We start from the raw sequence: 109764 nt of genomic DNA, 5'->3' as shown, positions 1-109764 counted from the left end.
CGTGCCGGCGAACTGCGAGTCCCCGCGCACGCCGCGGCCGATCCGGGAACCGATCACGGCCGAGGCGACGATCGATCCGACGATGAGCACGGCGAACACGATGCCGGCGGCGACCGGATCGAACAGGCCCAGCTGCGCGAAGTACAGGGCGAGGAAGCCGACCAGCCAGGCCACCGCCCACACGGTGTACAGCCAGACGACGGGGATGCGGAGTCCACGGTCGACGCGGCGCTGCTGACCGTCGATGAGGTCGAGCATCTCCCTGGCGTCTCCGGACAGGTTCTCGTTCATGGTCACTTTGTAGCACAAAGTAGTCTGCATGTACAAGAGCTTTGAATCCAGCGAAACGGATAGACTGGAGGGCTCATGTCCGCACCGGTCACCCTCCCCCGCATCGTCTTCCCGCCCGAGCTGCCCGTCAGCCAGAAGCGGGACGACATCGCGCGCGCCATCCGCGACAACCAGGTCGTGATCGTGGCCGGCGAGACCGGCTCGGGCAAGACCACGCAGCTCCCCAAGATCTGCCTCGAACTCGGGCGGGAGAGCATCGGCCACACCCAGCCGCGCCGGCTCGCCGCGCGCACCATCGCGGAGCGGATCGCGGAAGAGCTCGGCCAGAGCGTCGGCGACCTGGTCGGCTACCAGGTCCGCTTCACGGATCGCGTCTCGGCGGCGACCCGCGTCAAGCTGATGACCGACGGGATCCTGCTCAACGAGATCCACCGCGACCGGCTGCTGCGCGCCTACGACACGATCATCATCGACGAGGCGCACGAACGCAGCCTCAACATCGACTTCCTGCTCGGCTACCTGCGCGAGCTGCTGCCGAAACGGCCCGACCTCAAGGTGATCATCACCTCCGCCACCATCGACCCGGAGAGCTTCGCCGCGCATTTCGCCGCGGCCGACGGCACACCCGCGCCGATCGTGGAGGTCTCCGGTCGCACCTATCCGGTCGAGCTGCGCTACCGGCCGCTGGTCGCGGAGGCGCTGGAGGCCGACGAGGACGACCCGGATCCCGTGCCGGCCGCCGACCGCGACTACCTGCAGGGCATCAACGATGCGCTGGACGAACTGGCCCGCGAGGCGTCGGGCGACGTGCTGGTCTTTCTCTCCGGCGAGAACGAGATCCGCGACGCCGCCGACGCGATCCGCGGCCGCAACCTCCCGGGCACCGAGGTGCTGCCGCTGTACGGCCGGCTGTCGTCGGCCGAGCAGCACCGCGTCTTCCAGCCGTCCACCATGCCCGGCGTCCGGCGGCGGGTCGTGCTCGCCACCAACGTGGCGGAGACCAGCCTCACCGTGCCGGGCATCAAGTACGTCGTGGACGCCGGCACCGCCCGCATCAGCCGCTACTCCACGCGCGCCAAGGTGCAGCGCCTCCCGATCGAGGCGATCTCGCAGGCGAGCGCCAACCAGCGCTCCGGGCGGTCGGGGCGCACCAGCGACGGCATCGCGATCCGGCTGTACTCGCAGGAGGACTTCGAGAAGCGGGCGGAGTTCACCGAGCCGGAGATCCTGCGCACCAACCTCGCTGCGGTCATCCTGCAGATGATCTCGCTCGGGCTCGGGGACATCGCGGCGTTCCCGTTCCTGACGCCGCCGGACTCGCGCGGCATCAAGGACGGGCTCGACCTGCTGGCGGAGCTGGGCGCGACGAGGCCCTCCACACGCTCCGGCGGGATCGAGCTGACCCGGATCGGCCGCCAGCTCGCCCGCCTCCCGATCGACCCGCGCTTCGCCCGCATGGTCGTGGAGTCCAAGCGGCACAACACCTCCCGGGAGGTCATGGCCATCGTCGCCGGCCTCACCATCCAGGACGTCCGCGAGCGGCCCGTCGAGAAGCGCGGCAGCGCCGACGAGAAGCACGCCAGGTTCGTCGACCCGACCAGCGACTTCCTCACGCTGCTCAACCTCTGGAACTACCTGGAGGAGCAGCAGCGCGAGCTGTCCTCCAGCGCGTTCCGGAGGCTGTGCAAGGCCGAGTACCTGAACTTCCTGCGGGTGCGGGAGTGGCAGGACGTCTACCGGCAGCTGCGCCAGCTCGCCAAGCCGCTGGAGCTGACCATCGGCGAGCCGTCGGTGAATCCGGACGGCATCCACCGGTCGCTACTGGCCGGGCTGCTGTCGCACCTGGGTCTCAAGGACATCCGCGAGTCCGGAAACAAGGGATCGGCGCGCGGCCAGCGGCAGTCCGAGTACCTGGGCGCGCGGCAGGCCCGGTTCGTGATCTTCCCGGGCTCGGCGCTCGCCAAGAAGCAGCCGAACGCGATCATGTCCGCCGAGCTGGTGGAGACCTCCCGGCTGTTCGCACGGATGAACGCGGCCGTCGACCCGGCCTGGGCCGAGCCGATCGCGGGCGACCTCTGCAAGCGGCAGTACAGCGAACCGCACTGGGAGAAGAACCAGGGCGCGGTCGTCGCCTACGAGCGGGTCACGCTGTACGGCGTCCCGATCATCCCGCGCCGCCGCGTGCAGTACGCGCGGATCGACGCCGAGCTGTCCCGCGAGCTGTTCATCCGGCACGCGCTCGTGGACGGCGAGTGGGACTCGCGGCAGGCGTTCGACCGCGCCAACCGCAAGCTGCTGGCGGAACTGCGCGAGCTGGAGGAGCGCACCCGCCGCCGCGACATCCTCAACGACGACGAGGCCGTGTTCGAGTTCTACGACGCGCGCATCCCCGCCGACGTGGTCTCGACGCGCTCCTTCGAAGGCTGGTGGAAGAAGGCCAGGAACGAGACCCCCGACCTGCTGACGATGACTCCGGAGGCGCTGCTCGAGGACGACGCGGCCGGGATCGACGAGGAGGCCTTCCCTCCGGTGTGGCGGCAGGGCGACCAGCGGCTCACCCTCCGCTACCGCTTCGAGCCGGGCGCGGAGGACGACGGTGTGACCGTGCAGGTGCCGCTGGCGCTGCTCGCGGGGCTCGTTCCGGACGGCTTCGACTGGCAGGTGCCGGGCCTCCGCCAGGATCTCGTGACGGCCATGATCAAGTCGCTGCCGAAGGCGATCCGCCGCCAGGTCGTCCCCGCCGCCGACTGGGCCAAGCGCCTGCTCGGGGAGCTCTCGAGTGCGGCCGGGATGGACGCGCACGACGGCCGCCGCCCCGCGGCCTCCCTCGCCGACACGCTCGCCGCCACCATCTCGCGGCAGACCGGCTCGCGGGTGACGGGTGCGGACTTCGACCTGGAGCGGCTGCCCGCGCACCTGCGGCCGACGTTCCAGGTGATCGGCGAGCGCGGCCGTCCGCTCGCCAGCGGCAAGGACCTGATGGCGCTGCAGGAGCGGCTGCGCTCGCGGGCGCGCGACTCGGTCGCCCGCGTGGCGGAGGCTCGCCAGCCCGACGCGATCGAGCGCTCCGGACTGACGACCTGGGACCTGGACGAGCTGCCCCGGCACCTCGACACCACGCAGAAGGGCCCGGGCGGCACGACGAACACCATCCGCGCCTACCCCGCGCTGGTGGACGACGGGTCGAGCGTGAGCATCCGGCTGATGTCGACGCCGACCGAGCAGGCGCGAGCGCTGCCGGGCGGGGTCAGAAGGCTGCTGCTGGCGAGCATCCCGTCGCCGGTCGCGTACGTGCAGCAGCACCTGACGGCCAACGAGAAGCTGACGCTGGCCGCGAGCCCGTACCCGAACACGAAGGCGTTGTTCGACGACTGCCTGCTCGCGGTGATCGACTCGGTGCTGTACCGGATGAAGCCGGACGGCCAGCTCTTCATGCGCGCCGAGTTCGAGGCGGTGCGGGACCGGGTGTCCGGCGTCGTCATGGACTCGATGTTCGAGACGGTGGCACTCGTCACCCGCATCCTCACCTCCGCGCGGGCGGCCGAGAAGGCGATCGGCGGGACGACCTCCCTGGCGTACCTCCCGGCCCTGAACGACGCGAAGACGCAGCTCGCCGGCCTGGTCTACTCCGGCTTCGTGTCCGCGACGGGGCTGACTCAGCTCGCGCACCTGCCTCGCTACCTCAACGGGATCACGCAGCGCATGCAGGCGCTGCCGACGAATCCGGGCCGCGACCGCGCGTGGCAGACGCAGGTGGAGACGGCGACGGCGCTCTACACGGAGGCGGGCGGGCGCATCCCGCCCGCGCCGCACGCGCCGGAGAACCTGGTGCACGCGCGCTGGATGCTGGAGGAGTTCCGGGTGTCGCTGTTCGCGCAGTCGCTTGGGACGGCGGAGACGGTGTCGATCCAGCGGATCCGGAAGGTGCTGGGCGGCTAGACCGGCAGGTGGGGATTGAGCGGCTAACCGCCGCTGGTCCGCCGTGAGGCGATACGTAGCGCATCGGCAACCAGGCTCGAAATTTCATCTCGTCGTAAATCCAGCATCTCTACACCATCCCGGAGAACGACTTGCGCCACCGCGGTAACAACAGTTCCGTCTTTCAGCTCCGCCATCAAAGCTGTTGACTGGACCCCCGGCGCGGAACCAGATTTGGAAGACAGAAACGCAAGCTGATCAATGGCCGGACCATTGATCGTAGATTCGAGGACTTCGCCGAGTTTGGGATCCTTCGAGACCATCAATCGCAGCTTGCGAAATGCTTGGGAGATGTCCTCGACACTGGCGAACCAATCGAGACCTTGAGTCCAGAAAGCGCGGTCGCTGGCCATGGCGCTCGGTTCGACGTGCTCCTCACCCAGCGACGCGATGATGGCTCGTTTTGTCTCCTGGTCTGAAGTAGCCCAACTTGCCGCCACGTCCGTGTTCCTCCCGGCGGTAAGCCCGAACATGTCATGCGGAGATAGGAACGGACTGAGCAGTTTCGGGTCGTGGTGCCCGAGGTCCTCGACGGCGCGCGTGAGTGCCTTCTCTCCGACCAGATCCATAAGGATGTTGGCCGCGGTGTTGTCACTGGTTCCGATCATTGCTTTCGCCGCGTCGTGAACGGAGATATGTGTTCCGGCGGGGGTGTCCCGGAGGGTTCCGGTTCCGGGGCTCTTCTTGTCGTCGCTGACCACGACCTGGTCCTTCCAGCTGAGCGTGCCGTCGCCAACCTGAGCTGCGACCGCTCCAAGGACGTAGAGCTTGAAGATTGAAGACATGGGCTTGACTTCGGCAGAGTGCAGCCCGACGTCCGTCAATTGCCTTCCGGACCGAGAACGCTGAACGAGGAGACTTGTCTCCGGGGAGATCTCTTTCAGCCGGCGTTTGATCTCCTCAAACGAAGTGGCGGGAGGTGGGATTGATTCTGAGGCCGCGAAGAACCACGAAGCCACCTTCCCATCAGTCGAGGAGGTAAAGGTGAGGTCAGTGAGGATTCCCCATCGACTCCGAAGCAACGCAACCAGGCCGTCGTCGCCCCCAGGGAGCCGCTGGAAGCGGACGACGACAAAGGGACCCTGCGGGCGTATCACCGAGTTCAGATACGTAAGAAGTCGCTCAGCATCCTCCGGTGAGAAGCTTGCCGTGTCGAGTTCCGGTGCGAGGTCCTCACCGCGCAGTTGTTCCGTCGAGTTGAGTTTGTCGACAATCCAATGGAGGCGCGTCTCTGTCCGGGAAAGGTTCGACGGGGACGACGTGCCAGTCGCAATGTCGGACGGCACGGCGCAGCCCACCAGCGACCACGCCAGCATCGTCAGCTGCGTCAAGGTTGCAATCGCGCGAACGGCCGGCCTTCTCGTCGCGCGTTTGGACTTCACATCGCCCCGATCCGCTGCCTACCGGGGCCGACCCATGATGGAGCATTGAAGAATTTGTCCCGCCGAGAAGTTGGCATTGCAGCGATGCCCACGAACGAGATCATGATCATCCCGAAACTCCAAAGGCCAATAGTCAGAATGATGCCTGCGTGCAGTAGCAGGGCGAGGACAAAAGCAACTCTCCTCCCAGTGGTTCCAAGAAGAATGCAGATTCCGATGGCGATTTCACACAGAAGCACGCCCCACGTGATAGCCGCAAGCAAGAGCGGATTCGATGTGACACTATGCAACGCGTCGCCGATGAGGCCCGAGGCTCCGAACATGTAACTTCGTGACACGTAGTATTCGGCCGATCCGTTGGCCCAGTCCTCGACGCCGAATTTCGCGAACGCGCTGTTCAGATAGACAATTGCGACCTGCAGGCGAAGGGCTACCACGCCGGCGAATCCCACCCCCCGGGCGGTAGGGCCAAGCGGCTCTGTGCGGCGCGCCCAAGCCCACAAGCGGTTGTCCGAAAACGCAACGAAAACCAGGATTATTGTGGCGATGGCCGCAAGGGAGTCACCCCCATCGGGAAGAGCAATTCCAATGGAAAGTGAAACCGCGATCCATGCATGAACCACAGACATGACTCTAGGCAAGAACCCCACCACAACGAGCAAGAGAAGGGCGCTGATTACTATGATCCTTGTTCCGTCGGGGACGGCGTCTCCTCCTACGCACAGTGCTGAGATCCCTCGAAGTCCATCGCAATCGGGAGTGCTCCCCGTTCCCAGCACTGTTTGCATCAACGCGTCGTATGGCGTGAACGCGAGATACAGTATCTGCGCCAGGGCGAACCCAGCGCGAAACACGCTAAAGGTCACGCGGCGGATGTCAAAGGTTTCGAGCGCATGTCGCAGTCGGCGACGATCTCGGTGGGCTGCACTCAGTGACAACGAACATCCAATCTTGCGTATGAATCGATCGTGTGATCTGGCAGGGCAAACTCTCGATACTCGAACGGTGTGTACTTTTCTTTCGCAATCACGACCGAACCACACACTGTTCTGTGGCGGATCTGCACGTCGACGTGCTGAGGTTTCAATTCCGAAGCGGCGCGCAGGCACTCGCTCCGAGTCTGCTTCAACCCACAGTTCTGCCAGGACTTCGCTTCGTCAGCGAGGATGGAGATTTCGGGACCTTGGGCCCGCTGAGCACGGCTAAGCCCGAACAAGTTCTCGATTCGGTTTTGGGGCGTTTGCAGCAAAGACTCAAGTGACGGTGATCGATATATCCCCAGCTCTTCAGACTGAGGCGGATTCGTGAAGAAGCCCCATGCCTGCGGCGAAACCGTTGCGAAAGCAGCACGTACTGCCCTGTACCTGGGGTCCGGACTGCTCAAGACATTGTCAGGGAGTGTAAAAAAGACGCTGGTACCGATCCAAACCAAAAGTGCGGACAGGGCGCCGGCAAACGACCAGAGCGCCCTGTCCAAACTCTTAGCACCCTCGGAATCAGCTACTCGAGGGAGCCCCAAGTTACTTCCCCAGAGCCTTTGCGAACCCGGCTGCGCGCTTCTGATCAGTGATCACGCTGGCGCCCGTGCCAGCACCCCACCACTCGACGGTGTTGACCGCGTACCGAATGTTCACGGCACCGAGCACGGTGCCGACCACCGCGCCCGCGACGGCAGCAACAACCACGACGAAGAGGACAGCAGCCATCGGCGCGATCCGGACCTCCTGAGGAACCTCGATTCCCAGTTCGTCCGCCACGTCGAGTGATACATCAGCAAACGAAGCGAGTGCTGCCTCCGCCTGCCTCGGATCGCCCGACTGCAGTGGCTCTGTCACGATGGAATCGAATTCCGGCTCCACCTTCACATAGAGCTCGTACACCTCGTCGATCGTCGAGTCCGACACCTCATCGCTTGTTGGTGCGTAAAGCTCAAGCTCGGGATGAGCATCCACAATCGGCCCAGCGCCGAAGGCAAGAAGCCCAATCACGTCCCGACCCGAATACGACGTTTCGCTTACCTCCGCCGGTCGGCTCGCCGCAGTGGGCTCGCTCGCGTTCGCGGAGGTGGTCCCAGCGACCACCAGGGCAAAGGCCGATGCACTGATGATGGCAAATTTTATATACTTATTCATGTGTGTTTCTTTCGTTGTTGCGAAGACGAGCGGCCACCTCGCCTTCCGCGCGGGACTAGCCCACGACAGCGCGGAGACCGTCGATGCTTCAACGTATCACTACTGACATTCTCAATGTAGAAGTGTAGGGTTGTGTGATGATATTTGTGAGTCTGATTGTCATCGCGAGCTCCCTTGCCGCTATCGTTTCGATCGAAGCAGCAGCACGCGGGCGCCTAGGCATAAACAGCCTGATCGGCCTTCGAGTTTCATCTGTGATGTCCTCCGACGAGGCTTGGCAGCGAGGTCACGCCGCCGCCCGTGTCCCCGTCTGGATCGGCGCCAGCGGCGCGGTGGCCGGAAGCCTCATCAGTATCGTGCTGCCCGAGAGCGCCCGCGGCGTAGGGCAAACCGCAAGCACGACAATCCTGCTGCTCGGCGTAATCGTCGGAGGAATCATTGCATCCCGCGCCGCAAGAGGCGTGGTGCCACCCGTCTTCGATGATCTTCCTCCGAACGACTCGCACACCTGACCCCAGGCCCCGTGCGGTGCCGACATTCCTCACCCCCTCGCTCGTCGCCGCAGGGATCGCCTAGGAGCGGCGCTCGACGGGCGGCTAGACCGGCAGGTGGAACCCGCCGTTGGAGTGCAGCAGCTGGCCGTTGATCCAGCCGCCCGACGCCGACAGCAGGAAGGCGACGAGGTCGGCCGTATCCCGCGGCCTCCCGAGCCTCCCGAGGGCGGTCTCGGCGGCCAGATCCTCCGCGAGGTCGGGCGTCATCCAGCCGGTGTCGATCGGGCCGGGGTTGATCAGGTTGGCGGTGATGCCGAGGTGGGCGAGCTCCACTGCGGCGGCGATGACGATGCGGTCGAGCGCGCCCTTGCTGGCGCCGTACGGGAGGTTGTGGGCGGTGTGGTCGCTGGTCAGCGCGACGATGCGGCCGAGCGCGGGGCCGGCCTCCGCGGGCGCCTCGAACTGCTCGGCGAACGCCTTGATCAGCAGCCAGGTGCCGCGGGTGTTCACCGCGAAGTGCCGGTCGAACGCCTCCACGCTCGTATCGAGCAACCCGCTGTCGACGGAGTGCGCGTGGCTGGCGACCAGCGCCTGGATCGGCCCGAGGCCGGCGCGGACGCGTTGGATCGCGCGCGCGGGCGCCTCGGGGTGGGAGAGGTCGACCGCGACCGGGAGGGCCCGGCCGCCGAAGGCGCGCAGCTCGTCCGCGAAGGCGTCGTGGCCGCGCTCCGGCGCGCCCCACGGCATCGAAGCGTCGTAGTCGTCCCAGAAGGCGAACGCGACGTCCCACCCGAGCGAGGCCAGGGTGCGGGCGATCGCCGCCCCGATGTTGTCCGGACGGCTCGCGCCGGTGATGAAGACGACGGGACGGGAAGAGCGGGCGTCGTTGTCCATCCGACGATTGTGTCAGACGGTCACGACGCCCGCTCTGCGTGCGTTGACGGGAGCTCCCGGGCTAGAGCACCTTCGACAGGAAGGCCTTCGTGCGCTGGTGCTGCGGGTTGGCCAGCACCTCGCGCGGGTCGCCGGACTCCACCACGACGCCGCCGTCCATGAAGACCAGCTCGTCCGCGACCTCGCGGGCGAAGCCCATCTCGTGGGTGACGACGACCATCGTCATGCCGGAGGCCGCCAGGCCCTTCATCACGTCGAGCACCTCGCCGACCAGCTCGGGGTCGAGCGCCGAGGTCGGCTCGTCGAACAGCATCAGCTTCGGGTCCATCGCCAGCGCGCGGGCGATCGCCACGCGCTGCTGCTGGCCACCGGAGAGCTGCGACGGGTAGTGGTCGCCCTTGTCAGCCAGGCCCACGCGCACGAGCAGCTCGTTCGCCCGCTCCACGGCGCGCGCCTTCGGCAGGCCCTTCACCCGGATCGGCGCCTCGATGATGTTCTCGAGGGCAGTCATGTGCGGGAACAAGTTGAAGCGCTGGAACACCATGCCGATCTCGCGGCGCTGGCGGGACGCCTCCTTCGGCTTCAGCTCGTAGAGCTTGTCGCCGTGCTGGCGGTAGCCGACCACCTGGCCGTCGACCGACAGGCGGCCGGCGTCCACGCGCTCCAGGTGGTTGATGCAGCGCAGGAAGGTGGATTTGCCCGAGCCGGACGGGCCGATGATGCAGAGCACCTCGCCCGGGCGGACGGACAGCGAGATGGACTTGAGCACCTCGTTCGAGCCGAAGCTCTTGGAGACGCCCTCGGCCAGGACCATGGGCGTCACGCCGGTCTTCGTGTCGGTCATCCCTTGCCTCCCAGGTCGTTGCCGTCGGGCGCGCCCGCGGCGGGCAGGGCGCCCGTGGCGAGCGCGGGCTCCTTGTTGTCCGGCCGGCGCATGTTGACGCCGCGCGAGAACCGCTTCTCGAGGAAGTACTGGCCCACCATCAGGATCGAGGTGAACAGCAGGTACCACAGCGAGGCGACGATCAGCAGCGGGATCGGCGTGTAGGTGACCGCCGAGATGTCGCGCGCGACACCGTAGAGGTCGGTGGTGAGCGGGATCGCCGCGACCAGCGAGGTGGTCTTCAGCATCGAGATGACCTCGTTGCCGGTCGGCGGGATGATCACGCGCATGGCCTGCGGGATGACGATGCGGGTCATCGTCTGCCACCACGACATGCCGAGCGCGGTCGCCGCCTCCTCCTGGCCGTTGTCGACCGAGAGGAGCCCGGCGCGCACGATCTCCGCCATGTACGCGGCCTCGTTGAGCGCGAGGCCGACGATCGCGATGATGAACGCGTTCTGCATGAAGCCGAGGTCGAGGCTGACGCCGAGGTTCGTCCACGGGACGCCGAGGAAGATGTGCGGGTAGATCAGCGAGAACAGGCCCCAGAACACCAGCTGCACGTACACAGGCGTGCCGCGGAAGACCCAGAGGTAGAGCCAGGCGACGGACTTGACGACGGGGTTCGGCGAGAGCCGCATCACGGCCAGCACGAGACCCAGGATGACGCCGATGACCATCGAGTAGATCGTGAGCTGGAGGGTCACGAGCGCAGCAGCACTGATGCGCTTGTCGAAGACGTACTTGCCGACGTACTGCCAGCCGTAGGCGGAGCGCTGCGAGGCGTCGATCACGAACCAGACGAACAGCAGGATGAGCACGACCGCGAACACGATCCGCCAGGGGTGGCGGAGCTTGATCGCCTTGATCGGCTCAGACGGCGGGGCGCCGGCCGGCGACGGGGCTGCCCCCGTCGCCGGACCGGCCGGATTGCCCTGGGACATGGTCAGCTCTTCGACGCGGCGTTGAGGTCGGCCTTGGTGACGCCGCCGTCGGCGACGCCCCACTTGTCGAGGATCTTCTTGTAGGTGCCGTCGTCGATCAGGGCCTGGACGGTCTTCTGCAGCACCGGCGTCAGGTCGGAGTTCTTCGCGACCGGGATGCCGTACGGCGCGACGTCGAAGGTCTTGCCGGCGGCCTGGAGCTTGCCGTTCGACTTCGAGACCGCGTACAGGGTGACGGGCGAGTCGGCGCTGAGCGCGTCGGCCTTGCCGAGGATGACCGCGTTGGTGGCGTCGTCCTGGTTGTCGTAGCGGAGCGCCTGGATGGCCGGCTTGCCCTTGTCGGTGCAGGCCTTCGACTTGGCGGGGACCTCGTCGGTGTCCTCGTAGGTGGTCGACTGGACGGCGACCTTCATGCCGCACGCGTTGTCCGGGTCGACGTTCTTGCCCTTGGCGGACGCCCACAGGATGCCGGCGTTGTAGTAGTTGACGAAGTCGACCTGCTTCTCGCGCTCGACGGTGTCGGTGAACGAGGACATCCCGAAGTCGTCCTTGCCTCCGGTGATGCTCGGGATGATGTTGTCGAACTTGGCGATCGCGTAGTTGATCTTCAGGCCGAGCTTCTGCCCGATGGCGTTGGTGAAGTCGACCTCCCAGCCGGCGGGGTTGCCGTTGTCGTCCTTGTACTCGTTGGGCGGGTACGTGTCGTCCATGCCGACGGTCAGAACGCCCGCCGACTTGATCTTCGACGGGAGGCTGTTCGCGAGCGAGTCGTCCTTCTTCACGTCGAACGCGGCGCTCGACGCTGAGCCGCTCGACGAGGGGGTGGAGTTGTCGACACAGCCGGACAGCGCGAGCGCTGCGACGGCGGCGAGGGCGGCCACGGGGGCCACGGAACGGATGCGCATGATGGTAGTTGTCCTTCTTCCTGGTGCAGGGTTGCAGGAGGGGTAAGGGGAGGATACCCCAGGCCCGATGCGTTATACGCATACTAATTCGCGCGCGAAACGCCAGTTTTCCTGCAAGTTTCGCAGAGATTTCGTGTTTCCTTGCGCGGAATCCGTCGTCTGGGTCGCGCGGCGTCATCGAATGCGCGCGCCACGCCGTGCCGCGCTAGGGTCGGGTCGTGATCCAACCGCAATCCGGCCTCGCCGCGACGGCCCGCGTGGTCGTCACCCGCCCCGACGATCCGCTCGCCGCACCTCTGGTCGAGGAGCTGTCGCGCGAGTACGACGAGCGCTACGGATTCAACGACGGCATCCCCTCCTCGGCGGAGCTGTCGCGCTACCCGGCCGAGCGCTTCACGGCCGAGGAGGGCGGGACCTTCCTGCTGCTGGTGGACGCGGACGGCACGCCCGTCGCGGGCGGCGCCTTCATGCGGGAGGACGACGACACCGTGGAGGTCAAGCGGGTCTGGACGCACTCCGGGTTCCGCCGCCAGGGCCTCGCCCGTCGGGTGATGAGCGAACTGGAGGCCGAGGCTGCGCGCCGCGGCGTCGGGACGGTCGTGCTCACCACGGGGGCGCGCCAGCCGGAGGCCGTCGCTCTGTACATCTCGCTCGGCTACTCGCCGCTGTTCGACCTCGACGGCGACTGGGAGGCCGTGTCGTACCTCGGGTTCCGCAAGGACCTGTAGGCCGCCCTCGCGCGATTCGCCACGAATGTGGGGAGTCGCGCTTGGCACGATTCGGCACGAATGTCGCGATACGCGACGGCAAAACCGACATTCGTGCCGAATGTCGCCTTGACTCGCGCAACTCGCGATTCGGCGCGAATGTCGCGTATCGGGACGGCAATCGCGACATTCGGCACGAATGCGCGGCGTCAGCCGAGGAGGAGGTGCGTTGCTTCGGCGACGAGCGCGGCGGCGGGGGCCGCGTCAGCGGCGAGCGCCGCGGTGAGCGCGGAGGCGAGCGGCCGCGTGCCCGCTCCGGTGGGCGCCGCGTCGAGCACGCCGAGCAGGTCGGCGGCGTGCAGCGCCTCGACCGCCAGGACGTCGCCGGTCAGCGCGAGCGACCGCTGCAGGAGACGGAGCGCGAGCGGCGCGTAGGTCGCATGGTCCTCCACGCCTGAGAGCGTCGAGCTGCCGAGCGTGGCCGGCGCCGCGAGCTGGCGCACCTCGGCGACGGCGTCCGCCGCCGCGTAGAGCAGCAGGCCGGGGACGCGCGTCCGGCCCTCCCTGCGGGCGGGCGCGAGCGCGAGCGAGAGGGCGGCGGCGCGGCGCTCGGAGGCCTCCGCCACGTGCGCGAGGGCGAGGCGCAGGTTCTCCAGCGCGAGCGCCAGCGGGAGGGCCTGGAAGTTGCCGCCGGAGACGAGCCGGCCGCTCGGGAGGTCGACCACCGGGTTCTCCGTGCGCGCGGCGAGCTCGACCTCCAGCTCCGACCGGAGGCGCGCGACGGCCTCCCGCAGCGCTCCGTGCAGCTGTGGCGCCGTTCGGAAGGCGAGCGGGTCCTGCACGCTGACCGTCCGGCCGGGCGCCTCCAGGGCGCTGCCCGACAGCGCGGCGCGGATCGCGTGCGCCGACGCCCGCTGGCCGTCGCCTCCGCGCGCCTCGGCCACGGCCTCCGCGTACGGGCTGAGGTTGCCCGCGGGGCCGTGGGCGGCGACCGCCTCCAGCGACAGGGCGACGACCAGGTCGGCGGCCTCCGCGAGCTGCCGGGCTGCCACGGCGGCGAGCGAGCCGACGCCCACGCTCAGTGCGTTGGCGCTGAGGGCGGCGAGCGCCTCGTGCGGCGCCAGCTCGATCGGCGTCAGGCCCGCGGCCTCCAGCGCCTCCGCAGCAGGCAGCGCTCCGCCGTCGCGGAGCACGGTGCCGGTGCCGATGACGACCGCGGCGACCTCAGCCAGCGCGGTCAGGTCCGCCGCTCCGACCGAGCCGCGCGACGGGATGCGCGGCGTCACGCCCGCGTTCAGCAGCGCCGCGTACGCCTCGGCCAGCTCCGGCCGCACGCCCGCTCCCCCGCGCGTGAACCCGGCGAGCCGGGCGGCGACGACGGCGCGCGCCTCGGTCTCGGTCAGCGGTTCGCCGATGCCGCCGCGGTGGTTCGCGATGGTGCGGCGCTGGAAGGCCGCCAGGTCGTCGGCCTCCACCGTGTCGTCGCGCCCCGCGCCGAGCCGGCGGTTCAGGCCGTAGACCGCCTCGCCGGACTCGATGGCGCGATCCACGACGGCGCGGGAGGCCGTGATGGTCGCACGCGCGTCGCCGTCGAGCTCCACCGGCGCACCTTCCGCGACCGCCACGATGTCGGAGACCGACGGCGCCTCTGCGCCGAACCGGACGGTGCGCATGTCAGAAGTCGGCCAGGTTCTGCCGCAGCCCGCCATCGCCGAGCTCGGTGCGCAGCAGGCCGCGCCGCCGCAGCGCGGGCACCAGCGGGTCGAGAGTGCGGTGCACATTGGCCGGGTGCACCTGGCCGGTGAAGAGGAACCCGTCGCCGCCGACGGCCTCGCCCAGCTCGCCCAAGTGGTCGGCCACTTCGTCGGCGGTGCCGATGATCGCCAGGCCGTCCTTCTTGGCGCGGGTCTGCAGGATCTCCCGGAGCGTGGAACCGGCCGGAGCCGAGGACACGAAGTTGTCGAGCGTGCCGCGGTTGCTGTTGGTGGTGACCTCCGGCAGCGGCGCATCGAGGTCGAAGGTCTTGAAGTCGACGCCGGTCAGGTAGCTGATCGACTGGAGCTGCTCGTCGATCGCCGCCTGGGTCAGCTCGGCGCGCGCGGCGCGCACGCTCGCGGTCTCCTCGGCGTTGGCCGTCAGGATCGGCTGGACCACGAACAGCACCTTCACGGCGTCGGCCGGCCGGCCGTGCTGCACCGCGACCTCCCGAATGCTGTCGCGGTACTCGCGCATCCGCTCGGGGGTGGAGGCCAGCGCCAGCACCACGTCCGAGTTCTTGCCCGCGAAGTCGCGTCCGCGGCCGGACGCTCCCGCCTGGACCATCACCGGGTCCTCGGCGGCGGGAGCGGTGTTGAGCGGACCGCGGACGCGGAAGAACCGGCCCTCGTGGTCGATCGTGTGCACCTTGCGGTGGTCGGCGAAGACGCCGCCCGCGACGTCCTCCACGATCGCGTCGGGCTCCCAGCTCCGCCAGAGCTTGCGGACGACGTCCACCCACTCGTCGGCGCGGTCGTAGCGGAGGTCGTGCTCGACCTGCTTGTCCAGGCCGTAGTTCTGCGCGGCGAGGTCGGAGCCGCTGGTCACGACGTTGAAGCCGAGCCGGCCTCCGGCGAAGTGCTGCAGCGTGCTGAGCAGGCGGGCGGCGGTGAACGGCTCGTAGAAGCTCGCGCTCAGGGTCGGCACGACGCCGAGCCGGGAGGTCGCGCCAAGCAGGTACGGCACCAGCGGCAGCGGGTCGTGCTTCGGGACGAAGCGCGCGGCGGCGAGATTCACCTCGGCGGAGCCGCCGTAGGTGTCGGGGACCGCGACGCCGTCCTCGATGATGAAGAGGTCGAAGCCGGCGCCCTCGAAGGCGCGCGCGGCGTCCTGGTAGATCGGCGGCTGCTTCCAGTCGTAGCCGACGCCGTAGCTCGGGTCGCCCCAGCCCTGGACGCCGAAGCCCGCGCCGAGGAACCAGCCGAAGTGGAGGAGTGCCATGCGTTCCCTGCTGTCCGTGTTGCTGTCCGTAGTGTTGCCTGTGGCCGCATGAGCGGCCGTCGTGTCGTGGTGCTCGTGTGCCGCGGACTCAGTCGACGCCGACGCCGGCTGCGGTCAGCCAGTCCGCGTCGAAGGCCTTGGTCAGGTAGTTCGTGCCGCCGTCCGGGGCGATGGCCACGATGACCGACCCGGGCCGCGCCTCCCGCGCCACCCGCAGGGCCGTCGCGACAGCGAGCGCCGACGACGGTCCGAGCAGCAGCGCCTCCTCGGCGGCGAGCCGGCGGAGCGTGCGGTACACCACACCATCCTCGACCGTGTGGACCTCGTCCACCACCCTCGGGTCGAAGGTCTGCGGCCAGAACTCGCGCGGCCAGGCCGTGCCGACGCCGTCGACCAGGATGCGGCCGGCCGTACCGCCGTCGTAGGTCGAGCCTGCGGGGTTGGCGCCGTGCACCTCGACGGCGCCGCCGCTGACCTCCTTGAGGTAGCGTCCGGTGCCGCTCACGGTGCCGCCGGTGCCGATGGCCGCGACGAAGTGCGTCACCCGGCCGGCGGTCTGCCGCCAGATCTCCGGGCCGGTGCCGCGGTAGTGCGCCTCCGGGTTCGCGGTGTTCGCGAACTGGGCGGGGCGCCACGAGCCAGGGGTCTCCGCGGCGATCCGGTCGGCGACCGCGCGCGGGTTGGCGGGGTCGTCGGGTCCGGCCTCCCAGTCCGCCTCCACCAGGCGCGCGCCGTAGGCGGCGAGGACCTTGCGCTTCTCGTCGGAGATGTCGGAGGCGTGCACGATGACGACCGGGTGGCCGGTGAGCCGGCCGATCAGGGCCAGGCCGATGCCGGTGTTGCCGCTGGTGGCCTCCACGATGGTGCCGCCGGGGGCGAGCGCGCCGGCCGCTTCCGCGGAGCGGATCATGCTGAGCGCGATGCGGTCCTTGGACGACCCGCCGGGGTTGCGCCCCTCCAGCTTGACCAGGACCCGGACGTCGAGCCCGGACGGGAGCGAATGCAGTTCGACGATCGGGGTGTTGCCGATGAGCGCCGCCGCCGAGTCGCACACCTCGCCCAGCGGGAGGTTCCCGGGGGCGGAGGCGGGGATCAGATCGAGTGCGGTCATGCAGGAACGATAGGCGCGTGCGCCGGGATGCGCACGGGCTGTGTCGACGTATTACGCGGCGCCCATCGCGACGGGCCGCGCCGGGTCGTTGGACCAGGCGGAGAACGAGCCCGGATACAGCGCGGGGACCGGCAGGCCCGCGGCCTCCATCGCGAGCGCGGCGTGCGCGGCGGTGACGCCGGAGCCGCAGTAGACGCCGGTCGCGCTGCCGGAGGTCACACCGAGCCCGGCGAAGTGCTCGGCGAGCCGCTCGGCGCTCAGCATCCGCCCGTCGGGCCCGATGGTGTCGGCGGTTGGCGCGCTGACGGCTCCGGGGATGTGCCCCGCCCGCGGATCGACCGGCTCCACCTCGCCGCGGAATCGCTCGCCCGCGCGCGCGTCGAGCAGCACGCCGTTCGCCGGGAAGGCAGCGGCGTCGTCCGCGTCGAGCGTCGGGAGCGAGCCGTACGCGAGCTGCACCGTTCCGGGAATCGGTGTCGCGCTGGTGGTGTCGACACCGCCGCCGAACGCGATCCAGGCCGCGAAGCCACCGTCGAGCACCCGCACGTCCTCGAAACCGGCGTGCCGCAGCAACCACCAGAGCCGGGCGGCCGAGGTGCCGGAGACATCGTCGTAGACGACGACGCTGTCCCCGTCGTTCACACCCCACCGGCGCGCGGACGCCTGGAACGCCTCGATGTCCGGCAGCGGATGCCGGCCGTCCGTCGGCACGCCGTGGCCGGCCAGCTCGGTGTCCAGATCGACGTATACCGCTCCGGGAATGTGCCCCCTGGCGAACTCCTCCGCCCCGGGAGGACCGCCGAGCTTCCAGCGCACGTCGAGGATCCGCAACGTCGACCGCCGCCGGCCGGCGCCGCTCCACAGGGACTCGGTCCCGGAAGCGGCGTCCAGCGCGGCGGCGGTGATCAGCGGAGAATTCCGCACCGTCATCTCAGCGACCGCTCGACGCCTTCGCGTTCGACTCGTACGAGGTGTTGGTCGACTCGAAGAAGTTGACCAGCTCGAGCGTGTCGTTGGCGGTCGCCATCCACTTGGCCGGGTTGGAGACCTTGTACTCGGCCTCGAAGCCCAGCTCCTCCAGGCGGCGGTCGGCCAGGTAGCGGACGTACTGGTTGATGTAGTTGGCGTTCAGACCCAGGATGCCGCCGGGCAGGAGGTCGCGGTTGTACTGCTCCTCCATCTCGACGGCGTCGAGGATCATCTGGCGGATCTCGTTCGCGAACTCCGGCGTCTGCAGGTCGGGGTTCTCCTCCAGCACCGTCAGGATCAGGTTGATGCCGAACTTGAGGTGCAGCGACTCGTCGCGCACCACCCAGTCGATCAGCGAGCCGAAGTTGCGCAGCAGGTTCCGCTGGCGGAACGACAGCGCCACCATGAAGCCCGAGTAGAACCAGATGCCCTCGAGGATCACGTTGTAGGCCACGAGGTTGCGGATGAAGTCCTGCTTGCCCTCGGTCGTCGTGATGTCGAGCGTCTGCTCGGTCATCCGCTTGATGAAGCCGACCTCGAACTCTTCCTTGCGGGCCATCGACGGGATGTCGACGTGGGAGTTGTAGGCCTGCTCGCGATCGATCGGGAACGTCTCCAGGACGTACTCGAACGACATGCAGTGGTTCGCCTCCTCCCACATCTGCTTGGCGAGGTAGAGGTGCGCCTCGGCCGCGTTGATGTAAGGGTAGACGCCGAAGGCCAGCGCCTTGTTCACCAGGAGCTCGTTCGGGTTGAAGTAGCTCATCAGGAAGGTGACCGCGTGGCGTTCCTCGTCGGTCATCCGCTTGAAGTCGGCGATGTCCTCGCCGAGCTGGATCTCGTTCGGGAACCAGGTGTTCGCGACGGCCTGGTCGTAGAGGTCCATCGCCCACTGGTACTTCACCGGCTTGAGGAGGAGGCCCTCCTCGATTCCCGTTCCCAGGATGCCCATGTGCTTCTCTCTTCTTCTCTGTCTCGACGCTACGGGCTTACTGGCAGGACTCGCACTGCAGGTCGTCCATCGGGTCGACCGGCACGTAGTACTCCTCGATCTTGGTGCTGTTCATTACTTGTCACCCCCATTGGAGGTCAGTCCACCGAAGCCGAACCCGCGGCGAGCGGGGGCGGCCGCCGGAGCGGTCTCAGTGACGGCCGGAGCCGCGGCCGGAGCGCCGGCGCCCACCGTGGCGAAGCCGGTGCGGGCTCCCGAGATCTCCTCGGCCTTGTTGACCTTGACGGTCGACTGCTCGGCCTGGTGACGCGGCTTCATGTGCAGGTAGTAGGTCGTCTTGACGCCCTTCTCCCATGCGGCGTAGTAGATGTCCATCATGTCGCCGAGGTCGCGCGTCTCGAGGTACATGTTGCGGCTGATCGCCTGGTCGATCCACTTCTGGGCGCGGGCCGCGACCTCGATGAAGGCGTACGGCGAGAGCTGGAAGCTGGTCTTGAACGTGGCCTTGACCTCGTCCGGGATCGCCGCGATGCCCTGGATGTCGCCCTGCGAGCGCAGGATCGACTCGCGGACGTCCTGCCAGATGCCGCGCTCCTGCAGCGTCTCGACCAGGTTGCGGTTGACCTCGAGGAACTTGCCCGAGGAGGTCGACCGGCTGAAGATCTGCGAGAACTGCGGGTCGAAGCCGGGCGTGGTGCCGGCGACGAGGCCGATGGAGGCCGTGGGCGCGATCGCCATCAGGGTGGCGTTGCGCATGCCGCCCTTGACCTTCTCGCGCAGGCGGTCCCAGTCGAGGCGGATGGTGCGGTCGACCGTGATCGGGACGCCGCGGTCGGCCTCCGTCAGCGCGATCGAGTCGTAGGGCACCAGGCCCTGGGACCAGCGCGAGCCCTCGAAGTTCGGGTAGGCGCCGCGCTCGCGGGCCAGGTCGGCGCTCTCGTCGATGGCCGCGTAGGAGACGTGCTCCATGATCTCGTCGATCAGGGCGTATGCCTCTTCGCTCTCGTAGCTGAAGCCGAGGCGCTCGACGATGTCGGTGAAGCCCATGACGCCGAGGCCGATCGCGCGGTTCTGCTGGTTGGAGTAGTCGGCCTCGTCGACGCTCGACACGGTGATGTCGATCAGGTTGTCGAGCTGGCGGACGGCCTGGCGGGCGCTCGCCTCGATGCGCTCCCAGTCCATCTTCCCGTCGATCAGGTGACGCGACAGGTTGATGGAGGCCAGGTTGCAGACCGACACGTTGTCGCGGTCCTGCGGCAGCGTGATCTCGGTGCAGAGGTTGGAGAGGTGGATCGTGCCCGTGTTGTTGTTGAGGGCGCGGTTGTTGATGGTGTCCTTCCAGGTCAGCCACGGGTGGCTGGTGGTCTGGAGGCTCATCAGGATGTCCTTGAACTGCGAGCGCGCGCTGATCTTCTTGAACATGCGCAGCTCGCCCGCCTCGGCCAGCGCGACGTACTCGGCGTAGCGCTCGGAGAACTCCTTGCCGTACAGCTCGTTGAGGTCGGCGACCTCCAGCGGGTCGAAGAGGTACCAGTCCTCGTCGTTCTGGACGCGCTTCATGAACTCGTCGCTGATCCACACCGCGGTGTTGGCGGTGCGGGTGCGGCGGTACGGGTCGCCCGAGTTCTGGCGGAGGTCGAGGAACTCCGGGAAGTCGAGGTGCCAGTTCTCCATGTAGAAGCAGAGGGCGCCGAACTTCTTGCCGCCGCGGCTGACCGCGCGCAGCACCGAGTCGATCGTGTGCATGAACGGGATCGGGCCGGTGGAGGTGGTGTTGTTGGAGCGGATGGGCGAGCCCTGGGCGCGCAGCTTGGTGACCGAGAGGCCGATGCCGCCGGTGCCCTTGGTGAGCCACATCACGTCGCGGACCGACTTGGCGATGTGCTCGATGTCGTCCTGCATCTCCATGACGAAGCAGTTGGAGAGCTGCGGGTACGCGGTGCCGGCGTTGACGAGCGTGGAGCCCGCCGCCAGGTACTCCAGGCGCGACATCTTGTCGTAGAACGCGAGGGCGTGCGCGGTCGGGTCGGCCTCGTTGAGGGAGAGGCCCATCGCGATGCGCATCCAGAAGTACTGCGGCACCTCGAGGGAGTCGCCGTTGCGGGCCTTGATGCCGTAGCGGTTGTTGAGGGTGACGACGCCGATGTACTTGAGCAGCTCGTCGCGCGCCGGGTCGAGGTAGCCGGCCAGGCGGTCGAGGTCGAAGAGGGTCGTGAAGCGCGAGTCGAGGAGGGTCTCGGCGACGCCGCGCTCGATGTAGCCGCGGAAGTGGGAGGTGTGCAGCTCGGTGAGCTCGTCGAGGGTCTCGTAGTCGCCGAGGACGCGCTTGTAGATCGTCTTGAGGAGGAGGCGCGCGGCGACGGTGTCGAACGCCGGGTCGTCCTTGACGTTCTGGAGGGCGACCTGGATGACCGCCTCGTCGAGCTGCTGGGTGGTGATCCCGTCGAACAGGGTCAGCTCCAGCTCGCTCGCGATCTGGGTCACCCAGGTGATGTTCTCGTCCAGACCGGCGGCGGCGTGCTCGATGGCCAGGTTGATCTTGTTGGCGTCGTACGGCTCGCGCTCGCCGTTCCGCTTCACAACAGTGATAGCCACTATCTCTCCCTCTGTTTACCTCAACGGTGCCGCTCCGGTGAGCGGCGAAGTCCTCGCGGCAGGGTCTCGAAAACGGCCCGGATACGGCTTTCCGCCGCCCCGGGAGCCGGTCGGACCCCCTGTCGCGTCAACCACTATATAGCCGGGTGCCGACATTTCCATGCCCCCATATCTAGTGGGCGTGTCATCCACAGATGTGCAGAAGTTATGCACATTTCCACACCCCCTCGAACGGGTTTCATGGACCCTTCCCTGCCCCTCCTGGACCGATAGAGTGAGAAGACTGTGAGCAGCTACTCGAGCCTTCTGAAGACGCCCGGCGTCGCGCGGATCATCGCCGCGCAGCTGACCGCGCGCTTCCCGTTCGGGATGCTCTCCCTGGCGTTCCTGCTGCACATCGAGCGCATCCACCACTCCTACGGCGCGGCCGGGCTCGTGCTCGGCGCGATGAGCATCGGGCAGGCCATCGCCGGCCCGATGACCAGCCGGCTGATGGGCGTGCTCGGGATGCGCACGGTGCTGTGGACGACGCTGGCGCTCTGCTCGGCGGCGGTCGCCGCGATCGGGATCTTCGTCATGCCGATCCCGCTCACGATGGCGGTGGCGTTCTTCGCCGGGCTCAGCATGCCGCCCATCCAGCCCGCGGTGCGCACCATCTACCCGAAGATGGTCAACTCCCGGCAGCTCACCCCGCTGTTCTCGCTCGACGCGTCGGCGCAGGAGATCATCTGGATCGCAGGCCCCGTCGCGATCACGTTCGTGTCGACCCAGATCGGCACCGTCGAGGGCATCCTGATGTCGGTGGCGATCATGCTGCTCGGCGGGGCGTGGTTCATCTCCTCGCCGGAGGTCGGCCGGGTGCGCATCCCGCGCAGCAAGCGCCGGTTCGGTGTGGTGCTGGCGCGGCCTCCCGTGCTGCTGGCGACCGTGGTCGGCTTCCTGCTGATCGGCTCGTGCGCCGCGGTGGAGGCCGGGGTCGTGGCGAACTTCGGCGAGGGCTCGCCGTTCGCCGGCATCGTGCTGGCGATCTGGTCGCTCGGCTCGCTGGTCGGCGGCCTCGCGTTCGGGCACGTCCCGATCGGGCCGTGGGCGACGGCGCGCCGCATGCTCATCGTGTTCGTCGGCGTCGTCATCTCCACCTTCATGCTCTGGTCGTGGTGGGGACTGTCGCTGACGCTGATCGTCGCCGGTCTCGGCATCGCGCCGGCGCTGGCGGTGCTGTTCGCGATCGTGTCAGCGAGCGTCAAGTTCTCCGACACGGCGGAGGCCTACGGCTGGGTCGGCACCGGCCAGCTCATCGGCGCGGCGCTGGGCTCCGCGCTCGCGGGCTTCCTGATCGACGCGCACGGCCCCGTCGGCGCCTTCTGGGCCGCCGGCGCCTTCGCGTTCGTCGGCTTCCTGGTCCCCGCGCTGGCGTGGCGGGTGCACCCCGACCTGCGCGGCCGCGACGCCTCCCCCATCCCGGACACCGAGCCCGTCCCCGTCCAACCCTCCTAGCCGCCGAGACGTGACCAATCGCGGAAATCGTCCACAGCTTTTCCGCGTTTAGTCGCGTCTCGGTCGCCGGCTGTGGAGAACGGGAGCGGGATTTGGGCAGGTTCGGCAGGGTGGCGGAATGGGGAGACGGGCAGCGGAGTTAGGGCGGGATTTCAGTTCGGGCGCGTTCCGGACACGGGATGCCGTGGAGCGCGGCGTGTCGGCGGGACGACTCCGGGCGAGCGACCTGCACACCCCGATCAGGGGCGTGCGGGTCGCCGGCGGGGACACAGGACTGGAGACGCGCTGCCGCGCCTTCCTGCTGCACCGGCAGGAGCGGGTCGCGTTCAGCCACACGACAGCGGCGGAGCTGTTGGGAGCGCCCCTCCCGGCGGCAGCCCGCGGAGACGACCGGCTCCATGTGAGCGTCCCCGCCGGCGGTCGCGCCGTACAGGCGGCATCCGTCGCCGGCCACACGCTCTCCGCCTGGAGGACGATCTCTTTTCGCGGCCTGCCGCTGACCACTCCCGAACAGACGTGGCTGGACCTGGCCGCCATCCTCGGCCGTGACGCGCTCGTCGCCGTCGGGGACTGGCTGCTGAGCTACCGGCACCCGCTGACGACGGCCGAAGCGCTGACGGAGATCGTGCGTACCGCATCCGGGAGGCGCGGTATCGCGACCGCGCGGGCTGCGCTGCCGCTCGTCCGAACGAGGTCGGAGTCGCCCGCCGAGACGCGACTGCGGTTGATCCTCCTCGATGCGGGACTCGCGGAGCCGTGGCTGAACTATCTGATCCACCGCCCCGATGGGAGCTTTCTCGCGCGCGTCGACATGGCGTACCCGTTAGAGCGCGTGATCCTCGAATACGAGGGTGACGGCCACCGTGTCGACAGAGAGGTCTGGTTCCGCGACATCCACCGGCGCGAGCACCTCGAGGACCTCGGCTGGCGCGTCGTCCGCGTCACCGCCGCCGACCTCCGCACCCCGATCCCTCTCCTCACCCGCCTCTCCCGCCTCCTGGCGACGAGACGTGAGTAATCGCGGAAATCCGACGACGGATATCCGCGATTACTCACGTTTCACCAGCGGGGGTGGGTCGTGGCGCGGAAGGTGCGGTTGTAGAGGGCGCGGACGGCGTCGGCGAAGCCGGGCGGCAGCGCGACGTCCGCGGCTGCGGCGTTCGCGCGGGCCTGCTCGGGCGAGCGGGCGCCGGGGATGACGGTGCTCACGCCGTCCTGCGCCACGATCCACGCGAGCGCCGCCTGCGCGGGCGTCGCGCCCTCCGGGGCGAGTGCTGCGAACTCCTGTGCCGCGCGCACGCCCTCCGCGTAGTCGACGCCAGAGAACGTCTCCCCCACATCGAACGCCTCGCCGTGCCGGTTGTAGCTGCGGTGGTCGTCAGCCGCGAACTCCGTCGTCTCCGAGTAGCGGCCGCTGAGCAGCCCGGAGGCCAGCGGCACGCGGGCGATGATGCCGACCCCGGCCTCCCGCGCCGCCGGCAGCACCTCGTCGAGCGGCTTCAGGCGGAAGGCGTTGAGGATGATCTGCACGCTCGCCGTCCCCGGCCGCGCGATGGCCTCCAGAGCCTCGGCGCAGGTCTCGACGCTGACGCCGTAGTTCGCGATCGCACCCTCCTCCACCAGGGTGTCGAGCGCGTCGTAGACGGCCGCGTTCGAGAACACCGGGGTGGGCGGGCAGTGCAGCTGCACGAGGTCGAGGGTGTCCATCCCGAGGTTGCGGCGGGAGCGGTCCGTCCACTCGCGGAACTTCGCCAGGGTGAAGTTGGCCGGCTCCTGCGCCTCCCGCCGGCCTATCTTCGTCGCGACGGTCAGCTGGAGGTCGGGGCGGGAGGCGCGGTACCGGCCGATCAGCTGCTCGCTGCGGCCATCGCCGTAGACGTCGGCGGTGTCGAAGAAGGTGACCCCGGCCTCCGTCGCCGCGTCGAGGACGGCGAGCGCGTCGGCCTCCGTCACGGCTCCCCAGTCGGCTCCGAGCTGCCAGGTGCCGAGACCGATGACCGACACGTCGCGTCCGGTCCGTCCGAGGGTGCGATTCTGCATGCCCTCCAGCCTAGGCGGACGTCGCGGAGCCTAAGCCGCTGCTTCGGTGACCTCCTGGTTGCGGAAGTGCCCGGCGAGCATCCCGATCACGCCGACCGCGGCCCAGCCCACCAGCACCAGCCACGGGAACAGCGCGTCCGCGGACGGGAAGTACGACAGGTCGCGCAGCAGCGTGACCGACGCGCCCGGCACGAACCACTGCCCGACCGCGCCCCACGGCCCGACCAGGAACTGCAGCGGCTGGGCCGCGGCGGACAGCGGGTTGCCGACCAGCACGGTCAGCACCGCGCCGATGGCGATACCGACGCGGCCGAACAGGGCGTTCATCCCGACCACGAAGGCGGCGATCGCGAACATGGCGAGCCCGACGGCCAGCGCGTTCAGCCAGTAGTCGCCCTGCAGGATGCCGAACCAGCCCTGCAGGATGCCGGTCACCGCCAGTCCGCCCGCGACGCCGTAGAGCGCGACGGCCCCGAGGCGGCGCCAGCTCCCGGCGACGAGGAGCGAGATGAGCACGCCGCCGAGCATCCCGCCCAGTACGAGCGGAAACGACGACGCAGCCAGCCCGAGCCCGCGCGAGTCGCTGGAGGCGAGCGGGACGACGTCGGTGACCTTCACGGTGATGGTCGGCGCCTTGGTGCCGGCGGGCGCGTGTCCGGCGGCGATGGCCTGCTGCACGGCCGCCTGCGCCTGCGCGTTGGCCGCAGTCTGCAGGTTCGACGCGACCTGGTTCATGATCTGCGTGATCGCGGCGCCGTTGGCGGACGCGGTCAGCACCTCCGGACTGTCGCCGAGCACGATCGCGCCATACACATCGCGCTTCTGGATCGCCTCGACGGCCGCCTGCCGGTCGCTCCGGCTGGTCAGGGCGAAGGCCCCGTCGGCGGCCGTGTTCAGCTGCTTCTCGACGGCGCTGACCTGCGCGGACGGGCCGGCGATCGCGATCGGGAGGTCCTTGACCGTGGAGGTCACCGTCGGCCAGAGGAAGGCGAGCAGGATGACGACGACGATGGCCGCCGCTCCCACGGCGAGCGCGAGGGCGCGCGCCCACGGCGTGTGGACGACGGCGCCGGGCGCGCGCTCCGGCCGGGACGCGGCGCTCTCGCGATGTGCGGCGCTGTGCTGTTCTACGCCATCGGGACGGTCGACGCCCCGGTCGGTGCTGGTGCTCATGGCGGACTCCACTCAATAAAAACGAATGCTCGTTCTTTATAATCGACAGATCGAGCGCTATTGTCAAGAACGAACGTTCTTTTTTCCGCTGCGAGGAGGTCCGGATGCCGAAGGTCAGCGAGGAGTACCGCAGCGCGCGCCGCCACGAGATCGCCCAGGCCGCCCTCCGCTGCTTCGCCCGCAACGGCTTCGCCGCCACCTCGATGGCCGACATCATCGCCGAGTCCGGGCTCTCGGCCGGCGCGATCTACGGGCACTTCACCAGCAAGGACGAGCTGATGGAGCTGACCGCGTCGGAGATCCTCGACGCGCGCTTCCTGGAGGTCGCCGAGGCGCGCGCGCAGCAGCCCCTCCCCACGCCCGGCGAGATCGTCCGGCTGCTGGTCACCGGCCTGATGACGCACATCGTGGACATCCAGCTGCTCGTGCAGGTCTGGGGACAGGTGCCGATCAACCCGCGGCTCAAGCAGATGTCGTCCGACATCGGCGGCCGGATCCGGGCCATGTTCATCGGCTACCTGACCGACTGGCACGCCCAGACGCTGCCGATCGAGGAGGCGCAGGCGCTGGCCGAGCGGCAGGCTCCGGTGTACATGGGGCTGGTGCAGGGCTACGTCACGCAGACCGTCCTGTTCGACGGCTTCGACGGCGAGGAGTACCTGGAGGTCGTGGAGTCGGTCTCGCTCCCCTACTGAGCGCCGGCTCCCGCGTCGCACGCCGCCGCGACCACGCGCGCGAGCCGCCGCCGGATGAGGTGGTCGTTGGCCTCCACCCGGTGCATGGTCACGTGCCGCATGGTCTCGATCACGGCGAGGCTTCCCGGCGCGATGAAGGCGTCCATCGTGCCGTAGACGACCTCCACCGGGACGTGCACCCGAGCGAGGTCTCCGATCACCGTCTGCCGTTCGACGCAGTTCTCCAGGGACAGCACGAACGGCCGCCAGCTCTTCTCGGTGATCTCGAAGACGTTCTTGATCGGCAGCATCTTGCCCAGGATGTTCGCATTGCGGAGCGTGAACTCCTTGTTGTTGCGCAGGAACTCGTAGGCACGCAGATACGCGCTGACCCGCGTGCGCACCCGGCGGTCGCCGATCTCGGAGGGCGTGCCGTAGACCGGAGGCCCGACCAGTACGAGCCGGCTGAGCGCTCCGGGATGCTCGGCGGCGTAGCGCGTCACGATGAGGCTGCCGAGCGAGTGGCCGACGAGCACGAACGGCTCGCGCAGCTTCAGCGAGCGCAGCGTGCGGTCGAGCGCGGCCACGTGCTCCTCGATCGTGTACTGCGCGTCGGCCGGGGCGGGCGAACGGCCGAAGCCGAGGATGTCGATCGAGATGGCGCGGTGCCGCGGCTCGAGCATCGGCACCAGGTTCTGGAACGTCACCGACGACGACGCGATGCCGTGCACCAGCACGACGACCGGGCCCTCCCCCACGTCGGAGGCGATGTGCAGCAGTGGGGCGCGGCGGAGCCCGAGCGCACGGCGCAGCCGGTCGAGGAGACCGCCGCTCATCGGGTGGGCCACCAGGGCGGCGTGAGCCGTTCGAGCAGCGCGAGCAGCGCCTCCACGTCCCGCGGGCGCGGCCGGGCGAGCCAGACCTCGATCGCGCCGATGATGCCATCGGCCAGGTAGCGCTCGATCGCGCGCCGGTCCAGCTCGTCGGCCGCGGGGACGCTGACGCTGTGCTGATCGAGCAGCAGCTCGATGGAGGCCTGGAAGTGCTCGCTCAGCATGGCGTGCAGCCCGGCCTCTGAGCCCTCGGCGCCGAGGCCGCGCCGGTAGACGGCGTCGTGGTCGTCCACGTGCTGGAGGACCGCGCGGGTGACGCCGCCGATCGCCGCTGCGGCGTCGTCGGGGGCGACATCCACGAGGTAGGCGGCACGCAGCTCGTCGAGCTCGGCGCGCAGTACGCGCTGCAGGAGGGCGACGGGCGACCCGGCGTACTCGTACACGGTCGACCGGTGCACGCCGGCGGCGGCGGCCAGCCCGGAGACCGTCACGTCGGCGATCGGCCGCTCGGCCGCGAGCCCGAGGACGGCGGCGCTGAGCCGGGCCAGGGTCTTCTCCTGGCGGGCGTCGAGGTGCGGCCGTGCGGGCGCCGGCGCCGCATTCGGCGCCGTGTTCGCTCCCGGCGCATCCCGCCGTGGGCCGTTCGGCCTCCCCGTGTTCACCTTCCGATCGTACAATGGAGTTATCCGACAGGTGTCGGATAACTGGAAGGAGAACTTTTCATGGCACAGTACGATGTCGCCGGCCGGTCCGCGATCGTCACCGGCGGTGGCTCGGGCATCGGACGCGCGGTGGCGCTGACCCTCGCGGCCAGCGGAGCGGCCGTCCTGGTCACCGACCTGAACGAGGAGCACGCGAAGGCCCTCGTCGCCGAGATCGAGGCAGCGGGCGGAACCGCAGCAGCACTCGCCGGCGACGTGACCGACCCCGCGTTCGCCGTCGCGAGCGTCGAGGCCGCCAACGCCCTCGCGCCCCTGAAGATCGCGGTGAACAACGCCGGGATCGGCGGCGAGGCCGCGCCGGTCGCCGACTACTCGCTGGAGAGCTGGCGCAAGGTCATCGAGGTCAACCTCAACGCGGTGCTCTACTCGATGCAGCCGCAGCTCACCGCGATGGCCGAGAACGGCGGCGGCGCGATCGTCAACATGGCGTCCATCCTCGGCAGCGTGGGCTTCGCCAACTCGTCCGCCTACGTCACCGCCAAGCACGGCCTCCTCGGCCTCACCCAGAACGCGGCGCTGGAGTACGCCGACAAGAAGGTGCGCGTCGTCGCCGTCGGCCCCGGCTTCATCAAGACGCCGCTGGTGGAGGCCAACCTGAGCCAGGAGGCGCTGCAGTTCCTGGAGGGCAAGCACGCGCTCGGCCGGCTCGGCGAGCCGGAGGAGGTCGCTGCGCTCGTCGCCTTCCTCGCCTCCGACGCCGCGTCGTTCATCACCGGCAGCTACCACCTCGTTGACGGCGGCTACACCGCCTCCTGATCGGCTCGAGGGGCACGTAAACGCCCGTAAAACTGCGTTTTAGGGGCGTTTACGTGCCCCTCGGCGTTGGGAGACCTAGGGTGGGGAAGGTGAGCGTCGAGAGCGAGCTTTTGAGCGAGGAGCGACGGGAGCGATTCCGCTCCCGGGCCGCCGAGTACGACGCGGAGAACCGGTTCTTCACCGAGGACTTCGCCGAGCTGGCCGACGCCGGCTATCTGAAGGCGCTGGTGCCCACCGAGTTCGGCGGGCTCGGGCTGTCGCTGGAGCAGACCGCGCGCCTCCAGGTCCGGCTCGCCGGCGCCGCGCCCGCCACGGCCCTCGCGGTGAACATGCACCTGGTCTGGACCGGCGTCGCCAAGACGCTCCGCGACCGCGGCGACGACTCGCTGGAGTTCCTGCTCCGGGAGGCCGGCGCCGGCGAGGTCTTCGCGTTCGGGCTGAGCGAGGCCGGCAACGATCTCGTGCTGTTCGGCTCGACCACGGACGCCCGGCCGGAGGCGGACGGCTCCTACCGCTACTTCGGCACCAAGATCTTCACCTCCCTCTCCCCCGCCTGGACCCGGCTCGGCACGATGGGGCTCGACACGACCTCCGCCGACGCCCCGAAGATCGTCTACGGCTTCGTGGAGCGCACCGGCGGCGGCTTCGAGATCCGCGAGGACTGGGACACCATCGGGATGCGCGCCACGCAGAGCAGCACCACGGTGCTCGACGGCGCGCTCGCCCCCGCGGACCGCATCGTGCGCCGTCTCGACCCCGGCCCCAACCCCGACCCGCTCGTCTTCGCCATCTTCGCGAACTTCGAACTGCTGCTCGCCGCCGTCTACACCGGCATCGGCGCCCGAGCGCTGGAGCTCGCCGTGGCCTCCGCGCATCGGCGCAAGAGCCTCAAGAACGACGGCCGCAGCTACGCGAACGACCCGGACATCCGCTGGCGCGTCGCCTCCGCCGCGATCGACCAGGACGCCCTCCTCCCCCAGCTCGACGCGATCACCCGCGACGTGGACACGCTCGCCGACCACGGCGCGCAGTGGTTCCCGAAGCTGGTCGGGATGAAGATCCGCGCCACCGAGACCGCCCGCCGGGTCGTCGACCAGGCGATCCGGGTGTCGGGAGGCTCCACCTTCTTCGCCGGCAGCGAGCTCGGGAGACTGTACCGCGACGTCCTCGCCGGCATCTTCCACCCGTCCGACGCTGAGTCCGCGCACAGCACCGTCGCGAACGCCTGGCTCGGCCCGATCGAGGAGTGACCGTCATGCAGCAGCTCACTGGGCAGCACTTCGCCGACCGGCTCGCCCGCGGAGCCGCGCGGGCGAAGGAGGCCGGGCTGGACGCCCTACTGGTCGCCCCCGGCCCCGACCTCGCCTACTTCGCCGACTACCTGCCGCCGGCGACCGAGCGGCTGACCATGCTGGTGATCCCGACCGACGGCGAGCCGACGATGATCGTCCCGGTGCTGGAGCACGACAGCGCCGCCGCCAGCCGTGCCGCCGGCGCGATCCGGCTCGTCACCTGGGCCGACGGCGAGGACGAGCATGCGCCCCTGGTCGACCAGCTCTGGTCGGGAGGCCGCTACGCCGTCTCCGACTCGGCGTGGGCACTGCACCTGCTGGCGCTGCAGCACGAACTGCCGGACGTGCGGTTCGCGGCGTTCTCGGCCGCGCTGCCGATGCTGCGCGCGGTGAAAGGCCCCGACGAGATCGACCGGCTCGCCGCCGCGGGCGCTGCGGCCGACGCCACCTTCGAGGACATCCTGAGCGTCGCGTTCGCCGGGCGCCGCGAGAACGAGGTGGCCGCCGACCTCGACCGGCTGCTGCGCCAGCACGGCCACTCGCAGGTGGACTTCACGATCGTCGGCTCCGGCCCGAACGGGGCGAACCCGCACCACGAGGCCGGCGACCGCGTCATCCAGCAGGGCGACATGGTCGTGCTCGACTTCGGCGGCCTGATGGACGGCTATGGCTCGGACACCACGCGCACCGTCCACGTCGGCGAGCCCACCGACGAGGAGCACGAGGTCTTCGAGGTCGTCAAGCGCGCCCAGCAGGCCGCGTTCGAGGCGGTCGCCGTCGGGGTGCCGCTGCAGGAGATCGACCGCGTCGCCCGCGCGGTGATCCGGGACGCCGGCTACGGCGAGTACTTCGTGCATCGCGTCGGCCACGGCATCGGCACGACAACGCACGAACCGCCGTACCTGGTCGAGGGCGAGACCCAGCCGATCGTGGCGGGGATGTGCTTCTCCATCGAGCCGGGGATCTACCTCCCCGGCCGGTTCGGCGTCCGCATCGAGGACATCGTGGTCGCCGACGACGACGGCGCGCACCGACTCAACAACACGAGCCGCGAGCTCCACATCGTCCGGTGACGACGCCGACGGCCCGCACGGGCGACCCCGACAGCGACGACCGGCAGAGCGCCGGCCGGCGGCGCACCGAGCGGGAGCGCCTCGAACGGGAGCGCGCCGAGGCCGAGCGCCGCGACGCCGAGCGCCGCCGGGCCCTCCGCAGCATGAAGGTGCTGGCGACCAGTCTGCTCGCGGTCGCGGCCGTGATCTTCGCCGTCTCGTTCGCGCTGCAGGACCGCTACCCGTGGCTCGGCTTCGTGCGCGCCGCCGCGGAGGGCGCGATGGTCGGCGCGCTCGCGGACTGGTTCGCCGTGACGGCGCTGTTCAAGCATCCACTCGGTTTGCGGATTCCGCACACCGCGATCATCCCGACCCGCAAGGACGAGATCGGCGAGACTCTGGGCGAGTTCGTGGAGACGGAGTTCCTGTCCGACGACGTGGTCGCGACGCGGCTGGCCGCCTACGACGTGTCCGGCGCCGCCGCGCGCTGGCTGACCGAGCCGGGCAACGCCCGCCGGGTGGTGGACGAGGCCTCCGGCGCGGTGGTCGGCTTCTTCGGCCTGCTGGACGACGACCGGATGCGGGAGGCCGTGGAGGCGGTGGTCCGCACCCACGTGATCGAGCCGGAGTGGGCGCCGCCGATCGGCCGCCTCGGTGAGCGCATCCTCAGCTCCGGAGGCCACCACGCCGCCGTTGACCTGCTGCTCGACCGGTTCGACGACTGGCTGGTGATCCACCCCGACGCGCTGAGCAACCTCGTCTCCGGCCGGCTGCCGTCGTGGCTGCCGTCGTTCGTGGACCGGCTGGTGGACGAGCGGGTGTACCAGGAGCTGCGCCGCTTCGTCGCCGACGTGCGCCGCGACCCCACGCACCGCGCCCGCCGCGCGATCGACGGCTACCTCGCCGAGCTCAGCGACCGCCTGCAGCACGACCCGGACACGATCGCCGGGCTGGAGGCCGCCAAGGCCCGCGCGTTCGACGACCCGCGCATCCGCGAGCTGGCGGCCCAGGCCTGGGCGGCCGCGCGGTCGGCGGCTGTGGACGCTCTCAGCGACCCGGACAGCGAACTCCGCAATCGCATCTCGGCGGCCCTCGCCGACGCGGCCGCCCGCGTCGTCGCCGACCCGGAGCTGCGCGCGTCGCTGAACCAGCGCATCTCCGGCGCGGCCGGCCACCTGGTCTCGACGTACCGCCACGACATCGCGAGCGTCATCACGGAGACGGTGCGCGGCTGGGACCCGGCCGAGACCACCGACAAGATCGAGGTGCAGGTCGGCCGCGACCTGCAGTTCATCCGGATCAACGGGACGGTGGTGGGGGCGCTGGCGGGGCTGGCGATCTATGCGGTGGCGACGGGGGTGGCGGCGGCGTTCTGAGCGGCGGCGTTCCGGGAGGCGGGGCTACGCCCGCTCGACAGCCCGCCGCAGCGCCCGCCGCCGCGCGAACGGAATCGCCACGATCCGCCACCCGACCAGGAACACGCCGAGCACGACGAACGCGACCGCGATGAACGCCGGTTCCACGCCCTGTCCGGCGGAGGTGCGGATGAGCATCCCGAGCGCGACCGTCATGAGCCAGACCGGGACGCCCGGCCAGATCAGCGCGAGCGGGCGGCGCCACGCCCAGGTGACCAGCCAGCCGGCGAGCAGGCCGATGAAGAACGGCCAGTAGGTGGTGAGCACTCCCGAGACGTTCGCCGCCTCGCCGTGACTGCGGCGCCCGACGAGCACGAACACGAGGATCAGCACGGCGTCGATCACGAACGCCACGGCCGCTGTCCTCCAGGATTTCACGCGTCGATGCTACGTTGCCGCTCCCGTGCGTTCGCTGGGTGCGACCCGTGCGCGGGCTTCAATAGACTGGCCGCGTCCCGCCCCGCAGCCGAGGAGCAGCCGTGCCCAATTCCGACTTCCTGGCCCAGCCGTCCCTGCCCCGTCCGGAGGTCGGAGCCGACGACGCGGCGGCCGTGGCCGAGCACGCCTTCGGGCTCACCGGGCGGATCGTCGAGCTCGGCAGCAACCAGGATCGCAACTTCCTGGTCGACACCGGCACCCACCGTTACGTGCTCAAGATCGCCAACCCGGTCTTCTCGGTCGAGGAGCTGCACGCGCAGAACGCCGCGCTCGCGCTCCTCGCAGGCGCCGGGGTGCGCATCCCGGCCGTGCTCGCCGCGCGCGACGGCGCGGAGGTCGTCGCCGTGGAGGTTCGCGGGCGCACGCTCCACACGCGCGTGCTGAGCTTCCTCGACGGCGAGCCGCTGACCGAGGTCGAGCGGTTGAGCGGAGAGCAGCTCCGCACCCTCGGGCGGCTCTCCGGGAGCATCGCCGCGGGCCTCGTCGGGCTGCGTCATCCCGGGCTCGCCCGCACCACGCAGTGGGACGCCCGGATCGGCGGCGACGTCGTGGCGCTCCTCGCCGGGCACGTCCTCCAGCCCGCGAAGCGGCAGGCCGTCCTGGCGGCGGCGGAGGCCGCGCTGGCCGCGCTCGAACCACTGCGGCGCCGACTGCGGGTGCAGGCGATTCACGGCGACGTGACGGACGACAACATCGTGCTGGGCGAGGGCGGCCCCGGCGTGATCGACTTCGGCGACGTCGCGGACGGCTGGCTCGTCGCCGAACTCGCCGCGACGGTGACGAGCGCCCTCCACCACCAGCCGGAGGACCCGCTAGCGGTACTGGACGTGATCGAGGCGTTCCACGCGAAGGCGCCGTTGGACGACGCCGACCTGGCCGCGCTCTGGCCGCTCGTCGTGCTCCGCGGAGCGGTGCTGGTGGTCAGCGGCGAGCAGCAGGTCGTCCTCGACGGCGACAACGCCTACGCCGACGAGAACCGGGCGCACGAGTGGGTCGCGTTCGACGTGGCGCGGCGGCTGCCGTTCGCGGAGGTGGAGGCCGCGATCCGGGCGCGGCTCGCGGCGGGCGGCGCCGGCGAAGCGGTCTCCCCGGCCCTCGGCCGGCTCATCGCCCTCGACAGCACCGACGCGAACCTCGCCGACCTCTCCGTCACCGGCCACGACCTCGACGAGGGCCGCTGGCAGCGCGCGGGCTTCGAGGACGCCGTGCTCGGCCGGATCTGCCGCGACAACGGCCACGCGCTCACCCGCTACGCCGAGGCCCGGCTCACCCGCACCCGCCTCGACCGGACGGATCCGTCGCCCACGATCGCGCTCGCCGTGACCCTCGACGCCCCGGCCGGGACTGTCGTCCATGCGCCCTTCGCCGGCGAGCTGCGGCTGGTGGAGGGCGCGTGGCTGCTGCAGGGCGACACGGCGGGCCAGGGCGACACGGTGGGCCAGCGCAACATGGTCGGATTGTGGCTCGACGGCCTGTCCCGCCCGCTGACCACGGCCTCCGTCGAGCGCGGGGAGGTCATCGGCAGCGCCGTCCGGCTGACGGCGCAGCTCAGCAGCGTGCCCGGCTGGCGGCCTCCCGCCTTCGTCACGCCCGCGCTCCCGGCGTCGGTGTGGGCCGGCGTCTCGCCCGACCCGTCTGCGCTGTACGGCGTCGACCTGGCCGCGCCCGCCGCCGATCCGGCCGGCGTGCTCACGCGGCGCGACTCGTCGTTCGCGCGCGTGCAGGAGCACTACTTCACCGAGCCTCCCCTCATCGAGCGCGGCTGGCGGCACCACCTGTTCGACACCCGCGCGCAGAGCTACCTCGACATGGTCAACAACGTGACGCAGATCGGTCACGCCCACCCGCGGCTCGTGCGCGCGGTCCGCGACCAGTGGGCGCTCCTCAACACGAACTCGCGCTTCCACTACGAAGAGCTCTCCCGCTTCACCGAACGGCTCGCGGACGTCGCGCCGGACGGGCTCGACACCGTCTTCCTGGTCAACAGCGGCAGCGAGGCGGTCGACCTCGCCCTCCGGCTCGCGCAGGTCCACACCGGGCGGCGCACCATCCTGGCGGTGACGGAGGCGTATCACGGCTGGACGGTCGGGGCCGACGCGGTCTCGTCGTCGCTGGGCGACAACCCGCGCGCGCTGGAGACCCGGCCGGACTGGGTGGAGCTGATCGCGTCGCCCAACGTCTTCCACGGCAGGCACCGCGGACTCGACTCCGGACCGGCGTACCTCGCCGAGCTGGACGAGCAGCTCGCCGCTCTGGACGCCGCCGGGACCGGCCTCGCGGGCTTCATCGCGGAGCCGGTGTTCGGCAACGCGGGCGGCCTCATGCTGCCGGACGGCTACCTGGCGGGCGTCTACGAACGGGTGCGCGCCCGCGGCGGCGTGTGCATCGCGGACGAGGTGCAGGTGGGCTACGGCCGGCTCGGGCACTGGTTCTGGGGGTCGGCGCAGCAGGGTGTCGTCCCGGACGTCATCACGGTCGCGAAGGCGATGGGCAACGGGCACCCGCTCGGCGCGGTCATCACCCGGCGGGAGATCGCCGAGTCGTTCGCCGCGGAGGGCTCGTTCTTCTCGTCCGCCGGCGGCAGCCCGGTCAGCTCGGCGGTGGGCCTGACGGTGCTCGACGTGATGCGCGACGAGCGGCTGCAGGAGAACGCGGCCGAGGTCGGCGACCACCTCGCCGGCCGGCTGCGCGCGCTCGCGGAGCGGCATCCCCTCGTCGGCGCGGTGCATGGGATCGGCCTCTACCTCGGCGTCGAGCTCGTGCGCGACCGGGAGACGCTGGAGCCGGCGACGGCCGAGGCGGCGCTGGTGTGCGAGCGGATGCTGCGGGAGGGCGCGATCGTGCAGCCCACCGGCGATGGCAAGAACGTCCTGAAGATCAAGCCGCCGCTGTGCATCACCCGCGAGAGCGCGGACCGCTTCGTGGACGCGCTGGACCTGGTGCTGGCGACGATCTAGGCGGGCTCCGCGGTGGCGGGCTGCGCCCGCGCGCCTTCCTTCCGCTTGCCTTGACTAGTACCCCTAGAGGGTATAAGGTCGTGTCCATCTGGATACCCCCTCTGGGTATCCAAACGCGGAGAGGACGAGCCATGACGACCACGACGTTCCAGGTGACCGGGATGACCTGCGAGCACTGCGAGCGCGCGGTGACCGAGGAGGTGACCTCGATCGCCGAGGTCACCCGGGTCGATGTCTCGGCCGCGACGGGCGTGCTCACCGTCGAGTCGGCCTCCCCCGTCATGGACGCCGCCGTACTCGCTGCGGTCGAGGAGGCCGGATACAGCGCGGTCCGCGCCTGATGTCCGCGACCGACGCCGAGCGCGCCCAGCCTCGCCTGGAACTGCTGATCGGCGGGATGACGTGCGCCTCGTGCGCCGCGCGGGTCGAGAAGAAGCTCAACAAGCTCGACGGCGTCGAGGCCAGCGTCAACTACGCGACCGAGAAGGCGACGGTGTTCGCGCCTGCGGGGTACGACACCGCGACGCTGGTCGCGCAGGTGGAGAGCGCGGGGTACACCGCCGCCCTTCCCGCGCCGCCGGCTTCGTCTTCCGCTGAACGCCCCGCAGACCCCGAGCTCGCCTCCCTTCGGCGGCGGCTGATCGTGAGCGCGACCCTCGGCCTCCCGGTCGTGCTGCTGTCGATGATCCCCGTGTTCCAATTCCCTGGGTGGCAGTGGCTGGCGCTCGCGCTCGCCGCGCCCGTCGTGGTGTGGGGCGCGTGGCCGTTCCACCGCGCCGCCGCCGTCAACCTGCGGCACGGGGCCGCGACCATGGACACGCTGGTCTCGCTCGGCGTCACCGCGGCATTCGCGTGGTCGCTCTACGCCCTGGTCTTCGGGGGCGCAGGGGTCCTCGGCGACGCAGGCACGCCCGGCATATCGGGCGCCGACCTGTACCTGGAGGTCGCCGCGGGCGTCACGGTATTCGTGCTCGCCGGACGCTACCTGGAGAAGCGCTCGAAGCGGCGGGCGGGCGCGGCGCTGCGGGCGCTGCTGGAGTCGGGCGCGAAGGAGGCCTCGGTGCTGCGCGACGCCGGCGGCACGCGCGAGGAGCGCATCCCCGTCGAACGGCTGGCCGTCGGCGACGTCTTCGTGGTGCGCCCCGGCGAGCGGATCGCCACCGACGGCGTCGTGACCGACGGCTCCGGCGCGGTCGACGCGTCGATGCTGACCGGCGAGTCGGTGCCGGTGGAGGTCGGCCCCGGCGACAGCGTCACCGGCGGCACCGTCAACGCGGGCGGACGCCTGATCGTGCGCGCGACGACGGTCGGCGCGGACACGAAGCTCGCGCAGATCGCCCGCCTGGTCGAGGACGCGCAGTCGGGCAAGGCCGCCGCGCAGCGCCTGGCCGACCGGATCAGCGGGGTCTTCGTCCCCGTCGTGATCGGGATCGCGCTCGTCACGCTCGCCGCGTGGCTGCTGCTGGGCGGGCCGGTGGAGGCGGCGTTCACGGCGGCGGTGGCGGTGCTCATCATCGCGTGCCCGTGCGCACTGGGGCTCGCCACGCCGACGGCGCTGCTGGTCGGCACCGGTCGCGGTGCGCAGCTCGGCATCCTGATCACCGGTCCGGAAGTGCTGGAGGCGACGCGCCGGGTCGACACGGTGCTGCTGGACAAGACCGGCACGGTGACGACCGGGCGGATGACACTGGTGGACGTCGTGGTGGAGGGCGGCGACGGCGCCGAGGCGCTGCGGCGAGCGGGGGCGGTCGAGGACGCCTCCGAGCACCCGATCGGCCGCGCGATCGCGGACGCCGCCCGGAACGCAGGGCCGCTCCCCGCGGTCGCGGCCTTCCGCACCGACGGCGGCCTCGGGGTCTCCGGCACGGTCGACGGCGAGCGCGTCGTCGTCGGGCGCGCGTCGTTCGTGGCAGCGGCCGGGATGCCGCTCGGCGACGGCCTCCAGCAGGCGGTCGCCGCCGCGGAGGCGTCGGGCACGACCGCGGTCGTGGCCGGCTGGGGCGACCGCGCCCGCGCCGTGCTCGCGGTGGCGGACGCCGTCGCGCCGCGGAGCGCGGAGGCGGTCCGCCGGCTGAAGCGGCTCGGCCTGACTCCGGTGCTGCTCACCGGCGACAACGGGACCGTCGCCCGCCGAGTTGCGGACGAAGTCGGGATCGACGAGGTGATCGCGGGTGTGCTCCCTGCCGGGAAGGCGGAGGTCGTCCGGCGGCTGCAGGCCGAGGGCCGCCGCGTCGCGATGGTCGGCGACGGCGTCAACGACGCGGCGGCGCTCGCGGCGGCGGACCTGGGACTGGCCATGGGGACCGGGACGGACGCCGCCATCCAGGCCGCCGACCTCACCCTGGTGCGCGGCGAGCTGACCGCCGCGGCCGACGCCGTGCGGCTGTCCCGGCGTACCCTGGCGACCATCCACGGAAACCTGTTCTGGGCGTTCGCGTACAACCTGGCGGCGCTGCCGCTGGCCGCGTTCGGCCTCCTGAACCCGATGATCGCGGGCGCCGCCATGGCGTTCTCGAGCGTCTTCGTCGTCACCAACAGCCTGCGGCTCCGCTCGTTCCGCCCGGAACGCGGGACCGCGGAGAGGAGGGCATCGTGAGCGGACAGGGGCGGATGGAACACGACCCGATGGCGCACGAGCACGCCGACCACACCGCCGACGCGACGGTGGCCGAAGCGCCGACTGCGCACAGCCAGGGCGCACACGACCAGCAGGCGCACGAGCACGCCGGCTCCGACCACTCCGGCCACGACGACACCGGCCACGACAACACCGGCCACGACCACTCCGGCCACGGCGATCACGTCGCCGCCTTCCGCCGCCTCTTCTGGATCAACCTCGTCATCGCGGTCCCGGTCGTCGCCTTCTCGCCGATGTTCGCGATGATCCTCGGCTACCACCTCCCCGACGCCGCCTGGCCGGCGTGGGTCTCCCCTGTCCTCGGCACCGTCATGTTCGTGTGGGGCGGCCAGCCCTTCCTGACCGGCGCCGTCTCCGAGCTGCGGGCGCGGCAGCCCGGGATGATGCTTCTCATCGCGCTCGCCATCACCGTCGCGTTCGTCGCCTCGTGGGGCGCCACCCTCGGCCTGCTCGACCACCAGCTGGACTTCTGGTGGGAGCTCGCCCTCCTCATCGTCATCATGCTGCTCGGTCACTGGATCGAGATGCGCTCGCTGGCCCAGACCACCTCCGCCCTCGACTCGCTCGCCGCGCTGCTGCCCGACGAGGCAGAGCGGGTGGAGGGCGACGGCACCGTCCTCGTCTCCCCGGCGGAGCTCGCGGTGGGCGACATCGTGCTGGTCCGCCCGGGAGGGCGCGTCCCGGCCGACGGGCGCGTGGTGTCCGGCGCGGCGCAGGTGGACGAGTCCATGATCACCGGTGAGTCGCGCCCCGTCGCCCGTGGCGAGGGCGACCCCGTCGTGGCCGGCACGGTCGCCACCGACTCGGCCCTCCGCGTGCGGGTGACCGCCGTGGGCGACGACACCGCGCTCGCCGGGATCCGCCGCCTCGTCGCCGACGCCCAGAACTCGTCGTCCCGCGCGCAGCGGATCGCCGACCGAGCAGCGGGCTGGCTGTTCTGGTTCGCGCTTGGCTCTGCGGCGATCACCGCGGTGGTCTGGACGGCCGTCGGCCTCCCGGACGACGCGGTCGTGCGCGCGATCACCGTGCTCGTGATCGCCTGCCCGCACGCGCTCGGCCTCGCCATCCCCCTCGTCGTCTCGATCGCGACCGAGCGGGCGGCCCGCGGCGGCGTCCTCGTGAAGGACCGGCTGGCGCTGGAGACGATGCGCACGGTCGACACGGTGCTGTTCGACAAGACCGGCACGCTGACCAAAGGCGAGCCCGCCGTCACGGGCGTGGACACGGACGGCGACGACGACCGCGTGCTCGCCCTGGCGGCCGCCGCCGAGTCCGACTCCGAGCATCCGCTCGCCCGGGCGATCGTGGCCGCGGCGTCCGCGCGCGGCCTCCCGGTCCCCGCGGCGAGCGACTTCACGGCCTCCCCCGCGGTGGGCGTGGCCGCGACCGTCGACGGGCGGCGCGTGGAGGTCGGCGGCCCGGCGCTCCTGGAGCGGCGCGGCGCGACCGAGCGGCCGATCGCGGCGACGTGGAGCCGGGAGGGCGCGATCATCCTGCACGTCCTGGTCGACGGGCGAACGGCCGGCGCGCTCCGCCTCGCCGACGAGGTCCGCGAGGAGTCGCGGCAGGCGGTGGCGGCGCTGAAGGAGCGGGAAATCCAGGTCGTTATGATCACCGGCGACGCGGAGGCCGTTGCCGCGTCGGTCGCCGGCGAGCTCGGGATCGACCGCTGGTTCGCGGGCGTCCGCCCGGAGGACAAGGAGTCCACCGTCGCCGGCCTGCAGGCCGAGGGCCGCACCGTCGCGATGGTCGGCGACGGCGTCAACGACGCCCCCGCACTGGCCCGTGCGGACGTCGGCATCGCGATCGGCGCCGGAACGGACGTCGCGATCGCCTCGGCCGGCGTCATCCTCGCCAGCGACGACCCGCGCTCGGTGCTGTCGGTCATCCGGCTGTCGCAGGCGAGCTACCGCAAGATGACGCAGAACCTGTGGTGGGCGGCCGGCTACAACCTGATCTCGGTCCCGCTCGCGGCCGGCGTGCTGGCGCCGGTCGGGTTCGTGCTGCCGATGTCGGTGGGCGCCATCCTGATGTCGCTCTCCACGATCGTGGTGGCGCTCAATGCGCAGCTCCTGCGCCGGCTCGACCTCCGCCCCGAGACCCTCTGAGCGGTCTTCCCTCTGCCGAAGGGCACGTAAACGCCCCTAAACGGTCGTTTTAGGGGCGTTTACGTGCCCCTCGACGGCTGGGCGGGGCGGAGCGCGGCGGCTGCGGCGCGTGCGATCGCAGCGGCGACCGCGTCGAGCGCCGCCGAGTGCAGCGACCACTGCTGCCAGTACAGCGGGACGTCCACCCCGCTGGCCTCGTCGAGCACCACGAGCCGGCCGTCGGCCACCAGGGCGTCGGCCTGGAGGTCCGGCACCATCCCCCACCCCAGCCCCAGCACCGCCGCCGCCACGAACTCCGTGGACGCCGGGACGAAGTGCCGCGGCGGATGGGCGCCCGGCGCGAGGGCGTCGAGGTAGCGATCCTGGAGGGCGTCCTTGCGGTTGTAGATCAGCATCGGGGCGACCGCCGCCCGCTCGGCCGTCCAGCCGTCCGGGCACCAGCGCGCGACGAATTCGGGGCTCGCCAGCGGCCGGTAGCGCATGGTCCCCAGCGCCGAGACCGTGCAGCCCTGCACAGGCTCCGGATCGGAGCCGATCGCCGCCATCGCGGTGCCGTCGCGCAGCCGGTCGATCGTGTGTTCCTGGTCGTCCAGAGTGATGTCGAAGACCGCGTCGGGGACCGTCGCGAGCGCGGGAAGCACCCACGTCGCGAGGGAGTCGGCGTTGACCACGAGCGGGATCGGGCTCGCGGCCGTCCCGTCGCCGCCCTCCAGCTCGGCCGCCGCCTCGGCCTCCAGCAGCGCGACCTGGCGGGCGAGGCGCAGCAGCACCGCGCCGGCCTCCGTGGCGTGGATGGGTTTGCTGCGCCGGACGAGCACCCGGCCGCTCTGCTCCTCCAACGCCTTGATCCGCTGGCTCACGGCGGAGGGCGTGATGTGCAGGGCCGCGGCGGCGCGATCGAACGTGCCGTGGTCGATCACCGCGGCCAGCGTCCGGAGCTGTTCGGTCGAGGCATCCATCGACAGCAATGCTAACGGTTCATAAGAAAATCAAGCTGTACTGAAGACGCGCGGTTCCCTATCGTCGAATGGTGCTCTCCGTGTACTTCACCGGCCTCGGCTCGGCCGCCGCCCTCATCGTCGCCATCGGCGCCCAGAACGCGTTCGTCCTCCGGCAGGGGCTCCGCCGCGAGCACGTGCTCGCGGTCGTCGCGATCTGCGTCGCGAGCGACGCCCTCCTGATCGCGGCAGGCGTCGCCGGCATCGGCACGCTGGTGAAGGCGGCCCCGCTCGCCCTGGAGATCGTGCGCTGGGCGGGATTCGCGTTCCTGGTCGGCTATGCGATCTTCGCCGCCGTGCGGGCTGTCCGCCCGAGCACGCTGACAGCCGCGACCTCGGGAGGCGGAACGCTGGCCGCCGCCGTCGCGACCTGCCTGGCGATCACCTGGCTCAACCCGCACGTCTACCTCGACACGGTGCTGCTGCTGGGTTCGCTGTCGGCGACACACGGCGACCCCGGCCGCTGGGTCTTCGGAGCGGGCGCGGCGACGGCGAGCCTGCTCTGGTTCGTGGTGCTCGGGTTCGGCGCGCGCGTGGCGGCCCCCGTGTTCGCGCGGCCGATTTCGTGGCGCATCCTGGACGCGGGCATCGCCGTGCTGATGCTCGTCCTGGCGATCATGCTGGTGGTCTGACCAACGAAAAAGGACCGCCATCTCTGGCGGCCCTTTTCCTTTCCGGTGGAGCTAAGGAGATTCGAACTCCTGACCTCTTCGATGCGAACGAAGCGCGCTACCAACTGCGCCATAGCCCCGGGGGATTGCTTAGAAACAATAGCACCCCCGCCGTGCCGAGTCGAAATCGAGCGGGGCTCAGCTCGCGGCTCGGCGGCGGCGGAGGACGGCGTCCAGGTCGAGCGCGCCGTCGTCGACCGAGCCGACGATCCCCATGCTCGAGTAGACGCTCGGGACGGCCTCCACGACCGGCGCCGAAGCAGCGCGGGAGGCGGCAGGAGCGGCGGCCACAGCGACCGGGGCCGCCTCCGGCACGACCGCGACCGGACGCAGTCGCACGGGTGCGGGCGCCGCGGGAGCCGCCTCGGCGACCGCGGTCGCCTTCCGCTCGAAGTCCGCACGGGCGGCCGCGCGGCGCAGCTCGGCGGCGGCGTCCACCGACGCCATCGCGGCGGCGGCGACGGTCCCGGGCGACAGGTGCAGCGGCTTCGGGAGCGGCTGCGGGGTCCAGCTCTGGCGCAGCGCCTCCTGCACCGGGAGGTCGTGCTTGGCGTCGTCGTACAGCGCGGGCGACGCGGGCGCGGCCGGGATGAACGGGACGGGCGCGGGCATCGACTTCGCCGAGCGGGACAGCCGGCTCAGCATCCCGAGGGCGGCGACCGTGGCGACGACGGATGCGGCGGGCAGCAGCCACGCGCCGGTCGCGAGGAAGAGCGCGCCGCCGGAGGCGACACCCACCAGGCCGGCGACCAGCAGCAGCGTGCAGACAGCACGGGAGCGGCGCAGTCGGCGGCGGCGCTGCGGCGAGAGCACGGGGCGAGCGTTCAGCGCCGCCAGGGCGCGTGCCCGCTGGGCCGCTGCCGCGCGGGAGGCGCGCTCCAGGGCGATGGCCTCGGCGGCGGCGCGCTCGGCCTCCTCCGCGGCGTGCCTGCGCTCCTCGGCGACGGCCTGCTCGCGGCGTGCGTGGGCCGCGGCCTCCGCGCGCGCGGTGGCCAGACGCCTCTCCTCCGCCCTGCGCAGGATCCGCTGCTGCTCCGCGACCGTCTTCGCGGTCGCCTCCATGCGGACCTCGTCCGGAAGCTCACTCGTCTCGGCCAGGATGCGCAGCGTCTGCTGCAGCCGAACGGCGTTGCGCTCGGTCGCCATATACTCGCGGCGACGCAGCCACACCGGGACGAGGTAGGCCAGCCAGAGGGCGGCCGCGATGGCGACGACCACCCCTCCGCCCATCACATCCCCATTCATGCCTCTACGGTAGGGGTCGGCCGGGCGGCGCCCGGGTCAGCGCCCGGGTGTGTCTTCGATGGAGAGGACTCTCAGCGTGCGCTCGACCGGCGTGCGGCGTGCGCAGAGCGACAGCGGGGCCGCGCGCGGGTCAGTGCCGCCGGGCCACCGGCAGCGGGATGGCCGCGGCCGCGCGGTCCTCCGCCGTCACCGCGGCGGCCTCCTGGGGCGCCTCGCCGTCCATCCAGCGCCGCAGCACACCCTGCTGCAGCTCCTCGGACACCAGGCCGAAGCAGTAGTGGTCGCGCCAGTCGCCGTTGATGTGGATGTAGCGCCTGCGCAGCCCCTCGTAGCGGAAGCCGAGCTTCTCGACCACGCGGAGGCTCGGGGCGTTCTCCGGGCGGATGCAGATCTCCATGCGGTGCAGGCCGAGCTGGTAGAAGCAGTAGTCCGTCGCCAGCGCCACGGCCGTCGGCGTGATGTTGCGGCCGGCGAACTCCTCCGCGATCCAGTAGCCGATCGTGGCACTGGAGAGCGAGCCGTAGGTCACCGAGGACACGTTGAGCTGGCCGGCCAGCCGGCCGTCGTACTCCACGACGAACGGGAGGCCGTGCCCCGCGCGGGCGTTCGCCAGGAGGGAGCGGATGCTCGCGCGCGTGTCGAACGCGCCGGGCGCGTAGGGGCTGGTGGCCTCCCACTGCCGCAGCCACGACCGGTTGTCGAGCAGGGAGCGCTCGAGGGCGCGCGCGTCCCGAAGGCGGATCGGTCGCAGTCCGATGCGTCCCTCGCTCAGCGTGGGGATGACGAACGCCACGGCGTCCTCCTTCTGCGACGACCGTTCGCCGCAGGTACGACGCTAGCGGTTAACGTCCTCCGACGCGTCAGCCGCGTCGATCGGCATCTCGTCCAGGATCTCGCGCGGCTCGTCGTGCAGGCCGTCGGCGAACTCCTTGAGCCACGGCCGCAGCTCCGGGCCGAGGTCTTCGCGGTCGACGGCGAGCTGCACGATCGCCTTGATGTAGTCGAGCCGGTCGCCGGTGTCGTAGCGGCGGCCGCGGAACACGACGCCGTACACGCCGCCGGTCCAGTCCGGCGCCTCGGCCATCGCCTGGAGGGCGTCGGTGAGCTGGATCTCGCCTCCGCGGCCGGGCTTGGTGCGCTCGAGCACGTCGAAGACCTCCGGGCGCAGCACGTAGCGGCCGATGATCGCGTAGTTCGAGGGCGCCTTGTCGGCGTCCGGCTTCTCGACGAGGCCGGTGATGCGCACCACGTCGTCGTCGCCGGTCTCCTCGATCGCCGCGGCGCCGTACAGGTGGATGGACTCGCTCGGCACCTCCATCAGCGCGACGACGGTGGCGTTGTAGTTCTGCTGGACCTCCAGCATGTGCTGCAGCAGGTCGTCGCGGGAGTCGATGATGTCGTCGCCGAGGAGCACGGCGAACGGCTCGCGGCCCACGTGCATCTTGGCGCGCAGCACCGCGTGGCCGAGGCCCTTCGGGTCGCCCTGGCGGACGTAGTGGAGGTCGGCGAGCGAGGTCGAGTAGTTGACCTTCTGGAGCCGGTCGGTGTCGCCCTTCTTCTCCAGCGTGTCCTCCAGCTCGGCGTTGCGGTCGAAGTGGTTCTCGAGCGCGTTCTTGTTGCGCCCGGTCACCATCAGGACGTCGTGCAGGCCCGCTGCCACGGCCTCCTCGACCACGTACTGGATGGCCGGCTTGTCGACGACCGGCAGCATCTCTTTCGGCATCGCCTTGGTCGCCGGGAGGAACCGGGTGCCGAGGCCTGCTGCGGGGATCACTGCTTTCGTCACGTGAGTAGCCATACCGAGCACACTATCCGCATTTCGACCGGTCTCCCGGGGTCATCTTCTAGGATTGCGCTATGGAGACCGACACAGCAGCCCATCGCAAGCGCGCCCTGCGCGCCGAGCTGCGCGAGCGCCGGCAGAACCTCACGAGCACCGAACGACAGGCCGCGGCAGCCGGAATCACCCGGAACTTGGTCGACCTGACGACCGACCTCTCGGCGCGTTCCGTGGCCTGCTATCTCTCCACGACGATCGAGCCGGACACGCGCGACTTCGTCAACTGGGCCGTCGCCCAGGGACTGCGGGTGCTGCTGCCGGTGTCCCGCGAGGACGGCCTCCTGGACTGGACCACGGGCGACGGCGAGACCGAGACCGAGGGCCTGTTCGGGATGCCGGAGGCCGTCGGCGAGCTGCTCGGCCCGATCGCGATCAACGACGTCGACCTCATCCTGGTGCCGGCCGCCGCCGTCGACGCGAGCGGGATGCGGATGGGCTGGGGCCGCGGCTATTTCGACAAGACGCTCGGCAGCATGGAAAAATGTCCTCCGGTGTACGCCGTCGTGTTCGACGGCGAGCTCGTGGACGAGGTTCCGCGCGAGCGGCACGATCAGCCGGTCGACGGCGCGGTCACCCCGACCCGCATCGTCCAGTTCAGCTAGCCCCACCCACCACACGGAAGACCATGCCCACCTACTCCTACTCGTGCCGCGACTGCGGCCACGCCTTCGACATCCACCAGGCGTTCACCGACGACGCGCTCACGGTCTGCCCGAACTGCGGCGGTGCGCTGCGCAAGGTGTTCGGGGCGGTCGGCGTGACGTTCAACGGGTCCGGATTCTACCGGACGGACTCGCGGGGCGGGGCGAAGTCGGGCGGTGGGGCGTCGTCGGGCTCTTCGTCGTCGTCCTCTTCCTCCTCTTCGTCGTCGTCGGGCTCATCGGCGTCGTCGTCCTCCACTTCCGGCTCGTCGGGCTCCGGCTCGTCGGCGTCGTCGGGCTCCGCGGCCTGATCCCGCACCCACCCGGGCGCACAGCACCACCAGTTCCATCCACTTCGGCGAAAGGACCGGTCATGCTCAAAGGCTTCAGAGAGTTCATCCTCCGTGGGAACGTGATCGACCTGGCGGTCGCGGTTGTCATCGGCGCCGCGTTCACCGCCGTGGTCACCTCGATCGTGACCAACCTCTTCAACCCGCTGATCAGCGCGTTCTTCAAGGCGAGCTCGCTCGACAAGGCGATGATCGTGCCCCTCAACGGCGCCGAGATCAAGTTCGGCGCGGTCCTCGGCTCGATCATCAACTTCCTGATCGTCGCCGTTGTGGTCTACTTCGTCTTCGTGTTCCCGATCAACAAGCTCAAGGAGCGGATGGACCGCCTCCGCAAGAAGGGCGTCGTGGAGCCGGACGCCCCGGTCACCGAGCTGGACCTCCTCAGCGAGATCCGCGACCTCCTGCAGGCCCAGCAGGCGCCGCCCTCCGCGAACGCCGGCCGGCACGCCGACCCGCTGCCGTAGCGCGTCCGCTCAGTAGTGCGGCGGCACGTCCCGCCGCAGCTGCTCGTCGTTCGGCGACCAGGAGCCCTCCTCGCGGTCCCGCTCGGGGACGCGCGGCGTGGGGTCGGCGCCCGGCGCGCCGGCGCGCTGCACGCGGCGAGACTTCCGCGCGGGGCGTTCGGCGTCGGGTTTCTGGGTCACCCCTCCAGCGTAACCGCGCGCATCCCGAGCGCTAGCCACCCTCACATTCGTGCCGAATGTCGCGTATCGACGCCATTCGCGACATTCGTCACGAATGTGCGAGGCGCACATTCAGCACGATTGTCGTGAATGAGCGCGCCAAAGGCGACATTCGGCACGAATGTCGGGAGTCAGAGCTGCGGCAGCGTGATCGGCGCGGTTTCGGTGCTCGCCTCGTCGTTGACGCCGATGAGGCGGGCGATGCGGGAGGCGACGGCGTCCGGGTCGGCGAACAGCTCGAAGCTGTGGACGCGGAGGTAGTGCCAGCCGAGGCGGCGCAGCACGTCCGGGCGCAAGCGCAGGGACTCGCGGAGGCTGCCGCGGTTCACGTCCTCGTCCGTCTCGACCACGACGGCGCGGCCGGCGTTCGACGCCACCAGCGTCAGCTTGCCGCGGTAGCCGATCTGCACGTCCAGCCCGCGGCGCGCCAGGCGCTTGCCGAGGTCCACGACCATCGGGTCGGCGTCCGGGCTCAGGTACTCGGGCGCGGCGGCCTGGAGCTGGTCGGCCTCCCCCAGCACCTGCGCGAGCGCGGCGATGCCGTGGCGCATCCGGGAGTCGTCGATGTCGTCCGGGCGGAAGCAGGAGACGATGTCCATGCCGCGGCGGGCGCGGGTCATGCCGACGGCGAGCAGGCGGTCGCCGCCCGGCTCGGCGAGGGCGCCGAAGTTGGAGAGCAGGCGCCCGTGCGGGGTCCGGCCGTAGCCGATCGAGAAGACCACGCGGTCGCGGCTCTGGCCGACGGACTGCTCCAGCGTCACCACCGAGAACGGCTCCGGCCGGTCGCCCAGGATGAAGTCGGCCAGCTCGGTGCGCTTGGCGAACGCGGACAGCACCGCCTGGTTGACGCGGACGGCGTGACGTTCGCTCGCGGTGATGACCATGAGCGATTCGCGCGGACGCTCGGTCGCGTGCCGCAGCACGAGCTCCACGACCTTCGCCACCTCGGCGTCGGTGCTCTCCACGGCGCCGGTGTCGGTGTCGGGCATGCCCTGGCCGCCTGTGACGTAGTGGAGGGCGAGGCTGCCGTGCCCGAGGTAAGTGCCGGCCCACGGCAGGGAGTCGATGTTGCCGCCGTAGAAGCGGCGGTTGACCAGCTCGGCGAGGTCTTCGCCACCGGCCCGGTAGCTGCGCGCCAGCGTGTAGACCGGCAGCAGCTCGGAGAGCCGCGACAAGGCGGAGTCGGCGTGCAGGGAGTCCACGTCCGCGGCCTCCACCGTCGTGCCGTACTCGTGCACGCCCACGTCGAAGTGCGACGGGGTCTGGGTCACCGGGTCGCCGAACGCGACCACCTGGCGCGCCCGGCGCAGCACGGGGACGTTCTCGGCGAGGCTGGAGGCTCCGGCGTCGATGAGCACGACCGTGTCGAAGGCGACCTCCGCGTCGATGGCGGGGACCTCGTACGGCGACACCAGCCAGACCGGTGCGAGCGGGCGCGCGAGGTGCGGGGCCGCGGCGTTGAGCGTCGCGGCGGTGGGCGCGCTGGTCGTCAGCAGCTTCTTGAGGGCCTTGGCCTCCTCTGGCCAGTCCACGATGCCGATCTTCCAGGTCTCGGCGAGCATCCAGGCGAGCTGCTTGCCCGTAGCGGAGGCGTGCGCCTCGTCGACCAGGCGGAAGTCGGCCTCCAGCCGGTCCAGCACGCTGGTGTTGCCGCTGAGGAGGGCACGATCGGAGGACAGCAGCGCCTCCAGCACCGACTGCCACCAGGCCAGCTCGAGCTCGGCGCTGACCTGCGACTCCGGCACGTGGCGGACGGACAGGTCGGACAGCAGTGGGTCCAGCCCGCGGTCGCGCAGCTGGCCGAGCAGCGCGGTGCGTTCCTGCAGGTTGGCGAGCACTTCGGACTCGGCGGCGAGGCCGGCGACCTGACGGGTCAGCTCCTCGACCGGGAGGGCGGCGAGCGACTGGGGGGTGCCGACCCGGCGCAGCGGGATGTCGAGACGGGCCAGGTCCTCCGCGACGCGCTGGTAGGCGACCTGCACGTCCGCGATACCGACCGGCACCTCTGGCACGACGCCGGCGACGGCGAACCGGTTCCAGAGGATGCGCTGCTGCTGGATTCGGCGCAGCGCCTCATTGAGGTCGGTGACGTGCACGCCTGGGCGCACGTACTCCAGGGCGAGCTTGCGCAGCCGGCGGCGGTTCGCACCCGACATCGCGGGCGACTCGCGGCGCGAGGAGGTGGCGGCGATCAGCTCGGCGATCGAGCGGTCGAACACGGCCGGCGTGAAGCGGTCCAGCGTCTCCCGGACGTCGAGCAGCAGCCGCAGGTAGACGCCGAGCTCGGCGATCGACTCGAACGGCCGCATCCGGGTCTGCCCGATCAGAGCCTTGGCGCGGTCGAGCAGGCGGGGCAGCTCGGCGCGGCTGAGCTTCTTGGCGAGGTCGTGGGCGGCCTTGCCCTCCTCGGTGGTGCCGAACGAGGCGCCGTACCAGGGCGAGTCGTTGGGGCCGTAGCGGAACTCGCCGAGGCGCGCGGCCCGGATGAGCGCGTCCGCCGAGGCGTCGCGCCCGGAGGCGAGCATCTCGATGGAGGCCCTGCTCAGGCGCGCGGTGGTGGAGGGCGGCGACGGCAGCAGCGCGAGCCGGGACAGCTCGCGGAGCGCGTCGAGCACGGAGACGTGCAGCACGGGGTCGCGGCGGGCGAGCGCGGCGCGGTAGTCCAGCAGCACCTTGCGGAGGCGCACCAGGGCGTCGTCCACGTCGGTGACGCGCGGCTGCTCGGCCTTCTCGTTGCGGCCGATCGACTGGATGAGGTCGCGGCGCAGGCTGCGGGGCGTCACGGCGAGGCCGGGCAGGCCGACCTTCGTGAAGCGCTGGGCGATGTCCTCCAGGCTGGAGCGCCGCGGACCGACGACCAGGACGCGCTTGTGCTGCGCGACCAGCGCGCCGACCGCGTTGACGACCGTCTGGGTGCCGCCGGTGCCGGGGAGGGTCTTGACGACGAGGGAGTTGCCCGCGGCGATCTGCGCGACCACGTTCTCCTGCGCCTCGTCGGCGTCGAGCAGGAGGGAGTCGGTCGCCGGCGGCCGCTCGTCCTGGCGGACGGGCTGCGCCGGGCTGAAGGCGCTCTCGATGGTGGTGCGCGCGGTCGGGTTGCCGGCCAGGGCGTCCAGGAGCGTGGTGTCCAGGTCGTCGGCCTCGGCGCGCAGCGCCGGCGCGACGTCGACGAACGACGACACCACCAGGCGCGGCTGGACGTTGAACCAGGGCAGGTGCGAGGTGAGCCCGCGCAGCCGGTCGATCACCGGCTGCGGCTTGAACGCGCCGTTGTCGAGGGCGAGCGCCACGAACGCGCTCGCGTCGAGCGTGATCTGGAACTGCTCGGCCAGTGCCTTGGACAGCTCCGGGTTGAGGAACGGCTGGCCCTTGAGCTTCAGTTCGAAGTCCCGGCCGTAGCGGCGGATCGCCATCGGGCGCAGCAGGATCGGCGCCATGAACTCGTCGGTGCCGTGCCGCCATTGGGCGAGACCGATCGCGAGGTGCACGGATTCGATGCCGCGCACCGAGCGCAGCTCGATCCCCTTCGCGGTGATCGCGTTGGCCGCGGCCCGCGCCGTGCGCAGGGCGAGCTCGTCGCGGATCAGGCTGGAGAGCAGCGTGCTCTGTCCGGTGATGAACTGCGGGAGGCCGCCGGGATGCGTCGTGCTCAGCTCGATGCGAGTGCGCGGGCTGTCCTCGAAGTGCAGCAGCGGCGAGTCGCCGCCGATCGCCGCGATCTCCTCGCGCCACTTCGCCCAGACGTGGTCGGCGATGTTGCCGGCCACGAGACCGGCCTCGCCGAGGCTGAGGGTGTGCGGGGAGGTGGTGTTGGCGGCCGGGCGCAGGGCGTCCCCTTCGGGCACGTCGGACGTCATGTCGTCGTCGTCCTCGCTCTTCCTATCCAGTCGCCACACACCGACACCCTACGTGCCGATCCGCGAAACCTCTGGCAATCGGCCGGGTTTCGCGTCAAGTCGCGACTCAGGAGGGCGTCGCGGCGGAGGCGGCCGGTTCTGGCACGGTCTCCCGCGTCGTGCGCCCGCCGCCGAGGAACACCAGGGCGAGCACCCCGCACAGCAGATAGAGGGAGGCCTGCGCGTCCAGCACATGGACCGTCCCGACCGACGCCGCGATGAGACCGGCGACCAGGAGGCCGACGCCCTGGGCCGCGCCGGAGATCGTCCGCACCGCGGCGATCACCCTCCCGAGCGCCGCGCGCGGCGTGACCGTCTGCACGAGCGTGATCTCGCCCGTCTCGGTCGCGACCCCGGGCAGGCCCATCGCGATGAACAGGCCGGCGTAGACCCAGACGGCCGTCGTGACCGGGGCCAGGTTCCAGGTCAGCAGCGAGAGCGCGCCGAACACGAGGTAGCCGACGCCGATCAGCCAGCGCGGCGCGACCCGGTGCACGATCAGCCCGGTGAGGAGGCCGCCGAGCACGCCGCCGATGGCCTGGACGCCGCGCAGGATGCCGACCTCCGTGTCCCCGGCGTGCAGGTTCTCGGTGACGTAGACGATGAAGAGGACGAGGAAGACGCCCTGCGCGACGCTGCCGATGATGGCGATGACCGTGACGGTCGCCAGCTCCCTGCTGCGCACGATCGTTGCCATGCCCTCCACCCACTCCCGCAGCAGCCGGCGCTCGACTGCGGGCGCGGACTCCTCCCCCGGCTCGTGCACGCGCGGCGGCAGCGGACGGGTGAAGAGGACCAGGACGGCGGTCACGCCGAACGACACGGCGTCCACGATCACGACGCCCGGGAGGCCGGACACCGCGAACGCGAGACCGCCGAGCGGCGAGCCGACCAGTCGGGCGAGGTTGTCGCTGATCGCGAGCAGCGCGTTGCCGCGGCCGAGCTCGTCCGGCTTCAGCAGCCGCGGCACCGTCGACTGGCGAGCCGGGTTCATCACGGCGCCGAGGCAGGCCTGCACCGCGGCGACCGCGTAGACGATGCCCATCCGGTCGGGGCCGGCGGCCAGCAGCGGCAGCAGGGCGACGCCCTGGATCAGCGCGGTGACGATCATCGTGCGCCGCGGATCCCAGCGGTCGACCAGCACGCCGAGGAAGGTGCCGGCGAGCAGCATCGGGATGAGCTCGGCGAGGAACACGGTCGAGGCGCCGAGCGCGGAGCCGGTCGCCGAGAACGCGAACAGCGGGAGGGCGATCATCAGCAGCCAGTCCCCGGTGTCGGAGACGAGGCCGGCCGACCAGATCAGGCCGTAGTCGCGGCGGAAGAGAGGTGAGCGGGTCATGATGGGTTCTTCTCAGCGTTCTTCTCAGCGGCGTTTTTCTCATCCGGGTGCCGGAAGGCGTTCAGGCCCAGCACGACAACAGCGCTGTCGTCCGGGGCGTCGGAGCGGGTGAGCGCGATGTAGGGGCGGATGAGCGCGTCCAGCCGCTCCCCCAGCTCGCGGAGCTCGTCCGGCGCGATCCGCAGCGCGTAGCCGGAGAGGATGCTGGCCTCCCGCCACTCCTCCGGCACGCTGTCGCGCTGTGCGATCGAGCGGTGCAGCCGGGCGGCGTCCTCGTCGATCTGATGGTCGGCGAAGAACCGCTCGACCGTGTCGACCCCGAACTGCATCGCCGGGTCCTCGGTGCGGCCGAGGGTGAGCCCGGTGGCCGTGGACTGCCAGGGGCGCTCGCGGCCGTCCTCGGCCTCCACCCGCTCCACCAGCCCGAACTTCGCCAGGGCGCGCAGGTGGTAGCTGCAGTTGGAGGGCGTCGAGCCGACCGCCTCCGCGCAGTCGCTGGCGGTGCTCGCGCCGAATGACATCAGGTGGTCGAGCAGCGCGAGCCGGAGCGGATGGGCGAGCGCCCGGAGCGCGCGCGGGTCGGTGACCGTCCTGCGGTCCTCGTGGCGGCCTCCTGCAGGTCGATCGTCCGATGTGAAAGACATGTTTCAGATTGTGCGCGTTCGTTTCTTTCACGTCAAGTCGCGTGGCGCGGGAATGATCGGGATGACCGGCTGTTGTTCACAGGGATGAACGAAATCTCCCGGGCGAGCGTCGGCTTCCGGTCCGAGCGCGGACCGATCCTGATCGCACTGATGCTGACCACCGGACTGGTCGCGATCGACGCGACCATCCTCGCCACCGCCGTCCCCTCGATCGTGCGCGACCTGGGCGGCTTCGCCTCGTTCCCGTGGCTGTTCTCCATCTACCTGCTGGCGCAGGCGGTCTCGGTGCCGGTCTACGCCAAGCTGTCCGACACGGTCGGGCGCAAGCCGATCGTCCTGGCGGGAATCGGCCTCTTCTTCCTCGGCTCGGTGCTCTGCGGGTTCGCGTGGAGCATGCCCGCGCTGATCGCGTTCCGCGCGCTGCAGGGCCTCGGCGCCGGCGCCATCCAGCCGATGTCGATGACGATCGCGGGCGACATCTACACGGTGGCCGAGCGCGCCAAGACCCAGGGCTACCTCGCGAGCGTGTGGGCGATCTCCTCGGTCGTCGGACCGACGCTCGGCGGCCTGTTCTCGCAGTTCCTGTCGTGGCGGTGGATCTTCTTCGTCAACGTGCCGCTCTGCATCCTGGCGGCGTGGATGCTGATCCGCAGCTTCCACGAGAGCATCGAGCGCAAGAAGCACCGCATCGACTACGCCGGATCCGCGCTGCTCACCGCGGGGATGTCGCTGCTCATCCTCGCCGTCCTGGAGGGCGGCCAGGCCTGGGCGTGGGACTCGGTGTGGAGCATCGGCGCGTTCGCGCTCGGCGCCCTCCTGCTGGTCGCCTTCGCCCTGGTGGAGCGCCGCGCGGCGGAGCCGGTCATGCCGCTCTGGGTGCTGTCCCGGCGGCTGCTGGTCACGACCACGCTCATCTCGCTCGGCATCGGCGCCATCCTGATCGGCCTCACCTCCTACGTGCCGACCTACCTGGAGGCCACGGTCGGCGCACCCCCGCTGGTGGCCGGCCTAGCGGTCGCGGCGCTGACGCTCGGCTGGCCCATCGCGGCCAGCATCTCCGGGCGCTTCTACCTGCGGATCGGCTTCCGCAGCACCGCGCTGCTCGGCACCGGCATCGCGATCGTCGGCACGATCATCCTCGCGGCGACGAGCGTGCACCCGAGCGTGCTGTTCGTGGCGGTGAGCTGCTTCGTGGTCGGGCTCGGGATGGGCCTGGTCGCGACACCCACGCTGATCGCGGCGCAGTCGAGCGTCGCGTGGAGCGAGCGCGGCGTCGTGACAGGGACGAACATGTTCGCGCGGTCGATCGGCAGCGCGGTGGGCGTAGCGGTCTTCGGCGCGATCGCGAACGCGATCATCCTGTCCAGCACCGGCGGGGCGCATTCGCCCGCGGCCGTGCAGGTCGCGTCGACCGCGGTGTTCACGGCGGTGGCCGTGGTCGCGGCGCTGACCATCGTGGCGGGCATCGCGATGCCGCGCTCTCGCGTGGAGGACGTGGAGTTCGGGCGCGCTCCCGCGCCCGCCGACTGAGCCGGCCTCTCGCCGTCGCGCTGGAACGGCGTGCTATCGTGTGGTCTGACCATATGGTCCGACCACACGAGAGGACGCCATGACGACCGAGCCGAAGGCGTGGGAGAGCGTGCTCGCCCGCATCGAGGAGCGCCTCGTCGACGGCCGGCTGCGGCCCGGCGACCACCTCCCTCCCGAGCGCGCGCTGGCCGCCGAGTTCGGCGTCGCGCGCTCCAGCGTCCGCGAGGCCGTCCGGGTGCTGGAGGCCATGGGACTGATCCGCACGCAGACCGGCTCCGGGCCGAGCTCCGGCGCCATCATCATCGCGCGGCCGCAGGGCGGGATGGAGGCGCTCATGCGGCTCCAGGTCGCGGCGAGCGGTTTCCCGGTCGCGGACGTGGTCAGTACGCGACTCCTGCTGGAGTCGTCCGTCGCAGGCGAGCTGGCCGGGCACTCCCCTGTCGACCTCGCCGACGCGCGTCAGCTTCTCGACGCGATGGACGAACCCGCCCTCACCGCGCCGGAGTTCCTGGCGCTCGACGCCCGGTTCCACCTCGCGCTCGCGGAGGCGGCGGGCAACGCCGTCGTCGCGACGATGATGGCGGGTCTGCGCAACTCCATCGAGGGCTACGTCCTCGCCGGCGCCGAGCGCATCCCGGACTGGGACGCCATGGCTGCCCGGCTCCGCGCCGAGCACCGCGGCGTGATCGACGCCATCGACGCCGGCGACCCTGCGGCGGCGCACACCCGCATCCACGACCACATCAGCGGCTACTACCGCGACGCCCGCACCCTGTCCCCTTCCGACCCAATCACCGACGCACGTTAGGCACACGAACATGGTCACCCGCCAACTCCCCAAGCCCGCCGAGCTGTTCGAGCTCCTGTCGTTCAAGAAGCCGGAGCTCGACGCGAAGAAGCGCCGGCTGAGCGCCGCCCTCACCATCGAGGACCTGCGGACGATCGCGAAGCGCCGCACCCCGAAGGCCGCCTTCGACTACACCGAGGGCGCGGCGGAGGGCGAGCTGTCGCTGGCCCGCGCGCGGCAGGCGTTCCAGGACATCGAGTTCCACCCGTCGATCCTGCGCGACGTGTCCACGGTCGACACGTCCTGCGAGATCTGGGGCGGCCGGTCGGCGATGCCGTTCGGGATCGCGCCCACCGGCTTCACCCGCCTCATGCAGACCGAGGGCGAGGTCGCCGGCGCGGGGGCCGCGGGAGCCGCGGGCATCCCGTTCACGCTGTCCACGCTCGGCACGACGTCCATCGAGGGCGTGAAGGCCGCCAACCCCACCGGCCGCAACTGGTTCCAGCTCTACGTGATGCGCGACCGCGAGATCTCCTACGAGCTCGTCCGCCGCGCCGCCGCGAACGGCTTCGACACGCTGTTCTTCACCGTCGACACCCCGGTCGCCGGCGCGCGGCTGCGCGACAAGCGCAACGGCTTCTCCATCCCGCCGCAGCTCACCCTCGGCACCATCGTCAACGCGATCCCGCGGCCGTGGTGGTGGTACGACTTCCTCACCACGCCGAAGTTGGAGTTCGCGTCGCTGTCCTCGACAGGCGGCACGGTCGGCGAGCTGCTCGACGCGGCGATGGACCCGTCGATCAGCTTCGCCGACCTCGACATCATCCGCAGCATGTGGCCGGGGAAGATCGTCGTCAAGGGCGTCCAGAACGTGGAGGACTCGGTCAAGCTCGTCGACCTCGGCGTCGACGGGATCGTGCTCTCCAACCACGGCGGCCGCCAGCTCGACCGCGCGCCGATCCCCTTCCACCTGCTGCCGAAGGTCGTCGAGGCGGTCGGCGACCGCACCGAGGTCGCCATCGACACCGGCATCATGAACGGCGCGGACATCGTCGCCGCCTACGCGCTCGGCGCGAAGTTCACCCTGATCGGCCGCGCCTACCTCTACGGGCTGATGGCGGGAGGCCGCGCCGGCGTCGACCGCACCATCCAGATCCTCGGCGACCAGGTCGTCCGCACCATGAAGCTGCTGGAGGTGCCGACTCTCGCCGACCTCACGCCCGCGCACGTCACGCAGCTGCGCCGGCTGCTCCCGGTCGACGCGCCGGCCGCGCCTGCGCGGGTCTGACCCGCCGGCTCAGGCGGCGGCGCGCGCCAGGAAGACGAACTCGTTGTACAGGAACGCCTTTCCCGCGGCGCGCGGCAGCGGGAAGCTGTAGTGCCGCACCGGCACCAGCCCGGTCGCCCGGGAGAGCCGGTCGAGGTCGGTGAAGTCGGTGAAGGTCACGTGCGTGGTGTCGCTGGCGTAGCCGCGCTCCTGCGGCGTGATGAAGCAGACCGTCCCGCCGGGCTTCAGGTACGGGAGGTACTCGCGCACGAGTCCCACCGCGTACTCCCGCGACACATGCTCGATGACGTGCGCGAACAGCAGCGAGTCGAAGGCGCCGTGCACCGCGAAACCGCTCGACAGGAATTCGGCGCTCGTGAACGCCGTCAGCCCCCTCTCCCGCGCGATCGCGATGGACTCGGCGTTGTGGTCGACCCCCACGCTGTCGTTGCCGAGGTGGGCCAGGTTGCGTCCGAGACCGCAGCCGACGTCGAGCACCCGGCCGAGCTGCAGCCGCCGGATGTTCCAGCGGTACGGCGCCTGGACGTTGAGCACGCGCCGCCACCGGGACTGGTCGAGCCGGCGGAGCCGCGCGGCGTATTCGGCCCCCGCGGTCGCGGAGCCGGAGCTGCGCGCCGCGTCGTCGGCCGTCATCGTGCGCTCTCGCAAGTCATCACCGGGCCCACGCTAGCCGGGTGTTCGGCACATCCAAAGCTTTTGCCCATACTCTTGCTCCTGGAGACTTGTCCACTTTCTCGAATGGAATGACCTGAATGGCTGCTACGGGCAGAGGCGCGACGACCCCGACGAAGAACGATCGCCGTGCCGAGGCGCGCGAGACCGCTCGCCGGATGCGTGAGGAGGCCGCGAAGAAGGCCAAACGGCGCAAGATCATCGTGCAGAGCTCGGTGATCGTCGGCATCATCGCGGTGCTCACCATCGTCGGCGTCATCATCTTCACCAGTGTCAGCGCATCCAGCAGCGTCGCCAACCCGAAGAACATGCTCAGCGGCGGCCTCCTGCTGACCAAGTCCGACAAGGCGGTCACCACCCCGGCCATCGCGCAGGGCGCGAAGCCGACCCCGACCACGCAGACGCTCGACGGCAAGACCGCGCACATCCAGATCTGGCTGGACTACCAGTGCCCGTACTGCGACCAGTTCGAGACCACGAACTCCTCGCAGATGAAGCAGATGATGGCGGACGGCACGGCGACGCTCGAGATCCACCCGATCGCCATCCTCGACTCCAGCACCAACAACCAGTACTCGACCCGCGCCGCGGCGGCGATGTCGTGCGTGGCGAACTACGAGCCCGACAAGTTCTTCGACGCCAACAGCGCGCTGTTCGCCAACCAGCCGGACGAGCAGACCGGCTCCGGCCTGACGAACGCCAAGATGCTGTCGCTGTTCAAGACGGTGGGGGTGGACTCCGCTGACGTCACGAAGTGCGTGAACCAGCAGACCTTCTCGAAGTTCGTGACCGACCGCACGAACGAGGCGGTGGGCAACTCCCAGCTCAAGAACCCGTCGACCGGCAGCTTCGGCACGCCGACCGTGTTCGTGAACGGCGAGCGCTACCAGGGCGGCTTCACCGACGCGTCGCAGTTCGCGGCCTTCGTCGCGGCGGCGGTCAAGGACGCCGGCTCGAGCGGCACCTACAGCTTCCCGAAGCCCTAGTCGTCGCTCCCCTCTCCTGCGGCGCCGGCGCGCGGGTGTACGTTCGGCCCGAACAGCCGACCGCAGGAGAGAGGGGACGAGGATGGACGACCGCATTCCGCTGGACGGCGCGGACGAGCCGGAGATCGGCGACTCCGACGCCGGGGACACCGCCGGCTGGGTCGACCCCGGCGACGGCGAGGTCGACTACGCGCTGGACGACCCGATCGCGGAGGCCGACTTCGCCGACGAGCTGGTGACCAACGACGGCGTCGCGGGCGAGACGGTGTGGAACGGACCGGGCGACGGCAACGACGGACCGACCGGCGGTCAGGCGCGCGAGGCCGAGCCGGACTACGACGAGCACGATCCGGAGGGGAACCCGGACGACGGGATCCTGACGCAGGACGACCTGGACGAGGAAGGGATCTAGCCGGGACGGGCGCTACGCGGCCGGGACCGCCTCCACCACCCCGTTCGCGCTGCGCTCCAGGAAGGCGACGATGCTCTCCGACGGGAGGTCGGTGCCGATCGCGCTCGCGACCAGCACGTCCTCCGCGAACGCGATCCAGGAGCGCAGGCCGATCCGCAGCAGCGGGGTGTCGGCCGCGCCGAGCTCGAGGAACACCGCGAGCACGCGCTCGGCCTGCTCGGCCCTGGCCTCCTCGATCACGACGCGCACCTCCTCGTCGCCGCTGGCGATGCCGCGGACCAGCGAGTAGAACGTTCCGCTGTGGTCGCGCACGAAGGCGACGATGCGGGTCAGCGTGTCGCGCAGCCGCTCGCGCGGCGGCAGCTCGGGGACGGGCTCCGTGGCGTGCAGCATGCTGTCCCGCGCGGTGCGGACGACCTCCCGGTGGAGGCCTTGCTTGGACCCGAAGTAGTGGAACAGGAGGGCGCGGGACACGCCCGCGCGCGCAGACAGCTCCTCGATCGTGAGGGTGTCGAGCGGCTGGTCGGCGAGGTGCGCGACGCCGAGCGCGACGAGTTGCGCGCGGCGCTCGTCCGGGGTCAGCCGGGTGCGCCGATCGGAGTCCATGGATCGAGCCTAGGCGCTGCGAAGCGGCCCGGGCACCGCGCCACAAGACCGGAACGGCCCTTCCCCCTCAATTCGGCCGTCCTCCATTCGGCCGACTATTGACAATCGGTCAATAGCGTCTACTCTCGTCGTGGGAACGACCGCACAGTCGCTGTCAAGCCCCCGAACAGGAGGATCGATGAAGTTCCGCAAGCTCGCCGGCTCCCACGCCGGACGCATCGTGCTCGCCGCCGTGCCCGTCGCCGTGGTGTCCACGCTGCTGATGACCGGGGTCGCGCAGGGGGCCGTCCCCGTCTCGTTCGCCGTCTCCGGCAGCCAGTTCCAGATCAGCGCCTCGAAGCTCGACGGCACCGGCTTCTCGCAGTACGCCGGCGTCGCGCCCGACACCACGGGCAAGCAGCACCAGGTCGCGATCGCCAACATCAAGTCGGCCACACTCGCCGACCTCTGCCAGTCGGTCGTCTCCGACACCCCGCTCGGCAAGGTGGGCGTGCTGATCACCGCGGGCGGCGGCGGCAACCCCGCCAGCGCCACCGACCTCCAGATCGGGATGACGGACCTCGCCGGCGACGCGGAGTTCCACAACATCCGCATCGGCGTCGACGCCTCGACCGTGAACACCACCGCCAAGGGCAGCGCCGGCGACTTCGCGCAGGACTCCGACACGGTGACCATCTCGCACCTGCAGCAGACCGCGTGGAGCACGCAGGCCTCGGTCTTCACGCTCACCGGCATGCACGTGCAGCTCACGGACGGGTCGAAGGGATGCTTCTGAGCCGCCCGGGAACGAGGCACGCGATGGTCGAGCCGGAGGCGGGGACGCCGGAGGACGAGTACGCCGACGCGGACGTTTCGGCGCTGCTGACGCCGGGCGATGACACGGCGGAGCTGGCCGACGACGCTGTGGAGCCGGCTGACGACGCTGCGGAGCCCGCCGCGTCCGACGACCGCTCCGCCTGGCAGCGCTTCCGCGCCTGGCGCCGCAGCCGCCCGTTCGTCGGCGGCCTCCTGACCGCGCTCGGCGGGATCGAGATGTTCTTCTCCGGACAGCTCGACATCGGCCGCATCCACGTCCAGCTCGGCATCGAGGGCCTGCAGGCGACGATCATCCCGGTCCTGCTCCTGCTGCTCGGCGTCCTGGCCGTGGCCATGCCGGCGCACCGCGTCTTCTACGGCGTGATCGCGCTCGCGATCGCGGTGTACTCGCTCGTCGGCGTCAACCTCGGCGGCTTCTTCATCGGCATGCTGCTGAGCACCGTCGGCGGCATCCTGACGGTGGCGTGGATGCCGCCGGAACAGCGCGGCGAGCGCCGTCGCCGTGGCCGCCGCCGCGAGGGCGTTTCGGCGGACGACGGCCCGGCCGAGGAGACCGCGTGACGCGCCGCACCCGGATCTCCGGCGGCGTGCTCGCTGCCGGCCTGGCCCTGGCCGGCGCGCTCACCGGGCTGGGCGCCGCCCCGGTGCCCGCCGATTCGGCTCGCGCGACGGCCCCGGCCTCGCTCTGCATCCCGATCTTCACCTCGTGCGACTCGTCGTCCTCCACTCCGAGCCCGTCGCCGTCGTCCGGCTCGCCCTCCCCCGGGCTGCCGCTGCCGGGTCTGCCGACCACGCCGGGCACGCCGGGCGCTCCCGCGACCGGCAGCCCGACGCCGACTCCCGCTCCGACGCCGGCGTCGCCCGACGGCTCCGCGCCCGTGTTCACGCAGCCGCCGGCGCAGCTCGGCAGCAATTCGCTGTCCTTCACCGGGCTCAAGGGTGTGAATCTCGTGACCGTCCCGCTGGCGGACGGCAGCCGCGTCCCCGTGCTGAAGATCTCGGCGGACTCCATCACCATCCAGGGCTTCAGCCTCAATGTCCGCAAGCAGACCGGGCCGGTCCTGCTGACCACGGCGGACACGATGACGCTGAGCGGGAACGTGCAGGTGTACCTCGACTCCGCGACCGCGACCCTTCCCGATGGGACCCCGCTCACCCTCGGCGCGGCGACGCCGCCGCCGAACAGCACCCTGCCCGGCCAGCTCCTGCGCGTGACGCTCGGCCTGGTCGGAGCGACCGCCGACTCGATCGTGTACACGAACACCAAGCAGCACCTGTCGGAGTGAGCGGCGCGGCGGTCAGCGTCCTCTGCGCAGCCGCCGCCGCTCACGACGGCTGAGGGCGGCCAGGGCCTCCGCCTCTGCGCGCCGGTTCGCCTCGGCCTCCCGGAGTCGGGTGTCGCGGCGCTCGCTCCAGCGCGCGACCTCCTCGTCAGCATCACGGGTCGGCGTGACGACGGGAGGGCCGCCCTGCAGTTGCCGCCTGGCGTTCACCACCCGGCGGTTGAAGTCGTCCACATGCTCGCGCACGGCCCGCTCGGACGCCAGCCGGTCGAGCGTCGCGTCGAACTCGGCGTGCTCGGTCCGCAGCGTGAGCGCGGGAGGGCCGAGCCCGGTGAGCTGCTCGCGCTCGATCTTGCGGCGGATCCACCAGTCCGGGTCGTGCGTGCCGGTGAGCCCGGGCAGCGGTTTGCCCGCTCCGGGGAGGTCGTCGAAGTCGCCGCGCCGGATCGCCTGCTGGATCGCGTTCTCGATGACGTGCGCGCGCTGGTCCATCGTCGGCTGGCCGGCGTCGACCTCCTCGACCTCCTCGCCGCGCTCCTCGGCCTCGCGGCGCAGGCGGTAGCGCGCGGCCTCCACCCGGGCGTCGGGCTCGGGGCGCGGGCTGTCGTCGGCCATGCGGTCAGCCTACGCCGCGGGCGCCGTTCGAGATCTGGCCGGGGCGTCTGGCCGGGAGGTCTGGCCGGGCGTCGGTGGCCCACCGTAGCGTCGAGTCATGGAGCCGTTTCGCATCGCCGTGCCCGACACCGTCCTCGCCGACCTGGACGGCCGCTTGCGGGCGACCATCCTGCCCGGGAAGTCGCCGGGGCCGGACTGGTCCAACGGCGTCCCGCCGGAGGTGCTGGGCGGGCTGATCGAGCGGTGGCGGCGCGGCTACGACTGGCGTGCCGCCGAGCGACGGCTCAACCGCTTCGAGCAGTTCGTCGTGCCGATCGACGGCTGCGAAGTGCACGTCGTCGTCGCCCGCGGGCGCCGGCCCGGCCGCCTCCCGGTCGTGGTGACGCACGGCTGGCCGTACTCGTTCGCCTCCATGCTGTCGCTGGCGGACGCGCTCGACGGGGAGCTGGATGTCGTGGTGCCCTCGCTGCCGGGCTACGGCTTCTCCGGCGTCCTGCCGTCCGGCTTCTCCTCCGCGGCGGTAGCCGACCGCTGGGACGCGCTGATGACGACCCACCTCGGCTACGACCGCTACCTGACCTACGGGGAGGACGTCGGCGCGGGCGTCAGCGACTGGCTCGCCGGAGCGCACCCCGCCGTCGCGGGCATCGTCGCCAGCCACGCGTCGTTCTCTGGGCGCAGCCGCCCGGGCGTGGAGCTCGACGACGCCGAGCGGGCCTTCCTGGCGTCGGTCGCCCCGTCCGCCGAATCCGGGTACGCCCACCAGATGGGCACCAGGCCCGACACGCTCGCGGCCGCGCTGATCGACTCCCCCAGCGGCCTGCTGGCGTGGATCGGCGAGAAGGTCGCGGCGTGGAGCGACGGCGACGGCCTGTCCGCGTTCGACCCGGACGACATCCTCACGAACGTCATGGTCTACTGGGTGACCCGCTCGATCGGGACGAGCTTCCGGCCCTACAGCGAGTCGCCGGACGGCGACGACCTGCACCCGGTGGTGGAGGCGCCGGCGAGCATCCTCATCCAGACCCACGAATCGGCGTACCCGCGGTCGCTGGCCGAGAAGAGCTATGCCGACATCCGCTCGTTCGCGAGGCTGGCGCGGGGCGGCCACTTCACGGCGTGGGAGAACCCCGCGGCCGTAGCGGCTGCGATCCTGGCGCTGGAGGCCGAGGTCCGCTGAAATCGGCGCAACTACCCGGTTGACAACCCGGGCGGCTCGCATAGTGTGTGCACTAAGCAACCGGATGGCAGGCCGGACCGCATGGGGGCGGACGGCTGTACTGCATTCCCGGTGGGCGATGGCCCGGCCTGTGGCAGGCCGGGCCATCGCCTGGCTTCCCGCTCCGGGCGGGAGACCGGAGATCCGGGTGTCAGAGCGCGCGGATGTTGGAGGCCTGCATCCCCTTCGGCCCCTGGGTCAGGTCGTACTCGACCTTCTGGTTCTCCTCGAGCGTGCGGTAGCCCTGCGAGGAGATCTCGCTGAAGTGGGCGAAGACGTCGGCACTGCCGTCATCCGGGGCGATGAACCCGTACCCCTTCTCTGCGTTGAACCATTTGACGGTGCCTGTAGCCATCGTTTCTTCCTTCGTTGTCTTCTCCGCGCGCTCGATCGAGCGCGCGGCACTGCCAGGCTACTCTCCGGAGGCTTGTTAGCATTCATCGCGTGCAATCCGAGACCAACGCGATCGCCGGCCGGATCGGCGAGAACATCCGTGGCAGACGGGAACGGCTGCTCTACCAGCTGGACGAACTGGCCCGGCGCGCCGAGCTGCAGGAGCACACGCTGTGGCGGATCGAGCGCGGCACGATCATGCCCTCCGTGCTGAATCTCGTGCATCTGGCCGACGTGCTGGAGTGCCGACCGGGCGACCTGCTGAACGGCGTGTCGGCGACGATGGATGGCGACGCCGGCTGAGCCGGTTGGGGAAGCGGCGCGCTCAGTCGTAGCCGAGGATGACCACGTCGGCGTCGCTGCGGAGCGGGAAGGCTCCGCCGAGCCCGAGAGGTGCGCCGGTGTGCGCTCCCTCAGCGGGGTGAACCCGGGTCCGGTCTTCCTCGACGATGGCGGTCATGTCAAGGATGGTAGGCGTGCAGGGACGTCGTCCGAATCGACATCGTGTCCAATGCGCGGGCGCGGATCGACACGGCGTCCATCCCGCTAGCATGGGCCCATGCTCGGCCGTCGTGTCGCAGTGGCTGGCGCCACTCTCGCCCTTGTGGTGTCTGCGATCGCCGGCTGCACGGCGGCCGGGACGCCCGGGGCGACTTCGCCGCACCGGCCGGCCTCGCCGACCGCCTCGCCGACCGCTTCGGTGTCGCCGGAGCCGGTGTTGAGCGGCGTCATCGCGACGGGGACGCTCACCTCCTTCGACGGTCAGACGACCGGCGACGTCGTACTCACCGCCACGGGCAACACCGTCACCGCTGCACTGCAGACCTTCCACACACCGGCGACGGGCCAGATCGACCTCCAACTGAGCCCGCACCCGCTGAACGCGAAGTGCGCAGCAGACAGCTGATCCTTCGTCATGAACCCATCGACCGGCACCTCAGACCTGTGGACGTTGCCCACCTCGATTCCCGGCGGACCGTTCGAGGTCGACCCCACCTACCTTCGGACCGTCATCGTCCGCGCGGACGCGGACGCGGGAAAATCCAACCCCGACGGCTGCGTGTATCCCGCGCTCGCCGCCGCACAACTCAGCTGGAAGCTCGCGCCGACCCACACCGGGCTGGCCGTCTCGGACCACGGGACCCGGGAGCACGCCACCGGGATGACGACGATGGCGGACGGGCGACCATCGACGTACACCGTGGCCCGCGACGACACTCTCGAAGCGATCGAAAGCCGCTTCGGCATCACGGCCGACGATCTCGACTACCTCAACCCCTACAACAGCGCGATCACCACCCCGACGCTGAAGTACGGGACTGTCTACAATCTCTCCCCCGCGGACCGCGGCGCCCCGCCGAGCTGAGCGGGCCGACGGCGACGGTCGCCGGCCGCTGGGCCGCCGATCGCATCGTCCATGCGCCGTGTGGACGACAGGGTTCTCGGCCGAGCCTGCGGAAGTGGGATTGTATGGACGGATGGCATCCGACTACCGATTCTCAACCGATTCCGCCGAACTGGATCGATCGCGCGTGCACCGCTGGATCAGTGAGGAGTCCTATTGGGCCCCCGGTCGATCCCGCGCAAAGCAGGACGCTGCGATCGACGGATCGCAGAACTTCGGCGTGTACGACGTCGAGTCCGGCGGCCAGGTCGCCTATGCCCGGGCGATCACCGACCGAGTGACCTTCGCGTGGCTGTGCGATGTCTTCGTCGACGGACAGGTGCGTGGACGCGGTGTCGGCGCACTCCTCATCGCGGGCATCGTCGACTACTTCGAGCCCCTGGGCCTGCGGCGCATCGCTCTGTCCACGAACGACGCGCACGGTCTCTATGCCAAGTTCGGATTCGAAGCGCTCACCGGCCCGGACACCTGGATGGAGCGAATCGGAGACCTCAACGCCTAGGAGGCCCGCCTTCAGCGACCGTTCGCCCAGAATTTCCCGACATTACCGTTTGCCCCCTTCCTGGGGGTGACCCGCTCGTGCCAGAATCACGGAACCGCTGCCGGTCGGCGGTTGCACCGAGGCCCGATCACGCTGACAACGACGCCACGAAGGAGAGCCTTATGACGGACATCATCGCCCCCGCGGCTGTGCGCGCCGCCCTCGACCATGCGGTCGCCGCTGCCGGGGAACGGCATCGGTACGCGTTCCCGGCCGACGGTCTCGTGCGGTTCACCTGGGACGCGGAGGGCACAGAGCGCGGCGACCTGATCGGCGAAGCACTCCGGGAGCTGGCGCCCGACGTGTACGAGCATCTCGCGACGGTCGAGACGGACGACCCCGGACAGCCGGTCGAGTCCGTGCTCGACCTGGCCGAGCACGGTCTCACCGTCCCGTTCGCCACGGTCGCGGCACTGGACGAGGCGCGGGCCATCGAGGACGCCGGGGGGACCTGGGGCGAGGCGCTCGCCTGCTTCGACGAGAGCTACTTCGACTCGGCGGCGCTGGCCGGCTGAAGGCGTCTCCTCGCCGCGCTAGGCGAGCGGGTCGTACTGGAACTCGCGGACCTCCTGCTGGCACCGGCAGGCGGTCGCGAACTTGGCCGCCCACTCCAGCGCGGCGTCCCGGGTCGGGAGGTCGAGGATCGTGAAGCCGCCGTCCATCAGGCGCGTCTCCGGGTAGGTGCCCCCGGTGATCGTGCCGTCGCCGGACACCATCACCGTGCCGACGCCCTCGTCGATGCCGCCGCCGAAGACGTACACGCCGGCGTCCTGCGCCTCCCGGATCACCGAGTGCGCGGCGTCCGCCACGGCGGGCAGCTCCTCCTCGGTGACGTGCATGGCGCCACTGGGGAACGAGATCATGAACTTGGTCATCGCGCGACTCCCTCGCGGTCGGGACTACGACCGCGACTCTACTCGCGGCCCGCTCAGGCGCGCGACTCCCGGGATGCGCGGCGGAGGGTGGTGAAGCAGCCCAGCACGGCGAACAGCAGGGCGAGCAGCACGGAGGGCAGGTAGGACTGCCACATGTCGCCGTTGGTGAACAGGTTGTCCCAGAACAGGCTCCAGACCCGGCCGTCGGTGAGGGCGTCGCCGAGCGGGATCTTCAGCACGGCGACGAGGTCGGCGAAGATCCCGGCGAGCAGCGACAGCACGATGGTGACGGCGACGATCGCGATGATGCCCCAGAAGGCGGCGCGGGTGACCCGCGCCTTCGACCCGGCCCGGTAGAGCCAGACCGCGCCGACGGCGACGCCCCAGGTGACGATCGAGGCGATGAAGCCGATGTTCCAGAGGACGGTCCAGACGATGACGCCGGCCGGGATGATCAGGAGCGCGAGCGCGATGCCGCGGCCGACGCGCTCGGCCTGGCTGTACGGCTGGGGTGCGGCGAAGGGGTCCAGCGGAGTGTAGGCGGGCGCCGCGTCGTACGGCGCCGCGTCCGGCGCAGGCGGCTGTGCGCCCTCCGGCGCAGGCTGGACTCGGTCGTCGGTCGCGTCGGTCACGCTGGTTCCCCCTTCGCGCGCCACCGTGGCGCGCGCTGGACAGCCTGGCACAGCGGACCCACAGAATTCGATCGCGGTGCGTCCCCCAGTTCGGGGCGGATCAGAGTGCACCCGCCGTCACATCGTCGGGCGCATCCCGCCGTCGATCACCACATCCGACCCGGTGAGGTTCCCGAGCACCGGGCTGGCGAGCATCGCGACCAGCGCCCCGACCTCCTCCGGCGTCGTGAAGCGGCCGGTCACCATCGCCTGCTCTGCGCCGTGCCGCACCTCCTCCGGCGTGCCGCCTCCCGCCGCGGACACCGTCTGGGCGACGCCGCCCGCGCCGAGCCAGAGGGCTGTCGCGACCGGCCCGGGGCTGACCGAGTTGACGCGGACGCCGCGCGGGCCGAGCTCCTTCGAGAGCGACTTCGTGAAGCTGAGCAGAGCCGCCTTGGCCGCGCTGTAGTCCATCACCAGCGGGTCGGCGAGGATCGCGTTCTCGCTCACGACGTTCACGACCGCCCCGCCGTCCGGGATCAGGTCGAGCAGCGCACGGGTGACCCGCACCGCGGCGAGCGCGTTGAGCTCGTACGTGCGCAGCCAGTCGTCGTCCGTGATGGAGGCGAACCCGCCGGGGCGCGGCGGCGCGGACCCGACGTTGTTGACCAGGACGTCCACTCGGTCCGCGCTCCCGGCCAGCTCCTCGCGGAACCGCGCGACGCCGTCCGGGGCGGACAGGTCGGCGGGGTGGAAGCGGAAGCCGGTCGCGGCCTCCAGCGCACGCGACTCGTCGGTCGGAGTGCGCGCCACGCCGATCACCGTCGCCCCCTCGTCGAGGAGGGCGCGGGCGGCGGCCAGGCCGATGCCGCGGCTGGCGCCGGTGACGACGGCGAGGGTGTCATTCAGACGAAGATCCACGGGTGCACCGTATTCGACCGGCGCGCGCGTGGCTAGGGCCGATGCGGCGAGGTCAGTCCGCGCCGAACCAGCTCCGCAGCGCCGCCGTCAGCCCCGCCTGGTCGTCTCCGATCCAGGCGACGTACCCGTCCGGCCTCAGCAGGACCGCGGACTCCGCGATCGGGAGGCCCGCGTCGGCGACGACGCCCACCCGCCCGGCCCAGCCCGCGGCCTCCAGGCGCCCGGTGCGGTCGAGCAGGAGTCCGCGCCCGTCGCGCATCCGCTCGTAGAGCCGGCCGTCCGGGAGCGGGAGGTCGCGGAGCCGCCGGCCGAGGAGCTCCGGCCCCTCGCCGAGGTCGTAGCGGATGCCCAGCCCGCTGACCTGCTCGGCGAGGAGGCGGCCGACCCCGTCGACCGCCATCAGCTCGGTGAGCAGCCTCCGCACGGCCTGCGGCCCGGGCTCCGGGTCGATGAGCACGCTCTGGGCACGCGTCAGGCTGAGCACCTGCTCCGCGACCGGGCGCCGCTCGGTCTCGTAGCTGTCCAGGAGGCCGTCGGGCGCGCCGCCGCCGGCCTCCGCCGCGAGCTTCCAGCCCAGGTTGAACGCGTCCTGGATGCCGAGGTTGAGACCCTGACCGCCGAGCGGCGGGTGGACGTGCGCGGCGTCCCCGGCCAGCAGCACGCGGCCGGCGCGGCACCGGTCGGCGAGCCGGGTGGCGTCGGTGAAGCGGGACAGCGCCCGCGGCGAGCGCGCCCCGAAGTCGGTGCCAGCGTAGGCGCGCAGCTGCGCCCGGAACTCGTCCAGCGTCGGCGGCACGGTGCGGTCCTCGGCGACGGAGGCCGCGGGCACGACCGCGCGGAACAGCCCGTCCGCGGCCGGGCCGATCCCGAACCCGCGATGCGTTCTGCGGACCTCGTCGGAGATCGCGGCCACCTCCTCGGCGGGCATGGTCACCTCCACCTCGCCGAGCAGCCACTCGGTGCGCGCCGGCTCGCCGGGGAACCCGACGCCGAGCTCCCGCCGCACCAGGCTGCGCCCGCCATCGCAGCCGACCAGCCACCGCGACCGCAGCCGCTCGCCGTCCGCGAGCTCGACGGTGACGCCGTCGGACTCCTGCTCCAACCCGACGACATCGGCCCCGCGCCGCACCACCGCGCCCAGCTCGATCGCGTGCTCCTCCAGCAGCCGATCGGTGACGGTCTGCGGGATGCCGAGGAGGTACGCGTGCGCGCTGTCCAGCTCCACGGGGTGCGGCGGCGCGATCCCGGCGAACCGGCCGACCGCGTCGGGATACCGCCGGCCCAGCGCCAGGAAGCGCTCCAACAGCCCACGCATGTCGAGGATCTCGACACTGCGCGGGTGCAGCCCGAGCGACCGCACGAGCGGACTGGGCCGCTCCTCGCGCTCCAGGACGACGACGTCGACGCCGCGCAGACGCAGCTCGGCGGCGAGCATCATCCCGGTCGGGCCGCCGCCGGCGATGGCGACGGGGAGCGCGGGTGCCTCGGTGTGCGACTCTCTCGGCGAACTCACGCCCCGACTCTAGCCGCCGGCGCACCCTCGCCGTCCGGCCCTGATCGCCGGTCCTGCTCAGCTCGGCGGCGTCTCCAGGGTGACCGCCGTCGTCTTCGTCTCGCCGCCTCGCACGTACGTGACGTCGACCTTCTGGCCCGCCTTCGTCGTCATCACCGTCTGGATGAGGACGTCGGCGTTGGCCGCCGGCTTGCCGTCGATCTGAGTGATGACGTCGCCCTCCTGGAGGCCCGCAGCGGCCGACGGGCCACCGGCGACCACCGAGATCACGTAGAGGCCGTCGCTGACCTTCAGCTTCTCGGCCGCTGCCGGCGGGATCGGGGCGACCGAGATCCCGAAGTACGGGTAGGTCACGTGGCCGGTCGCGATGATCTGGTCGACGATCGTGTGCGCGAAGTCGGACGGGATGGCGAAGCCGATCCCGACGCTTCCGCCGCCGGACTGGCCGGCCGAGTTCGGAACCGTCGCGATGGCCGAGTTGATGCCGATCAGGTCGCCGGCGCAGGTCACCAGCGCGCCCCCGGAGTTGCCGGGGTTGATCGAGGCGTCGGTCTGGATGGAGTTCGCCAGGATCGCGGTCTGCCCGTCGTCGCCGGGAACCGGCACGGTGCGGCCGAGCGCGCTGACGATCCCGGAGGTCACCGTGCCGGAGAGGCCGAGCGGGGCGCCGAGGGCGACCACGGGCTGGCCGACGACCACCTTCGCCGAGTCGCCCCACGGCACGGTCGGCAGCGACGACGACGCGGTGACCTTGAGCACGGCGAGGTCCGATCGCGGGTCCCTGCCGACGAGCTGCGCCGGGGAGTCCACGCCGCCGGAGGTCAGCACGGAGATCTTCCCGCCGTTCACGGCGGCGGAGATGACGTGGTTGTTGGTGACGATGTAGCCGTCCGTGCTGATGATCTCGCCCGTCCCCGTGCCTCCGCCCGCCGAGCCGACCGCGGAGACCGTGACGACGGCCGGGAGCACCTCGTTCGACACGGTGATGGCGTCGCACGCGCTGACCTCCTGCGCGGCGCTGGTACCGGCCGGGGTGGAGGCAGTGGTCGTGGCGGAGGAGCGCCCGATGCCCCAGCCCAGGAAGACGCCGGCCGCGAGGGCGACGACGACGGCCGCCACCGCCCACACCCAGCCGAGCCGGCGACGCGGCCGGGGCGCGCGCGGCGCCGGAGCCGGAGACGGCGCCGACGGCGCCGGAACGTTCTCAGTCATGTCCCACCCCCAGGTGACGGGGCACCCCACCCCGCACTGCGAGACGGTCTACCACCGGCCGCGGCGGGGCGGCAACAGCGCTCGTGGATGTTCCATGCACAGTCCCTGAGAAGCCGGTCAACCCCCTTCACCTCGGGCCCGCACGGTGGAACCGTTGCGATCGTGCAAACAAATGGGGTGCGACCGAACCGGGTGCGAGCGAACAGGGGCGTGCGGCGGAGCACGCGTGGCGCGGCGACGAGACTGCGGAGGGCCGAGCCGGTCCGCGGGATCGACCGCCTCGTCCGGAACGTGGAGACCGGACACTTCGAGCGCTCGCTCTCCGGGCTGACCGCCGCGGGCGCGGTCGTGACCGCCGCCGAGATCTACTTCGAGCACGACAAGGCGAGCTTCGGCAACCGCTGGATGTGGGCTCCCGTGATCCTGGGGCCGATCGGGGCCGTGGCCGGTGTGGCCGGATTCTTCAGCAAGACCGCCGCCAAGACGCTGCTGCCGGTCGCCGCGGCGACGATCGTGGCGAACGGCCTGCAGGGCGTCTACCTGCACGCGCGCGGCGTCGGCCAGAAGCCGGGCGGCTGGCACAACCTCCGCTACAACCTCGAGATGGGGCCGCCGTTGCTCGCTCCGCTGCTGGTGACGCTCGTCGGCGGGATGGGCCTGCTGGCCGCGATCCTGAGGCGGGAGAAGTGAGGGCCGCGCAGCAGGGCGATCAGGTTCCCGCGCGCTTCCCGGGCTTCCACGTGCTCGACCAGGCGCAGGCCTGGGACGAGACCACCCGCGCCACCGTGCTCGATCGCGTCGGGCGCCCGCCGGACATCCGGTTCTTCGACGCGGTGGAGGAAGGCGCGGCGACGGCGCTGTTCGACCGGCTGCTCGACCAGCATCCCGGCGACCGGCGCGTGCCGGTGACCGCGATGGTTGACGCCCGGCTCGCCGAGAAGGAGACCGACGGCTGGCACTACGACTCGATGGCGGACGACTGGGTCGTCTGGAAGACGAGTCTGGCCGCACTCGACGCGGAGGCCCACGCGAGGCACGGCCGCGCGTTCGCCGCGTGCGGCGAGGACGACCAGGTCGCGCTGCTGGCCGACGTGAAGGACGGCGACGGCGACTGGCGCGGCTTCCACCGCGCCCGGATCTGGAGTCTGTGGACGCGCTACGCGTGCACCGCCTTCTACAGCCACCCCGCGGCCTGGGACGAGATCGGCTTCGCCGGCCCCGCCTACCCGCGCGGCTACAAGAACCTCGGCGTCGACCGCCGCGAGCCGTTCGAGGTCGCCGACGCCCGGCCCGGCGACCTCCCCGGGGCAGGGACGGCAGCGTCGTGAGCAGCGTCCGCGACCGCAACGACTCCGCCTGGCTGCTGACGCCCGACGGCTCCCGTGCCGAGCCGTGCCTGACCGAGCAGATGCGGCGCTACGCCGACAGCGACGAGGTGGACATCGCCATCGTCGGCTGCGGCGCCGGCGGCTCCGTGCTGCTGCAGCGCCTGGCGCGCGCCGGCTGGGACGCCGTCGTCTTCGACGCCGGCCCGTTCTGGGACCCGGCGCGCGACTGGGTGAGCGACGAGGCCGGCTCCCACCATCTCTACTGGACCGAGCCGCGGCAGATCGGCGGCGACGACCCGGTGCCCCTCGGCTCGAACAACTCCGGCCGCGGTGTCGGCGGGTCGATGGTGCACTACGCCGGGTACGTGCCGCGCTTCCACCCGAGCGACTTCCACACCTTCAGCGCCGATGGCGTCGGAGCGGACTGGCCGCTGGAGTACCCCGACCTCGCGCCGTTCTACGACGACATCGAGAACGAGCTCCCGGTCGCGGGCGACGACTGGCCGTGGGGCGATCCGCACCGCTACCCGCACCGGCCGCACCCGGTGTCGGGCAACGGCGAGACCTTCCTGCGCGGCGCGTACGCTGCGGGCATCGAGGCGAAGGTCGGCCCGGTCGCCATCCCGAACGGCCGATTCGGGCATCGGCCGCACTGCGTCTACCGCGGGTTCTGCCTGCAGGGCTGCAAGGTCAACGCCAAGGCGTCGCCCCTCATCACCCACATCCCCGACGCGCTCGCGCACGGCGCCGAGGTGCGCGCCGACAGCATGGTGACCTCCATCGAGGTCGACCCGCTCACCGGCCGCGCGACCGGCGTGCACTACGTGAAGGACGGCGTCCCGCGCTTCCAGAAGGCCAGGATGGTCGCGATCGCCGGCTACTCGATCGAGACGCCGCGGCTGCTGCTCAACTCGGCGTCCGCGCGCTTCCCGGACGGCCTCTGCAACGACTTCGACCTCGTGGGCCGTTACTTGATGGTGCAGGGCGCGCCGCAGACCGCCGGCCGGTTCGAGCAGGAGATCCGGATGTGGAAGGCGCCGCCTCCCGAGGTGAGCACCGAGGAGTTCTACGAGACCGACCCCGGCAAGCCCTACAAGCGCGGGTACTCCATCCAGACCGTCTCGCCGCTGCCGATCACCTGGGCCGAGCACGTGATGGCGCAGGGGCACTGGGGCGCGGACCTCCGCCGCTACATGTCCGACTACGTGCACTGGGCGTGCCTCGGCGCGCTCTGCGAGTTCCTCCCCCGGGCCGAGAACCGCGTCACGCTGGCCGACGAGAAGGACCGCTACGGCCTCCCGGTCGCGCACTTCGCGTACTCGCAGGGCGACAACGACCGCGCGCTGGCCACGGCCGCTCAGGCGACCATGGAGCGCATCCTGGAGGCCGCGGGAGCCCAGGAGACGATGACCGTCCAGCGCTACGCCCACCTGGTCGGTGGCGCACGCATGGGCGCAGACGAGACGCAAGGGGTTGTGGACGCCGACTGCCGGACGTTCGCTGTCCCCAATCTGCTCATCACGGACGGCAGCGTGCTGCCCACGCAGGGCAGCGCCAATCCCGCCCTGACCATCATGGCCGTCGCCGCGCGGGCGGCGGACCGGCTCATCCAACGCAACGACTGACGACCGAAGGAGAGACAGACACATGGCGACGACAGTCAGCGAGTTCGTGATCGGACGGCTGCGGGAGTGGGGCGTCCGACGCGTGTTCGGCTTCCCCGGCGACGGCATCGGCGAGTTCGACGGGATGCTGGGAAAGGCCGAGCGCGGCGGCGAGGGGCTGGAGTACATCCGCCCGACGCACGAGGAGATCTGCGCCCTGATGGCCACGGCGCACGCGAAGTTCACCGGCGAGGTCGGCGTCTGCATCGCGACCTCCAGCCCCGGCGGCTTCCACCTGATGAACGGCCTCTACGACGCGAAGATGGACAACCAGCCCGTCGTGGCGATCGTCGGCCAGCAGGGGCTCAACTCCTTCGGCACCTTCAACCAGCAGGAGAGCAAGCTCGAGCAGACGTTCTCCGACGTCGCCGAGTACGTGCAGACGATCGTGTCCCCAGAGCAGGCGCAGGCCGTGATCGACACCGCGTTCCGCACGGCGATCACCCGCAAGCAGCCGTGCGTCGTCATCCTGCCGCACGACGTGCAGGGGATGGAGATGGCGGTTCCCGGCGCGGAGATGTGGGTGTCCCGGTCGAGCGCCGTGCCGCCGTCGACCGCGATCGCGCCGCCCGCCGAGCAGCTGCGCGCCGCCGCGGACATCATCAACGCAGGCGAGCGGGTCACGTTCCTGGTCGGGCACGGCGCGGCCGGCGCGACCGAGGAGGTCCTCGCGGCCGCCCGGCTGACCGGCGCGGGGCTGATGACGACGCTGCGCGGGAAGCAGGTCGTCCCTGGCGACGTGCCGTTCCACACCCAGCAGCTCGGCCTCCTCGGCTCGCGGCCGAGCTACGACCAGATGCAGGACTGCGACACGCTCGTCCTGCTCGGCACCAACTACCCGTACGGCCAGTTCCTGCCGGCGACCGGGCAGGCCAAGGCGGTGCAGATCGACCTGCGGCCCGAGCAGCTCGGCCTCCGCTATCCCACCGATGTGAGCATCTGGGGCGACGTGAAGACCACGCTGGCCGGGCTGATCCCGCTGCTGACGCAGAAGGACGACCTGTCCTGGCAGGAGAAGGCGGCCGCCGGCATGCGCGAGTGGGACGACGAGCTCGCCGCCCAGGCCGAGCAGCACTACGACGACGGTGTGAACCCGCGCCGGGTCTACCACGAGCTGAACAAGCGCCTGCCCGGCGGCGCCATCGTCACCGCCGACGCCGGCACCACCGCCGACTGGTACGGCCAGCACATCCGGCTGCGCGACGGGATGCGCGGCGACCTCTCCGGCCGCCTGGCGACGATGCTCGCCGCGATGCCGTACGCGGAGGCGGCCAAGTTCGCCTACCCGGAGCGCACGGTGGTCTGCACGATCGGCGACGGCGCGTTCCAGATGCTCGGGATGAACGAGCTGATCACCGTGAAGAAGTACCTGTCGCGCTGGTCCAACCCGAATTTCGTCGTCCTGGTGCTGCACAACGACGACCTCACCCAGGTGTCGTGGGAGATGCGCACCGAGGACGCGAACCCGGTCTGGTCGACCTCCCAGGACGTCGAGTCGGTCGACTACGCCGGCTGGGCGCAGCTGCTGGGCTTCCAGGGCATCACGGTGACCTCCGACGACCAGATCGAAGCCGCCTGGGACGCCGCCCTCGCGCATCCCGGCGTGACGCTCATCGACGCGCACACCAGCAAGAACGTGCCGCCGCTGCCGCCGCACATCACGTTCGAGTTCGCCAAGAACACCGGCCTCGCGCTGCTGAAGGGAGACCCGGACGGGATCGGCGCGATCAAGGACTCGGCCACCTCGCTGATCACCGAAGGGGTCGAGCGTGTGAAAGACGCACTGCACCGCGGCAGGGAGGACCACGACCGGGACTGACGCGCCCGGACCGGACGACAGCGGCCGCCGACCGGACGATCGGCGGCCGCTCGCCGTTCAGCGCGCGTCGGCCGCCCAGAACCCGCTGAGCCGACCGGCGGCCGCCCTCCCCTGGCCGTAACCGGCCTGCGCCGACGCCGGGCGACGCGAGAGGTCCATCATGCTCTCGCCGAACGCGTCCAGCGACGCCGCGTCGGGCACGATCGTCTCGACCTCGCTGCCGCCGGCCCGCAGCTCGTCCACCTGCGCGGAGAGCTGCATCCCCCACTCGAGCGGATGCCGCGTGCGGCCGCCGAACGGGGAGAGCACGAGCACGCGGTCGTAGCCGGCCGCGAGGTCGGCGTTCTCGTTGCGCCGGTAGCCGCCGTCGATGTAGCGCTCGTCGCCGAGGGCGTAGGCGAAGCCGCTGGAGCAGCTCGCCGCGACGGCGTCGGCCAGGGCGACGCCGCTGTGCCGGTCGAAGGTCGCGCCCTCGCCGGTGCGCGCGTCCACCGCGGTGATGACCACGTTCTGCTCCGGCCACTCCTGGCTCGGCAGGCGGGAGGCCACGGTCCCGCGCCACTGCGCCTGACGCTCCGGGCCGGCGTCGTTGGCGAGCCCGATCGCCCAGGCGCCCATCCGGCGTCGCATGTCGGCGGCGTCGGCGGACTCCGCGATGATGCGGCCGGTGACCTCCAGCTGACTGGAGACCGAGCCTGCCACGCCGCGGGCGACACCGTCTGGGCGGCTCGCGCCGGGCGCGGCGCCGGCCGGCCGCTGCGGCGGCGGGGCGTCGAGGATGGCGGCGTACAGCTCGCCGGGCGGCGCGCTCGTGATCTGGGCGGCGGCCGTCGAGCCGGCCGACGTGCCGACGATCAGGTCGGCGCGGGTGACGTCCAGGCCGCCGTCGAGGAGGCCGGCGATCACGCCGAGTTCCCAGGCGTTGCCGGAGGATCCGCCGCCGTGCAGGACGAGCGCGCGGGAAGGGGAGGAAGTGTCTGCGTTCATGGGAGTCGCCTTTCGCGAAGATGCCTTCGGGCGCTCCCGGCGACGGCTACCGGCGTCGCGCGATCGTGTACTGCAGGGGAGCACCCATCACGGATACTGCGTTCATGGGTCTCACCTCCTGCGCTCGGATCACGATCGCAAGAACGTTAGCACGGCCGCTGCGGAGGCGACCCGAAAATTCTTCTTGCGTTCTCGGGAGGCTTCGGTTTATGGTGTGCTTTATCGATTGAGCACACGAACGGTTCAGCGAATCGTCCGATGCTTAATCGATTGAGCGACCACAGACACACAGTCCGAACTCGCTTCATCGTTTGAGCGGGTGCTTTATCGTTTGAACACCTGCTCCATCGTTCGAGCATCCGCTCCAGCGAACGGCAGCGAACAGCAGCCGACACCGGCCACGACATGGGAGGGCACTGATGCCGAAGACGCGGGACGCACGTTCGACCGTCACCCTGAAGGATGTCGCCGAGCGCGTCGGCATCACCTCCTCCGCGGCCTCCATGGCGCTCGCCGACCATGCCCGGATCAGCTCCAAGACCAAGGCGGCCGTGCGGCAGGCCGCCCAGGAGCTCGGCTACGTGCCCAGCTCGGCCGGCCGGGCGCTCCGCAACCAGCGGGCCGGCGCGGTCGCCCTCATCGTCCCGAACACCTCGCAGCACGTCTTCGGGCACAGCTACTTCATGCACGTCCTCACCGGGGTGTCCGACGCCGCCAACGCCCACGACAGCCAGGTGATCATCTCCACCAACTCCGACGCGGAGAACGGCGTCGCCGCCTACGAGCGCGTCGTGCGCTCGCGCAGCGCGGACGGCGCGATCGTCACCAGCTCGGCGGTGGACGACTTCCACGTGGAGGAGCTGGTCGCCTCCGGCCTCCCGGTCGTGCTGATCGGCAACTTCCCCTACCTCCCTGGCTCGGTGAGCATCGGCATCGACGATGTCGCCGCCACCCGCGCGCTGACCGAGCACCTGATCGACGTGCACGGCCGCCGCAGGCTCGTGCACGTGACCGGCCCGCTCGACCACCAGACCGGCCTCGACCGGCGCGAGGGCTTCCTCGCCGCTGTGCGGTCGCGCGGCCTGGAGTCCGATGCCCTCGTCCTCCGCGGCGAGTTCAACGAGGAGTCCGGCGCCGCCGCGGTCGTCGCGGCGCTGGCGGACGGCCGGGAGGTCGACGGCATCGTCTTCGCGAACGACGACATGGCGTTCGGCGGCCTCCAGGAGCTCAAACGCGCCGGCCTCCGCGTGCCGGAGGACATCTCGATCGTCGGCTTCGACGACTTCGGGCTCGCGCGCGTCACGACCCCGGGCATCACGACCATGGCCGTCCCCGCCGAGGAGATGGCCCGCCGCGCCACCGAGCGCCTCTTCGACCTGGTCGACGGACGGTTCGACGGCCCGGCTCACGAGGAGCTCGGCGTGACCTTCGTGCCGCGCCGCTCGTGCGGCTGCCCCGAGAACCCGTGACCCACTCCCCCTGACCCGATTCCCCTGACCCTTCCCCGATACCGCTCCACCTCGCCCCACTCGCACCATCCCCTCTCCACCCCACCCACAGCACCGCCCCCTCCCCTCATCTGCACTGCTCAAAGGAGAACACTCGATGAAAATCCGCAGATCCCTCGTCGTCGCCGCCGGCGTCGCCGCGTCGATGCTCGCGCTCACGGCCTGCTCCGGCACGTCCGGCACCGCAGGCGGCAAGGTCGACCTCACCGTCTGGACCGGCTTCACCGGCGGCGACCGTCCGGGGTACGACACGATCGTCAAGGACTTCAACGCCTCGCACCCGAACATCCACGTCACCATGAACGTGCAGCCCTGGGACACCATCGCCCAGAAGCTGCCCTCGGCATGGCTGACCGGGCAGGGCCCCGACATCGCGGCGCCCTCCAGCGACCCGAACGCGATCGCCCAGTACGTGAAGACCAACTCGGTCCTCGCCATCACCGACACCGGCTCGGGCGACACGAAGATCAACACCGACAAGCTCGCCCCTGGCACCGTCAAGGAGTTCACCTACGATGGCAAGCTCTACGCCGTCCCGGCCAACTTCGCGACGCTCAGCCTCTACTACAACAAGAAGGCGTTCGCCGCGGCCGGGATCGCCAACCCGCCCAGCACCGTCGCCGAGCTGCAGGCCGACGCCAAGAAGCTGACGCTGAACGGCGGCCAGACGCAGTACGGCCTGTCGCTGGCGGACAACCAGACCATCCAGATGTGGCCGATCCTGCAGTGGCTGGAGGGCGGCGACATCGTCGACGCGAAGGGCTGCAGCGTCGTGCAGACCAGTGCAGGGCAGAAGAGCCTGTCGACGTGGAGCGACCTGGTCGTCCAGGACAAGATCTCCCCCGTCGGGCAGACCGGCGCCCAGGCCGACTCGCTGTTCTCGGCCGGCAAGGCTGCGATGGAGATCAACGGACCGTGGGCGGCCCCCGGCTACAAGTCCGCCGGCATCGACCTCGGCATCGCGAAGGTCCCGGTCGGCGTCGACGGCTCGAGCGTGACGCTCGGCTCCACTGCGCCGCTCGCCATCTCGGCCAAGACGAAGCACCCGCAGGAGGCACAGGAGTTCCTGGCCTACTGGACCAGCAAGACCGCGCAGGAGAAGTTCTCGCTGCAGACCGGCTTCCCGCCGCTGCGCACCGACCTCGCCGACGACGCCAAGCTGAAGGCCGACCCGACCGTGTCGATCTTCACCTCCCAGGTCCCGGACTCGCGGCTCTACCTGCCGCACGTCACCAACGCGACCCAGGTCGACGCCAACGCGTACGTGCCGCTGATCGGCCAGATCACCCGCGGCACCTCGGTCGCCTCCGCCACCGCCGACGCGGCCAAGACGATCGACAGCCTCACCGGGTGCAGCAAGTAGTGAGCACCCACACCACCGAGCCCGCCCTGTCCCGCCCCGCGCGGGACGGGGCGGGTCCCCTCCCCCGGGACGCGGAGCGGTCCGGGCGCCCGGGCACGCGCGGGGAGACGAGCCCGCGCCGCCGGCTGCGATTCCAGCCGGCGTGGCTGTTCATGGCGCCGAGCCTGATCATCCTGGGCGTCTTCGTCCTGTTCCCGATCCTGCAGACGCTGTACTACAGCTTCTTCGACTGGACCATCGGCGCGTCGAGCCAGACCTTCCTCGGCTTCGGCAACTACATCAAGCTCTTCCAGGACCCCCAGTTCTGGAATGCCCTCGGCGTCACCCTGGTCTTCACCGCGTTCGCCGTCGTCCTCCAGATCACCCTCGGCTTCGGCTCCGCGCTGCTGCTACTCAAGGACAACCTGATCACCCGGGTCGTCCGCTCGATCTACTTCTTCCCCACGATCGTGTCGTTCGTCACCATCGGCCTGGTCTGGAAGTTCCTGCTCGACCCGAGCATCGGACTGGTGGGGGGCCTCACCCAGCTGCTCGGCCTCCAGCCGGTCGCCTGGCTGCAGTCGACCTCCCTCGCGCTGCCGAGCGTCATCTTCGTGGCCGTCTGGCGCAGCGTCGGATTCGCCATGATCCTGTTCGTCGCCGCGCTGAAGGCGGTCCCGGCCGAGCGCTACGAGGCCGGCCGGCTCGACGGCGCGAACAACCGGCAGCTCACGCTGCACATCACCATCCCGAGCGTGCGGCCGACCCTGCTGTTCGCCACGATGATCCTCACCATCCAGTCGCTGCAGGTGTTCGACCTGGTCTACGTGATGACCGACGGCGGCCCGGTGTTCCGCACCGACAGCCTGGTGAACCTCATCTACCGCGACGGTTTCGTGAACTACCAGACCGGCTACGCGTCGGCGATCTCGTGGGTCCTGTTCGCGATCATCATGCTCCTCTCGCTCCTCCAGCTCAGATTGTTCAGGTACAACGATGTCGACTGAAACCGGTGTCCGCATGAGACGGCCGGGCGCCCTCGCCGGCCTCGCCGCGTCGTCCAAATGGATCCTTCTCGGGATCGGCGTCCTCTTCGCGATCGTGCCGTTCATCTGGATGGTGTCCGGCTCGTTCCGCAGCGAGAGCGACCTGTTCGGCAACCCGGCCTCGCTCTTCCCCACCTCGATCACGCTGCACGGCTACCTCGGCGTCTGGGAGCAACTGCCGTTCCTGCGGTTGCTCGGCAACACGTTCCTGTTCGCGGGCGTCACCACGGCGCTCACGCTGCTGTTCGACTCGATGTGCGCGTACGCGCTGGCCCGGCTGAAGTTCCGCGGCCGCAACCTCGCGTTCATCCTGGTGATCGCGACGCTGATGGTGCCGTTCCAGGTGACCCTCATCCCGGTGTTCATCGAGCTGTTCCACTTCGGCTGGCTGAACACCTACCAGGGGCTGATCGTGCCGCGCGCGACGAGCGCCTTCGGGATCTTCCTGTTCCGGCAGTTCTTCATCAGCATCCCGACCGAACTGGACGAGGCCGCCCGGATCGACGGCGCCGGCCACTTCCGCATCTACTGGAGGATCATCCTGCCGCTGGCCAAGCCCGCCATCGCCACCGTCGCGATCCTCAACTTCATGAACCTCTGGAACGACCTGCTCTGGCCGCTCGTCGTCACCAGCGACCCGAACATGCTCACGCTGCCCGCCGGCCTGACCCTGTTCGGTGGCCAGCATGTGACCGACCACGCCGTGCTGCTCGCGGGAGCCACCATCTCGCTCATCCCGATCGCCGTCGCGTTCTTCTTCGCGCAGAAGTACTTCGTGGCCGGCGTCGCCACGACGGGGCTCAAGTGACGGCCGCGGGGCTGGGCCCGGGCGAGTTCGCCTGGGCGGCCGGGATCGAGGACACCTGCGTCTACCCGCCGGAGCACTTCGCGATGGCCGATCTGGACGAGTACGACCTCACCGAGCACACCGAGAACTGGCGGGACGACCTCCGGGCGGTCCGCGACCTCGGCGCGACGGTCGTTCGGTACGGCGTGAACTGGCCGTTGGTGCACACCGCGCCGGGGACGTTCGACTGGTCGATGCTGGACGAGCGCCTCCGCTACGCAGCCGACGAGCTCGGGCTCACCGTGATCGCGGACCTCGTGCACTACGGCACGCCGACCTGGCTGCGCGCGTCGTTCGCCGACGCGCGATATCCGCAGACGGTCGCGGAGTTCGCCGGCGCCTTCGCCGCGCGCTACCGCGGGATCGTGGACCACGTGACGCCGCTGAACGAGCCGCTGACGACGGCGTCGTTCTGCGGCCTCCGGGGCGTCTGGCCGCCGTCGCTGACCGGCTGGGACGGCTGGACGGCCGTGACCCTCGGCGTCGTGGAGGGCATGGCCGAGACCATCCGCGCCGTGCGCGCGGCGAACCCGGACGCGGTCGTCGTGCACGTGGAGGCCTCCTCGCTCTACCGGACGGACGATCCCGCTCTCGCCGGGCACGCCGCGCTGCTGGAGTCGGTGGGGATGCTGCCGACCGACCTCCTGCTCGGCCGCGTCGACGCCTCCCACCCGCTGCACGGCTGGCTGCTGGAGCAGGGCGCGGCGCCGGAGCGCCTGGAGCGCCTGACGGCCGCGCCGCCGACCGTCGACCTGCTGGGCGTCAACTACTACCCCGACCTCTCGCCGCGCACGCTCGTGCAGCGCGGCGAGGAGGTGGCGCAGGTCGCGACCAATCGCTGGAGCGACGGCCTCGCCGACAGCCTGCGTGCGTTCTCCGCCCGGTACGGGCTCCCGATGCTGATCACCGAGACGAGCATCGAAGGCGACGACGAGGTCCGCTCCGCGTGGCTGGACGACTCGGTGCGGTCGATCGGGGAGCTGCGCGACGAGGGGCTCGACATCCGCGGCTACACCTGGTGGCCGGTCTTCGACTTCGTGGACTGGTCGTACGCCTCGGGGGGCCGCAACGTCGAGGAGTTCGTGGTGGACGACGACATCGTCGCCGCGCGCCAGCACTCCGGAGACGGGATCCGGCCCAAGACGCCGTTCCTGCGGCGCATGGGGGTGATCCGGCTGGACGAGCAGGCCGACGGCCGCCTCGCGCGGGTGCCCACCGCGGCGGCGGCGCTGTACGCGCGGCTGGCTGCGGAGTCTGTCGCCGAGACCGGGGAGGAGGTCGCCGATGAGCTCGCGCTCTGAGCCGGCTCACACGGTGCCGCTCCACGCCGAGCCGCTGCACGCCGAGCCGGTCTACGACGGCTACTTCGCCGACCCGTTCCTCGCCCGGTTCGGCGGCGCGTTCATCGCCTACGGCTCGGGCGACGACCGCACGCTCGACGGCACAGAGACGCACGCGTTCGAGGCGCTCCGGTCCCCCGACCTCGTGCACTGGACGAGCGCAGGCGGCGTGCTGGAGCGGCCGGATCCGGCGCTCGGCGACGCCTACTGGGCGCCCGAAGTCATCGCGGCGGACGGCGCCTACTGGATGTACTACTCCGTCGGCCACGGGATCATCGGCCACCACCTCCGGGTCGCGCGGGCGGACTCCCCGCTCGGCCCGTTCGTCGACCAGGGCGTGAACCTCACTCCGGGCGAATCGTTCGCCATCGACGCGCACCCGTTCCAGGACGCGGACGGCAGCAGGTACCTGTTCTTCGCCCGCGACGTGCTCACCGGCGACCGGCCAGGCACGCACCTCGCGGTGATGCGCCTCGACAGCCCGACGCGCCCCGGCTCCGACCCCGTCGCGGTGCTCGCGCCCGACGCCGACTGGCAGCTCTTCGAGCGCGCCCGCCCGATGTACGGCCGCATCCTCGACTGGCACACGCTCGAAGGCCCGAGCGTCGTCCGGCGCGGAGACGCCTACCGGCTGTTCTTCTCCGGCGGCCGCTGGGAGGGCGACGGCTACGGCGTCTCGGTCGCGACCGCGCCGCATCCGCTCGGCCCGTGGTCCCACGAGGTCCGCGAGGCGGCGGACATCCTCAGCACCCGGCTGACCGGCCTCCTCGGCCCCGGCCACAACTCGGTGCTCCGGCTGGACGACGGCAGCGACCGGATCGCCTTCCACGCCTGGAACTCCGTCGGCGGCAAGCGGCAGCTGTTCGTCCAGCCGCTGACCTGGGAGGCCGACGTGCCGAAGGTGGTACTCGCCGGGCCTGGCTCCGTCGTACGGTCCGGCGCAGCATGGAGGGTGTGAACACCACCACCGACCCCACTCCCCCCACTGTCCTCGTCACCGGCGCCACCAGCGGCATCGGGAAGGAGATCGCCCGGCAGCTCGCCGCACGGGGCTGGAACGTCCTGCTCGGCGCCCGAGACCGTGCCCGCGGCGAGGAGACGGCCGCCGAGGTCGGCGGCACCGTCCTCCCGCTCGACGTCACCGACGCCGACAGCGTCGCCTCCGCCGCCGCGGCCGTGCCTGCACTGGACGTGCTGATCAACAACGCCGGCATCTCGCTCGACATCGCGGACGTCGTCACCGACGTGGACGTGGAGGTGTTCCGGCGCACCTACGAGACCAACGTGTTCGGAGTCGTGGCCGTGACGAACGCGTTCCTCCCGGCACTCCGCCGCTCCGCGCATCCCCGGATCGTCAACATCTCCAGCGGCACCGGATCGCTGACCTGGAGCACCGGGCCGAACCCGCAGTTCGACCACGTCGCCGCCTCGTCGGGACGCGGCGCGGCCTACCGGTCGTCGAAGGCCGCGCTCGACGGCCTGACCATCTTCTACTCCCACGCCCTCGCCGCGGACGGCGTCAAGGTCAACGCCCTGGCCCCCGGCCTGCGCGCCACCAACCTGAACCCGCGTGCGGCGGGCGCCGGCGGCGACCCGGCCGAGGCCGCGGAGGGCGCCGTGCGGCTCGCGACGCTGCCCGACGACGGGCCGAGCGGGCTGCTGTTCTCCTGGGACGGGACCGTCGCGCCCTGGTGAGGGCGCGGTGAGGGCGGGCGCGCTCAGCGCACGTCGTACTGGGACCGCCCGAACAGCTCCACCCACTCGGCGTACGTGTGGTCGTGGCCGATCGGGCACCAGCAGCGGACGCTGATCGTCCTGCTCTCGCCGTCACCCGACCCCGGGATGGTCTCGACGTGCGCGACGGGCGTCGGCTTCCTCAGCGGAGTAATCGCTGCACCCATGTTCATTTCCTGTCTCACAACGGTTCCCCCGCCTTCGCAAGAACAGTAGGTCGCCGACCTGGGATGAACGGCCCGGATCAGCGAACTCGAAGCCTGGCGGCCGCCCCAGTTCTCGGGTAGACGGAGGGGCACATCCTCGTGCGGGCGGGTCTCCCGGCCGGCGCCCGTCAGCCGGGCCGGCGGTCAGTACGGCCGCGACGGCTCCTCGACGGGCGCCGCCCGCGGGATGAAGGAGTACCAGCGCAGCTTGAGCGCGTCGAGCAGCCGGCTCTCCTCCGCGCCCACGACCTCCGCCGGGACGAGCGCGGCGGCGATCGCCGTGGTGACCGGGACCGCGAGGACGAGCCCGATGCCGCTGCACAGGGTGCGGACGACCTCCGCGGCGAGGTCCTCCTGGGACAGCAGGCTGAGCGTGGAGCGGTCGTAGAGGTAGAGGACGATGAGTACCACCATCGCCGCGCCCGCGTACGCGAAGGCGATCGTGTAGATGGTGGAGGCGATGTGGTCGCGGCCGATCCGCATCGCGCGGCCGAACAGCTGGCGGCGCGTCAGCGTGGGCGACGCGGCCCGCAGCTCCCAGACCGCGGAGGCCTGCGTGACGGTCACGTCGTTGAGGACGCCGAGCCCGGCGATGACGATCGCGCAGGTCAGCACCCCGCGGAAGTCGATCTGCGTGGTGCCGGCGAGCATCCCGCCGACGTCGCCGGTCACCCCGGTGAGGTGGGTCGTGGTGACGGCGAGCTGCGCGATCCCGGCCGTGAGCGCGATCCCGAACAGCGTGCCGAGGAGGGCGACGCTGGTCCGGACCGACGGACCGTGCGCGAGATACAGCACGACGAACATGATCGCGGACCCGCCGACGACGCCCACTGCCAGCCCCGGCCGGCCGCTCACGAGGGCCGGGAGGACGAACGTCACGAGCATGAAGCCGGCGAACCCCAGCGACAGCAGCGCCATGAAGCCGCGGAGCAGGCCGACCGCTACCACCACGATCGCGAACACGATCGCCCACGCCCAGAGCGACTGGTCGCGGATCACGCCGTTGACGGTGATCCCCTCGGTGCCGCTGCCCTGGGCGGCGTTCGCCGTGCTCTGCGGCGGGAGGACGAGCTCCAGCTGGTCGCCGACGTGCAGGCCCGCCGTCGCGTACGGCCAGAGCAGCGGGATGGTGACGGTGCGGCCCTCGTGCGGCCCCTGCAGCAGCTGGACCTTCGCAAGCTGACAGGCGCGGGTGTCGCCCGGCGCAGCGGTCGCGGTCGACGAGAAGTAGCCGGGGCAGTCCTGCTGCAGCGCGACGATCCTCCCAGTCGGGAAGGTCGTCCCCTTCGGCGCGAACTCGATCTTGGACGACGCGGTGACCACCTTCGCGTGATCCGGCCAGAGCAGCGCCAGTCCGGCCACCGTCGCGAGCGCCGCCGCTATCAAGATGCCGGCGACCACGGCCCGCAGTGTTCGGCCCGCCTTCGGGGTCCGGCCGGTGGGGGCGTGCGAGTGGGCGTGGGCGTGGGCCATCCGGTCTCCGATCGGGGGTCGACCTGCCACTGTAGCCGGTGGTGGTGAACGCGGGCCGGTCAGCCGAACGGTGGGCGGGCTCTGGCCGAATGGTGGGCGGAGCATGGCCGGATGTGTGTGGCAGAGCACGCGGCCCAGCGCGTAGCATCCACACCATCACCCGTTCGCCGACCGAGACGAGTCCGCCATGGAAACGCGCACCCTCCCCACGCCAGGAGCCGAGATCGTCTACGACGTGGCCGACGCCGAGATCGCGTCGGGCGAGCATCCCCCGCTGGTCATGATCGGCCAGCCGATGGACGCGAGCGGCTTCCGCGCGCTGGCGTCGTACCTCCCGGACCGCGTGGTCGTCACGTACGACCCGCGGGGGCTCGGGCGCAGCACCCGCAGCGACGGCGAGGTCACCAACACGCCGACCACGCAGGCCGAGGACGTCCACGCCGTCATCCAGGAGCTCGGCGGCGGCCCCGTCGACCTGTTCGCGAGCAGCGGCGGCGCCGTGACCGCGCTGGCCCTGGTGGCCGCCCACCCGGAGGACGTGCGCACCCTGGTCGCGCACGAGCCGCCGCTGCCGGGCGTCCTCCCCGACGCGGAGGCCGCCGAGCGGGGCCTCGCCGACGTGCACGCGGCATACGACGCGAAGGGTTTCGGGGCGGGCATGGCCGCGTTCGTCATGATGACGTCGTGGCGCGGCGAGTTCACCGACGACTACTTCGCCCTCCCGGCGCCGGACCCGGCGATGTTCGGGATGCCCACCGCCGACGACGGCTCACGCGACGACCCGCTGCTGTCGGAGCGCTCGGTCGCGATCACCGCGTACCGGCCGGACATCGCCGCGCTGCAGGCCGCCCCGACGCGCATCGTCGTCGCGGTGGGCGAGGAGTCGGAAGGCATCTTCACCGGCCGCACCTCCGCCGCGGTCGCGTCCCTGCTGGGCACCGAGCCGGTCGTCTTCCCGAGCCACCACGGCGGCTTCGCCGCGGAGGACTCGGGGTACCCGGGGAAGCCCCGGGAGTTCGCCGCCCGGCTCCGCGAGGTCCTCGACGCGTCGTGAAAAGCGACGCGTCGTGAGAAGCGACTTCGCCGGGACCACCGCCCAGTACTACGCGGAGTTCCGGCGCGACCTCCCCGCCGACCAGACCGACCGCCTCGTCGCAGCGGCCGGCCTGCGCGCGACCGACGTCGCCGTGGACCTCGGCTGCGGCACCGGCCAGCTCGCGGCCCCGCTCGCGCCGCACTGCGCCGCCGTGGTCGCGATCGACCCCGAACCCGACATGCTCGCCGGCCTGCGCGCCCGCCACGCCGAGCGCGTCGTGTGCGTCCTCGGCGACGACAGCGATCTCCCCGTGCTCGCCATCCCGTTCGCCGCCCCGATCGGCCTGGTGACGATCGGCAACGCTCTGCACTGGATGGACGAACGCGCGACGCTGGGCGCGGCAGCCGCGCTGCTGCGTCCGGGGGGCGCGATCGCGGTCGTCACGCAGGGCCCACCGCTCTGGCTCGGCCCCGCCCCGTGGCAGCGAACCGTCCGGTCGGCCCTGGAGTCGCTCTACGGCCCCGTGACCGGCAACTGCCGGACCGACCGCCCGGCCCTCGACGAGCGCCGCGAGACGGCGGCCTCCCTCGGTCTCGGCGCCGAGGTGCTGACCTGGCAGGCGGCCCACCACGTCACGCTCGACTGGGTGCTCGGGCACCTCGGAAGCGCGCTGGGCGCCGAGCAGCTGACGAGGATGGACGAGCTTCGCGACCTGCTGCGCCCGCTCGCCGGGGAGGACCTGGTCGAGGAGGTCACGACGACCGTGCTGCTCGCCCGGCGCTCGTGAACGACGCGCCGGTGGGGCACACTGGCAGCGTGACAACGATCGAGCGCACCCTCCTCCTGCTCCGCCACGCCAAGTCGGACTGGTCGGGCTCCGTCGCGGACATCGACCGCCCGCTGGCCCAGCGCGGCCGGACGCAGGCTCCCCTCGCGGGGCGGTGGCTCGCCGGCCACGCGGATCCGATCGACCTGGCCATCGTCTCCCCGGCACGTCGCGCCCGCGAGACCTGGGAGCTCGCGTCGGCCGAGCTCACGCCCGCGCCGCCCGCGCGCTATGACGACCGGGTCTACGCGGCATCCCTTGCCACGCTGCTCGACATCGTGCACGAGATCCCCGACGACGTCCGTACGCTGGCCCTGGTCGGCCACAACCCCGGCATGGAGCAGCTGGCGTCGCTTCTCGCCGGCGAAGACATGATCATGCGCACCTCCGGCATCGCTCAGTTCGCCGTGGAGGCTCCGTGGTCCTCGGTCGACGGCGCGACGGCGGTGCTCCGTTTCGCCGGGCGCTCGGAGGGGCAGGACTGAGGCGATGACGGCGAGCAGATCGTGACGATGCCCGAAGCGCCGGTCTGGGCTCCGAGCGACCGGACGTTCCGCCGTTCGGAGCTGTCCGCGGTCGTCGGCCGCGGCGACGACGCCTGGCGTCGCGCTGCGGGCGACGTCCTGCGCTGGCGGGTGAAGACGCGCAGCGGTTTCCTGGTCGACTCCCACGCTCCGGTGCGCGTGGGGCGGCGGGAGCGGATCCGCGTGCGCGTGCTCGGGGTGACCGTCGTGGAGCCGGTCGAGGTCGTCGCCGTCGTGGAGCAGGACGACCGTGTCGGCTTCGCGTACCGAACCCTGCCCGGCCACCCGGTCGAGGGCGAGGAGGCGTTCGTGGTGCACCGCGACACCGCGGACGGCGACATCGTGCTCACCGTGCGCTCGCTCACGCGGCCTGCGTCGCGGCAGCCGTGGCGGATCCTGCATCCGCTGCTCCGTGTCGCCCAGGTCGTGGCGCGACGCCGTTACCTCCGCGCGCTCCGCTGACCTGGCGGGCTCGCCTCACGGGCAGACGCGGACGCTGCGCCCCTCGAACGTGACGACGTCGCCGAGCTGCAGCTGACGTCCGCGGCGGCGATCGACCTCGCCGTTCACGGTCACGTAGCCGTCCAGGATGGCCTCTTTGACGTTCCCACCGGAGTCGAGGAGCCCGGCGAACTTCAGGAACTGCCCGAGGCGGATGACGTCACCCCCGATCGGGACGTCTTCGACAGGAGCACGCTTCGTCATCCCGAAATGCTAACCCACCCCTGTGCCGGGCGACCGCCGACGGTAGTTTGAGGAGGTCCGATCCGCCACGCTCATCGAGGGAGAGCACGAGATGAGACCGCTCCGCTACTCCATCAACGTCACGCTCGACGGCTGCGTACACCACGAGGCGGGCCTCCCGCCCGACGAGGAGTCGATGCGGTTCTGGGCCGACGAAATGGCGCGGGCCGACGCCCTGATCTTCGGCCGGGTCACCTACGGAATGATGGAAGAGGCGTGGCGGCGGCCGGCCACGGGCGTCTGGCCGGAGTGGATGGACCAGACCCAGCTCCCGTTCGCGGAGGCCATCGACGGCGCGAAGAAGTACGTCGTCTCGAACACGCTCGACGAGGTCGACTGGAACGCCGAACTGCTCCGCGGCGACCTCCGGCAGTCCGTCGAACAGCTCAAGCGGGAGCCGGGCGAGGGTCTGTTCGTGGGCGGCGTGACCCTCCCCCTCGCGCTGGCCGACCTGGGGCTGATCGACGAGTACGTGTTCGTCGTGCAGCCGGTCATCGCCGGGTACGGCCCGACGCTGCTCGCCGGGTTGCACGAGCGGATCGAGCTCGAGCCGGTCGAGCGTCAGGACTTCGGGTCGGGGGTGACGGTGCTGCGGTTCCGGCCGCGCGGGTGACGGTGCTGGAGCCGGGACCTCACCGGTCGAGGCTCGCGTCGTCCAGGGTCTCCTCGTACGGCTCGAGCACCTCGACGACCTTGGGATCGCCCTCGTCCGCGCCGTAGTCGGCGTGCGTCGTGCGGTCGACGCCGTCCGGCACCCGGACCGCTCGGAAGATCAGGGTCAGGACCACGGAGACGATCGCGTTGATGACGAACGCCGAGATGGCGATGTAGACCGGCGTGGTCGTGAACGGGAACGGGGCGATCGACCCGCCGAAGTGCGCGTGCGTCACCGGGTTCACCACGTTGTACGCGGCGATCGTTCCGTAGAGGATGCCGACCGCCCAGCCGGCGAACAGCGCCCAGCGGTGGAACCACCGCGTGTACAGGCCGGCCACGATCGCCGGGAAGGTCTGAAGGATCCAGACGCCGCCGAGCAGCTGCATGTTGATCGCCGCCGACTGGTCCATCAGGATCACGAACAGCAGGGCGCCGAACTTCACCACGAGGGAGACGAACTTCGACACCTTCGCTTCGTGCTCGGGGGACGCGTCCGGCTTGAACAGGTCCCGGTAGATGTTGCGCGTGAACAGGTTGGAGGCGGCGATCGACATGATCGCCGCAGGCACCAGGGCGCCGACGGCGATGGCGGCGAGCGCCACACCGGCGAACCACGACGGGAAGTTGTCGATGAAGAGCTGCGGCACCACGAGCTGGGGGTTGACCACCCCGTCGAATCCGATCGGCTTCGTGCCCGCCTTGATGGCCACGTACCCGAGGAGCGCGAGGAATCCGAGCATGAGCGAATAGATCGGCAGCACCACCGCGTTGCGCCGGATCGTGTTGCGGCTCTTCGTCGCCAGCACACCGGTCACCGAGTGCGGGTACATGAACAGCGCCATGGCCGACCCGAGCGCGAGGGTCCAGTACGCGTTGAAGCTCGCGGCCCCGGGGATCACAGAGCCGACAGGGAGGTTCGTCGCCGGGTTGATCGCCGTCATCTTCGTGGTGGCGGCCTTGAAGATCCCGTCCCATCCGCCGAACTGGGTGGGCAGCCAGATGATCGCGACGATGACGGCGATGTAGATCAGGAGGTCTTTGACCACCGCGATCGCCGCCGGCGCGCGCAGACCGGCGGTATACGTGTACGCGGCGAGGACGACGAACGCGATGATCAGCGGAAGGTCCTGGGTGAAGGCGTTGGCGCCGCTGCCGAGCCCGAGGACCGTGAGCACCGCTTTGATGCCCACCAGCTGGAGGGCGATGTACGGCATCGTCGCGACGATGCCCGTCACGGCGATGGCTGTCGAGAGCGTCTTGCTCCCGTAGCGTCCCCCGACGAAGTCCGCGGGCGTGACGTAGCCGTGGCGGTGCGAGACCGACCAGAGCCGTGCCATCAGCAGGAAGACGATCGGGTAGAGCACGACCGTATACGGAACGGCGAAGAAGCCGCTGACCGCGCCCGTGCTCCACATGGCCGCCGGAACCGCGATGAACGTGTACGCCGTGTAGAGGTCGCCGCCGAGCAGGAACCAGGTGATCCAGCTCCCGAACCCGCGGCCGCCGAGACCCCATTGGTCGAGGGTGCGCAGGCCGCGCTCTTCCGGGGTGATCCGCCAGCGCGCCGCGACGAACCCCATGATCGCGACGATCACGAAGATGATGATGACGACGGTGAGCGCCACACCGTCCACGGGCCGGGCGCCCGACCCTGCCGCGGCGATCATTCGTCCACCTCCGGGGGCCGGACCGCTGCCCGGCGTCGCCGATCCTCACGGACGATCAGGGCGTAGCAGATCCAGAGCAGCCCGGAGTCGATCAGCACCCACAGCATCTGATACCAGTAGAAGAAGGGGATGCCGGCGAGCGCGGGCTCGCTTCGTGCATAGATCGGCACCACCAGGGGCAACACGATCGCGATCACGAGCAGCACACCCGAGATCACATAGGGCAGAGGGCGCGCAGGCCCCCGTGTCGGAACTTCAGGCGATGACATCAGCGTCCCCTCACCTCACACCGCGCTCCCGAGCAGCCCGCTGGGCCACCGGCAGACCGCCGGAACGGATTCTCTGCCGACACGGTACACCGGTATTTGCGTAAGTGCAGGTATCGGGCAGGAGGCCGGGCATCGCCGCGCTGCGCGATGCCGGACTCGAGCACATGACTCAGCACGACCTGAAACATACCGCCGCGAGCCTGGCCGTGAGCGCCGGCGCCAACGTCAAAGCGCTCCAGCGCATGCTCGGGCACAAGTCGGCTGCGATGACGCTCGATATTTACGCCGACCTTTTGAAGATGACCTCGGCTCAGTCGCTGATCGCCTCAACGAACGGGTTCTGTCGGAAAGCCGGGGGAGCTTGTGGACCGAGTGACGGTCATGTCGCAAGGACCCGTCGGAGTCACCAGTTCGTGATGGACGAAGGCTCGTTTTGACCGACTCTCAGAACGGTGTCTCCGGATCAGGGTTGTTCGCGTCCGTGCTGTTAGCCAACGCGTCGCCGGCTGCAAGCTGCGATGCCCAGTCCTTCCGTTCGGCCTTTTGGGCGTCAAAGGGAACATCGAAGGCGACCGGCAGCTCTGCCTCAATCCAGGAGCCCTCGGCTACAGCACGAAGCCGGGGCAAGCTGGGCAGCCCCTCGGCGACCGCCGATCCGAACACATTCTTCAAAAAGTTGATACTGGTGTCGTCGATACACGAGAAGGAGATCACCGTATTGCACTGCGTCAGTACCGACTTGCTGACCGTGGCAGTTCGTTGAGCAAGTACGAGGAGACCGACACCGTATTTGCGGCCTTGGAGCGCTATCTGCGTGATCTTGGCAATGGTTCCCTTGGAGTCGAAGTCTCCTAGGCCCGCAAAGGCCGCCTCCGGCATCACAGTGTGCGCCTCCTCCACAACGACAAGGGTCTTTTGGCCGCTCGTCGCTCCCTCTTTGGCCAGTTCGAGCAATGTACTCAAGTAGATTTCTGTGATCCAGAGGGTCGCTTTGGTGTTCGAGATCTCGGTCAACTCGATCAGACCTAGCGCTCCACCATCGCCCTGATAGAACTTCTCCAGCGTTATGCGGATATCTGAGCGAAGGCCATTTGCAAAGCTCGCCAGAATCTTCTTCTCTGCACCTGCGCCATATGCCCCCGTCTCCGCGGCGAAGAGCTTTTCGCCGAGTTCGGTAGCTTTCGCACCTGGAATCGAAAGCTCTATCGGCGCAAGGTCCGCAAGGCGTGGTGCGTACTGAGAGGTCAAGTCGAGACAGATCACCTTCACTCCGTTCGCAACCGAATAGCGAATCAAGTCGAACGCAAACTCGGTCTTTCCTGTACCGGTCGCACCGAGGATCGCCGTGTGGGACTCCATTTGGTCAATGAAGTTGCCGTAAAGCGTCACGCCCGTGCCTGGCACATCGCCGAGCGGAAAGAGACCTTCCACCTCAGTTTCGGCCGGTGGCACGGCCGCGAAATAGGCCAACGCGTTCATCGGCGGCAAATAGTCAAAGCGATGGAATCGCTCTCCTCGCAGCACACCGATCTGTACCGCGGTCGCAATCTGCGAGCCATAGTGCAAGCCACCAAATGGTTCCTCAGAAGTCTCCATTCCAGTCACCTGGAAATAGACAAGCTCGTCAGCGACGGGGACAACTAGCACTTGCCCAGATCCCACGAGTTGATCTGGAAGGATCTCTACCCGCAGATGAGTGAGCGTCGAGGACTCGCGGACCACGCCGGCGACTTCATGTGCCAGGCCACCGGTAAGTTTCTGAATCAGATCCGACCGGCTTGGTCCCGCCACGTCATGTGGAATGACTAGCGTGCCGGCACGACCGGCCTTTGTGCTCAAGCTGTCAGAAATGGCAAAGGTCGCCCAAACCCCATCACTGCGATTCTCGCGAAACAGAGGCACACACCACCGGCTCGAGCCATCGGGAAGATGCGCAAGAACCACGGACTCAGATTCGATCGGCCACGATCCCGCAGCTGCGAGTGCGACTCTAGCCAGGTTTGGACTATCAACGCGATCAAGATGGCCCACCAACTTGTCACGCGCCTCTTGACCTAGACGAAGCCGACTGAGCAGCTGTGGAATACCGAGGGGCCAGATCGCAAGGTACAACCCCCAGAAGACCAACAGCGCCAAGGCAAGACTCGAACGACTTGAGGCGAAAAAGAAGAGAGAGGCCAAGAACACAACGGAGAAGACCACGCGTGCTCGACCAAATCTTGAAGCAATGAGGTAAGCAATCGCCATGGTGCGCCGTCCCCTTGTCCGGTTGGACTGAGACTGGAGTGTTAGGCAGGCGGCAGAAGCTGCCATTACGACTCCGAGATACGTAGCTACAACACCCCAAATCGCCAGCGACTCCGACGCAAGCAACGGCAAAAGCGGAAGCATCGTAATCAATGCCGTGAAGGAGTTCACGAGCGCATCACCGGGAGCGGTGAAGTACTTCTCCAGAATCAATGACCCGAGGACGACCAGAAGGATGCTGCTCTGTAGCAGCAATGCGTCTGCGGGGTCGCTCGGAATGAATTCGCCAGTCTTGGTCCAAGCGATGAGTCCAAGCGAAGTGACTGCTACAAGAAGAATGGCGACGCGTACCCACGGACGAATCGGACCCGACGTCATGATCGGTCACCCCCGTCCTTGGCCGAGGCACCGGATGTCGACGTCGTCACCAGATGAAATGGATGGATACATCCGTATCCATAGACAAATGAAGACTCATCGCAATCGCAGAGGGCAACAAAAAAGGACTCCTGAGCTCGCTGCTCGAAGTCCTTGGGCTGCTGGGTGGCGGTCGTCGTGATGCTCATAACGTTGGGCTCCTCTCGTTCGATGTGCGTTCAAATGGTTTCCGATTCCTTGGGTCGATGGTGGATTCCTGCACTGCAACACGCAGCGCTAGAACGATAGCGGTGGATCGCCAGCACAAGCAACGCACCCATTCGGGTTACGCAACGAGCATTGGGGACTTGACTATGACAGGAGGTAGCCGATGGTATCTCGGCGTCGCCCCCGACGACGCTCAGCTCTGAGGCGGATGTACCTTGGCTCATTTGCCAATCGGCAAGTTACCCGGCTGTGCCCACGCATAACCCCGGTTCGGGGCACTGTGGGTACACTGCCCGCGTTCCCATGAGGCTCGCATCCCGACCACTACGACGCTGGGAGGTTCTTCGAGCTTTCGTCGTTCGTGTGGGCAAGTTGTGGGCAAAACGAAAACCGCCGCTCCTTGCGCCCCAAGAAACCATCTCTGAGCAGCAATCTTGCTAAAGACGTACAGTGCCCCTGGAGGGACTCGAACCCCCAACCTTCTCCTTAGGACGGAGCAGCTCTTCCATTGAGCTACAGAGGCCAGCCCTTCCAGACTACCCGAGGGCGCCCGGCCCTCAGGCCGCGACGCCGAGGTAGTCCTGCCAGTCCGCCTGGCCGCCTTCCACTCCGCGGACCACCCAGGAGCTGTCGTGCGGGGCGCGGGGGGTGAGCTTCAGCGTCCAGCCCATCTCGGCGGGGGTGCGGTCGCCCTTCACGTTGTTGCAGCGGAGGCAGCAGGCCACCAGGTTCTCCCAGCTGTCCGCGCCGCCGCGGGAGCGCGGGAGGACGTGGTCGATCGTCGTCGCCGTCTTGCCGCAGTAGCCGCAGTGGTGGCTGTCGCGGCGGAGCACCCCGCGTCGGGAGACCGGCACCGCGCGGCCGTGCGGGATGCGCACGTAGCGGGTGAGCAGGATCACCGACGGGCGGTCGTAGCGGCCCGAGATGCTCCACACCGGGTGGGCCGTGTCGCTCGCGAGGACCGTCGCCTTCTGATTCATCACCAGGACGATGGCGCGCTTGAAGGAGACGACCGCGAGGGGCTCGTAGCCGGCGTTGAGGACCAGTGTCTTCATCTGCGTCCTTTCGGGTCCGCTGGGTGGACAAGAACCGGGGAAACAAAAAGGGCACTGTCCGAACGGACAGCGCCCTGGAAGACGGCGGCATGGTGGCGGCACACCACATGGTGGCGGTGGCAGGCCTCGACGTGGTGGCGGCATGCGAGGAAGTCGCGGTGGCGCGGGAGCAGCTCGCGCTCGGCTCGGAGGCCGCGACCCACCCCGGTGGTCACCCTGGGTGACCGCACGGTGGTCGACTCGGCCATCGGAGACTCCGATCTGCACGGCTGCCTGGCAGTGCGCCAGGGCATCAGAGTAACGCAGAAATGGCGCGCCACCTATTCGTGGCGCGCCATCGCTGGTGCGTGAACCGCAGTGTTCACCGCGGGTTCGGGTGTCAGATACCGAGCCGGACGACGTAGTAGTCGCTGGTCCAGATCGGGCGGATGGAGATGGAGCGGCCCGAGTCGGGTGCGTCCATGATGTTGCCGTTGCCTGCGTAGAAGCCGATGTGGCCCGACATCACGATCAGGTCGCCCGGCTGGGCGTCGTTGATCGAGATCTTCGTGCCGCGCGCGGCCTCCCCCGACACCGAGTGCGGGAGGGAGATGCCGAACTGGGCGTAGACGTACATCACGTAGCCCGAGCAGTCGAAGCCGGCGGGGGTGTCACCACCGTAGACGTACGGGGTGCCGATGTACTGCTTCGCGACCGAGAACACCTGCGCGAGGCTGAAGCTCGGGTACGGCGGGTTGGCCAGGAAGTCGGAGACCGACGGGCCGGAGTAGCTGGCGTAGTTCGCGAGCGACACCGCTGCGCGCTGGCGGGCGGCCTCGGCGGCGGCGGTGGCCGCTGCTGCCGCCTTCTGCGAGTCGAGCTGCGACTGGCTGGTCGCAGCGGCCGCGTCGCGGCTGACGGTGGCGGCGGTGACGCCCTGACCGACGGCGACGGACTGCGCCTGCGCCTTCTTCATGCTGTCGGACGCGCTCGGGCCGAAGCCCGCGGACTCCGCGCCGCTCGGGTTGAACGCGAACGCCGGGAGCGACATCGTCGCGATGATGCCGGTCGCCACGGTGATGACGCCGACGTTGAGGATCCAGCCGCCCTTGCGCTTCGCGGCGGGCTTGGCGGAGTCCTTCGCGGCGGGCGTGGACGCCTGCGCGGCGGGCTTGGGGGCCGCCGCGACCGGCGCCTTCGCCGTGCGGAGCGACCGCCGGGAGACGAGGTGGGATCCGGAAGATGACGTCGTCGACGACGTCGAAGCGAGGGTATCCGGGTCCTGAGGGGTCCGGTCCTGGGCAGGATCGGGCGTACCAGAGTGTGCCAAAGTGCAACCTCCTGCGCTCCGGCAGCACTAGGGAGCTGCCCCCGTCCGATGCGATCGGCATTCGGCTTCACCGGCTGGGAGACGGGCTTCAGGGGGGTTGGAGCGTCCCGGTCGGGGTCCTGATGGGCCGGCTTCTGGCCCGTTCGGACTCGTTAGAGACTACGGGACGACCCGCCGTTTGTCATTTGTTTAACGCACTTTTTAACGAATCGGTAACGGAGATCAGGCGTCGACGAAGATGTGCGCCGCGAGCTCGTTCGGGAGTTCGAGGCCGGCCTCGAAGCCATCGATCTGTACGGTGACGTACGACCCCGCCGCAGCGAAAGTGCCGGTCGAGCCGGGAAAAACCCCGGCCTGCTTGAGCTGCAGCAGCAGCTCCGGGTCGACCTGCGCAGGCTCGCCCAGGCGCCGGATCCTGGCAGTCACCTCAGAATCGCCGCCGCGCACGACGTCGACCAGGTTGACCAGGTTCTCGGTGGAGGCCGCGTCCGGCGCTCCCAGCTCGCCGAGCCCGGGGATGGGGTTGCCGTACGGCGACTCGGTCGGGTGGCCGAGCATGGTGATGAGCTTGCGCTCGACCTGCTCGCTCATCACGTGCTCCCAGCGGCACGCCTCCTCGTGGACGTACTCCCACTCCAGCTCGATGACGTCGCTGAGCAGGCGCTCGGCCAGGCGGTGTTTGCGCATGACGTGCACGGCCTTACGGCGGCCGTCGTCGGTGAGCTCCAGGTGGCGGTCTCCGGAGACGACCACGAGCCCGTCGCGCTCCATGCGGCCGACGGTCTGCGAGACGGTCGGGCCCGAGTGGCCGAGACGCTCGGAGATGCGCGCACGCAGCGGGACGATGTTGTCCTCCTCCAGCTCCAGGATGGTGCGAAGGTACATCTCTGTCGTGTCGATCAGGTCGGTCATGAACCCCTCCCGTGCGGGCGCGCGAATGTGCGGGTACGAGCCTACTTGCTACCGGTGACGCCGAGGTGACGGCACCCCGGCGTCAGGCTCCGTCATCGGGCCCGCCGCACCGTTCAACAGCCAATACACTTCAGTTATGCCGGACGTGACGATTCCCACCGACCTCCTGCCCGCCGACGGACGATTCGGCTGCGGCCCGTCCAAGGTCCGTCCGGAGCAGGTCGCCTACCTGGCGGGCCCCGGCGCGGAGCTGCTCGGCACCTCCCACCGCCAGGCGCCGGTGAAGGACCTGGTCGGCCGGGTGCGCTCGGGCCTCGGCGAGCTGTTCCGCCTCCCGGACGGCTACGAGGTCGTCCTCGGCAACGGCGGCTCCAGCGCCTTCTGGGACGCCGCGGCGTTCTCGCTCATTCAGGAGCGCAGCCAGAACCTGGTCTTCGGCGAGTTCGGCGGCAAGTTCGCCAAGGCGGCGAAGACCCCGTGGCTGCAGGCCCCGCACGTCATCGAGGCCCCGGCGGGATCCCGCGCGGAGGCCGAGGCGGTGGAGGGCGTGGACGTCTACGCCTGGACCCACAACGAGACCTCCACCGGCGTGATGGCGCCGGTGAAGCGGGTGCACGGCGACGCCGGCGCCCTGACCGTCATCGACGCGACCAGCGCGGCGGGCGGCGCCGACTTCGACGTCGCAGAGACCGACGTCTACTACTTCGCGCCGCAGAAGAACTTCGCCTCCGATGGAGGCCTCTGGCTCGCGCTGTTCTCCCCCGCCGCCATCGAGCGGGTCGAGCGGATCGCGGCGAGCGACCGCTACATCCCGGAGTTCCTCAGCATCAAGAACGCGATCGACAATTCGCGGCTCAACCAGACGCTCAACACCCCGGCCGTTGCGACGCTCGTGCTGCTGGAGAACCAGATCGAGTGGATGAACGGCAACGGCGGTCTCGCCTGGGCCGACGCCCGCACGAAGGAGTCGTCCGGCGCGCTCTACGCCTGGGCCGAGGGCGTCGACTACGCCACCCCGTTCGTCGCCGACCCGGCGCACCGCTCGCAGGTGGTCGTCACGATCGACTTCGACGACCGGATCGACGCGGCGGCGGTCGCCAAGACCCTGCGCGCCAACGGCGTCGCGGACACCGAGCCGTACCGCAAGCTCGGCCGCAACCAGCTCCGCGTCGCGACCTTCACGGCCATCGAGCCGGACGACGTGCGCGCGCTGATCGGCTGCGTCGAGTACGCGGTCGAGCGACTGGGCTGAGCCGGGCGCCGGACGGAAGAAGCAGGGACGGAGGCGATCGTGCGACTGTGGCTGCGCGACGACGAGCGCCGTCCCGACCCTGTGCCGGTGCCGACGGACGACCGCCGGGCCGTGCTCGTCGGCATCGGGCTCTGGGTGCTCGCGCTGATCCCGACGCTCGTCTTCGCCGGACCCATCACGGCCGCAGGCGGCGGCTGGTGGATCTGGACGGTGGTCGTCGGGATCGCGCTAGGCCTGCTCGGCTTCGCCTACCTCAGCGTCACCCGCGCCCGCAGGCGCCGCTGAGTCGCTGACCGGCTCGGACTCGGCGTCGTCGGCGTCCTCGGACTCGGCGTCGTCGTCGGACTCGGCGTCGTCGTCCGCGAGCGCTGCGGCCTCCTCGGTCGCGAGGTCGAGCTCCGTGTCGGTGTCGGTGTCCTCGTCGAACGCCACATCGACCGAGTCGATGTCGACGCCGTCGAGGTCGTCGTCACCGTGGAGGTCGTGGACGTCGGCGTCGTCGTCGTCGGAGTCCTCATCCGAGTCCTCGTCGGACTCGGACTCGTCGGACTCCTCGTCGTACTCGTCCTCGTAGTCGTCGGCGTCGTCCTCCACGTGGGCGTCGTCGCCCTCGGCCCCCGCGGCCTCGGCTTCGGCGGCGAGCGCCTCCTGGGCGGCCTGGTACTCGGCGAGTCGCTCGGACCACGGCACCCAGTCGGGCGCCAGGAGGGCGTCCTCCCCGGGCATCAGCTCGGCCTCGAGCACGGTGGGCTCTGCGTCGCCGTCGGCGCGGCCGACCGTGACGGTCCAGTGCCAGCCCGGGTAGCCGGGAAGCGCGGCGGCGAACAGCAGCGAGACCGCGCCCGTGGGCTCCACGACGTGCCCGATGGGCTCGCCGATGGTGCTCTCCGGCGTGATCTCCGCGAGCCCGGCCCGCGCGAGCGGGAGCGCGGCCAGGAGGTCGGCGACGTCGGCCTCGCTCAGCTCGACGACGGCAGGCTCGGCCGCGACGGCTTCGGTCTCTGCGTCGACCTCTGCGTCGGTCTCGACGTCGGCTTCGGTCTCGGCGTCGACCTCTGCGTCGGTCTCGACTTCGGCTTCAGTCTCGACGTCGGCTTCGGTCTCGGCTTCGACTTCGGCTTCGGCTGTCTCCGGGTCGGTCGACTCAGCCTCGGTCGATTCGACGTCGGCCGTGCCCGAATTCTCCGTGCCCGGCTCCTCCGTGCCCGCCTCGTCCGTGCCCGCCTCCTCAGGCATCCAGGTCGTCCGCAACCCGGCGCAGCACCGCCGCGATCTTGGCGCCGTGCGCCTTGTCCGGGTACTTGCCGCGGCGCAAGTTGGCGCCGATGCCGTCGAGCAGCTTCACGAGGTCTTCGACGATGATCGCCATGTCGTCGGCCGACTTGCGCTTCATCTTCACCAGGCTCGGCGGGGCCTCCAGCACGCGCACGGACAGCGCCTGCGCGCCGCGCTTGCCGTCGGCGATGCCGAACTCGAGCCGCGAACCGGCCTTCACCACGGCGCCGGCGGGCAGCGCAGAGGCGTGCAGGAAGACCTCCTGGCCGTCATCGGTGGCGATGAAGCCGAAGCCTTTCTCCTCGTCGTAGAACTTGACCTTGCCGGTCGGCATGGGAACCTCACTTCACATGGGGGATCGAATGACCAACCTCAATTATCCTTGATTTCGTGACTTCGCAGACCCCGCCACCCGCATCCCGCCTCCAGCGCGTCCTCTCGTACATCGTGGCGGCGCTGGTCGTCGTGTCGCTGGTGTGCATCGCGGCCATCCTGGTGGGGTCCGCGCTCGGCGGGATGCCACAGCAGGGCTCCGGCCAGGGGCTGTGGCCCGCGGTGTTCCTCTTCCCCCTCATCGCACTCCCGATCGCGTTCGTCCTGCTGATCACACTCATCATCGTCACCGGCCGCCAGCGCAGCCGGGCGGCGAAGGCCGCATCCGGGAAGAACCGGCGCTGACCTCGCCCCGGCGGACCGGCGGACCGGCGCGATGACGACGACGCTCGCCCTGGCGGCGCGGCTCCGCGCCCTGCCGGACGCCGAGCTCGCCGCCGTGCTGCGGGCCCGCGCGGTACGCCGCGCCGGTGTGTCCGACTTCTTCGATCTGGCCGAGGCGCTGCTCGACCCGGAGTCCGTGCAGCGCGCGCTCGCGCCGCTCGACCGGGTGCGGCTCGCGACTCTCGCGCTGCTCGGCGAAGCGGGCGACGCCCGGACCAGCGAGTGGATCGCGGACACGCTCCGGGAGCACCCTGCGACTGCGGCGGTGACGACGGAGGCCGTCCGCGACGCGATCGCCGCGCTCGCCGGCCTCGCCCTCCTGCATCCCGCGGACGACGGCGCAGCAGCCTACGACGCCGTCACCGCCCGGCTCGCCTCCTGGCCCGCGATCGGCCTCCCCCGGCCGGCGGCCCTGCTCGACACCGCGCCTCCCGCCGTGCCCGCGCCGCTCGCGCCCGACGAGCTGGCCGCCTCCGACCGGCTCGCCGCCGAGCGGGCCTTCGAGGCGGTCGCCGGCGTCTCCGAGCTCCTGACCGAACTCGGCAGGGAGGGCGCGCGCGAGCTGCAGAAGGGCGGCCTCGCCCTCCCGGCCGCCAAGCGTCTCGCGGACGCGCTCGCGGTGGACGCCGCCGTCGTGCCCGTCGCGCTCTCCGTCGCCTCCCGAGCCGGGCTGGCCGCGGTCGCCGACGGGCTCTGGCTGCCGACCGCCGAGGTCGCAGCCTGGCAGCACGCCACGACCGCCGACCGCTGGCGCGACCTCGCGGGCGCATGGCTCGACGGGCTCCCCGCCGACATCCGTGCGGTGCTGACGGCGCGCGGCCGGTCGCCGTGGGGCGCGTCGCTGACCGCTCACCTCGCCTGGCTGTACCCGGCGGCGGTCGCCGAGACCGAGCAGCGCGTGGAGGAGCACCTCCGGGAGGCCGAGTGGCTCGGCGTCACCGCCGGCCGGTCCCCGAGCGGCGCGGGCGCGCTGCTGCTGGAGGCCGGCCCCGCCGAGGCGACCGCCGCGATGGTCGCGCACTTCCCGGCCGAAGTCTCCCAGGTCTACCTGCAGCACGACCTGACGGTCATCTCCCCCGGTCCGCTCGCCCCCGACGTGGAGGCGCGGCTGCGCACGATGGCCGACCTGGAGAGCCGGGCGCTGGCCTCCACGTTCCGGTTCTCGGCGGCCTCCATCGACCGCGCCGTGACCGCGGGCGAGACCGCGGAGAGCATCCACGCGTTCCTCGCCGCCGTCTCGCTCACCGGCGTGCCGCAGCCGCTCGACTACCTGATCGCCGACGCCGTCGAGCGCCACGGTCGGGTCCGCGTCAGCGAGGCCGCCGAGGGTGCGGAGGGCCGCGCGGTGGTGCGCTCCGACGACGCCACCCTGCTCGGCACGATCGCGGTCGACCAGTCGCTCTCGTCGCTGCGGCTGCTGCGCGCCGACGAGCGGACGCTGGTCAGCCGGTTCCCGCGCGACGTCGTCTTCTGGGCACTGACCGACGCCCGCTACCCGGTGGTCGCCGAGGACGCCTCCGGCGCGCTGGTGACCCCGCAGCGCAGGAGGATCGCCGAGCGGACGGCTCCCGCCGCGACCCGGGATCCCGCCGCCGAGCTCGTCGCCCGGCTGCGCGAGGCGGACGCCGCGGAGACCGACACCGGCGAGCAGTGGCTCGCCCGCCAGCTCGACCAGGCCGTCCGCGCGCGGCAGACGGTCGTCGTGCAGGTCGCGATGCCGGACGGCCGGCTCGTCGACTACCTCCTGGAGCCGACCGGCATCGGCGGAGGGCGCCTGCGGGGCCGCGACCGGGCGGCGGACATCGAGCGGACCCTGCCGCTCTCCAGCGTCAAGGGTCTGCGCAGCGTAGACTGAGCGGTCATGTCCGATGGCCCCCTGATCGTCCAGAGCGACCGCACCGTCCTCCTCGAAGTCGCGCATCCCGCGGCCGAGGACGCCCGGCACGACCTCGCCGTCTTCGCCGAGCTGGAGCGCGCGCCCGAGCACATCCACACCTACCGCATCACGCGACTGGGCCTCTGGAACGCCCGCGCGGCCGGCCACACCGCGGAGGACATGCTCGGGACGCTGGAGAAGTACTCCAAGTTCCCGATCCCGCAGACGGTGACCGTGGACGTCTCGGAGACCGTCGCCCGCTACGGCCGGCTGGTCATCGAGCGCGACGAGGAGGGCACGCTGCTGCTGCGCTCTCCCGACCGTGCCGTGCTGCTGGAGGTCGCGACCGCCAAGCGCATCGCGCCGCTGCTGCTGGAGCGCCGCGACGAGACGACCTTCACCGTGGAGGCCTGGGCCCGCGGTCAGCTCAAGCAGGAGCTGGTCAAGCTCGGCTGGCCCGCCGAGGACCTCGCCGGCTACACCCCGGGCACCCCGCACCCGATCGACCTGGACGAGAGCGGCTGGGCGCTCCGCGACTACCAGCGCAAGGCGGTCAGCAACTTCTTCGACGGCGGCTCGGGCGTCGTCGTGCTCCCCTGCGGCGCTGGCAAGACGCTGGTCGGCGCCGGAGCGATGGCGACGGCCAAGACGACCACGCTCATCCTGGTGACGAACACCGTGTCGGCGCGGCAGTGGCGAGACGAACTGCTCAAGCGCACCTCCCTCACGGCGGAGGAGATCGGCGAGTACTCGGGCCAGGTCAAGGAGGTCAAGCCGGTCACGATCGCGACCTACCAGATCCTCACCGCCAAGCGGAAGGGCGAGTACGCGCACCTGGCGCTGCTCGACGCTCTGGACTGGGGCCTGGTCGTCTACGACGAGGTGCACCTGCTGCCCGCGCCGGTCTTCAAGCTGACCGCCGAGCTGCAGGCGCGCCGCCGCCTCGGCCTGACCGCGACGCTGGTGCGCGAGGACGGCCGGGAGGGCGACGTGTTCAGCCTGATCGGCCCGAAGCGTTTCGACGCCCCGTGGAAGGAGATCGAGTCGCAGGGCTTCATCTCCCCCGCCGCGTGCTTCGAGGTGCGTATCGACCTGCCGGCCTCCGACCGGCTGAGCTACGCCGCGGCCGCGGACGACGAGCGCTACCGCCTGGCCGCGACCGCTCCGGCGAAGCTGGACGTGGTCCGTCAGCTGGTCGACCGGCACGCGGGCGAGCGCATCCTGGTGATCGGCCAGTACCTCGACCAGATCGACGAGCTCGCGGAGGCGCTGGGCGCGCCGCAGCTCACCGGCGCGACCCCCGTGGACGAGCGGGAACGGCTGTACCAGGAGTTCCGCGACGGCACGACGCCGGTGCTGGTCGTCAGCAAGGTCGCGAACTTCTCGGTCGACCTGCCGGAGGCGACGGTCGCCATCCAGGTGTCGGGCTCGTACGGCTCCCGGCAGGAGGAGGCCCAGCGTCTCGGCCGCCTGCTGCGCCCGAAGCAGTCGGGCCTGTCGGCGAACTTCTACACGCTGGTCTCGCGCGACACCGTCGACCAGGACTTCGCGCAGAACCGCCAGCGCTTCCTAGCCGAACAGGGCTACTCCTACACGATCCTCGACGCGCACGCCGTCGCCGCGGCGTAGCCCGCGCCCCGCGCACATTCGTGCCGAATGTCGCGAATCGCGCGCACGGCGCCGAGCGACATTCGGCACGAATGTCGTGAAAGGCGGCGCTATTCGCGACATTCGGCACGAATCGCGCGGCGTCAGACGCCGGGGTCGGCGGCGAGGCGCGCGAGGGTGCGGCGGGAGGGCGCGTCGTCGGGGCTGTCGCGCACGGTGATCAGCGCCTTCCAGAGCGCCCAGGCCCGCGCCCGCTGCTCGGTCGCGGCGTCCAGGCCGACCGCCTCCAGGAACACGCGCCGCGCGTCGCCGTCGAACATCGTCCAGGCCGGGACGAGGTCGCAGGCCGGGTCGCCCACCCCGGACGTGCCGAAATCGATGACGGCGCTGAGCCGCCCGTTCCGGACCAGCAGGTTGCCGGGGGCCGCGTCGCCGTGGAACCACACCGCCGGCCGCTCCCACGCCGTCTCCTCGGCGGCGTCCCAGATCCGGCGGGCCAGCACCGGGTCGATGTCGCGGAATCCCGCGGACATCGCTGCGAGCGCCTCCTCCCGGTAGACCGCGGGCGGCGCACCGCGGTAGAAGTTGTGGCTCCCGGCCTCCGGCCCGCCCGCGGCGTCGAGGCGCCGCAGCGCCGTCAGGAACGCGCCGAGGTCCGCCGCCAGCGCCACCGCGTCCACATCCTCCGCCAGCCCGAGCGGCGTGCCCGGCAGCCAGCGGTAGACCGACCACGGGAACGGATACCCCTCACCCGGCTCCCCGAGCGCGACGGGCTGCGGGATCGGCAGCGGGAGCTGCGGCGCCAGCCGCGGCAGCCACTCGTGCTCCTTCGCCACCTGCTCGACGTAGCCGCGGGCGCTCGGGAGTCTGACGCTGAGCGCGTCGCCGAGCCGGAAGGTCCGGTTGTCCCAGCCGCTCAGCGCGACGTCCCATACCAGCAGCGACCGGTATGCCGGGAACTGCTCGTCGACCAGCCGTCGGACGAGCGCGGCGTCGACTTCCACGCGGTCGTTCACGCGCGCTTCACGTACCGCAGCAGCAGCGTGTCGTCGGCCTGCAGCACGTGGGCGAGCCGCATCCCGATCGGCAGGATCGGCGCCGCACCGGCCGAGATGCGGGAGGCGACCCCGGCCTCCAGCGTCGGGCTCACCGTCAGGCAGAGCTCGTCCACGACGCCCGCGGCGATGAGGTCGCCGAACAGGTGCGGGCCGCCCTCGCAGTGGATGCGCCTCAGCCCGCGCTCGACCAGTCCCGCCACCAGCCGGGCCGGCTCCACGCGCTCCTCGCCGCAGACCACGACGTCCGCGACCTCGGCGAGCGCCTCGCGGGTGTCGTGCCGGGAGAGCTCGGTGGTGACGATGATGGGCCGCTCCGGCGCGTCCCGGAAGATCGGGCTCGCCGGGTCCAGGTCGAGGCTGGCGGAGACGATGGCGAAGACGGGGTGGGCGGTCATCCCGGCCTCGCGCCGTGCCCGCTGCGAGACCTGGTCCACGCGCATCGCGCCGTAGCCTTCCGCGCGCACGGTGCCCGCGCCGACCAGCACCACGTCGCAGAGCCGGCGCAGGAGGTCGAACACCCGGTGGTCGGCGTCGTCGGACAGGCCGCCGGAGAGGCCCTGCCGGGTCGCGGCGCCGTCGATGCTGGAGACGAAGTTCACCCGCAGCCACGGACTCCCCGCGCCCGCGGAGTACGACTCGGCGATGCGCGCGTCCCCGATCCCTTCCTCCGCCGGGAGCGGGAAGATCCGGTCGATCGCGACCTCACTCATTGACGTCGCCCATGTTGTGCGTGAGGTACGCCGGCTCGCGCAGCCCGAGGATGGCCTCCGTCATCCGTGCGGCGGCCACCGAGCCCGCCACGTCGTGCATCCGGATGATGCGGGCGCCGTTGACGATCGCCACCACGGCCGCGGCGATCGAGCCGTCACGGCGCTCCGAGCGCGGGGCGTCCAGGGTCTCGCCGATGAAGTCCTTGTTCGAGACCGCGGCGAGGACGGGGTAGCCGAGGTCCGCGATCTCGGAGAGCCGGCGGGTGAGCTCCAGCGACTGCAGCGTGTTCTTGTTGAGGTCGTGACCCGGGTCGAGGATGATGCGCTCCTCGGGGACCCCGGCGGCGGCGGCGCGGTCGACGCGCTCCAGGAGGAAGTCCCCGACCTCCCGGGCGATGTCGCCGTACGTCGGGCGCGGGAAGACGGTGCGCGGGGCGGCGAGGCTGTGGGTGAGCACGAGCGTCGCTTCGCTGTCCGCGACCACGCGGGCGAGGTCGGGGTCGCTGAGTCCGGTGGTGTCGTTGATCACGGTGGCGCCCGCTGCGATCGCACGGGAGGCCACCGACGCGTGGAACGTGTCGACCGAGATGACGACATCCGATCCGGCGCGCAGCTCGGCCACGACGGGCACGACCCGGCCGGCCTCCTCGTCGTCCGGGATCGGCGCGCCCGGCGCGAACGGGGCTCCGCCGATGTCCACCCAGTCCGCCCCGGCGGCGACGGCGTCGAAGGAGGCGGCGACCGCGGCGTCGAGGGCGAAGGTGCGGCCCTGGTCGAAGAAGGAGTCCGGGGTGCGGTTCACCACGGCCATGACGGCGACGCGGCGGGAGAAGTCGAAGGTGCGCGCGCCGATGGAGCGCACGGGGACGCGGAGAGGGGGCAGGTACATCGCGACGCCGGTCTCAGAGCTCTGCAAGGTCCACGCTCTCGTCGGTCAGCCGGTCGGGATCGACGGCCTCCCGGCCGCGGATCAGGCGCTGGATCTGCTCCTGCACGTCCCACTCGTTCACGTTCATCCCCGCCACCACGCGGTTCTCGCGCAGCCAGAAGGCGATGAACTCGCGTGCGGAGACGTCGCCGCGGAAGACGACGCGCGCGCCGGAGGCCAGAGGTGCGTAGCCGGAGTACTCCATGCCCAGATCGTATTGGTCGGAGTAGAAGTACGGGATGTCGTCGTAGCTCGCGTCCTGCCCCGCGATCGCCTTCGCCGCGACCGTGCCGCCGGCGATGGCGTTGGCCCAGTGCTCGTTGCGGAGACGCTGTCCGATCGCCGGCAGCAGCGGGTTGGCGAGGTCGCCGACCGCGTAGACGTCCTCGGCCGCGGTACGCATCGCCTCGTCGGTCGGGATGCCGTTGTCGAGCGCGAGGCCGGACTGCTCCGCCAGGTGGGTGTTCGGGATCGCGCCGACGCCCGCGACGACCACGTCGGCCGGGATGCGCTCCCCTGTCGCGAGGACCACGACCTGCTCGTCGCCGCCCTCCACCGCCGACACCTGTGCGGCGTTGCGGAAGGCGACGCCGTGGTCGCGGTGCAGCGTCTCGAACACGGCGCCCAGCTCCGGGCCGATCGCGGGCGCGAGCGGGACGTGCGACCGCCCGACCACGGTCACCTCGTTGCCGTAGCCGCTCGCCGCTGCGGCGACCTCCATGCCGATCCAGCCCGAGCCCACCACGACGACGCGCCGCGAGCCGACCTCCAGAGCGGCCCGGAGCCACTGCGAGTCCTCGATGGTTCTCAGGGAGAAGACGGCGCCGTGGCCGCTGCCGGGGACGCCGAGCGGTCGGGCGTGCGCCCCGGTCGCAAGCACGAGGCTGTCGTAGGTGATCCGGGCGCCGCCGGCGACGAACAGCTCGTGCGCGACGGGGTCGAAGGAGCCGGCCTGCGTCCCCGGCAGGAACTCCACGTCGTTGTCGGCGTACCAGTCCGCTGGCTTCACGTAGGCGTCGTCGAGGTCGGATTCGCCTTTCAGATACTCCTTGGAGAGCGGCGGGCGGATGTACGGGTGGTGCTTCTCCGCGCCGAGCAGCAGGATGCGCCCGCCGAAGCCGCGCTCGCGCAGTTCGACGGCGGTCGTCGCCCCGGCGAGCCCTGCTCCGACGATGACCACGGTGGGATTCGACATGGCTGCTCCGATCACTGGTCATTTCAGCATCCACTGTTCACACGGCCCGCGCCAGCCCCTCACACTGCCCGCGTCGGCCGCCCGCACTGCCCGCACCGGCCTCTCGCACTCATCGCGCACCGTCTGCTCACAGGCAGAATTCAGCAGACGCGCAGATACTGTTTCGCATGAACGCCGGACCCCGCATTCTCATCGTCGACGACGAGCCGAACATCCGCGATCTCCTCACCACCAGTCTCCGCTTCGCCGGTTTCGCCGTGCGCGCGGTCGGCAACGGGGCCCAGGCGATCTCCGCGGTCCTCGAAGAGGAGCCAGACCTCATCATCCTCGACGTCATGCTCCCGGACATGAACGGGTTCGGCGTCACCAAGCGGCTGCGCGGCGCGGGCTACACCGCGCCCATCCTGTTCCTCACCGCCAAGGACGACACCGAGGACAAGATCACCGGCCTCACCGTCGGCGGCGACGACTACGTCACCAAGCCGTTCAGCCTTGACGAGATCGTCGCGCGCATCAAGGCCATCCTGCGCCGCACCATGCAGGCCGACGAAGACGCCGTGATCCGCGCCGGCGAGCTGACGATGGATCAGGACACCCACGAGGTCTACGTCGGCGACACCCCGATCGAGCTCAGCCCGACCGAGTTCAAGCTGCTGCGCTACCTGATGCTCAACCCCAACCGCGTGCTGTCGAAGGCGCAGATCCTCGACCACGTCTGGGAGTACGACTTCAACGGCGACGCCGGCATAGTGGAGTCCTACATCTCCTACCTGCGCCGCAAGGTGGACGCGCACTCCAGCGAGCCGCTGATCCAGACCAAGCGCGGGTTCGGCTACATGCTCAAGGCCGCGAAGGCGTGACCGGCGCTCACATCCTCGGCTCAGCACCGTCTGCATAGACTGGCGGCCTGATGCACTCACGCCTGCTCGACCGCTGGAACGCGATCTCCCTCCGGACCAAGATCACCGGGGTGACCGTGCTCATGCTGACGCTCGGGCTGCTCGTGACCGGCATCGGGACGATGTCGATGCTGAAGCCGGTGCTGATCGACCAGCTCGACGCGCAGCTGTCGGCGGCGTCCGGGGCGACGTACGTCAACACCTACCTGTTCGGGTCGTCGGACAAGGACAAGATCGCCGCGGACTCCAGCCCGTCCGACTACTTCGCCGCGCTGTACGACGCCAACGGCAACCTGGTCAAGACGAACTGGAGCAACATCC

At 70.6% G+C, this 109764-nt stretch carries 112 protein-coding genes, 2 tRNA genes and 1 pseudogene (2 of these 115 cut by a window edge); 57 read left to right on the top strand and 58 right to left on the bottom strand.

What is annotated here, in order from left to right; translation table 11 throughout:
• Window positions 1-291, bottom strand: the 5' end (the start) of a protein-coding gene (locus tag F1C12_RS21345) for a hypothetical protein (RefSeq protein ID WP_185276793.1). It extends 324 nt beyond the left edge of the window; only the first 291 of its 615 coding nucleotides appear in the window; its start codon is at window positions 289-291; the stop codon falls past the left edge of the window.
• A 75-nt stretch (window positions 292-366) separates the two neighbouring features.
• Here F1C12_RS21345 and hrpA point away from each other — a divergent pair, with 75 nt between their 5' ends.
• On the top strand, window positions 367-4230 hold the full coding sequence (hrpA, locus tag F1C12_RS21340) for an ATP-dependent RNA helicase HrpA (protein ID WP_185276792.1): 3864 nt from the start codon (window positions 367-369) through the stop codon (window positions 4228-4230).
• A gap of 23 nt (window positions 4231-4253) precedes the next feature.
• On the opposite strand, the gene F1C12_RS21335 is transcribed toward hrpA, so the two are convergent.
• The 4 genes from F1C12_RS21335 to F1C12_RS21320 all read right to left on the bottom strand — a co-directional run bounded on the left by F1C12_RS21335 (window position 4254) and on the right by F1C12_RS21320 (window position 7783).
• Window positions 4254-5600, bottom strand: coding sequence for a serine hydrolase (locus tag F1C12_RS21335; protein WP_185276791.1), 1347 nt, complete (start codon window positions 5598-5600; stop codon window positions 4254-4256).
• A gap of 47 nt (window positions 5601-5647) precedes the next feature.
• The gene (locus tag F1C12_RS21330) at window positions 5648-6517 is read right to left on the bottom strand and encodes a sporulation-delaying protein SdpB family protein (RefSeq protein ID WP_185276790.1); all 870 of its coding nucleotides are present in this window, start codon (window positions 6515-6517) and stop codon (window positions 5648-5650) included.
• Between the two features lie 62 nt (window positions 6518-6579).
• A complete protein-coding gene (locus tag F1C12_RS22895) occupies window positions 6580-7035 on the bottom strand; it encodes an SdpA family antimicrobial peptide system protein (protein ID WP_374939582.1) in 456 nt (151 codons plus the stop codon).
• Between the two features lie 136 nt (window positions 7036-7171).
• Entirely contained in the window at window positions 7172-7783 is a 612-nt protein-coding gene (locus F1C12_RS21320; protein WP_185276788.1) for a hypothetical protein, read from the bottom strand.
• 137 nt (window positions 7784-7920) lie between these two features.
• Between F1C12_RS21320 and F1C12_RS21315 the strand changes: the two genes are divergently transcribed.
• Window positions 7921-8295: an SdpI family protein gene (locus F1C12_RS21315; RefSeq protein WP_185276787.1), complete on the top strand. Its 375-nt coding sequence runs from the start codon at window positions 7921-7923 to the stop codon at window positions 8293-8295.
• An 84-nt stretch (window positions 8296-8379) separates the two neighbouring features.
• Here the strand turns inward: F1C12_RS21315 and F1C12_RS21310 are convergent, their stop codons facing one another.
• The 4 genes from F1C12_RS21310 to F1C12_RS21295 all read right to left on the bottom strand — a co-directional run bounded on the left by F1C12_RS21310 (window position 8380) and on the right by F1C12_RS21295 (window position 11903).
• Entirely contained in the window at window positions 8380-9171 is a 792-nt protein-coding gene (locus tag F1C12_RS21310; protein ID WP_185276786.1) for an SDR family oxidoreductase, read from the bottom strand.
• A gap of 61 nt (window positions 9172-9232) precedes the next feature.
• Window positions 9233-10015, bottom strand: a complete 783-nt coding sequence (locus F1C12_RS21305) for an amino acid ABC transporter ATP-binding protein (RefSeq protein WP_308457995.1) — start codon at window positions 10013-10015, stop codon at window positions 9233-9235.
• Entirely contained in the window at window positions 10012-10998 is a 987-nt protein-coding gene (locus tag F1C12_RS21300; protein WP_185276785.1) for an amino acid ABC transporter permease, read from the bottom strand. The genes F1C12_RS21305 and F1C12_RS21300 overlap by 4 nt, the downstream gene beginning before the upstream one ends.
• 2 nt (window positions 10999-11000) lie before the next feature.
• A complete protein-coding gene (locus F1C12_RS21295; RefSeq protein ID WP_185276784.1) occupies window positions 11001-11903 on the bottom strand; it encodes an ABC transporter substrate-binding protein in 903 nt (300 codons plus the stop codon).
• 218 nt (window positions 11904-12121) lie between these two features.
• On the opposite strand from F1C12_RS21295, the gene F1C12_RS21290 reads away from it, so the two are divergent.
• Entirely contained in the window at window positions 12122-12631 is a 510-nt protein-coding gene (locus F1C12_RS21290) for a GNAT family N-acetyltransferase (RefSeq protein ID WP_258046051.1), read from the top strand.
• Between the two features lie 188 nt (window positions 12632-12819).
• Here the strand turns inward: F1C12_RS21290 and F1C12_RS21285 are convergent, their stop codons facing one another.
• The 6 genes from F1C12_RS21285 to F1C12_RS21260 all read right to left on the bottom strand — a co-directional run bounded on the left by F1C12_RS21285 (window position 12820) and on the right by F1C12_RS21260 (window position 21213).
• Window positions 12820-14283 (bottom strand): aromatic amino acid ammonia-lyase, encoded by a 1464-nt coding sequence (locus F1C12_RS21285; protein ID WP_185276783.1) that lies wholly within the window; start codon window positions 14281-14283, stop codon window positions 12820-12822.
• A gap of 1 nt (window position 14284) precedes the next feature.
• The gene (locus tag F1C12_RS21280; RefSeq protein ID WP_185276782.1) at window positions 14285-15586 is read right to left on the bottom strand and encodes an NtaA/DmoA family FMN-dependent monooxygenase; all 1302 of its coding nucleotides are present in this window, start codon (window positions 15584-15586) and stop codon (window positions 14285-14287) included.
• 88 nt (window positions 15587-15674) lie between these two features.
• Window positions 15675-16697 (bottom strand): PLP-dependent cysteine synthase family protein, encoded by a 1023-nt coding sequence (locus F1C12_RS21275; RefSeq protein WP_185276781.1) that lies wholly within the window; start codon window positions 16695-16697, stop codon window positions 15675-15677.
• A 51-nt stretch (window positions 16698-16748) separates the two neighbouring features.
• On the bottom strand, window positions 16749-17627 hold the full coding sequence (locus F1C12_RS21270) for a sulfurtransferase (protein WP_185276780.1): 879 nt from the start codon (window positions 17625-17627) through the stop codon (window positions 16749-16751).
• Between the two features lies 1 nt (window position 17628).
• Window positions 17629-18618, bottom strand: coding sequence for a ribonucleotide-diphosphate reductase subunit beta (locus F1C12_RS21265; protein ID WP_185276779.1), 990 nt, complete (start codon window positions 18616-18618; stop codon window positions 17629-17631).
• A gap of 114 nt (window positions 18619-18732) precedes the next feature.
• Window positions 18733-21213, bottom strand: a complete 2481-nt coding sequence (locus F1C12_RS21260) for a ribonucleoside-diphosphate reductase subunit alpha (RefSeq protein ID WP_185276778.1) — start codon at window positions 21211-21213, stop codon at window positions 18733-18735.
• Between the two features lie 285 nt (window positions 21214-21498).
• On the opposite strand from F1C12_RS21260, the gene F1C12_RS21255 reads away from it, so the two are divergent.
• A complete protein-coding gene (locus F1C12_RS21255; protein WP_185276777.1) occupies window positions 21499-22710 on the top strand; it encodes an MFS transporter in 1212 nt (403 codons plus the stop codon).
• Window positions 22711-22906: 196 nt separating this feature from the next.
• A complete protein-coding gene (locus F1C12_RS21250; protein ID WP_258046050.1) occupies window positions 22907-23728 on the top strand; it encodes a hypothetical protein in 822 nt (273 codons plus the stop codon).
• Window positions 23729-23769: 41 nt separating this feature from the next.
• Here the strand turns inward: F1C12_RS21250 and F1C12_RS21245 are convergent, their stop codons facing one another.
• Window positions 23770-24750, bottom strand: a complete 981-nt coding sequence (locus tag F1C12_RS21245; protein ID WP_185276775.1) for an aldo/keto reductase — start codon at window positions 24748-24750, stop codon at window positions 23770-23772.
• Between the two features lie 30 nt (window positions 24751-24780).
• On the bottom strand, window positions 24781-25923 hold the full coding sequence (locus F1C12_RS21240; protein ID WP_219732667.1) for an ABC transporter permease: 1143 nt from the start codon (window positions 25921-25923) through the stop codon (window positions 24781-24783).
• Window positions 25924-26027: 104 nt separating this feature from the next.
• Between F1C12_RS21240 and F1C12_RS21235 the strand changes: the two genes are divergently transcribed.
• Entirely contained in the window at window positions 26028-26618 is a 591-nt protein-coding gene (locus tag F1C12_RS21235) for a TetR/AcrR family transcriptional regulator (RefSeq protein WP_185276774.1), read from the top strand.
• Here F1C12_RS21235 and F1C12_RS21230 read toward each other — a convergent pair.
• Together F1C12_RS21230 and F1C12_RS21225 are read right to left on the bottom strand one after the other, a co-directional pair.
• Entirely contained in the window at window positions 26612-27445 is an 834-nt protein-coding gene (locus F1C12_RS21230) for an alpha/beta fold hydrolase (RefSeq protein ID WP_258046049.1), read from the bottom strand. The two genes, F1C12_RS21235 and F1C12_RS21230, sit on opposite strands and share 7 nt — an antisense overlap.
• Window positions 27430-28092: a TetR/AcrR family transcriptional regulator gene (locus tag F1C12_RS21225; protein ID WP_185276772.1), complete on the bottom strand. Its 663-nt coding sequence runs from the start codon at window positions 28090-28092 to the stop codon at window positions 27430-27432. Before F1C12_RS21225 ends, F1C12_RS21230 begins: the two co-directional genes overlap by 16 nt.
• Window positions 28093-28152: 60 nt before the next feature.
• On the opposite strand from F1C12_RS21225, the gene F1C12_RS21220 reads away from it, so the two are divergent.
• The 4 genes from F1C12_RS21220 to F1C12_RS21205 all read left to right on the top strand — a co-directional run bounded on the left by F1C12_RS21220 (window position 28153) and on the right by F1C12_RS21205 (window position 32628).
• Window positions 28153-28908, top strand: a complete 756-nt coding sequence (locus tag F1C12_RS21220; protein WP_185276771.1) for an SDR family NAD(P)-dependent oxidoreductase — start codon at window positions 28153-28155, stop codon at window positions 28906-28908.
• Between the two features lie 89 nt (window positions 28909-28997).
• Window positions 28998-30158, top strand: coding sequence for an acyl-CoA dehydrogenase family protein (locus F1C12_RS21215; RefSeq protein ID WP_185276770.1), 1161 nt, complete (start codon window positions 28998-29000; stop codon window positions 30156-30158).
• Window positions 30159-30163: 5 nt separating this feature from the next.
• The gene (locus F1C12_RS21210) at window positions 30164-31273 is read left to right on the top strand and encodes an aminopeptidase P family protein (RefSeq protein WP_185276769.1); all 1110 of its coding nucleotides are present in this window, start codon (window positions 30164-30166) and stop codon (window positions 31271-31273) included.
• Window positions 31270-32628, top strand: a complete 1359-nt coding sequence (locus F1C12_RS21205; protein WP_258046048.1) for a DUF445 domain-containing protein — start codon at window positions 31270-31272, stop codon at window positions 32626-32628. Before F1C12_RS21210 ends, F1C12_RS21205 begins: the two co-directional genes overlap by 4 nt.
• A gap of 24 nt (window positions 32629-32652) precedes the next feature.
• Here F1C12_RS21205 and F1C12_RS21200 read toward each other — a convergent pair whose 3' ends face one another.
• Window positions 32653-33045 (bottom strand): DUF3054 domain-containing protein, encoded by a 393-nt coding sequence (locus F1C12_RS21200; RefSeq protein WP_185276768.1) that lies wholly within the window; start codon window positions 33043-33045, stop codon window positions 32653-32655.
• Between the two features lie 101 nt (window positions 33046-33146).
• Between F1C12_RS21200 and F1C12_RS21195 the strand changes: the two genes are divergently transcribed.
• From F1C12_RS21195 to F1C12_RS21180, 4 genes are all read left to right on the top strand, one after another.
• Window positions 33147-36062: an aminotransferase gene (locus F1C12_RS21195; protein WP_185276767.1), complete on the top strand. Its 2916-nt coding sequence runs from the start codon at window positions 33147-33149 to the stop codon at window positions 36060-36062.
• Between the two features lie 131 nt (window positions 36063-36193).
• Complete coding sequence (locus F1C12_RS21190; RefSeq protein WP_185276766.1) at window positions 36194-36403, top strand: heavy-metal-associated domain-containing protein; 210 nt, start codon at window positions 36194-36196, stop codon at window positions 36401-36403.
• Window positions 36403-38658, top strand: a complete 2256-nt coding sequence (locus F1C12_RS21185; protein WP_185276765.1) for a heavy metal translocating P-type ATPase — start codon at window positions 36403-36405, stop codon at window positions 38656-38658. Before F1C12_RS21190 ends, F1C12_RS21185 begins: the two co-directional genes overlap by 1 nt.
• A 14-nt stretch (window positions 38659-38672) precedes the next feature.
• Window positions 38673-40808, top strand: a complete 2136-nt coding sequence (locus F1C12_RS21180; protein WP_258046271.1) for a heavy metal translocating P-type ATPase — start codon at window positions 38673-38675, stop codon at window positions 40806-40808.
• Window positions 40809-40867: 59 nt separating this feature from the next.
• Here the strand turns inward: F1C12_RS21180 and F1C12_RS21175 are convergent, their stop codons facing one another.
• Window positions 40868-41767, bottom strand: a complete 900-nt coding sequence (locus F1C12_RS21175; protein WP_185276764.1) for a LysR family transcriptional regulator ArgP — start codon at window positions 41765-41767, stop codon at window positions 40868-40870.
• Window positions 41768-41838: 71 nt separating this feature from the next.
• Between F1C12_RS21175 and F1C12_RS21170 the strand changes: the two genes are divergently transcribed.
• Window positions 41839-42438 (top strand): LysE/ArgO family amino acid transporter, encoded by a 600-nt coding sequence (locus F1C12_RS21170; RefSeq protein WP_219732749.1) that lies wholly within the window; start codon window positions 41839-41841, stop codon window positions 42436-42438.
• Between the two features lie 46 nt (window positions 42439-42484).
• Here F1C12_RS21170 and F1C12_RS21165 read toward each other — a convergent pair.
• The 4 genes from F1C12_RS21165 to galU form a co-directional block, all read right to left on the bottom strand.
• Window positions 42485-42557, bottom strand: a tRNA-Ala gene (locus F1C12_RS21165).
• A 58-nt stretch (window positions 42558-42615) separates the two neighbouring features.
• Window positions 42616-43722 (bottom strand): hypothetical protein, encoded by a 1107-nt coding sequence (locus F1C12_RS21160; protein WP_185276762.1) that lies wholly within the window; start codon window positions 43720-43722, stop codon window positions 42616-42618.
• 130 nt (window positions 43723-43852) lie between these two features.
• On the bottom strand, window positions 43853-44515 hold the full coding sequence (locus F1C12_RS21155; protein WP_185276761.1) for a GNAT family N-acetyltransferase: 663 nt from the start codon (window positions 44513-44515) through the stop codon (window positions 43853-43855).
• A gap of 42 nt (window positions 44516-44557) precedes the next feature.
• The gene (gene galU / locus F1C12_RS21150; protein ID WP_185276760.1) at window positions 44558-45520 is read right to left on the bottom strand and encodes a UTP--glucose-1-phosphate uridylyltransferase GalU; all 963 of its coding nucleotides are present in this window, start codon (window positions 45518-45520) and stop codon (window positions 44558-44560) included.
• Window positions 45521-45579: 59 nt separating this feature from the next.
• Here galU and F1C12_RS21145 point away from each other — a divergent pair, with 59 nt between their 5' ends.
• The gene (locus F1C12_RS21145; protein WP_185276759.1) at window positions 45580-46164 is read left to right on the top strand and encodes a 5-formyltetrahydrofolate cyclo-ligase; all 585 of its coding nucleotides are present in this window, start codon (window positions 45580-45582) and stop codon (window positions 46162-46164) included.
• A 23-nt stretch (window positions 46165-46187) separates the two neighbouring features.
• Window positions 46188-46280, top strand: a pseudogene (locus F1C12_RS22820) (FmdB family zinc ribbon protein); the annotation flags it as partial.
• Between the two features lie 62 nt (window positions 46281-46342).
• Here the strand turns inward: F1C12_RS22820 and F1C12_RS22815 are convergent.
• A complete protein-coding gene (locus tag F1C12_RS22815) occupies window positions 46343-46522 on the bottom strand; it encodes a hypothetical protein (protein ID WP_258046278.1) in 180 nt (59 codons plus the stop codon).
• Window positions 46523-46576: 54 nt separating this feature from the next.
• On the opposite strand from F1C12_RS22815, the gene mscL reads away from it, so the two are divergent.
• Window positions 46577-47017 (top strand): large conductance mechanosensitive channel protein MscL, encoded by a 441-nt coding sequence (mscL, locus tag F1C12_RS21135; protein ID WP_185276757.1) that lies wholly within the window; start codon window positions 46577-46579, stop codon window positions 47015-47017.
• A 9-nt stretch (window positions 47018-47026) separates the two neighbouring features.
• Here mscL and F1C12_RS21130 read toward each other — a convergent pair whose 3' ends face one another.
• The 4 genes from F1C12_RS21130 to F1C12_RS21115 form a co-directional block, all read right to left on the bottom strand.
• Complete coding sequence (locus F1C12_RS21130; RefSeq protein WP_185276756.1) at window positions 47027-47197, bottom strand: hypothetical protein; 171 nt, start codon at window positions 47195-47197, stop codon at window positions 47027-47029.
• A gap of 170 nt (window positions 47198-47367) precedes the next feature.
• Entirely contained in the window at window positions 47368-51132 is a 3765-nt protein-coding gene (locus tag F1C12_RS21125; RefSeq protein ID WP_185276755.1) for an ATP-binding protein, read from the bottom strand.
• 67 nt (window positions 51133-51199) lie between these two features.
• Window positions 51200-52471: an MFS transporter gene (locus F1C12_RS21120; RefSeq protein ID WP_185276754.1), complete on the bottom strand. Its 1272-nt coding sequence runs from the start codon at window positions 52469-52471 to the stop codon at window positions 51200-51202.
• Entirely contained in the window at window positions 52468-53115 is a 648-nt protein-coding gene (locus tag F1C12_RS21115; protein ID WP_185276753.1) for an ArsR/SmtB family transcription factor, read from the bottom strand. Before F1C12_RS21115 ends, F1C12_RS21120 begins: the two co-directional genes overlap by 4 nt.
• A gap of 84 nt (window positions 53116-53199) precedes the next feature.
• Between F1C12_RS21115 and F1C12_RS21110 the strand changes: the two genes are divergently transcribed.
• From F1C12_RS21110 to F1C12_RS21100, 3 genes are all read left to right on the top strand, one after another.
• A complete protein-coding gene (locus F1C12_RS21110) occupies window positions 53200-54645 on the top strand; it encodes an MDR family MFS transporter (protein WP_185276752.1) in 1446 nt (481 codons plus the stop codon).
• Between the two features lie 79 nt (window positions 54646-54724).
• Window positions 54725-55453, top strand: coding sequence for a FadR/GntR family transcriptional regulator (locus F1C12_RS21105; RefSeq protein ID WP_185276751.1), 729 nt, complete (start codon window positions 54725-54727; stop codon window positions 55451-55453).
• A 10-nt stretch (window positions 55454-55463) separates the two neighbouring features.
• Window positions 55464-56720: an alpha-hydroxy acid oxidase gene (locus tag F1C12_RS21100; RefSeq protein ID WP_185276750.1), complete on the top strand. Its 1257-nt coding sequence runs from the start codon at window positions 55464-55466 to the stop codon at window positions 56718-56720.
• A gap of 9 nt (window positions 56721-56729) precedes the next feature.
• Here F1C12_RS21100 and F1C12_RS21095 read toward each other — a convergent pair whose 3' ends face one another.
• Window positions 56730-57353, bottom strand: coding sequence for a class I SAM-dependent methyltransferase (locus F1C12_RS21095; RefSeq protein WP_185276749.1), 624 nt, complete (start codon window positions 57351-57353; stop codon window positions 56730-56732).
• 119 nt (window positions 57354-57472) lie between these two features.
• On the opposite strand from F1C12_RS21095, the gene F1C12_RS21090 reads away from it, so the two are divergent.
• Both F1C12_RS21090 and F1C12_RS21085 read left to right on the top strand, forming a co-directional pair.
• Window positions 57473-58378 carry a DsbA family protein gene (locus tag F1C12_RS21090; protein WP_258046047.1) on the top strand — a complete coding sequence of 302 codons (906 nt, stop codon included), beginning with the start codon at window positions 57473-57475 and terminating at the stop codon, window positions 58376-58378.
• A gap of 82 nt (window positions 58379-58460) precedes the next feature.
• Window positions 58461-58790: a hypothetical protein gene (locus F1C12_RS21085; protein ID WP_185276748.1), complete on the top strand. Its 330-nt coding sequence runs from the start codon at window positions 58461-58463 to the stop codon at window positions 58788-58790.
• A 12-nt stretch (window positions 58791-58802) separates the two neighbouring features.
• On the opposite strand, the gene F1C12_RS21080 is transcribed toward F1C12_RS21085, so the two are convergent.
• Complete coding sequence (locus F1C12_RS21080) at window positions 58803-59396, bottom strand: TetR/AcrR family transcriptional regulator (protein WP_185276747.1); 594 nt, start codon at window positions 59394-59396, stop codon at window positions 58803-58805.
• Between the two features lie 178 nt (window positions 59397-59574).
• Here F1C12_RS21080 and F1C12_RS21075 point away from each other — a divergent pair, with 178 nt between their 5' ends.
• The 3 genes from F1C12_RS21075 to F1C12_RS21065 are packed head-to-tail and all read left to right on the top strand — an operon-like array spanning window position 59575 to window position 61498.
• A complete protein-coding gene (locus tag F1C12_RS21075) occupies window positions 59575-60171 on the top strand; it encodes a DUF6230 family protein (protein WP_185276746.1) in 597 nt (198 codons plus the stop codon).
• A 23-nt stretch (window positions 60172-60194) separates the two neighbouring features.
• Entirely contained in the window at window positions 60195-60773 is a 579-nt protein-coding gene (locus F1C12_RS21070; RefSeq protein ID WP_219732666.1) for a DUF6114 domain-containing protein, read from the top strand.
• Complete coding sequence (locus F1C12_RS21065) at window positions 60770-61498, top strand: hypothetical protein (protein ID WP_185276745.1); 729 nt, start codon at window positions 60770-60772, stop codon at window positions 61496-61498. Before F1C12_RS21070 ends, F1C12_RS21065 begins: the two co-directional genes overlap by 4 nt.
• Before the next feature lie 12 nt (window positions 61499-61510).
• On the opposite strand, the gene F1C12_RS21060 is transcribed toward F1C12_RS21065, so the two are convergent.
• The gene (locus F1C12_RS21060) at window positions 61511-62110 is read right to left on the bottom strand and encodes a DnaJ family domain-containing protein (RefSeq protein WP_185276744.1); all 600 of its coding nucleotides are present in this window, start codon (window positions 62108-62110) and stop codon (window positions 61511-61513) included.
• A gap of 97 nt (window positions 62111-62207) precedes the next feature.
• Here F1C12_RS21060 and F1C12_RS21055 point away from each other — a divergent pair, with 97 nt between their 5' ends.
• Window positions 62208-63290 carry an epoxide hydrolase family protein gene (locus tag F1C12_RS21055; RefSeq protein WP_185276743.1) on the top strand — a complete coding sequence of 361 codons (1083 nt, stop codon included), beginning with the start codon at window positions 62208-62210 and terminating at the stop codon, window positions 63288-63290.
• A 190-nt stretch (window positions 63291-63480) separates the two neighbouring features.
• Here the strand turns inward: F1C12_RS21055 and F1C12_RS21050 are convergent, their stop codons facing one another.
• Complete coding sequence (locus F1C12_RS21050) at window positions 63481-63684, bottom strand: cold-shock protein (protein WP_185276742.1); 204 nt, start codon at window positions 63682-63684, stop codon at window positions 63481-63483.
• An 89-nt stretch (window positions 63685-63773) separates the two neighbouring features.
• On the opposite strand from F1C12_RS21050, the gene F1C12_RS21045 reads away from it, so the two are divergent.
• Window positions 63774-64025: a helix-turn-helix domain-containing protein gene (locus tag F1C12_RS21045; protein WP_185276741.1), complete on the top strand. Its 252-nt coding sequence runs from the start codon at window positions 63774-63776 to the stop codon at window positions 64023-64025.
• Between the two features lie 22 nt (window positions 64026-64047).
• Here F1C12_RS21045 and F1C12_RS22810 read toward each other — a convergent pair whose 3' ends face one another.
• A complete protein-coding gene (locus F1C12_RS22810) occupies window positions 64048-64182 on the bottom strand; it encodes a hypothetical protein (protein ID WP_258046046.1) in 135 nt (44 codons plus the stop codon).
• A gap of 99 nt (window positions 64183-64281) precedes the next feature.
• Here F1C12_RS22810 and F1C12_RS21040 point away from each other — a divergent pair, with 99 nt between their 5' ends.
• The 4 genes from F1C12_RS21040 (at window position 64282) to F1C12_RS21025 (ending at window position 66183) form a co-directional block, all read left to right on the top strand.
• Window positions 64282-64629, top strand: a complete 348-nt coding sequence (locus tag F1C12_RS21040; RefSeq protein WP_185276740.1) for a hypothetical protein — start codon at window positions 64282-64284, stop codon at window positions 64627-64629.
• Window positions 64630-64638: 9 nt separating this feature from the next.
• The gene (locus F1C12_RS21035) at window positions 64639-65088 is read left to right on the top strand and encodes a LysM peptidoglycan-binding domain-containing protein (RefSeq protein WP_185276739.1); all 450 of its coding nucleotides are present in this window, start codon (window positions 64639-64641) and stop codon (window positions 65086-65088) included.
• A 112-nt stretch (window positions 65089-65200) separates the two neighbouring features.
• The gene (locus tag F1C12_RS21030; protein WP_185276738.1) at window positions 65201-65629 is read left to right on the top strand and encodes a GNAT family N-acetyltransferase; all 429 of its coding nucleotides are present in this window, start codon (window positions 65201-65203) and stop codon (window positions 65627-65629) included.
• A gap of 161 nt (window positions 65630-65790) precedes the next feature.
• Window positions 65791-66183 carry a hypothetical protein gene (locus tag F1C12_RS21025; protein ID WP_185276737.1) on the top strand — a complete coding sequence of 131 codons (393 nt, stop codon included), beginning with the start codon at window positions 65791-65793 and terminating at the stop codon, window positions 66181-66183.
• Window positions 66184-66201: 18 nt separating this feature from the next.
• Here F1C12_RS21025 and F1C12_RS21020 read toward each other — a convergent pair whose 3' ends face one another.
• The 5 genes from F1C12_RS21020 to F1C12_RS21000 all read right to left on the bottom strand — a co-directional run bounded on the left by F1C12_RS21020 (window position 66202) and on the right by F1C12_RS21000 (window position 70800).
• On the bottom strand, window positions 66202-66543 hold the full coding sequence (locus F1C12_RS21020) for a YciI family protein (RefSeq protein ID WP_185276736.1): 342 nt from the start codon (window positions 66541-66543) through the stop codon (window positions 66202-66204).
• Window positions 66544-66596: 53 nt separating this feature from the next.
• Entirely contained in the window at window positions 66597-67175 is a 579-nt protein-coding gene (locus F1C12_RS21015) for a hypothetical protein (protein ID WP_258046045.1), read from the bottom strand.
• A gap of 117 nt (window positions 67176-67292) precedes the next feature.
• The gene (locus F1C12_RS21010) at window positions 67293-68075 is read right to left on the bottom strand and encodes an SDR family NAD(P)-dependent oxidoreductase (protein ID WP_185276735.1); all 783 of its coding nucleotides are present in this window, start codon (window positions 68073-68075) and stop codon (window positions 67293-67295) included.
• A 52-nt stretch (window positions 68076-68127) separates the two neighbouring features.
• The gene (locus F1C12_RS21005) at window positions 68128-69513 is read right to left on the bottom strand and encodes an FAD-dependent monooxygenase (protein WP_185279105.1); all 1386 of its coding nucleotides are present in this window, start codon (window positions 69511-69513) and stop codon (window positions 68128-68130) included.
• 132 nt (window positions 69514-69645) lie between these two features.
• Window positions 69646-70800: a S1C family serine protease gene (locus F1C12_RS21000; protein ID WP_185276734.1), complete on the bottom strand. Its 1155-nt coding sequence runs from the start codon at window positions 70798-70800 to the stop codon at window positions 69646-69648.
• Window positions 70801-71010: 210 nt separating this feature from the next.
• On the opposite strand from F1C12_RS21000, the gene F1C12_RS20995 reads away from it, so the two are divergent.
• The 4 genes from F1C12_RS20995 to F1C12_RS20980 are packed head-to-tail and all read left to right on the top strand — an operon-like array spanning window position 71011 to window position 75611.
• Window positions 71011-71490, top strand: a complete 480-nt coding sequence (locus F1C12_RS20995) for a hypothetical protein (RefSeq protein ID WP_258046044.1) — start codon at window positions 71011-71013, stop codon at window positions 71488-71490.
• The gene (locus F1C12_RS20990; RefSeq protein WP_185276733.1) at window positions 71487-72128 is read left to right on the top strand and encodes a gluconate 2-dehydrogenase subunit 3 family protein; all 642 of its coding nucleotides are present in this window, start codon (window positions 71487-71489) and stop codon (window positions 72126-72128) included. Before F1C12_RS20995 ends, F1C12_RS20990 begins: the two co-directional genes overlap by 4 nt.
• A complete protein-coding gene (locus F1C12_RS20985) occupies window positions 72125-73753 on the top strand; it encodes a GMC family oxidoreductase (RefSeq protein ID WP_219732665.1) in 1629 nt (542 codons plus the stop codon). Before F1C12_RS20990 ends, F1C12_RS20985 begins: the two co-directional genes overlap by 4 nt.
• 22 nt (window positions 73754-73775) lie before the next feature.
• A complete protein-coding gene (locus tag F1C12_RS20980; RefSeq protein WP_185276732.1) occupies window positions 73776-75611 on the top strand; it encodes a thiamine pyrophosphate-requiring protein in 1836 nt (611 codons plus the stop codon).
• Between the two features lie 57 nt (window positions 75612-75668).
• On the opposite strand, the gene F1C12_RS20975 is transcribed toward F1C12_RS20980, so the two are convergent.
• Window positions 75669-76598 carry a patatin-like phospholipase family protein gene (locus F1C12_RS20975; protein ID WP_185276731.1) on the bottom strand — a complete coding sequence of 310 codons (930 nt, stop codon included), beginning with the start codon at window positions 76596-76598 and terminating at the stop codon, window positions 75669-75671.
• A 419-nt stretch (window positions 76599-77017) separates the two neighbouring features.
• On the opposite strand from F1C12_RS20975, the gene F1C12_RS20970 reads away from it, so the two are divergent.
• From F1C12_RS20970 to F1C12_RS20940, 7 genes are all read left to right on the top strand, one after another.
• Window positions 77018-78067, top strand: coding sequence for a LacI family DNA-binding transcriptional regulator (locus tag F1C12_RS20970; RefSeq protein ID WP_185276730.1), 1050 nt, complete (start codon window positions 77018-77020; stop codon window positions 78065-78067).
• Between the two features lie 136 nt (window positions 78068-78203).
• Window positions 78204-79469, top strand: a complete 1266-nt coding sequence (locus tag F1C12_RS20965) for an ABC transporter substrate-binding protein (protein WP_185276729.1) — start codon at window positions 78204-78206, stop codon at window positions 79467-79469.
• Window positions 79469-80455 carry a carbohydrate ABC transporter permease gene (locus F1C12_RS20960; protein ID WP_219732664.1) on the top strand — a complete coding sequence of 329 codons (987 nt, stop codon included), beginning with the start codon at window positions 79469-79471 and terminating at the stop codon, window positions 80453-80455. Before F1C12_RS20965 ends, F1C12_RS20960 begins: the two co-directional genes overlap by 1 nt.
• The gene (locus tag F1C12_RS20955; protein ID WP_219732663.1) at window positions 80445-81302 is read left to right on the top strand and encodes a carbohydrate ABC transporter permease; all 858 of its coding nucleotides are present in this window, start codon (window positions 80445-80447) and stop codon (window positions 81300-81302) included. The genes F1C12_RS20960 and F1C12_RS20955 overlap by 11 nt, the downstream gene beginning before the upstream one ends.
• Window positions 81299-82642 (top strand): family 1 glycosylhydrolase, encoded by a 1344-nt coding sequence (locus F1C12_RS20950; protein ID WP_185276728.1) that lies wholly within the window; start codon window positions 81299-81301, stop codon window positions 82640-82642. Before F1C12_RS20955 ends, F1C12_RS20950 begins: the two co-directional genes overlap by 4 nt.
• A complete protein-coding gene (locus tag F1C12_RS20945) occupies window positions 82626-83639 on the top strand; it encodes a glycoside hydrolase family 43 protein (protein ID WP_185276727.1) in 1014 nt (337 codons plus the stop codon). Before F1C12_RS20950 ends, F1C12_RS20945 begins: the two co-directional genes overlap by 17 nt.
• Window positions 83636-84376, top strand: coding sequence for an SDR family NAD(P)-dependent oxidoreductase (locus tag F1C12_RS20940; protein ID WP_258046043.1), 741 nt, complete (start codon window positions 83636-83638; stop codon window positions 84374-84376). Before F1C12_RS20945 ends, F1C12_RS20940 begins: the two co-directional genes overlap by 4 nt.
• Before the next feature lie 23 nt (window positions 84377-84399).
• On the opposite strand, the gene F1C12_RS20935 is transcribed toward F1C12_RS20940, so the two are convergent.
• Window positions 84400-84582: a hypothetical protein gene (locus tag F1C12_RS20935; RefSeq protein ID WP_185276725.1), complete on the bottom strand. Its 183-nt coding sequence runs from the start codon at window positions 84580-84582 to the stop codon at window positions 84400-84402.
• A gap of 183 nt (window positions 84583-84765) precedes the next feature.
• The gene (locus F1C12_RS20930; protein ID WP_185276724.1) at window positions 84766-86094 is read right to left on the bottom strand and encodes a YibE/F family protein; all 1329 of its coding nucleotides are present in this window, start codon (window positions 86092-86094) and stop codon (window positions 84766-84768) included.
• A 187-nt stretch (window positions 86095-86281) separates the two neighbouring features.
• Here F1C12_RS20930 and F1C12_RS20925 point away from each other — a divergent pair, with 187 nt between their 5' ends.
• The 4 genes from F1C12_RS20925 to F1C12_RS20910 are packed head-to-tail and all read left to right on the top strand — an operon-like array spanning window position 86282 to window position 88942.
• Entirely contained in the window at window positions 86282-87148 is an 867-nt protein-coding gene (locus tag F1C12_RS20925) for an alpha/beta fold hydrolase (RefSeq protein ID WP_185276723.1), read from the top strand.
• A gap of 13 nt (window positions 87149-87161) precedes the next feature.
• Window positions 87162-87917, top strand: a complete 756-nt coding sequence (locus tag F1C12_RS20920; protein WP_185276722.1) for a class I SAM-dependent methyltransferase — start codon at window positions 87162-87164, stop codon at window positions 87915-87917.
• Between the two features lie 29 nt (window positions 87918-87946).
• Window positions 87947-88441, top strand: a complete 495-nt coding sequence (locus F1C12_RS20915) for a SixA phosphatase family protein (protein WP_185276721.1) — start codon at window positions 87947-87949, stop codon at window positions 88439-88441.
• A 27-nt stretch (window positions 88442-88468) separates the two neighbouring features.
• A complete protein-coding gene (locus F1C12_RS20910; protein ID WP_185279100.1) occupies window positions 88469-88942 on the top strand; it encodes a DUF1990 family protein in 474 nt (157 codons plus the stop codon).
• Window positions 88943-88957: 15 nt separating this feature from the next.
• Here F1C12_RS20910 and F1C12_RS20905 read toward each other — a convergent pair whose 3' ends face one another.
• A complete protein-coding gene (locus F1C12_RS20905) occupies window positions 88958-89185 on the bottom strand; it encodes an RNA-binding S4 domain-containing protein (RefSeq protein WP_185276720.1) in 228 nt (75 codons plus the stop codon).
• 91 nt (window positions 89186-89276) lie between these two features.
• On the opposite strand from F1C12_RS20905, the gene F1C12_RS20900 reads away from it, so the two are divergent.
• On the top strand, window positions 89277-89837 hold the full coding sequence (locus tag F1C12_RS20900; protein WP_185276719.1) for a dihydrofolate reductase family protein: 561 nt from the start codon (window positions 89277-89279) through the stop codon (window positions 89835-89837).
• Between the two features lie 19 nt (window positions 89838-89856).
• On the opposite strand, the gene mctP is transcribed toward F1C12_RS20900, so the two are convergent.
• A complete protein-coding gene (mctP, locus tag F1C12_RS20895; RefSeq protein WP_185276718.1) occupies window positions 89857-91548 on the bottom strand; it encodes a monocarboxylate uptake permease MctP in 1692 nt (563 codons plus the stop codon).
• Window positions 91545-91754 (bottom strand): DUF3311 domain-containing protein, encoded by a 210-nt coding sequence (locus F1C12_RS20890; protein ID WP_219732662.1) that lies wholly within the window; start codon window positions 91752-91754, stop codon window positions 91545-91547. Before F1C12_RS20890 ends, mctP begins: the two co-directional genes overlap by 4 nt.
• Before the next feature lie 227 nt (window positions 91755-91981).
• Between F1C12_RS20890 and F1C12_RS20885 the strand changes: the two genes are divergently transcribed.
• Entirely contained in the window at window positions 91982-92254 is a 273-nt protein-coding gene (locus tag F1C12_RS20885; protein ID WP_185276716.1) for a tyrosine-type recombinase/integrase, read from the top strand.
• Window positions 92255-92261: 7 nt separating this feature from the next.
• On the opposite strand, the gene F1C12_RS20880 is transcribed toward F1C12_RS20885, so the two are convergent.
• From F1C12_RS20880 to F1C12_RS20865, 4 genes are all read right to left on the bottom strand, one after another.
• Window positions 92262-94442: an ATP-binding protein gene (locus F1C12_RS20880; protein WP_185276715.1), complete on the bottom strand. Its 2181-nt coding sequence runs from the start codon at window positions 94440-94442 to the stop codon at window positions 92262-92264.
• Complete coding sequence (locus F1C12_RS20875; RefSeq protein ID WP_185276714.1) at window positions 94439-94630, bottom strand: hypothetical protein; 192 nt, start codon at window positions 94628-94630, stop codon at window positions 94439-94441. The genes F1C12_RS20880 and F1C12_RS20875 overlap by 4 nt, the downstream gene beginning before the upstream one ends.
• 470 nt (window positions 94631-95100) lie before the next feature.
• Window positions 95101-95172: transfer RNA gene (locus F1C12_RS20870), tRNA-Arg, on the bottom strand.
• Between the two features lie 34 nt (window positions 95173-95206).
• A complete protein-coding gene (locus F1C12_RS20865) occupies window positions 95207-95704 on the bottom strand; it encodes an HNH endonuclease (protein ID WP_185276713.1) in 498 nt (165 codons plus the stop codon).
• A 23-nt stretch (window positions 95705-95727) separates the two neighbouring features.
• On the opposite strand from F1C12_RS20865, the gene F1C12_RS20860 reads away from it, so the two are divergent.
• On the top strand, window positions 95728-95928 hold the full coding sequence (locus F1C12_RS20860) for a hypothetical protein (RefSeq protein ID WP_185276712.1): 201 nt from the start codon (window positions 95728-95730) through the stop codon (window positions 95926-95928).
• A 155-nt stretch (window positions 95929-96083) separates the two neighbouring features.
• On the opposite strand, the gene F1C12_RS20855 is transcribed toward F1C12_RS20860, so the two are convergent.
• Both F1C12_RS20855 and F1C12_RS20850 read right to left on the bottom strand, forming a co-directional pair.
• Complete coding sequence (locus F1C12_RS20855) at window positions 96084-97013, bottom strand: C40 family peptidase (RefSeq protein ID WP_185276711.1); 930 nt, start codon at window positions 97011-97013, stop codon at window positions 96084-96086.
• 222 nt (window positions 97014-97235) lie between these two features.
• Window positions 97236-97925: a metal-dependent transcriptional regulator gene (locus tag F1C12_RS20850; RefSeq protein ID WP_185276710.1), complete on the bottom strand. Its 690-nt coding sequence runs from the start codon at window positions 97923-97925 to the stop codon at window positions 97236-97238.
• 136 nt (window positions 97926-98061) lie between these two features.
• On the opposite strand from F1C12_RS20850, the gene serC reads away from it, so the two are divergent.
• Together serC and F1C12_RS20840 are read left to right on the top strand one after the other, a co-directional pair.
• Window positions 98062-99177, top strand: a complete 1116-nt coding sequence (gene serC / locus F1C12_RS20845) for a phosphoserine transaminase (RefSeq protein WP_185276709.1) — start codon at window positions 98062-98064, stop codon at window positions 99175-99177.
• Between the two features lie 39 nt (window positions 99178-99216).
• A complete protein-coding gene (locus F1C12_RS20840; RefSeq protein WP_185276708.1) occupies window positions 99217-99462 on the top strand; it encodes a DUF2530 domain-containing protein in 246 nt (81 codons plus the stop codon).
• Here the strand turns inward: F1C12_RS20840 and F1C12_RS20835 are convergent.
• The gene (locus F1C12_RS20835; protein ID WP_258046042.1) at window positions 99406-100413 is read right to left on the bottom strand and encodes a DUF3027 domain-containing protein; all 1008 of its coding nucleotides are present in this window, start codon (window positions 100411-100413) and stop codon (window positions 99406-99408) included. The genes F1C12_RS20840 and F1C12_RS20835 overlap by 57 nt on opposite strands.
• Window positions 100406-100786: a cold-shock protein gene (locus tag F1C12_RS20830; protein ID WP_185276707.1), complete on the bottom strand. Its 381-nt coding sequence runs from the start codon at window positions 100784-100786 to the stop codon at window positions 100406-100408. The genes F1C12_RS20835 and F1C12_RS20830 overlap by 8 nt, the downstream gene beginning before the upstream one ends.
• 56 nt (window positions 100787-100842) lie before the next feature.
• Here F1C12_RS20830 and F1C12_RS20825 point away from each other — a divergent pair, with 56 nt between their 5' ends.
• Genes F1C12_RS20825 through F1C12_RS20815 form a run of 3 tightly spaced genes read left to right on the top strand, consistent with a single transcriptional unit; the run spans window position 100843 to window position 104674 of the window.
• Window positions 100843-101130, top strand: coding sequence for a hypothetical protein (locus tag F1C12_RS20825; protein WP_185276706.1), 288 nt, complete (start codon window positions 100843-100845; stop codon window positions 101128-101130).
• A 31-nt stretch (window positions 101131-101161) separates the two neighbouring features.
• Window positions 101162-103024, top strand: a complete 1863-nt coding sequence (locus tag F1C12_RS20820; RefSeq protein ID WP_185276705.1) for a helicase-associated domain-containing protein — start codon at window positions 101162-101164, stop codon at window positions 103022-103024.
• Window positions 103025-103030: 6 nt separating this feature from the next.
• Window positions 103031-104674 carry a DNA repair helicase XPB gene (locus F1C12_RS20815; protein WP_185276704.1) on the top strand — a complete coding sequence of 548 codons (1644 nt, stop codon included), beginning with the start codon at window positions 103031-103033 and terminating at the stop codon, window positions 104672-104674.
• A 122-nt stretch (window positions 104675-104796) separates the two neighbouring features.
• On the opposite strand, the gene F1C12_RS20810 is transcribed toward F1C12_RS20815, so the two are convergent.
• Genes F1C12_RS20810 through F1C12_RS20795 form a run of 4 tightly spaced genes read right to left on the bottom strand, consistent with a single transcriptional unit; the run spans window position 104797 to window position 108544 of the window.
• Window positions 104797-105669 (bottom strand): aminoglycoside phosphotransferase family protein, encoded by an 873-nt coding sequence (locus F1C12_RS20810; RefSeq protein ID WP_185276703.1) that lies wholly within the window; start codon window positions 105667-105669, stop codon window positions 104797-104799.
• On the bottom strand, window positions 105666-106421 hold the full coding sequence (locus F1C12_RS20805) for a pyrimidine reductase family protein (protein ID WP_185276702.1): 756 nt from the start codon (window positions 106419-106421) through the stop codon (window positions 105666-105668). The genes F1C12_RS20810 and F1C12_RS20805 overlap by 4 nt, the downstream gene beginning before the upstream one ends.
• Window positions 106414-107310, bottom strand: a complete 897-nt coding sequence (gene folP, locus F1C12_RS20800) for a dihydropteroate synthase (protein ID WP_185279098.1) — start codon at window positions 107308-107310, stop codon at window positions 106414-106416. The genes F1C12_RS20805 and folP overlap by 8 nt, the downstream gene beginning before the upstream one ends.
• A 13-nt stretch (window positions 107311-107323) precedes the next feature.
• Window positions 107324-108544, bottom strand: coding sequence for an NAD(P)/FAD-dependent oxidoreductase (locus F1C12_RS20795; RefSeq protein WP_185276701.1), 1221 nt, complete (start codon window positions 108542-108544; stop codon window positions 107324-107326).
• Window positions 108545-108711: 167 nt separating this feature from the next.
• Here F1C12_RS20795 and F1C12_RS20790 point away from each other — a divergent pair, with 167 nt between their 5' ends.
• Together F1C12_RS20790 and F1C12_RS20785 are read left to right on the top strand one after the other, a co-directional pair.
• Window positions 108712-109404, top strand: coding sequence for a response regulator transcription factor (locus F1C12_RS20790; protein WP_179605211.1), 693 nt, complete (start codon window positions 108712-108714; stop codon window positions 109402-109404).
• A 50-nt stretch (window positions 109405-109454) separates the two neighbouring features.
• Window positions 109455-109764 carry the 5' end (the start) of a sensor histidine kinase gene (locus tag F1C12_RS20785; RefSeq protein ID WP_185276700.1) on the top strand. It continues 1400 nt past the right edge of the window, so only the first 310 of its 1710 coding nucleotides appear in the window; its start codon is at window positions 109455-109457; its stop codon lies off the right edge, out of view.

Origin of the sequence: Leifsonia shinshuensis, from assembly GCF_014217625.1 — a bacterium.
Classification (GTDB): Bacteria; Actinomycetota; Actinomycetes; order Actinomycetales; family Microbacteriaceae; genus Leifsonia; species Leifsonia shinshuensis_A.
This window is presented reverse-complemented; position numbering and strand designations above follow the sequence as displayed.

What these genes read in the sequence shown, in the direction of transcription:
- hrpA (WP_185276792.1), top strand. Translation starts at nt 367, where the DNA reads ATGTCCGCACCGGTCACCCTCCCCCGCATCGTCTTCCCGCCCGAGCTG.
- F1C12_RS21320 (WP_185276788.1), bottom strand. Translation starts at nt 7,783, where the DNA reads ATGAATAAGTATATAAAATTTGCCATCATCAGTGCATCGGCCTTTGCC.
- F1C12_RS21315 (WP_185276787.1), top strand. Translation starts at nt 7,921, where the DNA reads ATGATATTTGTGAGTCTGATTGTCATCGCGAGCTCCCTTGCCGCTATC.
- F1C12_RS21310 (WP_185276786.1), bottom strand. Translation starts at nt 9,171, where the DNA reads ATGGACAACGACGCCCGCTCTTCCCGTCCCGTCGTCTTCATCACCGGC.
- F1C12_RS21305 (WP_308457995.1), bottom strand. Translation starts at nt 10,015, where the DNA reads ATGACCGACACGAAGACCGGCGTGACGCCCATGGTCCTGGCCGAGGGC.
- F1C12_RS21300 (WP_185276785.1), bottom strand. Translation starts at nt 10,998, where the DNA reads ATGTCCCAGGGCAATCCGGCCGGTCCGGCGACGGGGGCAGCCCCGTCG.
- F1C12_RS21295 (WP_185276784.1), bottom strand. Translation starts at nt 11,903, where the DNA reads ATGCGCATCCGTTCCGTGGCCCCCGTGGCCGCCCTCGCCGCCGTCGCA.
- F1C12_RS21285 (WP_185276783.1), bottom strand. Translation starts at nt 14,283, where the DNA reads ATGCGCACCGTCCGGTTCGGCGCAGAGGCGCCGTCGGTCTCCGACATC.
- F1C12_RS21280 (WP_185276782.1), bottom strand. Translation starts at nt 15,586, where the DNA reads ATGGCACTCCTCCACTTCGGCTGGTTCCTCGGCGCGGGCTTCGGCGTC.
- F1C12_RS21275 (WP_185276781.1), bottom strand. Translation starts at nt 16,697, where the DNA reads ATGACCGCACTCGATCTGATCCCCGCCTCCGCCCCCGGGAACCTCCCG.
- F1C12_RS21270 (WP_185276780.1), bottom strand. Translation starts at nt 17,627, where the DNA reads ATGACGGTGCGGAATTCTCCGCTGATCACCGCCGCCGCGCTGGACGCC.
- F1C12_RS21265 (WP_185276779.1), bottom strand. Translation starts at nt 18,618, where the DNA reads ATGGGCATCCTGGGAACGGGAATCGAGGAGGGCCTCCTCCTCAAGCCG.
- F1C12_RS21245 (WP_185276775.1), bottom strand. Translation starts at nt 24,750, where the DNA reads ATGCAGAATCGCACCCTCGGACGGACCGGACGCGACGTGTCGGTCATC.
- F1C12_RS21240 (WP_219732667.1), bottom strand. Translation starts at nt 25,923, where the DNA reads ATGAGCACCAGCACCGACCGGGGCGTCGACCGTCCCGATGGCGTAGAA.
- F1C12_RS21235 (WP_185276774.1), top strand. Translation starts at nt 26,028, where the DNA reads ATGCCGAAGGTCAGCGAGGAGTACCGCAGCGCGCGCCGCCACGAGATC.
- F1C12_RS21220 (WP_185276771.1), top strand. Translation starts at nt 28,153, where the DNA reads ATGGCACAGTACGATGTCGCCGGCCGGTCCGCGATCGTCACCGGCGGT.
- F1C12_RS21210 (WP_185276769.1), top strand. Translation starts at nt 30,164, where the DNA reads ATGCAGCAGCTCACTGGGCAGCACTTCGCCGACCGGCTCGCCCGCGGA.
- F1C12_RS21190 (WP_185276766.1), top strand. Translation starts at nt 36,194, where the DNA reads ATGACGACCACGACGTTCCAGGTGACCGGGATGACCTGCGAGCACTGC.
- F1C12_RS21185 (WP_185276765.1), top strand. Translation starts at nt 36,403, where the DNA reads ATGTCCGCGACCGACGCCGAGCGCGCCCAGCCTCGCCTGGAACTGCTG.
- F1C12_RS21180 (WP_258046271.1), top strand. Translation starts at nt 38,673, where the DNA reads ATGGAACACGACCCGATGGCGCACGAGCACGCCGACCACACCGCCGAC.
- F1C12_RS21175 (WP_185276764.1), bottom strand. Translation starts at nt 41,767, where the DNA reads ATGGATGCCTCGACCGAACAGCTCCGGACGCTGGCCGCGGTGATCGAC.
- F1C12_RS21160 (WP_185276762.1), bottom strand. Translation starts at nt 43,722, where the DNA reads ATGAATGGGGATGTGATGGGCGGAGGGGTGGTCGTCGCCATCGCGGCC.
- galU (WP_185276760.1), bottom strand. Translation starts at nt 45,520, where the DNA reads ATGGCTACTCACGTGACGAAAGCAGTGATCCCCGCAGCAGGCCTCGGC.
- F1C12_RS21145 (WP_185276759.1), top strand. Translation starts at nt 45,580, where the DNA reads ATGGAGACCGACACAGCAGCCCATCGCAAGCGCGCCCTGCGCGCCGAG.
- mscL (WP_185276757.1), top strand. Translation starts at nt 46,577, where the DNA reads ATGCTCAAAGGCTTCAGAGAGTTCATCCTCCGTGGGAACGTGATCGAC.
- F1C12_RS21120 (WP_185276754.1), bottom strand. Translation starts at nt 52,471, where the DNA reads ATGACCCGCTCACCTCTCTTCCGCCGCGACTACGGCCTGATCTGGTCG.
- F1C12_RS21115 (WP_185276753.1), bottom strand. Translation starts at nt 53,115, where the DNA reads ATGTCTTTCACATCGGACGATCGACCTGCAGGAGGCCGCCACGAGGAC.
- F1C12_RS21110 (WP_185276752.1), top strand. Translation starts at nt 53,200, where the DNA reads ATGAACGAAATCTCCCGGGCGAGCGTCGGCTTCCGGTCCGAGCGCGGA.
- F1C12_RS21105 (WP_185276751.1), top strand. Translation starts at nt 54,725, where the DNA reads ATGACGACCGAGCCGAAGGCGTGGGAGAGCGTGCTCGCCCGCATCGAG.
- F1C12_RS21100 (WP_185276750.1), top strand. Translation starts at nt 55,464, where the DNA reads ATGGTCACCCGCCAACTCCCCAAGCCCGCCGAGCTGTTCGAGCTCCTG.
- F1C12_RS21095 (WP_185276749.1), bottom strand. Translation starts at nt 57,353, where the DNA reads ATGACGGCCGACGACGCGGCGCGCAGCTCCGGCTCCGCGACCGCGGGG.
- F1C12_RS21090 (WP_258046047.1), top strand. Translation starts at nt 57,473, where the DNA reads ATGGCTGCTACGGGCAGAGGCGCGACGACCCCGACGAAGAACGATCGC.
- F1C12_RS21085 (WP_185276748.1), top strand. Translation starts at nt 58,461, where the DNA reads ATGGACGACCGCATTCCGCTGGACGGCGCGGACGAGCCGGAGATCGGC.
- F1C12_RS21080 (WP_185276747.1), bottom strand. Translation starts at nt 59,396, where the DNA reads ATGGACTCCGATCGGCGCACCCGGCTGACCCCGGACGAGCGCCGCGCG.
- F1C12_RS21075 (WP_185276746.1), top strand. Translation starts at nt 59,575, where the DNA reads ATGAAGTTCCGCAAGCTCGCCGGCTCCCACGCCGGACGCATCGTGCTC.
- F1C12_RS21070 (WP_219732666.1), top strand. Translation starts at nt 60,195, where the DNA reads ATGGTCGAGCCGGAGGCGGGGACGCCGGAGGACGAGTACGCCGACGCG.
- F1C12_RS21060 (WP_185276744.1), bottom strand. Translation starts at nt 62,110, where the DNA reads ATGGCCGACGACAGCCCGCGCCCCGAGCCCGACGCCCGGGTGGAGGCC.
- F1C12_RS21055 (WP_185276743.1), top strand. Translation starts at nt 62,208, where the DNA reads ATGGAGCCGTTTCGCATCGCCGTGCCCGACACCGTCCTCGCCGACCTG.
- F1C12_RS21050 (WP_185276742.1), bottom strand. Translation starts at nt 63,684, where the DNA reads ATGGCTACAGGCACCGTCAAATGGTTCAACGCAGAGAAGGGGTACGGG.
- F1C12_RS22810 (WP_258046046.1), bottom strand. Translation starts at nt 64,182, where the DNA reads ATGACCGCCATCGTCGAGGAAGACCGGACCCGGGTTCACCCCGCTGAG.
- F1C12_RS21040 (WP_185276740.1), top strand. Translation starts at nt 64,282, where the DNA reads ATGCTCGGCCGTCGTGTCGCAGTGGCTGGCGCCACTCTCGCCCTTGTG.
- F1C12_RS21035 (WP_185276739.1), top strand. Translation starts at nt 64,639, where the DNA reads ATGAACCCATCGACCGGCACCTCAGACCTGTGGACGTTGCCCACCTCG.
- F1C12_RS21030 (WP_185276738.1), top strand. Translation starts at nt 65,201, where the DNA reads ATGGCATCCGACTACCGATTCTCAACCGATTCCGCCGAACTGGATCGA.
- F1C12_RS21025 (WP_185276737.1), top strand. Translation starts at nt 65,791, where the DNA reads ATGACGGACATCATCGCCCCCGCGGCTGTGCGCGCCGCCCTCGACCAT.
- F1C12_RS21020 (WP_185276736.1), bottom strand. Translation starts at nt 66,543, where the DNA reads ATGACCAAGTTCATGATCTCGTTCCCCAGTGGCGCCATGCACGTCACC.
- F1C12_RS21005 (WP_185279105.1), bottom strand. Translation starts at nt 69,513, where the DNA reads ATGATGCTCGCCGCCGAGCTGCGTCTGCGCGGCGTCGACGTCGTCGTC.
- F1C12_RS21000 (WP_185276734.1), bottom strand. Translation starts at nt 70,800, where the DNA reads ATGACTGAGAACGTTCCGGCGCCGTCGGCGCCGTCTCCGGCTCCGGCG.
- F1C12_RS20980 (WP_185276732.1), top strand. Translation starts at nt 73,776, where the DNA reads ATGGCGACGACAGTCAGCGAGTTCGTGATCGGACGGCTGCGGGAGTGG.
- F1C12_RS20975 (WP_185276731.1), bottom strand. Translation starts at nt 76,598, where the DNA reads ATGAACGCAGACACTTCCTCCCCTTCCCGCGCGCTCGTCCTGCACGGC.
- F1C12_RS20970 (WP_185276730.1), top strand. Translation starts at nt 77,018, where the DNA reads ATGCCGAAGACGCGGGACGCACGTTCGACCGTCACCCTGAAGGATGTC.
- F1C12_RS20965 (WP_185276729.1), top strand. Translation starts at nt 78,204, where the DNA reads ATGAAAATCCGCAGATCCCTCGTCGTCGCCGCCGGCGTCGCCGCGTCG.
- F1C12_RS20955 (WP_219732663.1), top strand. Translation starts at nt 80,445, where the DNA reads ATGTCGACTGAAACCGGTGTCCGCATGAGACGGCCGGGCGCCCTCGCC.
- F1C12_RS20945 (WP_185276727.1), top strand. Translation starts at nt 82,626, where the DNA reads ATGAGCTCGCGCTCTGAGCCGGCTCACACGGTGCCGCTCCACGCCGAG.
- F1C12_RS20935 (WP_185276725.1), bottom strand. Translation starts at nt 84,582, where the DNA reads ATGGGTGCAGCGATTACTCCGCTGAGGAAGCCGACGCCCGTCGCGCAC.
- F1C12_RS20930 (WP_185276724.1), bottom strand. Translation starts at nt 86,094, where the DNA reads ATGGCCCACGCCCACGCCCACTCGCACGCCCCCACCGGCCGGACCCCG.
- F1C12_RS20925 (WP_185276723.1), top strand. Translation starts at nt 86,282, where the DNA reads ATGGAAACGCGCACCCTCCCCACGCCAGGAGCCGAGATCGTCTACGAC.
- F1C12_RS20910 (WP_185279100.1), top strand. Translation starts at nt 88,469, where the DNA reads ATGCCCGAAGCGCCGGTCTGGGCTCCGAGCGACCGGACGTTCCGCCGT.
- F1C12_RS20905 (WP_185276720.1), bottom strand. Translation starts at nt 89,185, where the DNA reads ATGACGAAGCGTGCTCCTGTCGAAGACGTCCCGATCGGGGGTGACGTC.
- F1C12_RS20900 (WP_185276719.1), top strand. Translation starts at nt 89,277, where the DNA reads ATGAGACCGCTCCGCTACTCCATCAACGTCACGCTCGACGGCTGCGTA.
- mctP (WP_185276718.1), bottom strand. Translation starts at nt 91,548, where the DNA reads ATGATCGCCGCGGCAGGGTCGGGCGCCCGGCCCGTGGACGGTGTGGCG.
- F1C12_RS20885 (WP_185276716.1), top strand. Translation starts at nt 91,982, where the DNA reads ATGACTCAGCACGACCTGAAACATACCGCCGCGAGCCTGGCCGTGAGC.
- F1C12_RS20880 (WP_185276715.1), bottom strand. Translation starts at nt 94,442, where the DNA reads ATGACGTCGGGTCCGATTCGTCCGTGGGTACGCGTCGCCATTCTTCTT.
- F1C12_RS20875 (WP_185276714.1), bottom strand. Translation starts at nt 94,630, where the DNA reads ATGAGCATCACGACGACCGCCACCCAGCAGCCCAAGGACTTCGAGCAG.
- F1C12_RS20865 (WP_185276713.1), bottom strand. Translation starts at nt 95,704, where the DNA reads ATGAAGACACTGGTCCTCAACGCCGGCTACGAGCCCCTCGCGGTCGTC.
- F1C12_RS20850 (WP_185276710.1), bottom strand. Translation starts at nt 97,925, where the DNA reads ATGACCGACCTGATCGACACGACAGAGATGTACCTTCGCACCATCCTG.
- serC (WP_185276709.1), top strand. Translation starts at nt 98,062, where the DNA reads ATGCCGGACGTGACGATTCCCACCGACCTCCTGCCCGCCGACGGACGA.
- F1C12_RS20835 (WP_258046042.1), bottom strand. Translation starts at nt 100,413, where the DNA reads ATGCCTGAGGAGGCGGGCACGGACGAGGCGGGCACGGAGGAGCCGGGC.
- F1C12_RS20830 (WP_185276707.1), bottom strand. Translation starts at nt 100,786, where the DNA reads ATGCCGACCGGCAAGGTCAAGTTCTACGACGAGGAGAAAGGCTTCGGC.
- F1C12_RS20820 (WP_185276705.1), top strand. Translation starts at nt 101,162, where the DNA reads ATGACGACGACGCTCGCCCTGGCGGCGCGGCTCCGCGCCCTGCCGGAC.
- F1C12_RS20815 (WP_185276704.1), top strand. Translation starts at nt 103,031, where the DNA reads ATGTCCGATGGCCCCCTGATCGTCCAGAGCGACCGCACCGTCCTCCTC.
- F1C12_RS20805 (WP_185276702.1), bottom strand. Translation starts at nt 106,421, where the DNA reads ATGAGTGAGGTCGCGATCGACCGGATCTTCCCGCTCCCGGCGGAGGAA.
- folP (WP_185279098.1), bottom strand. Translation starts at nt 107,310, where the DNA reads ATGTACCTGCCCCCTCTCCGCGTCCCCGTGCGCTCCATCGGCGCGCGC.
- F1C12_RS20795 (WP_185276701.1), bottom strand. Translation starts at nt 108,544, where the DNA reads ATGTCGAATCCCACCGTGGTCATCGTCGGAGCAGGGCTCGCCGGGGCG.
- F1C12_RS20790 (WP_179605211.1), top strand. Translation starts at nt 108,712, where the DNA reads ATGAACGCCGGACCCCGCATTCTCATCGTCGACGACGAGCCGAACATC.